The sequence below is a fragment of the Oceanobacillus sp. J11TS1 genome, assembly GCF_018333215.1.
Lineage (GTDB): Bacteria > Bacillota > Bacilli > Bacillales > Amphibacillaceae > Oceanobacillus.
The window spans coordinates 1-115343 of sequence record NZ_BORO01000004.1; the positions used below are offsets into that span (position 1 = coordinate 1).

Below are 115343 nucleotides of genomic sequence, written 5' to 3' on the forward strand. Positions count from 1 at the left end.
TAAAGGTATTTTGATTTATACTTTGAGACATGGTAGGGTCTCCTTTCTTGATTTTTTGTCCAATTTCGAGGGTACCCTACCTCTTTTTTTATCTCAACTATTTTACACAAACTATTTTACGTCATCTTCAGGAATTCAAGAATAATTTTTTAAGACGAAACTTCTATAATAATATAAACAAAACTTAAGATAATATAAGCGGATGAAAATAGTAAAAATGCACTCCTGCAGACTAATTTAATCGCTTTTAATACATCAATTTCCGTTTGTTTTCGATATTGTTGAATTAAAATCCCTGCTAAGCTAATTAATAACAGCAAGACAATCCATCCAAAAAAGCTGCGGCCAAATAGAAGCTGCAATAAGATCCCTACACCTAAAATAAAAAATATGGCTGACCATTGAACAGCATTATGTACTGCTTTCCATGTATGTTTTTTACTCAGCTTCGTTATCCAGTATGCTAAAAAAGTAATGATAAATGGAAAAGCAATAAAAACAGATAATGTATAGTAAATCGTATCTCTCATTCTTTTCCCCCTGAAAACAAATATTTCGCTCAAGTAAACTAAACGATGTGATTCATTTTAGCTGATTTAGTACGGAAAGAACAGAAATAATTTTAAATTTGTCTCCTATGTATTATAATTTAGACAGAGAAAGAAATCTACATTGGTTTTAACTGTCTGTCCAGAAAATTTCCAACAAATTCAGGAGGGGTTAACATGGAAAATATAAAGATAGAGAATTTATTAATTAATTTTAAAACTCTAGAAAATTTTAAGCGCTTTCGCGAGTATGGGAATCAAGAATTGACCATGATGGAAGATTTACAGAATAAGATTATTGAGAATAATAGCAAGTCTCCTTTTTACGGAATCTATATTGGTGATAGCTTAATAGCCAGGATGAGTCTTTATGAAGTGAGCAGGAAATACGATTTTTACTTCGAGCCGGCCCAAGATTATTTAACTTTATGGAAGCTTGAGGTGCTGCCCAATTATCAAGGTAAAGGCTATGGAAAAGCACTTGTCGATTTTGCAAAAAGTTTTCAGCTCCCTATTAAAACAAGTCCGAGAATTAATTCACATGGATTTTGGGAAAAGATGGGCTTTATTAAGCCACATTACGAAATGGAACGTGATTTAGGAGAGAACCCGCTGCTCTGGTTACCTGAAGGCGTTAAAGAAAAAGACACGAAGCAATAAGCTTCCTGTCTTTTTTACTACGTAAGAAAGCAACTATTTTCCTTCAGAAAAGTGATTTTCGGATATCAATTGCTATATAGTGCAAATACCCATTGTTTGCATAAAAATATCCCTATAAGAGGTTGTTCCAAAAGTCCGGTACGGGGAGCTACGCCGCCTCGAACTTCTTGGTCCTTTTTACCCTCCTTTTTTCAACACGCACTATAAGTGCATAATCCTTTATACGTTCCTTCCTTTTACGGGATTGAAATAGACTTCATGAGATGATTCACTCTTCCCCATAATTGTTCGTACGTTTCTATTCGCTTTTTTAATTCTCTATTTTCCTGTAAGACTTTTTCTAATTCTTCTCGCTTTACAAAATCCGCTTGCTGGGGCATATCTGTCCGCATTTTTTCTAATAACTGAATAGCAGCATCGATAGAGTGAATGGATGAAGCTTCTATCGTTGGATATGCAATTTGCTGCTTTAGTCCAGCTTTCCTCTTTTCTTTTGCAGCTTGGACTTGACTCTGACATTGTTTTCTTATTTTTGCATTCCAGCGGAATCCACATGCTGCTGATGTTCTAGAAAGTTTTGCGGCCACTTCTTTAAATGCCTCTAATTGCGTTCTTCCTTCTTGGATACACTGTAAAACCGTATCTGCTAATAATTTGTCTTCTTCCTCCGTCCAAGCATCCTGTCTTGTATCGTTCATAACATACCTCCTAATAGGGTTTGCTATCAATGTATGCAAAAACTAGGTATACTAGAATCGTTTTATATTAAAATTATCCAATAAATTAGGGAAAGTTTTTCAGGTAAAAATCAATTATCCAAACTTGCACCATCCCTCTATTGCAGTCACTTTTTTCACCATGAAAAAAACAGATCACGTGGATGTGATCTGTTTTTATTAGTCGGTATTAGTTACTAACAACTTCTTTTCCGTCATAATGTCCACAAGATTTGCAAACATGATGAGGTTTTGTTAATTCACCACAGTTAGAGCATTCTACCATACCAGGTACGTTCAATTTTTTATGCGTACGGCGTTGGTTCTTTACTTTTTTGGAAGTTCTTCTTTTAGGTACTGCCATGACTTACACCTCCTTCAAAAATGAAAGTAAAACTTGAATCAGATTCTTATTTTTCTTTCTGGTTATTTTTAAGGAGAGATTCCAATTTCTGTAATCTTGGATCAATGGACTTCTCTTCCTTAGTTTCAGATACAAATTCCCAGCCCTTTCCGCTAGAAGGAGCTGCTTCATCCGAATCAGCGTTATCAGCAAAAACGCGGAACGGAATTTCCAGTAATATATTTTCCTTGATATATGGTGTTAAGTCAAGAACTTCTCCCTGAATTGGATGAATTTCTTGTTCCTCTTCTTCTTTTCCGTAATAAGTAGATGTAGAAAAAACTTCACTTGCATCTATTTCAAACGGGTAAGGAACATCCACCAATGTACGGGCGCATGGGAGTGTCATTTCTCCTTTTATATGAAAGTTCACGTAGAACTCATCACCATGTATAATTACTTGCCCTGTTACATGCACTGGAGTAATTTTACGAATATCATTCTTCATCGTTTCCAGCTCTGTCACATCTACTTGGCTATCAAAGAAATACGGCTCATCCACGGAACCTTTTCTAATCTGATTAATAGTCAATTTCATTATAATCACCTCTAGGCAACAAGATAAATGATAAAAGAAAATGCTACGTTTGTCAATATATTTTCTTTACAGAAGTAGTATTCCCTAATACCAAAAGTACAAAACGCTAGTTAATATCATTCTACCGGTACTTAAACCTTTTGTCATTCTCATTCTCTCACAGTGGTTAAACTTCCTTTTAGGATATCCTGATATAATACAAATATGATGAAAAACTACGCACACCAAACGAATGTGTTAAAATTAGTTTACTTGAAAAAATAGAGGTGAGTGTATGAAAACATGTGGTTTAATTGTGGAGTATAACCCTTTTCACTATGGTCATCAATATCATTTGCAACAATCAAAGAAAAAAACAGGTGCTGATTGTGTAGTTGCTGTTATGAGCGGGAATTTTTTGCAGCGTGGCGAGCCAGCTATAACCGATAAATTTAGCAGAGCAAAAGCAGCTATTCTCGGCGGCGTGGATTTAGTCCTTGAATTACCATATGTCTATGCTGTTCAACACAGTGATTATTTTGCAAGAGGAGCTATCGATGTACTCTATCATGCCGGGGTGGATTCTGTCTGTTTTGGAAGTGAATCTGGCGACATTGATTCATTTATTAATGCCTATCATCTGCACAAGCAACATGAGGATCAATACCAATCCCATATAAAAACATTTTTAAATAAAGGCTACGCATATCCTGACGCAGCGACAAGAGCTTATCAAACTGTTTTTAATACTTCTGATACACTTGACTTATCAAAACCAAATAATATTCTAGGTTTAAGTTATATTCGCGCAATCAAAGATTCAAATTATTCTATTGAACCATTTACCATTCAGCGTATCTACAATAATTATCACGATACAGAAATTACGGGAAACATCGCCAGTGCGACCAGTATACGCAAAGAAATATTTAAAAGTCCTTCTACAACGGAACGAGCTTCGGAAACCATGCCAGCAACGACGTTTGATATTTTAACTAACTATAAACACCAAACAGGTTATTGGCATGAATGGGAATTATATTTCCCTTTTTTAAAGTATCGGGTTCAGACGATGTCTTTAACGGAATTACAGCAAATAGAAGGTGTTGCAGAAGGTCTCGAACATCGAATTATGCGTACGGCTCAAGATGCTTGCTCATTTCAGGAGTGGATGACTGCTTTAAAAACAAAACGTTACACGTGGACAAGGCTACAGCGTATATTTGTTCATATATTAACAAATACAAAAAAAACAGAAAACATACTTGCCCATGATTTAGGTTATATACGCGTTCTCGCTATGAACAAGATAGGTCAATCATTTTTAAATCAGCAGAAAAAGAAAACAGCACTTCCATTTATTACAAAAATCAATCAAATACAGCATCCCTTTTTACAAATAGAGGAACGAGCAGCTAAAGCATACTACAGTGCTCTATCCGGAAGTAAACCACGTGAATTCTTTTTACAGGAGATTAAAAATCCAGTTATTGTTTAGAACAATAGTTAATTACCCCCAAAGCTAATGAAAAAAGGATTTTCGCGCCCTTACACGGTACGAAAATCCTTTTTTATACTACTAATTAGCAACACTTTCTAAGTACTCTACTGCGTCTTCAAAGGTATCTACTGGAACAATCTTCATATCTGTTCCTATCCTTTCCGCTGTTTCAAGTGCTACTTGGTAATTAGAGCCTTCTCGCCCATCTTCATTCGGAGCAAAGAAAATATCTACACCTTCTTTATCAGAGGCAACGACTTTCTTATCAATCCCACCAATTCGATGGACATTTCCATCATAATCAATTTCACCAGTGCCACCTATTTGTTTCCCGCCAGTTAAATCTTCTTTCGTTAACTGATCAAAGATTTCTAATGAAAACATAAGACCCGCACTTGGTCCACCAATACCGCCACTGGAAAATTTAATTTCAGGGTCCACTGTTACTTCCCGATCTGTCACAAGGTTAATACCAATACCTACACGGTCACTTTGATCATCTAATCGTTCTAGCTCTATATCTACGGTATGTTCTTCGTCATCTCTTTCATAAGTAATTGTTACGGTGTCACCAGCTTCATTGCCATCAATATATTCGATTAAGTCTTGAGACTCTTTTACTTTCGCATCATCAATACCAATGATTCGATCGCCGCTTTCTAATTTTCCATCAGCCGGTAAGCCATCTACCGTAGCAACAACATAAACACCCCGATAATTAATGTTTATATCCTTACCTGCACTTTCATAAGCAACAACTGTCGCAGCTTCTTGAGAACTTTCCATTACCTGAAGCTGCGCAGCCATATAGTCTTCTTGAGACATTCCTTCAGGGAAAACCTGATCTATTGGCAGAATTTCCTGGTGAGGTAACAACAAGGCAGCAGCATATAAAATGGGTGTTGCCTGCATACCGCTAACGGTTACTAAATGCATATCCCCTTCACTTGAATAGCCATTCTCTACCTCTACAATCGGATCCAGTGCATCAGCTCCCCCAGGTTTTTGTATATAGTACGGTAATTGGTACGCACCTAATAAGTAAACAATTAATATCACCACTAAAATTCCAATAACCCTTTGTTTAGATAAACGCAACACTAGCCTATTCTCCTTCCTTACCACCCTACATAAATTTATATCTATGGCATATTTTCATAAGGTATGCGCGTATATTGTATAAATGCTTTCTTACAACGAAGAATACGCATCGGACAAGCTAGCATTATTCTACTACTTCCCATCATAATTGTACAGAATAGATACTTCATTACAGAAAGAGCAAGCAACGGTTATTAAGCTTTCTTTCTATTAGGGGGACATCAGATTGAAGCAAAAGCTAAAAACACTTGGCTACGCTGGTATATCCATCTTTTTATGCCTTAGTTTAATACGATTTCCAGACCAAGCACTTGAAGCTGCTATCCGCGGATTAAATATGTGGTGGGAAGTTGTTTTCCCATCTTTGCTACCATTCTTTATTACTGCTGAGCTGTTATTAGCATTTGGGGTTGTTAAATTTTTAGGAGTCTTATTTGAGCCGATTATGCGGCCATTATTTAATATTCCAGGCGCAGGGAGTTTCGGCTGGATTATGGGGATGGCAAGTGGTTATCCAACAGGGGCAAAAATAACAGCGAGACTCCGAGAGGAAAAACAACTGACCCAAATAGAGGCAGAAAGATTGGTATCCTTCACAAATAATTCGAGTCCGCTATTTATCTTTGGAGCAGTTTCCGCTGGTTTTTTTTACAATATAAAACTAGGCTTATTGCTGGCCGTTTGCCATTATTCAGCAAATGCAGTAGTCGGCATTATCATGCGCTTTCATGGCACAAAACAAGAACAACTCTTAAAGAAGAAAAAAAGATACCCTTTCTCGCTAAAAAGAGCTTTTCGAGAGATGCACCGAGACCGGTTAAAAAATAGTCGGCCTTTTGGAGAAACCTTAGGCGATGCTGTATTAAATTCTATTCAGACACTTGTCATGGTCGGTGGATTTATTATCCTGTTTTCCGTACTTATTAAGCTTCTTTTTTTAATGGATATAACACCACTCATCGCATCTTTTATTGAACCCGCTCTTCCTATTTTGGAGTTGCCAAAGGAACTAGGGCTTCCATTTATCTCTGGATTATTTGAAATCACAGTTGGTTCAAACCTGATATCACAAGTAACAACCGATTCTTTATTGCAAAAAGCCATCTTAGTTAGTTTTATTCTTGGATTTAACGGCTTATCCATACAAGCACAGGTTGCCAGTATATTAGCAAAAACAGATATCCGATTCTATCCTTATTTCATGGCTCGACTCTTACATGGAACGATTGCAGTTATTTTAACTATTTTATTATACAAGCCGCTTTATCTCGATCGAATAGTTATTAACTCAAATGAAATTCCTGCTGTAACAATACACAACTCTTCCATTTGGATGAGCATTTACTATTTATTACGCGATATTGGTCCAGCAATGACAATAATAAGTTTAACAGCTGCAATCTTTATCATTATCTATAAAATTAAAAAAGAATAACAAAAAGAAAAGAGAGTTTTTAATCTAAATCTCTCTTTTTCTTTGGTTATGAATATCGATCCATTAACGAATATGTAATAAAGCAACATGAAAGCGCATCTTTTTATTTATACTTCTCCCTTAGCGCCTGTTCCACGACTTCTGGAACAAGCCCAGAAATATTCCCTTGATATTTTGCAATTTCTTTTATCATGCTGGAGCTTAAGAATGAATATTTTGTGTTCGTCATCATAAATAACGTTTCAATGTCTTCATTCAGCTTCCGATTCATGGAAGTTATCTGCATCTCATATTCAAAGTCACTTACCGCCCGCAAGCCTCTGATAACTGCGGTTGCACCTATGTCCCCGGCATAATCCATCAACAATTCACTAGATGAATCTACTCGTACATTTGGTAAATCTTTTAATGAATCTTCTAATAATTGTTTTCTCTCTTCTACGGTAAAGAGGGGCGATTTTGATTCATTGTTAAATACCGTAACAACTACTTCCTCAAATACCTTTGCACCACGCCTGATAATATCTAAATGCCCATTGGTAATTGGATCAAAACTTCCAGGACACACTGCCAGTTTTCTCATCATTCACGCTTCCTCACTTTCTTGGATTTGGTAAATCGTTACTTCAACCAAGCCACCATAATCAGCTTGCTTGATAGCTTTCAAAGTCTTATACGTATCCGGTAATATATTCGACTTATCATGTTCACAGTATACCATAGCGTCTTTTTTTAGCATTTGATTATCGAGGAGATAATCCAGCAATTTTAAATAATCCTTACTTTTATACGGCGGGTCCAATAATACTAAATCAAATTGTAATTCTCGTTTCGCAATGGCTTTTAAAGCACGGCTGGCGTCATTACGATATACTTCTGCCTGCTTTTCTAATTTCAAGGTCTTTAAATTATCTTTAATCGTTTGAATTGCCTTCGGATGCTTATCCACAAAAATTACATTAGACATTTCTCTGCTCAATGCCTCTATTCCCAGTGAACCACTTCCTGCAAATAAATCTAATCCTGTTCCGCCAGAAAAGAAAGGCCCCATGACTTGAAAAACGGCTTCTTTCACTTTATCAGTCGTTGGTCTTGTAGATTCTCCAGGCACACTTTTTAATGCTCTTCCTTTATGTATTCCTGCTATTACACGCACCCTTAAGTCACCTCAACTTCTTTTAACTCGTCAATAGTCTACCATGATTCCCGCTTTTAGCAAATTATTTTATTTCATGATGTATATTATTTTCTACTTTGTCTATAATAACATAATGATTCAGCTAAATTTGATTTAGTTGAAACGGAAGAAGGCTTATTCTTCCCCATAAGCACTTCATCCGGTTTCTCCTCTCCCTTTAGCCTTTTATTTTTAGATAAAAATAAAAGGACCTGCAGTGTTTTGACTGCAGGTTTTTTCTTTTTAGCGTGTATTTTAAAAAAGATAAAGAACTTCGAACTGAGGCAGTTCCCCGTAACGCACTATTTGAATATCCATTTTATCGAGAAAAAGCATAACTACTGTTCTTATTACCTATGAAAAGAAGGCATCCGCTTAAGAACTTGGCGGGTGCCTTCTTTTACTGTGCTATTTAAATATGCTGACTTATAAGAGGATGTTCAAAAAGTCCGGTAAAAATGACACTTCGGGAAAAGGAACTTCTACTAAAACCGCCCACGTCGTGTGGGCAACATAGAAGCCACCACCTCCTGTGGAAGTCCGGTACTCAAAGGCAGCGCCGCCTCGAACTTTCGACGCACAGGACGTGCTAGTGTCGGCGTTGCAACAGGACGTTGCGACCTTAGCCGACTTGGTCCTTTTTATCCTCCTTTTTGAACACATACTATAAAAGAAAATGCACATTTTCTTAACTGCAAAACCACACCTTTAGATCCCCATTTTATAATCATATTGCTTTGCTTTATCTGGTTTTGCATTCTCATAGTTAGTTGAAATAAATGGCTTTTGAGATCGTTCCACTTTAGAAACAAAAGAAAACTGATTAAACTTCTTCTCCATAGCGTCCATATCATCACGATTAACATAAATGATCGCATATCGATGCTTTTTGGACACATGAATAAGATGACCATGTTTTTTTAACTGTCTCACATTCTTCATATGCTGAAACCAAACAACAATCCCCTGCCGCTCTACCATCATGCCATCCTTCCTTTCGTTTCTTGTTTAAATTATGTATAAGGAAGGCTGCTATAAGCAAACCTCCCTTCTTTTTTATTGTATAGGAAATTATAAAATTTGAATGCTGTGGATAACTTAGTTACATAAGCAGCCACGTCTAGCTCCAGCGCCCAGCGACTAGCGAGACTTCCCTCACCTCCGTACGATAAGTCAACATCGACTCCCTAAGGTCGTCGTGTTTCCTTTATCTCCTACGGCTCAGTCCAGTCCGTACGTCGCTACCCGGGCGCTCTGCGCTTTTGTTCTATTTTACGAAGCGCAGCCACAAGCTCCGCCGCTTCCACAGCCGCATCCGCTGTCAGTTAATGCTGCACCATCTTTAGGTGCTTTAATTTGTTCACTGACACTTTCAGCTACATATTGACTAATCTGATCTAGAAGATTCTGGAGATTACGCTCAGCTACTTTAAAAGCAGCCACTTTATCGTTCATATCCATATCTCTTTTTTTGGACCGAACCTGCTTCATAATATCATAGTAATCAGGATGGTACCTGCCAAAACGCTGCACATCTTCATAATGTTCTTTTACATCTGCAAATGCACGAATAAGTCGCTGTGCTACTTCATCTTCTTCTAGCATTTTACGAGCTGCTTGATATTCTTCCATCACATCAGACTGTAAAACCATTTTTGCAACGAGCTCCGATTCATCTAATATATCTACATATTCCATTGTAGCAATCATTGTCACACCTCCACGAACAAATGAACGAATGTAATAAAAAGAGACTATCTCTTTGTAAGGTTTATGCCATGAAGCCCTAAGATAGATGTATTTCATTTGATTTAGCTTGATTACATCTTAAAAAATCTTAGATAGCTATCTTTATCATCATACCATTTAATCATTTGAAAGAAAATAGAGGAGGTTTTTAATCCTTCATCGCTTTAGCCATTTCAGCAAACATTCTCACCATTTGCAATTGATTCGAAAAATTATTTACTTTTTGGGAAAACGTCTTCCCGTAAAATTTCTTTGCTTCTTTCTTTAATTCCGAAAGCCGCTTTGGATCACGCATTAAATAACGATACCAAATTGGGTGATATCGGATAAACTCAGCAAGATCTGGGTTTTGTTTAAGATAAGTGATTACTTCATTATCCATTTTATCACCTCTAGTCTTTCCTAAATGAAAATGGGTCTCTTCGTGTTTGCTCGCCAGCAGGTTTTTTCATATCACCAATCATTTCTTGAACAACTGCGATAGCTTTACTTAACTGTTCAACTTGTCCCTGCACCTTTTCAGGATCTAAATTTTGGGTATATTCCATAATTTGTCTTATAATATCGGAATGATCACTCTTCTTACTTTTTTTATTATCTGGTTTCTTTTCTTTATGATTAGAAGTTTCACTATCCGCTTTAAATTCTTCCCAAAATGGGTCATCTTCATCTAGAATAGCCCACTTCTCATAATATTCTTGCCATCCCCTGCCGCTTTTTCGTATTTCCTTTAGTAATTTAGGATGGCGATTCACAAAACTTTTAAATGCTGCAACACTTGGATGTAATTGGTTCATTCTCTCACCGTCCTTTTTAAAACTTCCTACAATAACCTATGTAAATCGCTTGAAAAAGTGCTTATGACACCTTTTAAAAGTTTTATAAAAGAGAGGAGAATAGTAACCTCCTAAAGCTTCCAGAAGCATGCATTTGATGCGTTACTGTTCCTGCTAATAGGAAATCCGGCACTTAGAGGCTCCTTTTACTCGGTCGCTATGTTAAAATGGTTTCCCCAAAAAATTTTGCGTGTAATAAAAGCGATATACACCGACTCCTAAATAACTATATTCGTCACTCAATAAAGCATCTCGATGACTTTCACTGTTTAACCATCCTTCCATTGCAGCAGGAGCGTCCGGATACTGTGCTGCAATATTTTCTCCAGCAGCAACATAAGCAACTTGCCTCTCCTCTAACCGCTCTCTTAAACCATCTCCATCTAGACTAACATGAGAAAAATAATCATTCTCATACATGTCTCTACTGTGATCGTATGCAACCAAGCTTGCTTGATCATCCCATTCTAAACGAGACCGATTATGGCGATGACGCATAATATTAGAAATATCAAAAATCTGTTGTTCCATCCCCTGCTGAATATCCGCCCACTCTTCTTCTGTAAATTCTGGTTGTTCAGGCAGTTTACCAATATACTCAATCTCATATGGTCTCTGCAGTAAAAGTGCATCTCCAGTAGAAATTCGAACAGAAGATAGAGTTTCTGTAATCGTATCAAAATAAAGTTGAATAAATAGAGAATCACTCATTTTAACTAAAGGTCTCATCTGAAGATCTTCCGCTGTTAACCGAAATGTATAGGTAGAGTCTCCCTCCTTATAAGTAGTCTCACTTAAAATTGGAAACGTGTCTGCTACATCAACATAACTTGCACCAGACTCTATTGGTGAAATCTCTAAATTGTCTCCAATAGCATAAATGGAAATGATTTCATCTTTTAAAATTGCAAACTGAATATACTGGCTTTCTGAATTATTATAAACATACCATTCATAATTATATGCACTAACATCAATTCTATTTGGTTCCCCAAGCTCGTCAATAAGCTCTGTTGACGTCTTTCCTATCCATTGATATATATCCCCCTCTAAATCCATCTGAGGAAGTACGGCTCCTGTACCCTTAGGCTCTAATGTACGATTATCTTCTTTAAAGTGTGTAGCTACTTCCCTTACAACCTCTTTTGGTGATGAATTCATCTGATTCATAACAATAAATATGAGGAGTGCAATAATCATGAATATCACAATATTACGAATCCTCTTCATGATGTAAACCCCCGTTCAGCAGACAAGTACCTAATTGATATTCTACCTATCTACTTTATACCCTGTATTCCCTATAGTATACTCTTTCTTTCCTAACGTCTATGGTTTCTATTGCATCTATTACGGTTTCGTATTATGCTTAAATTAATTATAATTATAATAATTTTGATGAGGTGAAAGTATTATGAGAATTGAAAACACAGGGATAGAAGACAGTATTATTGATGTACAGGTATTGGATCATGTTACAGCTAAACTGGCATTTATCCGCGCAGGGCAGTGGGATTATGAGCGTGTTACCTATGATTATAAAATTGGATCCAATGAAAAAAATATTACATACTATATTCGTGTACAAGGATATGCGATTGACGGGGATGTTGATAAACGCAATGCAGTTATTAAATTAATGACTCCATTAATCGGCAAACATTATTATCCTCATGGCGTAGAATATGGTGAAGAAGAACAATTTCCTGAAAGCGTTGTAGAAAGAGCAAACACATTACTCGCAAAGCTCAGTGAAGAACTCCAATATTACAAAAAATAATTTAAAAAAAAAAAAAAGAGAGTCCATTGACTCTCTTTTTTATAATCCTAAAATAGCTTTTATCATACTGGTTGTTTCACCCGGATCGTATAATACATACAGAAAAATATATACAAGAACTCCTGTAACTGCGCTAAAAAACCAAATGATACTTGTTACAGGACCAATTTTTCGGTGTATCTTAATTTTTCTTTTAAATGCTAATACAAGCGTTACGATTCCAAACACCGCTCCAACAGTTGCTAAAACAATGTGGAAAATCAAGAAAATGGTATAATAAGTTTTTACATCCTCAGGTCCGCCAAAGCTTGTATTACCGATAAATACGGTGCGTGACACATAAATAATAAAGAAAAGAAGTGCACTAATAGCCCCAGCTATCATCGTGGCCTTATGCTGCTTTCTCTTTCCTTTGGCTATTAAAATCCAGCCTATTGCAACGAGTATAGCACTCAATGCGATAAAAAATGTACTAATAGTTGGTAGTAAATTCATTTTCGATCCTCCAATATCTCTTTAATGCGTTTCTGCTGTTGTCGGTGGCAGCGGATCAACTTTATTACTTTCCCCTCTAAACCAAGTAAAGATTATTGTCCCTAAAATAATTCCGTAAGTAATCTCTTGCATTATCTTCATAACAATACCACCCAATTGTTGATCTTCTAAAATACTAATCGGTGTAAACATTTCTGGACCCGTTAAACCAGGTGTAAGTCCTTGTAAAACATCTGTTGGTACACAGAGACTCAATGCCTGAATCCATGCGCCTCCCTGTGTATACGTTGTATATAGCGCTTCAGGTGCAAAGATAATCAATACACAAGCAGGTGTGATTAACACACTGTTAACAAAGATATAACCTATTTTTAATAAAGGCTGCAGACGATCAAATTCCTTCAGAGGCGATATTAATGGAAACCACATGAAGAAGGCTGCAATGAATAATAATCCATGAACAAAGAAATGGAGGACGGACGATGATTTTGCAAACTCAAAAAAACTTGGTATATGATAGATGGAAAATAACCCATTAAATAATAATAAAGATACTAGCGGCCTCGTTCCTATTCTTACAATAGGTTTAATGATAGGTTGTTCAATCACTTTTCTCCATATCCATTCTGGAATTCCTTTTATCATAAGTATCGGAACAACAAGTAAGAAAATGGCCATCTGTATCATGTGTGCAGTCAGTGTTATATGTGAAAGTAAATCAATTGGTGAACCTTTAACTAAGTATAAACACAAAAGCGCAGTGTAAAATGATACCTGCTGTTTCACAGATGCTTTATCATCATCGCCAATCTTCTGCCGATAGGAACCAGTAATTAGAAAATAAGCCGCAGCAATAAGAACTATAAATATCATAAAGTATGGACTCCACAGAGCTCGAAACCCAAATATTTGTATATCTAACCACATACCTAATCATCTCCACTCAAGTCTACTTTATCTATTATACCGTAAAACAAACAAGAATTCTCTACTGGGATTGTGACGAATTTAAAACATCTTAAATCAAAAGTTACCTCAGAAAAATTCCTATTTTTATGGCTCTTCACCAAAGTCTAGGGTTGGCAAATTAAATTTGGTGTTGACTTTTTATTTATTAAAAAAGCTATGATGATTTATCTAATCATCATAGCTTAATTTTATCGAGTGGCAGTAGCCTTTAAAGATTTATATTTAACTTAAATCGTTTATAAGTAACTTACCACCATGTAATAGCTGTAAAAGTAAGTGCCACTAAGAAAGTTACGAAGACTCCTCCATAAATAATCTGGGAAGGTACTTCATGACCCTTATCCTTCAAATGCATAAAGTAAAAGAACTGAAATCCTACTTGAACAAAAGCTAGAATTAAAAGCAAAGGAATCACATAAGTTGACGGAACTTCTAAAATGACAAGAGCAAATGCAACTATGGTAAAGAAAATCATTAAAGCAAAGCTAACTACCATTTTTTGCATTTCTTGTTTATTCTTTTGCTTTTGGTACGAATTAATTTTTCTTGTGCTCATTTTATCCGGCATAAATTAACTCACCATCCCCATCAGATAAACAACTGTAAAGATGAATACCCACACCACATCGATAAAGTGCCAATATAATGCAAATGTATTATATTTTGGCGCATTATAAAGGTTTAATCCTCGTTTTGAGTTACGAACCATTAATGCAATAATCCAGGATAAACCGAATACAACGTGTCCTCCATGGAAGCCAACTAATGTGTAGAAAGCTGATCCAAAAGCAGAGGAACGGAATGTAAATCCAAACTCATGGATATAATGTGCAAATTCGTAAATCTCGCAAGCAAGGAACCCGATACCTAGTAATGCTGTAATTCCCATCCATAGCTGCATCTTCTTAAAGTCATTATTCTTCATGTGATAAATTGCATACACACTTGTTAAAGAGCTTGTTAAAAGCAAAATTGTCATTAAGAATACCAGACCCATGCCATATAATTCCTGCGTTGTCGGACCGCCCGCAGCAGAATCTTTTAAGGCAAGGTACGTACCGAAAAGGCAGGCAAAAAGAACCGTCTCGCCACCAAGGAATATCCATAAGCCCATAAATTTATACTTACCTTCTGTTGTTGCTTTGGAAGGATCTTTTGGCATATTCTTTGGATCAATGGAATGATCATGACTCATATTAATCACCCACCCTTTCTAGTTCTTCTTTAGAGATATGATGTCCGTGATCATCTTTCAATGAACGGATCAGCATACAAATTAATGCAATTGCCATTCCTGCAAATACAGCAATTAACCAGTATTTATTTCCTGTTTGATAAATAAATCCATAGGAAGCAATCGTGAACCCAATCGTCATAATGAAAGGAAGAATAGACCCGTTTGGCATATGAATTTCATCTACCGGTTCTGCCGGAGTCATTTTTTCATTACCTTCCATCTTTTCAATCCATAATGGATCTAACCCGCGAACTAATGGCAACTGTTTAAAGTTATAATGGACAGGCGGGGATGAAATTGTCCATTCAAGTGTACGCCCGCTTCCCCAAGCATCGCCAGGGGCTTTTTTTCCTTTGATGGTTGTGTAGATTATATTAATCAAAAATACAATAACACCAAATGACATAAAGAAAGCACCAATGGAACTAATTAAGTTACCTGTATCCAATCCTTGGTTTTCCAAGAATACCCAGTAACGGCGCGGCATACCCATTAAACCTAAGAAATGTTGAATAAAGAACGTTAAATGGAATCCAATAAAGAAAGTCCAGAAAGATATTTGACCTAATACTTCGTTCAAGTACCTTCCAAACATTTTTGGCCACCAGTAATGAAGTCCAGCTAATATACCAAACACTGTTCCACCAACTATAACATAGTGAAAGTGTCCAATAACAAAATAAGTGTCATGATATTGATAGTCAGCAACAGCTGAAGCAAGCATAACACCAGTCATTCCTCCAATAGTAAATGACGGAATGAAAGCTAATGACCATAACATTGCTGAATTGATTTTGATACTACCTCCCCAAAGGGTAAACAGCCAGTTAAATATTTTAATTCCCGTAGGAACAGCAATTGCCATCGTTGCTACTGCAAAGATAGAGTTTGCAACTGGTCCCAGGCCGACTGTAAACATATGGTGGGCCCACACCATAAATCCTAAAAATGCAATTAAAAATGTCGCAAATACCATTGCTGTATATCCAAACAAACGTTTCTTAGCAAATGTCGGGAAAACCTCACTAAATACACCAAAAACCGGTAAAATCAAAATATATACTTCCGGATGTCCAAAGATCCAGAATAAATGCTGCCAAATAACAGCATTCCCACCTAATGCAGCATCAAAAAATGCAGAACCAAACATGCGGTCAAACATCATTAAAAATAATCCAACCGTCAATGCAGGGAAAGCAAATAGTATTAAGATACTAGCTACAAAAGTGGTCCATGTAAACAATGGCATTCTCATATAAGTCATACCCGGTGCACGCATTAATACAATTGTAACAATAAAGTTGATTCCACCCATTAATGTTCCTGCTCCGGATAATTGCAGCCCCATAACGTAGAAGTCAATACCATGACCCGGTGATTGTATTGACAAAGGAGCATAGTTGGTCCAACCGGCATCGGGTGCACCGGTAAACCAGCTAAGGTTTAATAACAATCCCCCAAATAAAAATAACCAGAATCCTAAAGAGTTTAGAAACGGAAACGCAACGTCCCGCGCTCCAATTTGCAGCGGCATAATAAAGTTCATCAACCCTAATAATATTGGCATTGCTGCAAGAAAAATCATCGTTGTTCCGTGCATGGTAATCATTTCGTTATAAAGCCCTGCACTAATAAAATTATTCTCTGGTGAAATAAGTTGAATACGAATAATCACAGCTTCAAGACCGCCTAACAGGAAAAAGAATCCTCCGCCTGCAAGGTATAGAATACCGATCTTTTTATGATCGACAGTCGTCAGCCAATCCCATAAGGTAGCCCCGAAACCGCTTTTTTGAGCACTAGTCATACTCAAATTTTAAACCTCCCTTGTGTAACTGCCATTCATTTTTTAATTTCCTGCACTTTCAGGTGTTATTTCTGAAGGCTGTAACTGCAGTAAATATTCTGCAATACTCTCAGCTTCCTCCTGACTGAGTTCATCATACTGACCTGTCATTTTGTTCCCTGGCTTAATTGACTCTGGGTCTAATAACCAATCTACCAAATGCTCTTTATCATGCTCTAATACGCCAGCAACATTAGAACGAGAGCCAAAGTTGGTTAGGTTTGGACCTACAGGTGCATTAATCTTTCCTGCTTCAATACCTGTTGCAGCAGAATCTGTAGCATGACAGCCCATACAGTTTTTAGCTTCAAACAATTCTTGCCCTTCCTGAGCTACAGCGTTTTCAGGTTCAGCATCAGGATCCACATTCTGCATATCATTCACCCACTGATCGTATTCCTCTGGGGAAACAGCAATGACTTTAAAGTCCATGAGTGAGTGTGAAGGGCCACATAATTCAGCACATTTCCCCCAATACACGCCTTCTTCATGTGCTTCGATATACATGGTATTGACGTTCTCAGCATTGACATCCATTTTACCGGAAATTGATGGAACCCAGAATGAATGGATGACATCAGAAGAGAGCATATGTAAATAAACTCGCTCACCAGTAGGGATGTACAAATCCTGACTAGTTTGTATTTCTTCTCCGGGATACTCAAAGTGCCACCAATATTGATTTCCTTTTACGTTAACATTGATGAGTTCTTCTGCCTTAGAGTCGTCTGCCAGATCGAAAGTCGCCAGAACAGTTGGTACAGCAATAATTAATACTAAGATGATTGGAATTACTGTCCAAATAACTTCTAGCTTATGATTACCTTCCACTTGCTTTGGAACATGGTCTTCTTGGTCCTTTTTCCTTCGAAAACGGATAAGTACAATCACATAGATCAGCATAACAACAATAAATACACCTACCATGATTAATGTACTCAAGATAATAAGATCCATGGATTTTTCTGCTCCATATCCTTTCGGATCAAGTGCAGTCAGATTTTCCATTCCACAACCTGCTAGAAAAAATGCAAGTAAAGTGAATACGAAAAATAACTTAGTTTTTCCCATCCAACCTTTCATGTAAGAATACCTCTCTTTCTTCTTGTTCTTTCCTTTTATATTTAAATTTTAAGGAATAACAAAACATTAATCAATTAAATATTGGCAGCGTTACAATAATCATTAACGGAAAAAGAATAGTTAAATAATTTAATGAGAATATAAATACTAAGTTAGCCCATTTCATATCTTTTTCCGTAAAAAGCCCTGCAAAACCTATCACCAGCCACGCAATATTTAATATGGTTGCTACAATGGTAAACGTTAATCCCATTGTAGGCAGTAAGAAAACCGGTAATGGTAAAAGACAAGTAATGTAAACAACAATTTGTCTTTTGGTCATTTCCATTCCCTGAACCACAGGCAGCATCGGTACTCCGGCCGCCTTATATTCTTCTTTTTTCTTCATCGCCAAAGCAAGGAAGTGTGGTGTTTGCCATATAAACATAATAAGAAACATGACAAAGGGAACCACATGAAAAGAAGGATCAACTGCTGCCCACCCAATTAAAGGAGGCATTGCACCGGAAAGGCTTCCAATAGCTGTATTCAATGTATATCTTCTTTTTGACCATATTGTATATAATACGACATAGCAAAACCAGCCAACAAAAGCAAATAACATCGCATACCAAGTAGTGAACATCAATAATACCAGTCCAAAAACGCTCACAATAATTCCAATAGCCAGTATGGTTCGTAAAGAAAAAAATCCTGTTACAGTGGGTCGTGTTTTCGTTCTAGACATTTTGGGGTCAATATCTACATCATACCAATTATTAATAATACATCCGCCAGCAATAACAAAAGCACTTCCGAATATTGTAAAAAGAAATGTACCCCAATGGTCACTGAAGGAGGAGTTCGTTAAAGCAATAGCGACTAAAAATCCTGTTATTGTAGTAATTAAATTTGAATTCACAATACCAATTTTTATTAACGCCTTCACTTCTGTTAGAAAAACAGTTATCTTTTGTTTGTTTGAAATTGTCGTATTACCAATCAATTCCGAATAGGTCATATCTACTTTATCCATGATTTCCCCCCTTTGCGCCAGTAGGAAGACATAATAATAAACAGAATACACGCAATTTTATCTATGTACCCCGTTTCCTATCTAATTATAGCATGGATTCCTATGACAATCTAATGAACTTTAATATATTATTTTACAACTATTTGAACATTCAATTAAAAAGTCCAGCAGAAAAATAGATAATGAAAAGGAATTATGGCTTTTCACTAAAATCCATGGAAAATATTTTTTTGGTATGATCATCCAATGATTCTAGTGTTGACCCGGAATTATGTATATACTATCTATTTCAGAAAAACTTAACTGTTTCTAACAAACCCATCCATACTATATTTCTAGCAAAGACAATACAATTATGCAAGCTTTTTTATTTGCTAATGAAACTTTTCCGAAAACATGGTAGTATTAATATTGGTATTTTTTAATTAACAAATAATATATACATCTTACCAATTTCGCTTTGACCCAAATCCTAAATTGAAAATATTTTAGGATATGTTTGAATTTATAGGTTGTTCTATTTTGTTCAAATTTAGGAAGCGTTTCATACGCTGGTTTTGTTAAACTTAAGACAATGGATAATTTACATAGAATAGAGGTTTCATGAATATGTTAAACAAGCTAAAAATACTATCTGTGATTACGACCATCGGGATGCTCCCACTTCTTCTCGGGGGAGCACTTGTGACAAAAACGGGATCAGCAGATGGATGTGGAGATAGTTGGCCTCTTTGTGAAGGAGAGCTCCTCCCTTCTAACCTGCATTTTGAAATGATCATCGAATTGAGCCATCGAATGGTCAGTGGTGCTATTGGTATATTAGTACTTTTACTGGCAATACTGTCTTGGATAGCATTCAGACATCATAAGGAAGTTATTTTCTTAAGCTTTTCTGCTTTATTCTTTATAGCAGTTCAAGCATTGGTTGGTGCGGCAGCAGTTGTATGGGGACAATCTGACTTTCTATTAGCTACACACTTTGGGATATCTTTAATTTGTTTTGCCGCTGTCTTTTTATTAATGCTCCTATTCTTTGAAATTGATAAAAAGCTAGACACGGAAAACATTTATATTAAAAAGCCTCATCGAATAGAAATCTATGCTATTTCTATCTATACCATGTGCGTTGTTTATAGCGGAGCACTTGTCCGCCATACTGACTCAAATTTAGTTTGCTCTGATTGGCCGTTTTGCAGCAATTCTAACCCCTTATCCTTAGGAAGTTATACATTTAACCAATGGGTGCAGATGGGGCATCGTTTTGCAGCAAGTATTTTATTTTTATGGACGATTTTCTTAACATTTCGCATGATTAAGAAATATAGAAAAAATAATGTCATGTATTGGGGATGGCTAATAACATGCGGGCTTATTGCCTTACAGGTTGTGTTCGGCGCTCTTGTTATCTTTACCCACCTCAATTTAGTAATTGCATTAATGCATGCACTTTTTATTACCTGTTATTTCGGTATGCTAAGTTACTTCATACACCTGTCATTTCGAAGCAGCAGAAAGAAAAATGGAATAAACAAAGTCCAACAAAACAAAGACATTGCTTTTTGATTACATTCCTTTATTATAAGTGCGTGTTCAAAAAGGAGGATAAAAAGGACCAAGAAGTTCGAGGCGGCGTAGCCTTTGAGTACCGGACTTCCACAGGAGGTGGTGGCTTCTATGTTGCCCACACGACGTGGGCGGTTTTAATAGAAGTTCCTTAACGGTGAATACGTGAGGAACGGAAAAGCAAGCCAACGAGCTTCCACAGGAGGTGGTGACTTCTACGTTGCCCACACGACGTGGGCGATTTTAGTAGAAGTTCCTTTTCCCGAAGTGTCATTTTTACCGGACTTTTTGAACAACCTCTATAAGTAAACAGCTAAAAACCCCGGTAATTTACCGGGGTTTTTAGTTTATTCAAATTCGATTAATAAATCATTTACAGCGATGGAGTCGCCGGCTTTGACATAAATTTCTTTAATCACACCATCCAATGGAGCTTGTACCGATGTTTCCATCTTCATTGCTTCATTTGTCATCAGGTGCTGGCCTTTCTTAACGGAATCTCCTTTAGCACAATGTACTTCAAGAACAGTCCCAGGCATGGTTGCACCTACATGATTAGCATTGGATTTATCTGCTTTTGGATTTGCTGCAATAGAAGACTTAACACTGTTATCACGCACTGAAATTTCTCTTGATTGTCCATTTAATTGAAAATAAACAACCCGAGTACCGTCTTCTTTTGGCTCAGAGATCGAAACTAATTTAACAATGAGTGTTTTCCCTTTTTCAATTTCTACTTCAATTACCTCGCCAAGTTTCATACCATAGAAAAAGGTCGGTGTATCTAATACAGACATATCGCCATAGGTATTAAGAAAATCTTGATACTCTTTAAACACTTTAGGATATAACGCGTACGATATTAAGTCATGACTATTTACAGGACGATTCAACTCGTTATAAAGCGTATCACGCATTTTAGTAAAATCAACATCCTCTAATAGTTCCCCAGGTCTAACTGTAATTGGCTCTCTATCTTTTAAAATAAGTTTTTGCAGTTTTTCTGGGAATCCTTGATAAGGCTGTCCAATATAACCTTGTGCAAATTCTATCACAGAATCAGGGAAATCAAGCGATGCTCCTTTTTCGTAAATCGTTTCTTCATTTAAATCGTTTTGTACCATAAAGAGTGCCATATCGCCGACGACTTTGGAGGACGGAGTAACTTTTACAATATCTCCAAACATATCATTCACTGTACGGAACATGTTTTTCACTTCATTCCAGCGATCCCCTAAGCCTACCGCTTTTGCTTGCTGTTGCAGGTTACTGTACTGCCCGCCTGGCATCTCATGATTATAGATTTCAGTATGAGGCGACTTCATACCACTCTCAAAATCTTTGTAGTACTCGCGGACACCTTCCCAATACTGGCCAATCTCTTCATAATGATCGATATTAACTTCCGGCTGATGCTTCGTTCCTTCTAAAGCATAGTAAAGTGACTGCGCACTTGGTTGTGAAGTAGTTCCAGCCATTGAACCAACAGAAACATCAACAACATCTACGCCTGCTTCAATAGCTCTTGAATACGCATAAACACCATTTCCGCTCGTATCATGTGTGTGTAAATGAATTGGAATATCTACCGTTTCTTTTAATGTACTAATCAACTGATATGCCGCTTCTGGCTTAAGCAACCCAGCCATATCTTTAATACCTAAAATATGTGCACCGGCAGTTTCTAATTCTTTTGCCATATTTTTATAATAATCGATATCATATTTGGATCTTCCAGTATCTAAAATATCGCCCGTATAACAGATTGCTGCTTCAGCGATTTTATCTGTTTTTCGTACATTGTCAATTGCAACCTGCATGCCTTCTACCCAATTTAAGCTATCAAAAATACGGAATACATCTATCCCTGCTTCAGCGCTTCTTTTAACGAATAGCTCAATAACATTGTCTGGATAATTTTTATAGCCAACTGCATTACTAGCACGAAGTAACATTTGAAATAATACATTAGGCATACGTTTTCTTAAATGCAACAATCTTTCCCAAGGATCTTCTTTTAAGAAACGGTAAGCTACATCATACGTTGCCCCGCCCCACATTTCTACAGAAAATAGATTTGGCAGTAATTTTGCTGTTGGCTCTGCGATATGGAGTAAATCATTCGTACGAACTCGTGTTGCTAGTAAAGATTGGTGCGCATCACGGAATGTTGTATCAGTTAATAAAACTTTTTCCTGATCTTTTAACCACTTCGCAAGACCGTCTGGACCACGTTCATCTAAGATCTGCTTCGTTCCAGGCTGCATCTCTAGACCCTCTGTATTTGGGATCAATAATTTATCGAACTCCGGCTTCTCTTGTTTTTCTGCACCGTCAACACCATTTAAAGTTGTGTTTGCAATATAAGTCAGCATCTTAGTTCCACGGTCTCGGCGAACTGGGAAAATAAACAATTCAGGTGTTTTATCAATGAAAGTTGTATCATACTCTCCGGATAAGAATTGTTCATGCACCATCACATTTTCAAGGAATGGAATATTTGTCTTAATCCCTCTTATACGGAATTCTTTTAAGTTTCGGACCATTTTGATTGCAGCTTGCTCAAAATCAACAGCCCAAGTTGACACTTTAACTAATAAGGAATCATAGTGAGGGGAAATAATCGCTCCCTGATACGCATTTCCTGCATCTAAACGAACACCAAATCCGCCACCGCTTCGGTATGCATTGATTTTTCCTGTATCCGGCATAAAATCATTCAATGGATCTTCCGACGTAACACGAGATTGAATAGCATAACCTTGTGTTTGAATTTCGGCCTGCTTCGGAATGCCAACTTCTTTATCATGAAGTCCAAAGCCATCCGCAATTTTAATTTGCGTCTGAACAATATCCACGCCCGTAATCATTTCTGTAATCGTGTGTTCTACTTGAACACGCGGATTTACTTCAATAAAGTAGAAATCATTCTCTGTTACGAGGAATTCCACTGTACCCGCATTGATATAGTCAACATTTTTCATTAAATCGACAGCGGCTTGACAAATTTCTTCTCTCAGGTTCTCATTTAGAGATAAGCTCGGAGCTACCTCGATTAATTTTTGGTGACGGCGTTGTACCGAACAATCTCTTTCATATAAATGAACAATATTTCCTTGTTTGTCACCAATAATCTGTACTTCGATATGCTTTGGATTTTGAATTAGTTTTTCTACATAAATTTCGTCATTACCAAAGGCTGCCTTCGCTTCCGATTTGGCGCGATCATATGCATTTTCTACTTCATTTGCATCTCCGACAACACGCATACCTCTACCACCGCCGCCAAGGGAAGCTTTAATTATGATTGGATAACCATGTTCTTCCCCAAAAGCTTTTACCTCATCTAAAGATTCAACAGGACCATCACTGCCCGGAATAATAGGTAAATTGGCACTCAAGGCTTGTTCTCTCGCTTTCACTTTGTCCCCAAACATACTTAAATGTTTGCTGGTCGGTCCAATAAAAATAATGCCTTCTTCTTCACATCGTTTCGCAAATTCTATGTTTTCAGAAAGGAATCCATACCCTGGATGAATCGCATCCACATTTACTTCCTTCGCTAATGCGATGATTCCTTCAATATCTAGGTAAGCATCGATTGGCTTCTTCCCTTCACCGATCAAATATGCCTCATCAGCCTTAAATCGGTGAAATGAAGAAGAATCTTCGCTCGAGTAGACAGCTACTGTCCGGATATTTAGCTCTGTACATGCCCGAAAAACACGTATCGCAATTTCTCCTCTGTTTGCAACTAGTACTTTGCTTATTTGCGTTAAGTTTGTCATAGATTACCACCTCTGTATGATTTGATAGATTTTCTGTGAGAGATACTAGATTTAGGTGCTAGTTCTTCTCTTTCTTGTTCTTTCTTATTGACTTGCATGGCTATATTATTAAGAATCCCCATGGCTATCAGCATAATCAACAATGAAGATCCACCATAACTAATAAATGGCAAAGGAACGCCTGTAATTGGCAAGATTCCACTAATTGCGCCTAAATTAATAAAAGTTTGAATTCCAACCATTGATGCAATTCCTAATGCGAGTAATGAACCAAAACTATCTCTGCATTTCCTTGAAATATAGAGTCCTCTAAGAACAATAACTGCTAACATCCCTATAACAATAACAACACCTACAAAACCAAGTTCTTCTGCAATAATGGCCATAATAAAATCGGTATGACCTTCTACCAAGAAGCCTAATTTTTGAATGCTTTGTCCTAATCCTTCCCCAGTTAAACCGCCAACCCCAATCGCAACATAAGATTGTATGATTTGATAACCGTTTAAATCTGGAGAATTAAAAGGCTGATAAGCTCCTGTAAAACGAGAAAGCCTTTCTTCAGTTACCATGTTCGGAATAGCAAATGCTAGTAAAACAAGCCCGGCGAAAATTAGAATAGATAGATGTTTCCACTTGATACCAGAAGCAAAAATCACGGAGCATGCCATTAAAAAGATGATAGATGCTGTTCCGACATCTGGTTGCCCCATAATTAGTCCAAGAACGACGGCAGTGATAATAAGCGGAGGCAATACACCTTTACTGAATTGGTCTAAGTATGCCTGTTTTTTAGAATAAATAGCAGCTAAGTACATAATCAAACCTAGCTTAGCAACTTCAGCGGGCTGCAAGCTAAATGGACCAACTCGAAACCAAGATCTAGCATTATTAACGGTATCCCCAAGGAAAAGAACTCCTACCAGTAAGACAATACAAGATAGTATGATTATTTTCATAGATTTTTGATATATCTGGTAAGGTAAAAAGGATGCGATGGCAAATCCAATAAGTGCAACAAAAAAGAATATTAATTGTCTAATCAGATAATAATTGCTATTTAAGCCATCAACAACAGCTACTACCATACTTGCACTGTACACCATTAATACTCCAAAACCAGATAATAGAATCGGGGTAATCATCAATGTGAAATCGAATTGTTTCCAATTTTTTAACATTATTTTTTTCTCCTAGTCACTATGTAAGATTAAGAGATTTTTAACAGTATATCATATTATCTATAGAGCTGTTATTATTATCTCTCATGTGTCATTATACATTTTTTAACATATTCGAAACAATAGATAGCTCTAAAAACTTTTAAGAAGAAGCTAAGAAGCCATGATTGGTAAGCTTCTTGCCCTTGTCTTCCTTACGCAATACATATATTCACTTTTTCGAACAATTGACATGTTCTTGTTTTTCCTTTTATCGCGCTATAATGGTATAAAAAAACCTTGCCGCTCTTTAATTGGCAAAGTTTTAATTTGGTACCGTCACATTTACAGGATTATCATCACAATGACTTTTGTGATGCCTCATGTAAAATATTAAGCTTCTTCTCTAGGTTTTCTAAAAGATTTCGTCCTTCTTCTTCTGTAATTAAGTTTAAGCGAACAGCAAAATCAATTTCTCTAGATAAGCCAAACATTTGTGTATCCAGTACGTCCTCGTATACAGGACATTGTGGCATTGTTAAATTTTCTATCTGAACCTCGATTAAACGAAGTATCTTATCAGCATCAGCTTTTAAAAGAGCGTGGGCTTTTTCACAATGATTAATCGTTACATCAGGCATCAATATAATCCCCTCCGCATTTTATCGTTCTTGATACAATATTATCGCTACAAGCGCAAAAATGCAAATTTTACTCAGCTAAATTATTAAAATTATTCTATTAATTCGTTTCTAAATAACGGGTTAACCCCAAAACTCATGGTTGAAAAGGGAAAAATATGAAACTAATAACTAGATAGATTGGGAAAACACGGAAACTCCTACCGGAAAGCGCAATGGTCTTCAGGGGGACGGCCAAAATATCAATCATTCGTTTTTAATCCAATTTAAAATAGATGAAAGTCAGTGCAATCTTTGCTATCCTTAAATAGAAAGTAAGTGTAAATTGCAATCGGAAGTGTTTCATAAATACATAATGGAAACAATTTAGGGGGATAAAATGCCATGATCGTAATGATTAAAGGAAATGTCGGATATCCTATCACGCTTGATCCAACTGTATGGATTTTTGATGATAGAAAAATTGAATTAGAAAATGCTTTTATTGAGAGAGAAGAAAAAGAATCTAATGATTTTATTTTTCAGAAACCACCTGTAAATCGAAGCATCTCTAAAATGGAAGGTGAGGAATACTTAAAAAATAGTTATGTGATACCATTGCATGATTTTCTAAATAACTCCGAGCCCAAAGCAGATGCTACAGAAGTAGAATTTATTAAAAGTGATGGCAATAACGAAAAAGTAACGCTAGAAGATGCTAAAAATGGCTATTTACTATTTTCACTCGAAGGAAAGCCTTTACGTGAAGACGGGCCTGTACATTTTTATTTTAAAGATGGTTCTAACCAAAGTAATCCAATTAAACGTATTAAGGAAATTTATGTGCATTAAGCAGATAATACAAAGCCCTCTACATTCTATAAGAGTAGAGGGCTTTGTAATTTATCTTCCATTAGTTTTTCTTCAGGTCCTTACTTATCTTATCCTTATTTTCATTGTAGTATTGCACTCCGAATTGTGACCCTTCTGAAACCATCTTCGCATTTTCTAACTGATCCAATTCCATATCTGTAGATTCGTCCGGTTTTCCTGCGTTTTCAAACACTCTCAGTGTATCTGCAGTTGATTTTACATCTTTTCGATTTTTTCTATCGGACAACAGAATACTAGCAACTCCAGCTCCGACTACCCCTAAAGCTGATACAACGTACCTCTTTTTCATAAAATCACCCTTTCAAAAATACAGCTATCTGTTTAGTTGTATTGTTCCCGCTCTTTCATTTTTCAAACTTTGATTATTTATTTCAAACCTAAAAACATGTTATACTGATGTAAGATACCAATTTACTAATTTTGCCGAATTGGGGTGGAAAAATGCAGGTTAAATGCACCATATGCGATAAAGTAGAAGAAATAGAAAATAATTCACTACATGCAAAAAGATTACGCAATCGCAGGAAAAATATTCATTTATGTGTACATTGCTATAAGCGCATTGAAGAAAATACAAAAAAAAGATTGGCAACAGGCAAATTTCGAGTATACCAAGAAACGAAAAAAGTAGACGACTACTTATAGCCTGATACCTATGATTATCCGGCTAAGATTAGATTTCAGATTACAACGAAATGTTACATTTGTAAGTTAAAATATTTCCTTTAGATAAGAACAAAAGCGCAGAGCGCCCGGGTAGCGACGTACGGACTGGACTGAGCCGTAGGAGATAAAGGAAACACGACGACCTTAGGGAGTCGATGTTGACTTATCGTACGGAGGTGAGGGAAGTCTCGCTAGTCGCTGGGCGCTGGAGCTAGACGTGGCTGCTTATGTAACTAAGTTATTCACAGATTCAAATTTTATAATTTCCTAGATAAGAACAAAAGCAGAGATGCCGTAACGGTTCTCTGCTTTTGTTTTAAGCATTATTTTCTTGTATATCTTCTCTACGGCTTTTTCTTTCACGATGTAACCGAAAACGATAAATCCCTAATACGAATATGATAATAATTAAGCATTCAACTGTTGGCATTCTCATCACAGTTGAAAAGATAGTTACTATAAATGTACCAATCATCAATAATAAATAGACAATGATATTTTTTCCAATAGGCAGTTTTTTAGCAAAACCTAATTGATATGCTATTGCAGAAAGAATCAAATTGATGACATAAAAAATCCAAAAGATATTTTCTGTTCCATTTAAATCTAGTATATAGTCCAATACCATTACTCACCCGCCACCTTATCTATACGCTTCTTTAATCATACTAAAAGTGCTTACATATGACTAGGGAAAAATGAAAAATTGTATGTCTGTTTTTTGAAGTTCTTCACTTTATCCTTTATACTAATTCGTGGACAGATTATAAAGGCGGTTGAAAAATGAAAAAAATAGACATTCCAATGCTATTATTGGCATTACTAGTCGTTCTGCTATTTATCTTAGTTGGCTTAGCAATTGCTTTCCGAAGTATTTGGGCTATCATTTTATGTATTATTTTAGCGTTTTCTACATTTGGATTTGCCATGTCTAGAAAGAAAAAAAGGAAGGGATAATTATTTCCTTCCTTCCTTTATAAATCCTACTATTTCATCATGAATTGCTGGATTAGCAACTAAGATGGATGATCTTTTTAGAGGATTCCAAGGATTCCCGTCAATATCTCCTGTAATGCCTCCTACTTCTTGATTTAAAATAATTCCCGCTGCTACATCCCACGGTGAAAGACTTAAAGCAAGGTAGGCGTCTTGTACACCTTCAGCAATATATGCTAATTCTAATGACGCTGAGCCATGTGAGCGCGTGCCTCTTACCGTACGTACGAATTTTTGCATAACAGTATAGTCTACCAACCTATTTTCACATAGCCAAAAATGATTCATGCCAATGATGGATTCTGAAAGTTTCTTTTCTTTATCTAATGGAGCTAATTGCACATCATTTTTAAAAGCACCCTCTCCGCGCTTCACATGATATAGTATATCGCCCATAACATCATAAATAAATCCAATTTCACCAACACCATTATGTAAAATACCAATTGATATGGCAAATGTACGCTTTTGATGAACAAAATTCATTGTCCCATCAATAGGATCAATAATCCATACCGTCCCATCTACATTGGTTAATGTATCTCCAAATCCTTCTTCTCCGATAATATGATGATCTGGATAAACCTGATGAATCCGGTCTACAAAAAACTTTTCCGTTTGTTTATCAAGAACTGTTACTAAATCATTGGCGTTGGACTTGGTTTCAATTCCTAATGGTTCATTCATATGCTCACGGATTTGCTCTCCTGCTTCATATATCCAATTTTTTGCTGTTTCATAAATCTCCTGTCTTTGTTGCTGATCCATTTCTATATCGCCTCCAAAAACTCCATATGGATTTATTTTATCAGACTCCTATCCATTATACCAATGCCAGAATTTTTTTCATTTAAATCCTGTTATCTGAAATTCAAGTTATCCTATCAACAAACTTACCCTAATACGCTCCCTCCTTAATTGAAGGCGGCAATATATTAGGGCAACATGGTGTAACATTATTCCTTGAGACTAACCCATTGTTCTCTAAGCTGCTTTAGTCTCTCTTTTGATTTTATAATTTGTACAGTATCCTCTTCTTGCATAGCCTCGTACAATGTTGCTAGCTCATAATCAATTTCTAATTTTATGACAGGCAAAAGTTCTTCTGCTTCTTTTCGACGAAGAGCTTCCATAACATATTTCATCCTATCACTCCTTGTGTTGATTACTTTCGTTTCATGTATTTGCTATATACTATGAATTACCGAATAAATTGTTCACCTAAAATTTAAAAACAATTTATTGTTATCTATCTGTTCCCATTATTTAAAATGCTGAAACCTCTTTATTTATCTTGCTTGACTTCTTCCTAGATAAAGAATAATAATGAAGATAAGTTTTGATATTAAAGAAAGGATGTCGATTGTGGAATTACATCACTTTACAAAAGAAGATTTTCAAACATTTTTAATCGATGGATTAGATGAACGTATGGAAGCTATTCAGAATAGAATACAGCCGAAATTTCAAGCCATTGGTGAAGAGCTTGCAGCTTATTTATCAGAAAAACTAGACCAAGAGCTTTATTTACATATTGCTAAACATGCACGTCGAACAGTCAATCCTCCTAAGGATACTTGGTTAGCCATAGCAGACAATAAAAGAGGCTATAAAAAGCATCCTCATTTCCAAGTTGGTCTATTTGATGACCATTTATTTATTTGGCTGGCACTTATTTATGAATTGCCAAACAAACAAAAAATTGCGGAAAGTTATTTGGAGCACTACGATGATATAAAACGTCTTCCAAAATCGTTTGTGGTATCGCTAGATCATACGAAAAAAGATGCAATTTCATTAGAAGCGTTATCTCTTAAAGATTTAGAACGTTTCCGGGATGTAAAGAAAGCTGAGTTTTTAATTGGTCAACACCTTGCATATGATAATCCCATTTTACAAAATGATAAGGAATTATTCTCAACAATTACAAAAACATACGATCAGCTTCTTCCGCTATATCGATTGGCAATAGACAGCCGAGATGCATAAACAAAAAATCTACCCTAGACTTTTATCGTTAGGGTAGATTTTTTTATCACATAGAGATAACCGTTTCCTCAGACTCCCTTGCCTTTTTTACAACGTGATAACTGGAATATCCTGAGGATCGCCTAAATTCCTCAAACAATTGTTTTTCTCTGCTTTTTGAAGGAACAATTTCCTTAAAACGACGATATAAATGAAGAAGATCCGTTCGCCGGACATTTTTTTCGTATGCCTTCTCAACCAAAGTAAAAAAATTCACCACATCAACAATTTCTTCCGTAGTCCAAGTTTCATCCATTGGATACGAGTAACTCATCTTCACACCTCTTTCTGACTCCATTTTTCTCTAATTTGCTCCGCTTCATTCATAATAGAGTCCATTAATTCTTTCACACTAAAAATTTGATGAATGCGACTTACAGCCTGACCAGCCCAGCCAAAACCTAATGAATCCTCGCCAGATTGGATATACTTTTGATTTACTTCTCCACTAATATAAGCTTTTAATTGCTCATAATCGTTCCCATACTTTTCTTCTAGCGAGAGAATTTTATCCGTAAATGCATTTCGTAAAGCTCTTGCTGGCGTTCCTAAAGAACGTTTAATCACAACTGTATCTCCTTCATCAGCGGACAAGATAGCCTGTTTATAATTCATATGCGTTTGAACTTCTTTTGTTGCTATAAATCTTGTCCCCATTTCAATTCCTTCTGCTCCTAGACTTAATGCTGCCATTAAACCTCTTCCATCAACAATACCGCCAGAAGAAATTACAGGGATTTCAAGCTGGTCCACTACATGAGGGGTAAGGACGATGGTTCCTGTGTCACTTCTGCCCAAGTGGCCCCCACCTTCTTGTCCTACCACCATCACAGCATCTGCTCCTAATTCCTGTGCTTTGAGAGCCTGTCTAGCAGAGGCAACCAACACGAGTATTTTTATAGGATGATCTTTTAACATATCTATCACACCTGCAGGATTTCCACCTGTTACGGATACAACGGGAACCTGTTCATCAATTGCAACAGTTACCATATGGTCAAATTTTCTGCCGTGCTGACCAATCGCAAAATTAACACCAAACGGTTGATTGGTTAATTGCTTTACTTTGCGAATTTCATTTCGTAAACTTTCTGGCGAGGGTAAACTCATTGCAGTAACCTGGCCGAGCCCTCCTGCGTTACTTACCGCGGCAGCAAGATCAGCATATGCTAAATAAGCTAGTCCCCCTTGAATAATTGGATATTTGATATTTAACAGCTTCGTTATCCTCGTTTGGAACATAAATTCCCCTCCATTTCCTTATTCTAATGTTTCAATTAAATGAGGATCGACAATTTCATAGCCTTGATCTTGAAGACCATCAACAATGTCTCCTAGAGCTTCAGTTGTCCATTCACGGTCATGCATTAATAAATTTGCTCCCGGCTTCAACAATGAATAATTCACATCCACTTCAGGGCCTTCACCAGTTATCATTGCCTCTTTCAGTTTATCAGCATCCTCATAAGGCTCAAAATAATCATATCCGTAAGTCCAATTCATTAGAAGCATTCCTTCCTGCCTTGCTAACTCCCTCGTATGATCTGTGTTTGCGCCATGTGGTGCCCGAAAAAATTTAGGACGCTCTCCAATAATCTCTTCAATTTGATCATTTACAGTAACAATCTGCTCTGTCTGTTCTTCTTCAGAGATATCAGGTAAAACAGGATGAGAGTATGTATGATTGCCAATCGGAAATCCCATCTCATGGATTTTTTTTAATTTTTCTTTTCCTTCTTCATCTTCAAGGAAATGACCATTCACAAAGAAAATTGCTTTTACGCCTTTCTCTTGTAACGTTTCAGCCATCTCTAAAGCATAATTATCTGGCGCGTCGTCAATGGTAAGGAGCACTACATCCTCGTTTGCATCATCAATAGGAATGATAGATGCTGTTTCTTCGGATACATAGTAAGCCGGCTCTGTATCTTCTTCCGTTGTATCTGGCGCCTCATCTGTTTCCGCATCACCTTTATCTGACTCTTCAGATTGACTAGACGCATCATTTCCCCCTTTTTCTTCTTTGGCTTCTGTGTTTTCAGTTTGATTCTCTGTTTGTTCGCCACTACTTTCATTCTCACCGCCAAAATTACAGGCAGAAAGCATCCCAAGGACGAAAATCAACGTAAGAATAAAACTTCTTTTCCTGAACATTCTACAAAAACCTCCACTTTTCATGATAGTTTACTAGTTTAATTATAGGTTAATATGTTACAATGAGCAATTGTGCGAGACATTTAAAAAAGTAAGAATGTAATGTGTATTTCTTACCAATATGGGGACTTTACTAAAGAACACAAGGAGGAATGATTAGTGAAGAAAATAACGAACGTTTTCTGGATTTCGTTAGTAATCGTACTTATTTTTATTGCATGGGGCATTGTCCCGCCAAGTGTATTACCAAATGCTAATTTAGACAATGTTACAAGTATAATCCAAACATTTATTGTAACTCATTTTAGTTGGTATTATTTAATTGTGGCTACTCTATTTATCGGTGTTTCTGTTTTCTTAATTTTTTCCAAGTACGGAACGATAAAATTAGGGAAACCGGAAGACAAACCTGAATTTAGTTATATTAGTTGGTTTGCTATGTTATTTAGTGCTGGGATGGGAATTGGTCTTGTTTTCTGGGGCACTGCAGAACCAGTACTACATTTATTTGACAGTTCCCCTTATGGAGAACTTGGAACAACAGAAACAGCTATGGTCGCGATGCAATATAGCTTTTTCCATTGGGGATTCCACCCATGGGGAATTTATGCGCTTGTCGGCTTAGCTCTTGCTTATTTTAAATTCCGACATAATTCTTCAGGGTTAGTAAGTTCTATTTTAATTCCGCTTTTCGGTGATAAGGTAAAAGGAAAATGGGGAACAGCAATTGATACACTAGTCGTATTTGCTACCGTATTTGGTGTAGCTACTTCTTTAGGTTTTGGTGCAATTCAGATTAGCGGAGGGCTATCCTATGTTTTTGGTCTTAACTCCGGTATTTGGCTACAATTAATTATTATCGTGATTGTAACTTTACTATTTATTATCTCCACATTAAGTGGTGTCAATAAAGGGATGAAAATCCTTAGTAATGCAAATATCGTACTTGCAATTGCTTTAATGCTCCTTATATTATTTTTAGGACCGACTGATTATATTTTAAGTCTATTTACAAATACTGCAGGAAATTACATTCAAAATTTCCCTAGTATGAGTTTAAGATTAGATGTTTTTGGAGATGGCAATACGGAATGGATTAATAATTGGACTCTGTTCTATTGGGCTTGGTGGTTAGCTTGGGCCCCATTTGTAGGAACATTTATTGCCCGTGTTTCTCGTGGTCGTACAATTCGTGAATTTGTGATTGGTGTTTTACTTGTACCTACTATTTTCGGTGCACTATGGTTTACGGTATTTGGTGGAACAGCGATGTTCTATGATTTACAAGGAACTACAGATATCGCTGGACAAATTTCCCAATTCGGTGAAGAAGTAGCATTTTTCTCTTTACTTGAAAACTTCCCGTTAGGAACTGTACTCTCATTAGTATCTATTCTATTGATTGCAACATTCTTTATTACTTCTGCAGACTCTGCCACTTTTGTGCTTGGTATGCAAACAACAGGAGGAAGCTTGTATCCCCCTAATCAAGTGAAGTTAATTTGGGGAGTTATTCAGTCAGCAACTGCTGCTGTTTTGTTATGGCAAGGTGGACTAGGTGCATTGCAGACCGCTTCCATTATTGCTGCCTTACCATTTTCAGTTATAATGATTTTAATTGTACTCTCCTTATTAAAAACATTGAAAGCAGATGCTGCTAATATAGAAAGAAAAAGGCGGGGGCATTTATACAATAAAACGAAATAATGGTTCGTTTTTGACAAAAGGACTTACTTTTACGTGCATATTCTAAACGAGTCCTCTTTAAAAAGGTATCCTTGAGCATAGTATAATTACTGCGCAGGGGTACCTTTTTTATTTTTATCACGACATAAAACGAAACATCCTTCAATAAGGTTGGGATAAAAAGAAAGTGTATCGTCTAGAAGCTAAACAATATGCTAATAGAGCTAGGAAAGATGGTAGTCTACTACGGTCTAATTGGCATAGAACTAAAAGGGATTATGGAAATATTCTCTATAAGATTTTCAGTGGTCTCGATTCTGCTGCTGTTTTTTTCTCCTAATTATAATGATGCTTTTTATATAATTACCGCTGCCATCCAAATGACAGGTACAGCTAAATAAGAAAGAAAAGGTTCGTTATCATAGAACTGAGCAATCCCATAATGAATATGATAATTTGGAAATATAGCCAGCCAACTCATCTCTTCTTTCCTGCTATCCATCAAAACCGGGAGCTTCATAATTTGGCAATGTAGGAATAGCTCTTGACAAAGGGTCATAGATAACCAGAAATGGAATAATCGCAAATAAGATTATCAGTACGGTTAAACCTTTTGTTTTATTTTTTCATCATGTTTCTTCTCCTTATTAAAAATTTGCAATATATGATAGAACCAGATAAAAATTCCCATGTGGTTCACATATAACTTTCTGATTAAAAACTTTTATCATCCCCAGATTATTACCCAGGAAATAAACCAAACCTCCAACTTTCGTTTATCACTTGGGCTTTCCCCTATGAAAATGGGTTCAGTTTCGGAAGGTATTCCAGAAGATTGACACCATAATGAAATGCTACTCCCAATGCAACAGACCAGGATTCTATGCTTATTGTCTGCCAAATACTCACATACACTTTTTTTGCCCCTGATGCAGGAAATTGCTGCAGATACGTAATAAAAAATAATCGGACCCGCAAAGGATAAACCTGCAACTCCATATTTATTGAATATATTTTGCGCACATTTTTTCCGCTTACTTCCTTTATTTGTCTTTCCAGCCATTTTCTTGCGCAGACCAGAAATCAGCCAAATGAACACCAATACAGACAACCAATCGGCAAGAGTGCGCTAGTACAATCTGAATACTGGGAAAACCTAATACAACCCCAATTGAAATGGCTACATAGGATTCAAAAAAAGTACTATAGAAATAAGAAACACGCTTACATACTGTACCCATGTATCCGCTTTGATCAGCTTAATTAATAAATCTTCAAAAGCCTCCATAAAAATTACTCCTCATTTTTTTTGATTAAGCATATGGGAGAAATTGCGTTGCTGCATCAGATTTTGAATGAAGAGAGGGAAACAGGATAGAATGGGGGCTGGATTTTGATGAATGGTACGATTTTTTGGGAAAGGAGAATAATATATAGATGTCTGGAGATAAAGTGAAACTTCATTTAACAAGGAGATGTGCACATAATTTGAGATACTAAAAGAACAAATACTTTTAAAGCCTATATAATAAACCTGCCTTTTGCGTCTAAATCATTAACTATTTACGGATTAAGCACTGTTACAAGCGGAGGAAATTTCCAAATAAGGTACTCGCACAAATGATAGTCGGGAGTTGCAAAACACTTTTGTCTCAGCCTCTTCCATGGAATAGGCTCTATAATATGTACTATTTACATTTTATCACTAATCTCGGTCCATAAAAATTCCAATTTTCAAAATAAATCTATTTAGGTGGAAGATTAGATGAAAACTTCTGAATCACTTAAGTAACCGCGGGATTGAATGAAATTCCATTTTCTTTACTTTTTTTACGCTTTATTTAAAGTATTACATATTGCTACAAGAGAATGTTACAGCAGTATCATTTTCTTTACTTTTTAATAACATCTGTAAATTCTTAAAATATATTTGTTAAGCTAGGCATATCGTACGAAAATAAAAGCAACCAGACACTTGTTTTTATTTGCGGGAAGAGGTGACATAGCATGAAAAAATTCGGCATCATTCTACTATTAATTTTTATTATGCCGGTATTAAATAGTTGCCAATCGGAAGAGAATATTCAAGTTATACAATTTCAATTTACTGATTATCAGGTTATATATGTACCACCAGAGGAAGATAATAGTAGCTATATGAATGCATTTATTGATTTAAAGGCTAAGTACCCTAAAGAGATTTCGAGCCCTGAGAAGCACACCATGAACAATCAAGATTTACCATCAGATTATACGTTAGCTCATAATAGCTTTTACTTACTTAAAGATGATTCCGTTATTTTTTCTGTTGAGCAAACCGCATCACGCGGACAACTTATGGATACACTTGAATCGATTGTCAGTACAAGTAACCAAATTATCTATTGATTATTATTAAAGGATAATAAGCATTCAGAGAAGAGTTACTACATTGTAAGGGTATTTTTTGCCCGAGAAGAATAAAATACGAGTCAACCCCTTTTATGAGTCAATAATGCATGCATTAACGAAATGCACAGTACATTACTTCAGTACATTAGTGTAAATTCTTCAATGGGGACGGACGTTTATGGAGTGATAAAACAAAATACAAAAAAGACATGCTGAGTCTATGTTACTCTAGCATGTCTTTTTTTAAATGCGTGCGTACAAATTACATTGTATGGATTGGTGTACCTAATGCAACTTCTGCAGCTTCCATTGTAATCTCGCCAAGCGTTGGATGAGCATGGATAGTTAATGCAATATCTTCAGCTGTCATACCAGCTTCAATAGCTAGTCCAATTTCAGAAATCATATCACTCGCATTTGGACCTGCAATTTGTCCACCAATGATAAGTCCATCTTCTTTACGGGTAATAAGTTTTAAGAAACCTTCTGTAGCATTTAGAGATAATGCACGACCGTTAGCAGCAAATGGGAATTTTGCAGCTTTCACATCATATCCAGCATCTTTAGCTGCTTGTTCTGAAAGCCCTACAGTTGCCAATTCAGGCTCTGTAAATGCTACTGCAGGAATTGCATTATAGTCAACTGCTGATTTCTCGCCACTGATTGCTTCTGCAGCAATTTTTGCTTCATAAGATGCTTTGTGAGCTAAAGCAGGACCAGGTACAATATCACCGATTGCATAGATATTATTAACAGAAGTTCTTCCTTGATTATCAACTTTAATCAAACCTCTGTCGTCTTTTTCAATGCCTAGTTGTTCTAAGCCAAGTTCATCTGTGTTTGGACGGCGACCTACAGTAACAAGTACGTAGTCTGCTTCAATCGTTTCTTCTTTACCGTTCGCTTCATAAGAAACTTTTACTCCGTCTTTTGTTTCTTCTACACCTTTAGCCATTGCTTCGGTAATAATTTTAGCGCCTTTTTTATCTAGAGACTTTTTAACAACTTGTGTCATTTGTTTTTCAAATCCACCTAGAATATCTTTCGCACCTTCTAAGAATGTTACTTCTGTACCGAAGTTTGCATAAGCAGTACCAAGCTCTGTTCCTACATAACCAGAACCGATAACAACTAATTTTTTAGGGATTTCTTTCAAGTTCAATGCGCCTGTAGAATCCAATACTCTTTCAGAGAATTTGAAAGAAGGAATTTCAATCGGTGTAGAACCTGTAGCAATAATACAATTGTTAAATTTATATGTTTGAGAGTTTTTATCATCAGCAACTTTCACTGAATGCTCATCAATAAAATAAGCTTCACCTTTAACAATGTCTACTTTATTCCCTTTTAGCAGGCCTTGTACACCTGAAGTAAGTTTATTTACAACAGAAGCTTTCCATTCCTGTACTTTAGAAAAGTCAATTGTTGTTTTTTCTGATTTAATTCCAAGATCTTCAGCACCTTGAGCATTTTGGTATTTATGACCAGCTTCAATAAGTGCTTTAGAAGGAATACATCCAACATTTAAGCAAACGCCGCCTAAAGGTCCTTTGTCAACGATTGTAACTTTTTGTCCTAACTGTGCTGCGCGGATAGCTGCAACATAGCCTCCTGGACCAGCACCAACGACAAGTGTATCTACTTCTATCGGGAAATCTCCTACTACCATGACTTACGCCTCCATCATAATTAATTGTGGATCATTCAATAAACGTTTGATTTGGTTCAATGCGTTTTGAGCAGTTGCACCGTCAACGATACGATGATCAAAGCTTAAAGATACAGCGAGAACTGGCGCGATGACAATTTCACCATCACGAACAACAGGTTTCTCCGCAATACGACCAATTCCAAGAATAATTGCTTCTGGGTAATTCAATACTGGAGTGAACCATTGACCACCAGCAGAACCAATATTAGAAATCGTATTGGATGCGCCTTTCATCTCATCTGGTTTTAGTTTACCATCTCTAGCTTTAACTGCCAATTCATTGATTTCACTAGAAATTTGGAAGATAGATTTTTTATCAGCATCTTTTACAACAGGAACTAGCAGTCCGCGATCTGTATCTGCAGCAATTCCGATATTGTAATAGTGTTTTTCTACAATTTCGTCGGTTTCATCATCAATGAACGAGTTAAGGATTGGGAATTTCTTAGATGCAGAAACCAATGCTTTAACTACATATGGTAAGTAAGTTAATTTAATATCCTGCTCAGCTGCAACAGCTTTAAATTTCTTACGGTGTGCTACTAATTCTGTTACTTCCACTTCGTCCATCAAAGTTACGTGTGGAGCTTTAGATTTAGAGTTAACCATAGATTTCGCAATTGACTTACGGATTGCAGTCATCTTCTCACGGGTTTCAGGATACTGACCTTGTGGAGTTTGAGCTTTTGTATCTTCAGATTTGATTTCTTCTGCAGATTCAGAAGAAGCTTCCTTCTGGTCTCCACTTAAGAAGTTTTCAATATCTTCTTTTGTAATACGGCCGTTTTTACCAGAACCTTGTACATCTTTAATGTTCACATCATTTTCACGTGCAAATTTACGAACAGATGGCATTGCAATAACACGCTTATCATCAGATTCACTTGCATCGTTAGAAGCTTCTGCAGCACTGTTGTCTGCTTTTTCTTCTTTTGCTTCCGAAGCAGTATCTTCAGCCTTGGTATCTTCCTCTTCATCATCATAACCTTCAGCGTCAAATGAAATCAAAGTATCGCCTACAACAGCAACTTCGCCTTCAGCTACATGAATTTTAGTAACTGTTCCATCGACTTGGGATGGAATTTCAACTACAGATTTATCATTTTGAATTTCACAAAGAACGTCGTCTTCTTTTACTTCGTCGCCTTCTTTAACGAACCATTTAACGAGTTCTCCCTCGTGAATTCCTTCACCGATATCCGGTAATTTAAAATTAAATGCCATGATTGGACCTCCTAAAAATTAGAAATTAATTACTTCGTTCACTCTTTCAACAATATCTTTATGGTCTGGTAACCAAACTTCTTCTGCATCTGAAAATGCATAAACTGTGTCCGGAGCAGTAACACGAAGAATAGGAGCTTCTAGATGTAGAATTGCTCTTTCTTGAATTTCAGAAATAACTTGTCCAGCAATACCTGCTTGACGTTGTGCTTCTTGGACAAAAACAACACGATTTGTTTTCTTAACAGATTCTAAAATGGTTTCATAATCTACTGGAGAAATAGTACGTAAGTCAATTACTTCAGCTTGAATACCGTCTTTTTCTAATTCTTCAGCAGCTTTTAAAGAGGAATGAACCATTGCGCCATAAGCAAGCAATGTTACATCAGATCCTTCACGTTTTACATCAGCTTTTCCAAGTTCTACAGTATAAGCATCCTCTGGAACTTCGCCACGGAAAGAACGATAAAGTTTCATATGCTCTAAGAATACAACCGGATCATTGTCGCGAATTGCTGAAATTAACAGTCCTTTAGCTTCATACGGTGTAGAAGGAATAACTACTTTTACACCTGGTTGTTGTGCAATAAGACCTTCCAGAGAGTCTGCGTGTAATTCAGGTGTATGAACACCGCCGCCAAAAGGAGCACGAACAGTGATTGGCGCATTGTAATGACCGCCAGAACGGTAACGTATACGGGCCATTTGACCGCTGATAGAATCCATTACCTCATAAACGAAGCCGAAAAACTGGATTTCTGGAACCGGACGAAATCCTTCCATTGCTAAACCGATGGCTAAACCGCCAATTCCTGATTCAGCTAGAGTCGTATCAAATACACGATCTTCGCCGAATTCATCTTGAAGACCTTCCGTAGCACGGAAAACTCCACCATTTTGTCCAACATCTTCACCAAATACAAGCACGTTTTCGTCATTTTTCAATTCTACGCGCATTGCATCAGTGATTGCTTGAATCATTGTCATTTGTGCCATGATTTATTTCGACTCCTTTGCTTGATAAATTTCTTTTTGCTCCTGTAAATGAGTTGGAAGCTCTTCAAACATATTTTCAATTAAATCTGTAACTTTTTGTTTAGGTTGTTGTTCTGCTTGTTTAATTGCCTTTTTAATATCTTCTTTCGCTTCTTCGATTACTTTGTTTTCATCTTCTTCAGACCAAAGTTTTTTACCTTCTAGGTATTTACGGAAACGAACTAGTGGATCTTTTTTCTCCCACTCTTTATCTAATTCCTCTGTACGGTAACGAGTTGGATCATCACCAGACATTGTATGTGGTCCAAAACGATAAGTTAACGTTTCAATTAAGGTTGGGCCCTCACCAGCAATCGCACGCTCACGAGCAAATTTGGTTGCAGCGTATACAGCTAAAACATCCATACCGTCTACTTGAATTCCTTCAATTCCAGCTGCAACAGCTTTTTGAGCTAATGTTTTTGCATTTGTTTGTTTTTCTACTGGAACAGAAATAGCAAAACGGTTATTTTGCACAACAAAAATTGCAGGAGCTTTATATGCACCAGCATTGTTTATTCCTTCGTAGAAATCACCTTGAGAAGTACCACCGTCACCAGTATAAGTAATTGCCACATTCTTCTTACCGCGTTTTTTCAAACCTAACGCTACGCCAGCTGTTTGAACATACTGCGCACCGATAATAATTTGTGGGCTTAACGCTCTTAATTCATCCGGATATTGGTTTCCATGAAAATGTCCTTTAGAGAATAAGAAAGCTTGATATAACGGAAGTCCTTGCCAAATTAGCTGTGGAACATCACGATACCCTGGTAAAATAAAATCGTCTTGCTCTAATGCAAATTGGCTACCTAACTGAGAAGCCTCTTGTCCTGCTGTTGGAGCATAAAAACCTAAACGTCCTTGACGATTAAGTGCAATGGAACGTTGGTCAAGTATACGGGTATACACCATACGTCTCATTAACTCCTTCAATTCATCATCTGATAAATCAGGGAGATCATCTTTGTTTACAACTTTTCCATCTTCATTTAGAACTTGGAACATTTCGAATTGGCTTTCAATATTTTCAAGTACCTGTTTCAAAATGATTCACCTCTTCCTTTCTTATATCAAAATTAAGTATTCTTTATCTATTCTACCCTTAAACAATAAAATTACATACTGATTCTTGTACCCTATTGCAGGATTTCATGAGTTGTGCTGTTATATCATTACTGTTCTAAAAGGACGAGTAATAGAAAGTAATACAATTTTTAATCCTTTCCTATCTTAGCTCATTTTTTTAGGATGGTCAATCACTTTGTTTCTTGAATAATAATATATTCTCTGTATAGTTTCTTAAATTTTAACCTCCCATTTCAAACTGTATTAGTAGGCGAAAAAACTGTATTAGTTTCCCACAAAATTATTAAGGCCTGGAATAATAAAAAAGCAATATTTACTAATTCACCTTAAAATTAGATCAATTAGTATTTGATTTTTTTCACACTAAAAGCCCCCTATATACCATTGTCATAAATGCCATATGGGAGCTTCTAATATTTTATTTATTGTTCTGTTTCTGCATCTGTTTCTTCTTCAAAATTCACATTGAAATCAGCCGCTTCATAAAATGCGAGCTTTGCTTCATTATAATTGACTGTTAATTGATTAAACTCTTCATTTAAATCGATAATTTTTACGTAATTTTCGTTAAGTGCCTCAATGTGACTTGTTACATCTTCCTGTTCAAGTTCTTCTTGCTGCAACATTTCATACAATTCTTTTTCTTGCTCTACAGAGGTTTGGTAAATATCATTCAACTCATAATATGCTGTATAGCGGTCTGACATAAGCTTAAACATTTCCTCTGCATGCTGCTGCAAGCTTTCCTCTTCTAAGTCAGAAATCAGAGGTTCCATTTTGACGAATTCTTCCTCTGATGCTTCAATACTTTCTCTTTCTTCATTAAGCTTCTCTTGCTTTTCATCAATTACAGAAATTGCTTCCTGAGATAATTCTTGAATTTTATCAAAATGATCCATATCAAGACCTTCTATTTCGGCATATAAGTCTTGTTCTTTTAATTCAAGTTCACCGATCTCCTGCTGTTTTGCTTCGTACCCTTCTTCTAATTGGATAGCTTCTTCTAAATGATCATATATTTTTTCCTCAGAAGATTTACTGCTGCATCCCACAACTAAAAATAAAGATGAAACTATAATAGCAAATAAATAATACTTTTTTGACACAAAAAAACCTCCAATATGTCTATTTCATTTTTTATCCAAAGCTTGTTCAAATAATCATAAATCGTATGCTTCAAATTGTAACATAATGAATTATAGTCAGGAAAGGAAAGAGCGAAAAGCTTTTACATCTTCTTTTCCTATCTTATAATAAGTAATATCATCATAATATAAAATATATGTTACTATAGGCAACAGACTTGTCAAACATAATTTGTTAATGTGACGTAAAATATATATAAAGGAGTCGTAAATATGATAACAATGAAAGATATTGTCAGAGAAGGACATCCTTCTTTAACAACAAAAGCAGCAGATGTAGAGGTTCCATTATCACTAGAAGATAAAAAGTTATTAGAAGATATGCTGCAATTTTTAAAAAACAGTCAAGATGAAAAGATTGCCGAGAAGTATGATCTAAGAGCCGGCGTTGGTTTAGCTGCTCCACAACTTGGCATTGAAAAACAATTAATTGCACTGCATTTTGAAGACAGTAAAGGAAAAAAATACAGTATGGGGTTAGCTAATCCTAAAATAGTTAGTCATTCTGTAGAACAAGCTTACTTACAAAGTGGAGAAGGCTGTTTATCTGTAGACCGTGTTATAGAAGGGTATGTCCCAAGACACGCTCGTATCACTATCACAGCAACAGATATGAACGATAATCCAGTCAAACTTCGACTTAAAAATTATCCAGCCATTGTTTTTCAACATGAAATTGATCATTTAAATGGCATTATGTTTTTTGATCGAATTAATGAAGACAACCCTTTTGCAATCCCAGATAACGCAATAGAAATAATATGATTATTGTATTTTGAAATGAATAGCAGCCTTGTATAAATTTGCTGATTTAGACGATGATAGGAATAGTTTATACGATTCGATTTATGGATTATTTTTTATAATTTATCGTTTTTTATTTAATTATTTCCAATTTCGTACTATACTATAGATAAGAGGATTGGACGGTAGAGGGTTAAATTTGCTTTTCTATAATATCGGAAGGAGAAGTGAGTCCTTATGCTGAAACGTCTTAAAGAAAAACTCAAAAAACGTTTAAAGGATTTACTAGGCAAAGAGGGGCGCGTACCAACTACTTATAAATAATTAATCGCCGAACAACAATATCAATCTTATAAGAAAAGCCATTTTGCAGGTGAGCTGACGGAAACTTACCTTTTATAACGGAATAAAACACATCGAATAATAACCCTAACAAAAAAGTTTTTAAATTTTAAAGGAGAGATGAAATGATTTATAAAGTATTATATCAGGCATCACAGACAGAAGTGCCTATAAGAGAACGTACGGAAAGTCTTTATGTAGAAGCTAATTCCGTAAGAGAAGTAAGATCGAAACTTAGTGACCGTAAAATTAATATTGAGTACATTCAAGTATTAGATGGGGCACATCTCGAATACGAAAAAAGTACTGGTAATTTCGAATTGGAGAATGTATAACAATGAAGTTTGTAAAAAATGATCAGACTGCTGTCTTTGCCCTGGGTGGACTTGGGGAAATTGGCAAAAATACGTATGCAGTTCAATTCCAAGACGAAATTATCCTCATCGATGCGGGAATTAAGTTCCCAGAAGATGAACTTCTTGGTATCGACTATGTCATTCCGGATTACACCTATCTTGTACAAAATCAAGATAAAATTAAAGGTCTTTTTGTTACACATGGTCACGAAGACCACATTGGTGGAATTCCGTTTTTATTAAAACAAATTAATGTGCCAATTTATGCCGGTCAATTAGCAATCGGTTTAATCCGTAATAAATTAGAAGAACATGGTTTATTACGAAGTACGAAGTTAATTCCTATTCAAGAAGATGATGTTATTAAATTCCGTAAAACTTCCGTTAGTTTTTTCCGTACTACACACAGTATTCCAGATTCATTTGGACTGGTTGTAAAAACACCGCCAGGAAATATTGTGCATACAGGTGATTTTAAATTTGATTTTACTCCTGTTGGAGAACCAGCAAATCTTGCAAAAATGGCTCAGATTGGTGAAGAAGGTGTATTGTGTCTTCTATCCGATAGTACAAATAGTGAAGTACCTGGATTTACAATGTCAGAAAGTGTCGTTGGTGAAAGTATCCAAGATATATTCAGCCGAGTTGATGGCAGACTGATCTTTGCTACCTTTGCGTCCAATATCTACCGACTCCAGCAAGTTGTTGAAGCAGCCGTTAAGCATAATCGTAAAGTAGCTGTCTTTGGGAGAAGTATGGAATCCGCTATAAATATCGGACTGGAGTTAGGTTATATCCAAGCTCCAAAAGACACTTTTATTGAAGGAAACCAGATTAATCGTCTTCCAGCAAATGAAGTAACGATCCTCTGCACTGGTTCACAAGGCGAGTCAATGGCAGCACTCTCTCGAATTGCTAATGGAACACATCGACAAATCCAATTAATTCCTGGAGACACGGTTGTATTTTCATCTTCACCGATCCCTGGAAATACTGTTAGTGTAAGTAGAACAATTAACAAATTATACCGCGCTGGAGCAGATGTCATTCATGGAAAACTGAGCAATATTCATACCTCTGGTCACGGAAGTCAAGAAGAACAAAAACTTATGCTGCGCTTAATCAGACCTAAATACTTCATGCCTATTCACGGTGAGTATCGTATGCTAAAAGAGCATGTGAAGTTGGCTGAATTATGCGGGGTTGAAGATAACCATTCGTTCATAATGGATAATGGGGATGTTCTTGCTCTTGGAAAAGATCATGCTGCAATTGCAGGTAAAATCCCATCTGGTTCTATTTATGTAGATGGAAGCGGAATTGGTGATATTGGGAATATTGTTCTTAGAGATAGACGAATTCTTTCAGAAGAAGGCTTAGTTATCGTCGTTGTAAGTATCAATATGAAAGAATTTAAAATTGAAGCAGGTCCAGATATTATTTCTCGCGGCTTTGTTTATATGCGTGAATCAGAAGATCTTATTAATGATGCCCAAAAACTTGTTGCGAAGCATTTAGAAAAAGTAATGGAGCGCCACACCACACAATGGTCGGAAATTAAAAATGAAATTACAGATACCATAGCTCCATTCTTATATGAAAAAACGAAACGTCGTCCAATGGTATTACCAATCATTATGGAAATCTAAAAAACCAAAGTGAAGAGCTCACAGTTAGCTCCATGTTTTGGGAATTCAAAGCTAGATAACGATCCCTCTAGCCCAGGATTAAAATATTTTATTTTACTTTCTGGAAAGAATTAAAAGCTTCATTCTCCTCATAATATACTTTGGGAGAATGAAGCTCTTTTATTACAAGCTAGGAAAGCATAAGAAAACTACCGATTCATTAAAAGAGGAATAGAAGCGAGTTGTTTCAAAAGAGGAAGCAAGATCACGCCGCTATTTTAGAAAGAGGTTAATCATCATGAAGGACAAATACTACGATAAATTATTAAACATTCATACAATGGAAAATAAGAAAACTACATATCCTGAATCCCATCACTATAATCCTTATGAACCCACTCCATATAGCGCATTAGAAAAGTTATTGAAGGCTTATTCTTTTGGCAAACAAGATTCAGTAATTGATTTTGGCTGCGGAAAAGGACGTTTACCTTTTTACCTCCATTATTTCCAGCATATCTCTGTTACTGGAATAGAAATGGATCCCCAATTTTTTAACGATGCGCAGCATAACTTGCAGGCTTATCGACACTTAACTGCTTCAGATTGTTATCAAGCGAACATTCAATTTATTTGCTGTTTAGCAGAGGAATATACCATTTCAGCCATGGATAATCGTTTTTACTTTTTCAATCCATTTTCCATACAAATCTTCCAACGTGTTATTTCTAATATTCAAAAATCCATAGCAAGCAAACCTAGAGAAGTAGACATTATTTTATATTATCCGCATGACTCTTATATTCATTTCCTTGAACACTACAGTCCATTTGAGCTCTATCTAGAAATAAAACTAAAAGCCTACTGGCTGAATCCAGATGAACGAATCGTTATCTACCGGTACAGCAACATATAATTCTAAATAAGTGATAAAACGTCTATCCCCTTTGATAAATTCATATAAAAAAGGATGAGACAAATTTATCCAGCAACTTCCGAACATCCTTTGTGCAAATACCACTTTGAAAATATACGCCACTTTCCATGGGTCTTTTCTTCAGGTCTTCCCCCGTGCTTTCCCACAGGAGTCTGCCTATATTTCTTCCGCGCTATTAACAATTGTTCGGCTTCTTGATTTTTTTGTCCCAACCTCTTTGTATGTTTATTCAAAAACCAAAGCTTTTTCAAAACGATCAATATCCTGATCTGCCCCTATGACAATTAATATATCCCCCTCTTTTAAGGGTTGGTTTGCTTCAGGGGAAACATCAATTTCTGCATCTCTTTTTATCGCAACAATATTACATCCAAACCTTGCCCGGACGTCAAGTGTAATTAAATTCTTTCCAATCATTTTCTTTCCGGCAATGACTTCTACAATACTGTACTCATTGGAAAGTTCTAGATACTCTAAAATATTATTGGAAATAAAGCTGTGCGCTAACCGTTTCCCCATATCGCGCTCCGGATGAACAACATGATGAACACCAATACGGCTCAGTATTTTTTCATGATAATCATTCTGTGCTTTAACCGTAATTCTTCTTATCTCTAAATCAGTTAATATAACCGCAGCCAGAATACTCGCTTGAATGTTTTCACCAATAGCTACAATAACATGGTCAAAATTTGTAATTCCAATTTCTTTCAAAGCATCTTCATCTGTTGCATCCATCACCACAGAATGATAAGCAATATTTTTATATTCATTTACTTTAGTTTCATCGGTATCAATTGCCAGGACATGCATTCCTTTATCGCTAAGTTCCTTACATACACTGCCGCCAAACCGGCCCAAACCAATTACTGCAAAATCTTTTTTCATAAGAAACCTCCATTCTCCTGCTCCTTATATTAACATAAAAAAGGGAACAACTTAATAAAAAGCTGTTCCCTTTTTTTGCTCTACATAGCATCTAACATAGTAAATTGTGATTTTACCAGCTCATAATATTTTCCTTGCTGGCTCATTAATTCTTGATGATTTCCATATTCCAGAACTTCTCCTTGCTCTAGTACATAGATACAATCTGCTTCCCGAATAGTAGAAAGACGGTGCGCAATGATAATGGAGGTTCTACCTTTTAAAAGGTGTTTTAGAGCCCTCTGAATCTTTACTTCTGATTCCGTATCAATGCTTGCTGTTGCTTCATCCAATATGATAATACTCGGATTTGCTAAGAGCGCTCTTGCAAAGGACAATAATTGCCTTTCTCCAGCAGATAGGATATTCCCCCGCTCTTCCACTTCAGTCTCATAATCATTTGCTAAGCGTCTGATAAAACTATCTGCACCTACAACTTTTGCAGCTTCCTTTACTTCTTCATCGCTAGCATCAGGTCTCCCAAAACGAATGTTTTCCATAATCGTTCCAGAGAATATAAATGTATCTTGAAGGACTACACTAATTTGTTGACGCAAACTATTTAGCGTCACATCCCGCAAATCATGCCCGTCTATTCGAACTGCTCCACTTGTAGGATCATAAAAGCGACTAATTAAATTGGCAATGGTAGACTTGCCGCTTCCTGTATGACCAACCAAAGCAATGGTCTGCCCTGCTTTAATATCTAAGGATATTTTCTTTAATGCTAAACGATCAGCATTATAGGCAAATTCTACTTCATTAAATTCAATATGACCTTTCATTTCTTTCATCTCATAAGCATTTTCTTTTTCAGCAACATTAGGCTGTTCATCTAAGAATTCAAAAATACGTTCCGAAGAAGCCATTGCCATTAACAATTGATTATACATCTGCCCAAGTCTAGAAATTGGTTCCCAAAACATTCCCAAGAAAAAGGCAAAGGAAATAAATGTACCTAATTCAATTGTTCCGTTAAGAATCAAATAAGAACCAAAGGCAATTAATATAATGGTTCCTGCTGCATCACAGATATCCACGAGAGGTCTGAAAAAGGCACTTTTCTTTGCTGCGTCACGGAAGCTATTAAAATAACCACTGTTAACTCCATCAAAGAATTCAGCGTTCTCCTTCTCTTGAGAGAAAGACTGTGTAATTCGCATTCCTTGAAGTCCTTCATTTAAATGGGAATTCATTCTAGATTGCTGTAAGCGAACCAATTGCCAAGAACGTCTTATTTTTTTACGTAATGCAGTAGATATCAGAAACATTAATGGGATCACAATGACAACAGCTAATGCTAATGGTGGACTCATAATAAACAGAATCACGATTATTCCGCTTAACATTAAAATATCCATTAATAGATTTATAATTCCATTTGTAAATAACTCTTGCAGAGAATTAATATCATTTAAAATTCGTACAAGGATGGATCCTGCTGAGCGCGTATCAAAAAATCGGTGTGATAAATGTTGTACGTGAGAAAACAACTTTTGTCTTAAATCATAAATAACATTTTGCCCTAATATATTTACCCATTTTATCCGAAAGCGATTGGCAACAAAACTGATCAAATAAAGTATTGCTATACCAATAACTAGATAGACCAAAAGATTCGTATCGTTGCCTGCAATCGCAATATCCACAGCTACCTTACCAATTAAAATTGGTATTGCCAATCGAATAGCTGTTGCAATAACCATTGCAATAATAGCCCCAGGTAAATACGTTTTCAAATACGGTTTTAAATACTGAAGCAGCCTCCACATCTGTGACCAATTAAACGGCTTGTCAATGGCTTGATCCACGGTATAATGAAATCGCTTTAAATGTTTACTTTGTCTTTGTGGCTCTTTTGCTTTCCCCATCTGTTCCACCTCCCTTTAATTAACCACGCTTACAATTTCTTCACGATCCTGGTATTGAATTTTGTAAATACGTTCATATGGTCCATTATTGTTTAATAAGAAATCATGCGTACCACGTTCCACGATTTCTCCATCTTCTAATACTAAAATCTCATCAGCATGTTTTATAGAAGAAATACGATGCGCAATAATAAAGGATGTTCTGTTCCTCATTACTTCTCTTAATGCTTTTTGAATTTTATGCTCTGTTTGCATATCAACAGCAGACGTTGCATCATCTAACACAAGAATACTTGGGTCAATACAAATTGCACGGGCAATAGCAATACGCTGCTTCTGCCCCCCAGATAGTCCCATACCCCGTTCTCCTAGCAGGGTGTCATAGCCATCTGGAAGCTCCATAATAAAATCGTGCGCTTGTGCCATTTTCGCAGCTGCAATAATATCTTCATCTTTAATTCCCGGTGTACCATAAGAGATATTTTCCTTGATTGTCGTCGAAAACAGAAACGGCTCTTGCAAGACGAAACCAATTTGACTGCGAAGCGTTTTCAATTGATAGTCCGAAACAGGTCGACCGTCAACAAGCACTTCTCCTTCTTCCGGTTCATAAAATCGAGTTATTAGTTGGGTAATACTTGTTTTTCCGGATCCAGTTGCTCCAATTAGACCAATTGTTTTTCCTGGAGGAGCATCAAAAGTGATGTGTTTTAATGCTTCATCGTCTTCTTCAATATAGGTTAAAGTCACATTTTTAAAAGTGACATGACCTTGAATCTTCGTATCGATAGCATTAGGTTTTTCTTCTATATCTTCATGCGCTTCTAAAATCTCTAACAATCGCTCCCCTGATGCCTTTGCTTGAGAAAATTGATTGATAATAAATCCTAAGTTCATAAGCGGTCCCATAATAAACCAGACTAAACTGAAAAATGCCATTAATTCCCCAGTTGTCATGGAACCATTAATAACAAAATAACCGCCAAATGCTAATAAGACGACGGCACTCACATTTCCTATAAACTCCATCACCGGAAAATATTTTGCCCATAAGCTTGAAGTAAACAGATATTTTTGACGATAATTATCATTACTTTCAGAAAACCTTCCAATCTCAAACGCTTCTCTCGATAACGATTTGACCGTATTCATCCCGCTAATATTTTCCTGTACCCTTGTATTCAGTCTACCGAAGGAGCGTCTTACATTTCGAAAAGCCGGATGGACTTGCTTATCGAATTTATAAACCACTATTGCAAGAAACGGCATTGCCATCATTGTAATAAGTGCAAGAGGAATGGAATAATAAAACATAACCGAAATACTAATTAGCATTAGAGAGACAACACGAATTAATTCTGCAAAACCGACAGAGAGAAAAAAACGAAAACCTTCTACATCTGCAGTCAGGCGAGACATAATATCCCCTGTTTTTGCGTTATCATAATACTTAAATGCCAGGGATTGCAACTTATCATATAAGGATCCACGCAGCTTATATACAGCAGTCATTCCAAATAAATCGCCAAGGTATTGAAAGAAAAAGGTAGATACCCCTTTGATAATCATTACCCCTAAGAAAGCTCCGCAGATATAAGGAATCAATCCATATCTTTGTCCAGCTACTACTTCATCAATCGTAATTTGAAGGATAATTGGATAAACGACTGTAATAGCCGTAACAATAAGCATACAGATAATTGACCATATAAAGTATTTCTTAAAAGGCCAGTAATAATGTTTTAACTTTTTAAATACATTCAAGATTTATTCCCCCTTCCTCTTTTCCGTATTAACTAATATAACGGTTTCCGAAATAAAATTCTACTGTTTTGTAAAATTTTTTAGAAAATTATTTTAAAAGAGTTATTTCACAAAAAAACTACTCGGGTGGCTTAGGTATTTTCGTCCCAATCCAAAAAAAATCCCTATTCTATAAAGAATAGAGGATGGTTTAATTCGTATGTAACAAACGTTTTAGACGCTTCTCTATTAAGCTCGTAGAAGATTTGCCAATCTGCATAAACCGCAGTCTCTCATACTTATCAAATAGATAAAAAGCAGGTACAAAACGAAATTGAAATTTATTTGTTAACTGATCATCGACATCATCTAGGCAAATAGCATCCATACGAATTTGGTCTAATTTATACCTGATTTCTGCTGCATTTGGATATTCTTTAGTTAAATACGTATGAATTAAAATCGGAACAACTTCCTTCGACTTTATTTCTGGGACTTCAGCTAATTGTTGTAAAAAATAACCACAGGACGAGCAACTTACTGACCAAAAAACAACAATGATTGGTTTACTACCTAATAGCGCAACTTTATAATTGCTTGCACCCAATTGTTTTACATCAGACAAATCCGGAAGCATATCGTAAATCCGCATCATGTCACTCCTTTTTTACTCTTTACCTGATATATGATGAAAGACTGAAATATATGTACGATTTTCATCATATAAACCTAAATTAAAAAGACTTCCTATTCAAAGGAAGTCTTTTTAGTCTGGTAGCTTAACCAAATGATCGTATGAATGTTTCTACCGCTTCAACACCAATAGCAAGTGCTTCTTCTTTAGGAGCTAACTTCGCATGGTGAAGCCCATACGGGGAGTCCACTCCAAGCCAAAACATAAAACCAGGAATTATTTTTAACATATCCCCAAAGTCCTCCCCAGTCATTGCCGGAGAAGCCTGGATATATTCCACATCTGTACTAGATAGGCATTCTTTAAATTGTTCAACATACTTCTCTGCATTTACTACTTGATAATAATTAGATCCATAATCTACGTTTATCTTACATTCATACGCTATTTCAAAACCTTTTATCAGCTTTTCCAGCTTTTCTTTTACGATGGAAATAGATGAAGCTTCTGTCGTTCGAATCGTTCCTTCCAAGCGTGCTGTCTCCGCTATTGCATTCTGAACAAAGCCACTCTCCATCTTACCAATCGTAATGACAGAACCGTCTAAAGGATTTAGCCCTCTAGAGACAATTTGTTGAAGTTGAACAACAAAGTTACTTGCCGCTACCGTCATATCCTTTGCTAAATGCGGATAAGCGGCATGTCCGCCAAGACCTTTAAAATCGATAAACAGCTCACTCGTATTCGCAAATAAAAGCCCAGGTTTGGAAGATACCTGTCCAACTGGTAATTCTGGAGCAATATGCAATGCAAAGATTGTATCCGGCTTCCAATCAAGAAACTCCTTCGATTCAATCATCGGCTTTGCACCGCCTGGACCTTCTTCGGCCGGCTGAAAAACAAACAAAACATTATCTTTTACCGGTCGGTCAATTATTCTTTGCAGTGCTGCCAGTGCAATCGTCATATGAAAATCATGGCCACAGGCATGCATTTTCCCAACATGTGTGGAAGAAAAATCAAACCCCGTATCTTCTAAAATTGGCAAACCGTCTATATCTGTACGGAAACCAATCCGTTTTGTAGGACTGGTCCCGTCAATATGTACTAGAATACCTGTGCGCCACGTTTTCACTTGAACACGGTCTGTCGCCATTTCTTGAATTTTGGTTAGCAAATATTGCTGTGTTTTCTCTTCTTGAAAACCTAATTCAGGTATGCGATGTAAATCCCTGCGAACACGTTGCAAATCAAATGCTGTCATATACTACTCAACTGCCTTAATTATCTAATTTACGAAGCTCTTGCTTAATTTCCGTTTTCGATTTTGTTTGTTCATCGATTTCCTTTAACACACGTGCAGGAGTTCCACCAACTAATGTATTAGGCGCAACATCTTTTGTAACAATAGATCCAGCTGCAACAATAGATCCTTTTCCGATAGTAATTCCCTCAAGAACCACAACATTCGCACCAATAACCACATCATCTTCCACAACCACTGGTTTTGCAGAAGGCGGTTCAATAACACCCGCTAATACAGTGCCTGCACCAATATGACAGTTTTTCCCTACTGTTGCTCTTCCACCAAGAACTGCATTCATATCAATCATTGTTCCCTCACCAATAACGGCACCAATATTAATAGACGCCCCCATCATAATCACGACGCCATCTCCAATTTCAACCTGGTCCCGAATTATTGCACCTGGTTCTATACGTGCGTTGATATTCTTTAAATCCAGCATAGGAATTGCAGAATTACGGCGATCATTTTCAATAACATAGTCTTCGATAACGGATTCATTTTCATTCAAGTATTTTTCTACCGCTTTCCATTCACCAAATAACGTACCACTTTTAGCATCAACAAACGCTTTTATGCCATCCTGTTCAGGTAGCTTGTCTAAATCACCTTTAACATATACTTTTACTGGTGTACTTTTTGTACTATTGGAAATAAATTGTATAATTTCATTTGCATCCATCATTAACTACTCCTCCATTTTATAATCTCTTTATTACTTTAGCAGACGTACGCATCCTCATCAACTAAAATAAATAAAAATTCATATCAGACTTTTCTAATCAAATAAGAACTTTTTCGGTACTTTATACATGCAAAGAGCCTCCTTTATGTGAGATACCGACGTACTCTTCTCCATAAAGGAGGCTCTGCTGTTATTTTTTATATACATTCATGTAAGTATCTTTTTTTATTTGCTTTAAAATGGCCCTTCTTGTTAATATTCCATCGAAATAACCGTCTGCATCTACTAAACAAACAAATGGGTGGTCAATTGAAGCATTAATACCATCTAATAAATTATTTTCCCTTGTTAATGTTGGAACGTCACTAGTCATTACTTCCATAACTTTTATTTCTGATAAGCGCTCCATTTCAAAACTTTCTATCCCTAATACTTCATTTAGGATAGCCGTTTTACCAATAATACCAGCAAACTTATATGTTGCATCAAGCACTGGTACTGCGGTATAACCTGATTTCATTAATACCAGCAATGCGTGTTCCAATGGATTATTAAGTTGAACGTGCGCCACCTTTTCAGCAGGTATAAGCACTTCACTTATCTTAATATCGATTAATTGCTTATCTTGTGTTGCACTCACATTGTTTACCCCCTTCTTCATGTAAAACAACCTTTTGTTTATTTCAGGGTGCTTATCAACATTTTGAAATTCCGTGAAAACAACATATACGCCTTCTTAAACAGCACTTCCTAATTCACTTGTTCATTTCTATGGTTAATTATTTACATTCCCAGTTCTTGTGTTATATACCCTGAAATGATAATACATAAACTACCAATTTCAAAACATACTACATGTTTATTTATCATTTATCCATACATATAGTAGTTTAACATACTTCCGAATTTCTCTCACGGTTATTGCATCCTTTGGTTCTTATCCTAGAAAAATATAAAGTGCAGCTTTCTATAGGACAAATCAAAGAGATTCCAAATGAAAAAAACCTCCCATCCGTGCTATAATTTTTACATCGGGTTATCAGAAAGGAAATTATACAATGAATCGCAGAACATTTTTAAAACGGTCCCTTGGAAGTTTATTGACATTACTGGGTTTAAGCGGAGGAACTTATTTTTATGCTCGTGAAATTGAACCTTCATTACTTACAATTACAGAAGAATCGATTACTTCTTCGCAAATTCCCACGGCTTTTAATCAGTTTAAAATTGTCCAATTTTCCGATACGCATTTAGGTTTTCATTATGACTTAGAACAATTTCAAAAACTCGTTTCAAAAATTAATAATCTGAAACCTGACTTAATCCTATTTACTGGCGACCTTGTTGATAAGCCCAATAATTACAACTGGAATGATAAACTTATAAATCTACTGAAAGAATTAGATGCCCCAAAAGGGAAATTTTGGATTTACGGGAATCATGATCACGGGGGTTACGGAACAGAGATATTACTAGAGACATTTGAAGCTGCAGATTTTACGCTCCTTCAAAATAGTGCTTCACGGATTCAATGTGGCGATGCTTCCTTTTTATTAGCAGGTCTTGATGACGCTATGTTGGGAAGTCCAAATATAGGTAAAGCATTAGAAACGCAATCTGAATCAGACTTCACCATTCTACTTGCGCACGAACCTGATCTTGCAGATACTGTAAAAGAATATCCAGTGGACATTCAATTATCAGGACATAGTCATGGTGGGCAAGTACGTCTTCCTTTCATTGGTGATTTATATACGCCTGCTTATGCGGAAAAATATGTTCAAGGTAAATATATCATTTCAGACCAACTAACACTCTATGTAAATAGCGGTATTGGCACAACTCGGCTACCTTATCGTTTTTTCTGTAGGCCAGAGCTACACGTATTTACATTACATTCCTCCTAATGTTCAAGGTAAGCGTTGCTTTCGAAATGTCAAAATTCCTTCATACAGAGTCCTTTCTCAACAAATCATCCAATGCTATAATGAACGTAAGATAATTGGGAAAGGATTTAATAATATGAAACGATACCTGATACCTATTGGTTTATTTTTCCTTTTAGCAGCATGTGGAAACAGTCACGCCATTCAAACAACAATGTCTGAACAAGTTCCCGATTTTGAATATACAACCCAAGATGAAAAAAAACTTTCTCTAGATGATTTAGAGGGAGAATGGTGGGTGGCTAACTTCATTTTTACAAATTGTACAACGGTTTGTATGCCGATGACCTATAACATGGCTCACCTGCAATCCATGATGGCAGAGGAAGACATTCAAGCACAACTTGTATCTTTTAGTGTAGATCCAGAACACGATACACCTGAAATTTTAAAGGATTATGCCTCTAATTATGATGTAGACTTTGATAATTGGTCGTTTGTAACAGGGTATGATTTTGAAACGATTCGTGAATTTTCAATTAAGCATTTTAAAAATCTCGTCCAAGCCCCTGCTGATGGAGAGGATCAAGTCCTGCACGGAACATCCTTTTTTCTAGTCAGTCCTGAAGGGGAAGTAGTTAAAAGTTATAATGGTGTTGAGATAGAAAATATGGATATTATCCTAGATGATTTAAAAAAAGTAAATTAGGAAATACCGATGCTCTAAACCTTGTTACCATGCCTTTTGGCAGTGACAATACGAATATCAAAAAATATGCTTTCAATTAAACATATTAAAAGGCTGTAGTAGCAAAACTATAGCCTTTTTTTATTCAAGCCACAAAAGCAGCTCATTTGTTCGTATTTTTGCGAGATAGTATTGAAATTCCATGAAGTTTAGGTTAGAGTAATAATTAAAACAGATTGTAATTAAATCCATTTTACAAGGGAGGTTTAAAAATGGAAAATAAAGTTGAGGTTCAACAAATAGCGCAAGCTCTATTTGTTATCAATAAGCATGCAAAAACTGCTCCCCAGCCTAAACAGCTATACCAGTTAAAAAAACAAGCCATTGAACAGTTACTTAAAGAGAAAAAAGCAGTTAAAAAAGGATTGCATTTTTCCGACCACCCCAAACTCAGTAATCAACATTCTACAGTACTTATTGAGGTCGGAGATTATTGTTTTCATATCCCTCCTACAAAAGGGGATTTAAAGCAATTAAAGCATTTTGGTTCACTAAATCAAACCTATCGTAATCCACCAGTAAAAATGTCTTTATCTAAGGCGAAACGACTTGTCGGGCAATATATTAATTGGAAATCCGATAAACCAAAATCCCTACCTGCAAGGAAACAACATTCCAGTTACTTTGTACCTTCCTCGCTTGGAAAAATGGAGTGGCCTCCTGCACATTCAAAAAGAAAATAAGGAGAATGAAAGCTTTTTCATGGACAAAAGAAGGTTAAGAAACAAGTATTTATTTTCGTCCACTTCTTCCGTTACTGGATAAAGTTGTTAATAGAAGAAAGAGAAGTATCCCCTCTGAAGTATACCAATTGGTTTTGAGTAATAGAATCGGCTTGTAAATAAAGCAACATGAGACGTGTTCAGGAAGTATTTTCCTTCTATTAGCGTGTTTTATTTTCTTTTTAATATAAATTGATGCAGTAATGGGAAAAGCGCTAAGCTAAATCCTAAAAAAGCTAAGCTTTGCATGGCAGCTTTTAAAAAGTGCCAAACATCTCTTTCTTGTCCAATAGCCAATACAGCTGTTAAGCAAATAACAAATGTACTTGTACCTACGTAGGAAAGAAACCGTAACAATTGTTTCTGAATCGCCCATTTATATATTTTTCTAATCACACAGTAGACAATAATACTGCTTAAGAGAATTAATAGGATATAAACATAAGAAACATTAACGCCAATATTACCGATCGAAATCATTCCAAATAATAGCATACACTCACCTTTTCTTCTCTAGTCTTAACGCTATCAGTTTCGTCAATAATTGTGGTGATTATACGCTAGCCTGTTAATGTAGGAACCCGCCAGCATCAGCCCTGCGCTAGAATTGAATTCTCTTTGAGAAAGATTCATCGCTTGTCTCTTTTTACAAGCCGCGACTTTTTTATATACGTAGAATGCTTAACAGTTTTGCTAGAACAAAAGCGCAGAGCGCCCGTTTAAAAACGTAGAGACTGGAGCGGCTTAACTGAGATAAAGGAATCACGGTGAGGTGACGAACCGATGATGACTTTCACCACGGGCATAAGCGCGACTACGGCTCTGCCTGCGCCTGCCGGCTTGTCAGTCGCCTAGTCTTCTTTATCGTAGGGCGCGGCGCGAAATCTCCTAGTTTTTGGCGCTTGGAGCTAGACGTGACTATTTATCTAAATAGTTATCCACACGCAAACAATTTTATAATTTCCTAACCTATAAAAAAACCGCTCTAGTAAGGATTTCTCCTACTCAGCGGTTAATTCATTATTATTTTTTTTATGAGAAAGTAAGAAAGCTTCTTGTTTCTTTTCTAACTTCTCTTCAATTTGTGATATACTTTTTTCATCGTTTAATAATTCTTGTCTGTTTATGTCAACTAGTTCTTCAAAGTTTAATGGTCTTGGTCGCATTCTTTTACACCCCTTTCTGTTACATACTATTATACCCAGAATCGTCCCTATTAATCCAAATTATTTGAACATTTATTGAACTATTTATTTTTTTCAAAAGTGAAGGTGATTTTGTTGAAACATTTAATCAATGATAATGTAAAAAATATTGAAATATCTGGAATTCGTAAATTCTTTAATCTTGTTTCAGATGAAAAGAATGTAGTTTCTTTAACCATTGGACAACCAGATTTTCATACGCCTAATAATGTCAAAAAAGCCGGTATCGGAGCTATCCAAAATAATTATACAACGTATACACCGAATCAAGGCATTTTTGAATTGCGGGATGCCATCCATACCTACTATAAAACGAATTATGAGGTAACTTATCAACCGGAAAATGAAATTATTGTTACTTCCGGCGCATCTGAAGCAATTGATATTACTTTTCGTACGATTTTATCACCAGATGATGAGGTGATTTTACCTAGCCCAATATATCCTGGTTATGAGCCACTTATTATTTTAGCTGGCGCAAAGCCAGTACATGTTGATACAACAAAAACCGGGTTTAAATTCACCCCTGAGAATTTAGCAAATGCGATTACAGAAAAAACAAAATGTGTGGTGCTCCCTTCTCCATCCAATCCAACTGGGGCAGCATATTCCAAAAAGGAACTAGAAGCTCTAGCTGATTTATTAGAAGGAAAAGAAATATTTATCTTATCTGACGAAATTTATAGTGAAATTGTATTTGATTTTGCTCATACATCCATTGCTTCTATTTCTGGTTTAAAAAATCAAACGATTGTTATCAATGGTGTATCCAAATCTCATTCCATGACGGGATTTCGTATAGGCTACACTCTTGCGCCCGAATGGTTATCCGAGCAAATGCTAAAGGTTCACCAATATAATGTGTCCTGTGCTACTTCGATTAGCCAATATGCTGCATTAGAAGCATTGACAACTTATCAACAGCATACATCACATATAAAAAAGGTTTTTAAACAGCGCAGAGACTATGTTTATGAACGCTTGGCCCATATGAATCTAGAGGTAGAACGACCACAAGGGGCCTTTTATATTTTTCCGAAGTTACGTGTAAACAGCATGAATTCGTTTAATCTTGGCCTTTCTCTTGTACGTGATGCAAAAGTTGCTCTCGTTCCAGGAAGCAGTTTTTCAAGTTATGGGGAAGGTTATATGCGCTTAAGTTATGCATACCACGAGACGATTTTAAAGGAAGGATTAGATCGTTTAGAAATATACCTTCAAAATAATAATCATTTGATTTAGTAAATTTGTACTCGAATCTTTAATCATGCTATGCTACGATAAAAGGAGATTATTCACTTTTGGAGGAGAGCATGTGGAGAATATCAATCATAAAAAAGAATGGATAGGCTGGTTAAAAGCAATTGTTATTATTATTATGATTGCGCTCTTTCTCAGGACTTTTATTTTTGCCACTTCCATTGTAGAAGGAGAAAGTATGTATCCTACCCTTCAAGATGGCGAACGCGTCGTTTTCAACAAAATTGTTTATTCCATCTATGAACCAGCTCGGGGCGACGTTATTATCATCCATCAGCCCCCTAAAAATTATGTAAAGCGTGTCATTGGGTTACCTGGAGAAACAATAGAGATTGAAAATAGTCAATTATTTATCGACGGGGATCCTTATCAACAGCATTTTTTAAGTGATGAAGTGATTGCGCAAACAAATAATTTTGGCCCTGTAGAAATACCCGAAGATTATTATTTTGTCATGGGAGATAATCGGTTAATAAGTAAAGACAGTCGTAATGGCCTCGGGCTTATTCCACGAGACGATATTATTGGAAAATCTGAATTAGTCATTTATCCATTCAGCAAATTTGGCTGGATACAATAAAAGCAGAAAGTTACATTCCTTCTTTTTATTAGAAGAGGAATGTAACTTTCTGCTTTTTTAACTTTATAGGTTTCAAAAAATATATTATTCTCTATCCATCAGACAATATCCAATATTTAATACAAGAATCGCAAAACATACTACACCGAAAAGCATTTCCATTCTAGGCACTCCTTTCACTTATGTACATATTGTTATTTTAGGATTTCTATTGTAATTCCATCTTATCAATATCCCTGCATAAAATAAAGTAAAAATTCTAATCGAGGTCTTTTCATCCTTTAATATATAGAAAATCAAGACCTTTCTCAATTGCTGATTCAAGCATCATCTAGGTCAAATGTCTATACACATTTTATCTACCTGCATACAGTAATACTGTAAGTTCAGGAGGTGAAAAGCATGGGCTATGGATATGGTGGTGGCTATGGTGGCGGCTACGGCACTGGCTACGGAAACGGCTTTGCGTTGATTGTTGTTCTTTTCATTTTATTAATCATCGTAGGAGCTGCATTTTACTGCTAATCAAAAAATCAATGGCTTGTGCTAGAGTACAGCACAAGCCATTTCATTTTCACTGGGAAAGATAATTTTTGAAGCCATCCTAAAAAATGGTTTACAAATGTATCCCTCACAGCATTTCAGAAATGGTACATTTTCCTTTTTTTGCAACTAGTGCTCTTAACCAATAATTATCCTCTCTTTCGGATAATTAAATTTCGGAGGGTCTTTTTTACGTCTGAAAACCAAGAGAAAGGTAAAAATACCGATTCGTCCAATAAACATGAGAATCATTAAAATGATCTTGCTTAATGCGGATAACTCTCCTGTAATTCCTAGAGATAAGCCCACTGTACCAAAAGCAGACGTCACTTCGAACATAATAGCATCCAACGAAATTGGCTCTAAAATGCTTATTAAAATAACAGAAGAAAAAACAACCATAATTGCAAAAAAGGTTACCGTAACAGCTTTATTTAAATCTACTTCATAAACCTCTCTGTGAAATATTTTAACGCCTCTCCCACCACGAATAAATGTGTATAAAAAGATAAGAACCAATGCAAAGGTTGTTGTTCGAATCCCTCCCCCAGCGCTGCTTGGAGACGCCCCAATAAACATAAGTGCAGACATAAATAAATGATTCGTATCCGATAATAAGTTTAAATCCATGGTTGCCAGCCCGCCACTTCTCGTTGTTACAGATTGGAATAGAGCATAAAAAAAGGACTCGTGCCAAGTAATACCTTTAAAAAATCCGTTTAGATCAAATAAGTAGATTCCCAACGCCCCAACGATAATCAGACTAAAAAAGGTGGTGGTTGTAAGTTTTGTAAACAGGCTAAAATGAAATCGTTTTTTAAGTTTTCTTTTATGAAATAGATATTCTTTTACCTCTATAATTACTGGATACCCAATCGCACCAACGATAATTAACACTATAGAAATGGATTGGACAAAATAATCGGAGTGAAAAGGAATCAGCGATTGACCTGTAATATCAAACCCGCCATTAGAAACGGCACTAATTACAGAAAAAAATCCATGTAGAAAAGCTTCTCCGAAAGAAGGATAGTATTTTGTAAAATAGAATCCTAAGATGATGAAAAAAACTGTTTCCATGGTTAATAACACATAAACAATATTTTTAATCAGCCTTACCATCCCATCAAAATGGGTTTGATTTTGATCGGTCATAATCATACTTCTTTCTTTAAAACCGATTCTTTTCCCCAACATAATCCATAGCATTGTACCAATCGCCATAATTCCTACTGCACCAAGCTGCATCATAAGAGCTAAAAAGATTATCCCAATCGTACTTAACGAGTCTGCGATGGAAATGGTGCTTAACCCTGTGACACTGATCGCACTAACAGCTGTAAAAATGACATCAATTAAAGGAATATCGATATCCGCCTGATGAGAAATAGGTAAAGATAGTAATACAGTCGATAACGCAATTGCTGCCGCATAATAAAGCAAAAGCAATTGGAAAGGTGACCACTTACCAATTTTCCCGTATTTATTAGATGATTTCTTCATTTTTTCCCCTTCTTTATATCCCATAAAAATTAATATACTTCTTTAAATTTTTTAATTAACTTTTCACCTTCATACCCTTTCTCTACAAGGGCCGTCAAAAGGTCTTCTACATCTTTTTTTTGTTTATCAATTAATTTCCCCATGAGCATTACATTCATTTGATTGCCAATTTCATGCATCTCTTTCATTTTCGTGATGAATGAAGCTGGTTCATTTGTATTTTTTGTAATCGTTGCTTGGACCATGAGCTCTTCATGCTGTTTATTTTCAAAGTAGTCCCAATAAGAACGATCGATAAACCCTTCAATTAACCATGTATTCTGATCATCTTCTCGGTTAATAATAAGGCCGTCGATTAGATTCACTTCTGTACCTTCTAGTCCCTTATCGTAATCTAAAATGACTAATTTACGCAGTTTGAATGTTTTCATTTACTTCCCCTCCATATGCAACTTACTGATTTTACTGCTTGTTATTTTTAAAGTCAATAATTTTTTATTTTTATATTGTCCTTATAATAACATAGTTCCTATTGCTTTCATTGTACGAAAACATTTTCTTTTGACTCCCCTGATATGAAAGCAATTTTCTTGGAGGCAAGATGAATCTCATGATACACTTATTAGAAAATATTGCGTTTTTCACGTATTGCTAAAGAGAAATTCATTTTTACAAAATAAGAGGGGGAATATACCAATGAATCAAATTATTGAAACAATAATGAACCATCGCTCGATTCGAAAGTTTGCAGATAAGCCTTTAAGCAATGATCAAATAAAAACAATTTTAGAAAGCGCACAGCGCGCTTCAACCTCAAGTAACGTTATGGCATATAGTATTATTGGCGTATCAGATCAAACAATTAAGGAAAAACTCTATGCTGTTTCTGGCCATTACCATGTTAAGAAAAATGGTCATTTACTTATTTTTTGTGCGGATTTACACCGAATTGATCAATTAGAAGGTATAGAACATACGCAAGCTTTTCAATCCAATCTTGAAAGCACAGAACAGCTGATAGTTGGAACGATTGACGCTGCTTTAGCTGCTCAAAATGCTGCAATTGCAGCAGAATCACTTGGGTTAGGTATTTGCTATTTAGGAAGTCTTCGGAATGATATTCAAGCCTTCAACGATATTTTACAATTGCCATCTCATGTCGTTCCGTTATTCGGATTAGCAATTGGTTATCCAAAGGAAATCCCAGATATCAAACCTCGGTTACCACTTGCAGCAATGTACCATGTAAACCAATATATTCCTTTTGAAAAGCAAAAGCATTTTATCCAAGAATATGACCAAACAATGCAAGACTATTATAAATCTCGAAGCTCCAACAATAAACAGGAAACATGGACAGAACAAATCAACAAAAAATACGCAAAACCAACTCGAATGGACGTTGGGCCCTTCGTCCAATCCAAAAACTTAAATAAGCAATAAGAAAATCCTAAAACACGACAGAACGCGCTTCTGTCGTGTTTTTGTACATCTGACTTTATTTCTTCAAAATCAAATGCCCTGACTTCTCCACTTCATGGTCAACGCATAAAAAAAGATGATATTATCTATAAAATCTGCTCTCGTTTAAATACTTCTCCTTACTTAACTTTAGTCCCTTATAGACCATGGAAATTGTTTACAAGCATAAAAAATGACTTTTTCTTAAAAATAATAAGTGCAAGACCCGAAAAGGAGAGTGGAGAAAATGACAATAGGTACTCAAGTTAAACAAACCATCGCAGGCTTAAAAAGTGCACAAGCAAGTCTTGAACAATTTGCGCTTCAAACAGATAATAAACAAGCAAAACAACTGTATCAAAATGCATCCCAACAAACTCAAGGTATTTTAGACCAGTTGGAGCCCAGAGTTCAGCAAATAATGCAAGAAGAACCCCAATATAATCAATAACAGTTATCTAGGGTGGCTATATGTATAGCCTCCCCCTACATACCAGATCAGAATAGGATGTGAAACTATGCATTTTAACAAAATAATCATACTGCTGTTGTCCTTAACTCTATTTTTGGTTGGATGCAATCATCAGGAATCTTCTTATCAAGATAAACCGAATATAGAGCGCATATCTACAAATTCACACCAAGACGCAGCTACCAAAGCGAAAGAATTACTAATGGACAGAGATGATATTAAAGCAGTTCACGCAGTAAATACAGAAGATATCCTGCTCATTACCGTTGAAACTCCTCATCATGAACGTTTCAATTTGGAAGATATTAGAAAGAAGTACCAAAAAGAACTTGAAAAAGCTTTTCCTAATTTCTCCATAGAATTATCAACAGATAAAAAGATAGGTCTTGAAACAACCAAGCTCGAGGAGAAAATAGCAGAAAATACAATAACAAAGGATGAAATAAAGAAAAAAATGAAGAAAATTATTCAGCTCTCTAAAGAGCAGACTTAAATATAAGGATAGAGGCTCAATCCTTTCTGTCGGAAAATAGGGTTTAATTCATTTAGGTAATGAGAAAGGAGTATTATCAATGGGAGATAAAAAGAAGCAAAAATTACAGCCAAATCAACAGCAATACCAAGCTTTCCAACAAAAAAGGGAAGTAAAGCGGCCAATATTTAAAAATTGTATTAAAGCTTTTCTCGTAGGCGGGCTGATTTGTCTCATCGGACAACTTATATCCACATTTTATATTTACCAATTTAATTTCACAGAGCAAACAGCAGGAAACCCAACGATTGCAACTCTGATCTTTATTACGATGCTTTTAACTGGCTTCGGTGTCTATGATCGCTTTGCCCAGTTTGCCGGAGCTGGAACAGCAGTCCCTGTTACAGGCTTCGGGAATGCTGTTATCTCTTCAGCCATCGAATATCGATCAGAAGGATTTATTTTAGGTGTTGGAAGCAATATGCTCAAACTCGCTGGGCCTGTTATTGTTTATGGCGTGTTTTCTGCATTTATCGTAGCAATAATTAAAACAATTCTTAGACAATGGGGGGGATTCTAATGCTGCAAGGGCATCAATCCTGGATATTTACAAATCGTCCTACTATCCTTTCGACTGGGACAGTTGGAGGGCCTTTTGAGGCAAAGGGGAAAATCCCAGAAGCATTTGATATTCTCCATGAAGATATGTGGCTTGAGCAAGATTCTTGGGAAAAGGCACAGCAAAAAATGCTAGAAGAATCCTTGCAGACAACTTTAAAAAAGGGACGAATTGAAAAAGAACAAGTTGAATTTTTAATTGCCGGTGATTTAATTAACCAAATGACGCCGACAACCTTTGCTGCAAGTACAAGCAGCATTCCCTTTTTAGGAGCGTTTAGCGCCTGTGCAACATCCATGGAAAGTTTAGCACTGGCTGCTTCCATTATTAATGCAAAAGGAGCCAACTATATTCTTTGTGCCGCTTCCAGTCATAATGCAGCTACCGAGAAACAATTTCGTTACCCGACAGAATACGGTGGTCAGAAACCTCCTACCTCTCAATGGACTGTTACTGGAGCAGGAAGTGCGCTTCTTGGACAAAATGGAGATGGCCCAGTTATTACCGCTGCGACAATCGGAAAAGTAGCTGATATGGGGATGACCGATCCATTTAATATGGGTGGTGCCATGGCTATAGCTGCAGTTGATACAATTGAGGCACACTTTCGAGATATGCAAATCGAGCCGTCTTATTATGATTTGATTATCACTGGAGACCTTGGCCATATCGGCAGAGAAGTTTCTTTAGATTTATTGCATGAAAGAAACATCCCAATTGAGGCTGAAAAATATGTGGATTGCGGGATAGCTATTTATCGTGAGGATCAGCCTGTCCTTGCTGGTGGCAGTGGGGCAGCTTGCTCAGCCATTGTAACGTATGGTCATTTTGTTCAAGAACTGATCAAGGGAAATTTAAATAGAATTCTTGTTGTAGCGACTGGATCTCTTCACTCTACATTAAGTGTCCAGCAAAACGATTCAATTCCTTGTATTGCACATGCTGTGTCAATCGAAGCAAGGGGGGGAAATTTATGATATTTTTCTGGGCTTTTATTGTAGGGGGGCTCATCTGCGTTATCGGGCAAATTATGTTTGATGTATTCAAGCTGTCCCCTGCACATACATTAACGATTTTAGTTGTTTCTGGAGCTATTTTAGATGGGATTGGCTGGTATGAACCACTTATTGATTTTGCAGGAGCAGGAGCAACTGTACCAATTACAAGCTTCGGTAATTCTTTAGTTCACGGAGCGGTGCAAGAAGCAGAAAAACACGGATTAATTGGTGTAGTAACAGGTATGTTTGAAGTAACCAGCGCAGGGATATCCGCTGCCATTATATTTGGTGTTATCGGCGCCCTCTTTTTTAAACCAAAAGGATAGGATGATGTTTTATGACAGTAGGATCAGAAGTAAAAACATGTTATGCCACTTTAAAGTCCATTGAAGCTGGATTAGATTTATTACACGCTTCCACCACAGAACAGGATCTAAAAACAACGATTGAAGAGGTTTCTCAGTTAATTAAGGATGCACGCCATGATATACATCAGCAAGTTATCCATATCGACAAACAAGAACCGCAATACAAGTCATAAGGAGGGGAAACAATGCCTGAATGGATATCCATTATTATTCGCTCCATTATTCTAATCACTGTTCTTTTCTTTTTTGTAAAGTGGCTCGGGGCAAAGCAATTAGCTCAGCTCAACATATTTGAAACCATTTCTGGAATTGTTCTTGGCGGAATTGCCGCATTCCATACAGTAGATCCATACAATAGTTTTTATTATGCATTACTTGCTATGTTCGTCTGGTTTATCGCCGCATTTACGATTGAAAAATTATCTTTAAAAAGCAAGCGTATCAGAGATTTTACAGATGGGAAAAGTACTGTTTTTATTCAAAACGGCAAAATTATGGAGGAAAATTTAAAAAAAGAAGGTTACTCAACAGACGATTTGCTGCAAAAACTACGTGATAATAATCAATTTCTTGCTTCAGACGTAGAATTCGCAGTATTAGAACCAACTGGAGAATTAAATGTTCTTCCAAAGAAAGAAAATCGTCCAATTACGTTAAAAGACTTAAATATGACCGCAGCGCCGGATAAAGAGCCACAAACGGTTATCGCTGATGGAAACATATTATTGGAACCTTTAGCTAATGCTTCCTTAAATCCAACTTGGTTAGAAGCAGAATTAGAAAAACAAAATGTCACGGTTGATAATGTTTTTCTCGGTCAAGTTGATCATAAAGGTCAATTATATCTAGACCTTTATGATGATCATATCGCAGTACCTGAGCCGTCTCAGTCTGCTCTCTTATTAGCTAGTATGAAAAAATGTCAAGCAGATTTAGAATTATTTTCCTTGGCTACGGATAATCCACAGGCCAAGGAATTATACAATCGAAATCAAAAACGACTTAAACAAGCTATAGAACGAATGAAGCCTTATTTAAAAGCGTGAGCATTAAATTCCCATTTTGTTTAATTGACCAAAGAACAAAAGCGCAGAGCGCCCGTTTAAAAACGTAGAGACTGGAGCGGCGTAACTGAGATAAAGGAATCACGGTGAGGTGACGAACCGATGATGACTTATCGTAGGGCGCGACGCGAAGTCTCCTAGTTTTTGGCGCTTGGAGCTGGACGTGGCTATTTTTCTATAAATAGTTATCCACACGCAAACAATATTATAATTTCCTAGACAATAAAAAAGGCAGCGAGACACTCCTGTAACCAGCTAGTCTCCTGCTGCCTATAACTTCAGTGAATTTTGCTTACCTTCTAGATTCCTTTCCTTAAGAAATACGGATAATGACCTTTCCAAATTGATTCCCTTCATCTAAATAACGAAGCGCATCTAAACTTTGGTCCAGAGGAAAAATACGATCGACCACTGGTCGTAACTGATGTCTCTTTGCATGCTCAAGCGCCGCGACCAGTTCTTCTCTACAGCCCATCGTCGACCCGATAAGCTTAAATTGTCCATAGAAGAAAGAACGTAGATCAAACTCCACCACATCGTCCGTCGTTGCGCCGAACGTGACAAACTTACCGCCTTTTTTCAAAATAGCCAAAGAGCGCTGGAAAGTTGCTTTTCCGTTACTATCGATGACCATATCAATCGTTTCATTACTTAATTTTTCTTTCCAGTCATCTGCTGTATCTATAACTATATCTGCTCCCAGCTCCAGAGCCTTTTCCCTTTTCTTTTTACTTCTTGAAGTCGTGATTACCCGCGCACCAATGTTTTTAGCAAATGCGATTAAATAGGTTGCCACACCGCCACCTGCTCCAGGAATAAACACAGTCTCCCCTTTTTGCAGCTGACCTTTTGTAAACATCGCTCGATATCCTGTCAATGCCGCTAATGGGAAAGCAGCTGCTTCTTCCCAGCTCATATATGACGGTTTTGGCTCTACCTGGTCTTCCGAAATAACAATTTTATCTGCAAACGTCCCGTGATCCGGCATTCCTAGAATATCAAATTCTTTTGGCGGTGCTTCACTATTTCGTACCCAGCGTAAAGATGGGTTAATAATTACTTCATCTCCAACCTTTACATCCGTTACATTTTTTCCTACCTCTTCAATAATACCTGCCCCATCTGATCCAAGAATCAAAGCTTCCTCAGCTTCTTTTCTGCGATTAGGGATGGTTAGATCGCGGCGATTAAGCCCTGCTGCTTTCAACTTAATAACAACATCTGACCCTTCTGGTTTTTGGAGCTCCATGTCTTTCAAATGCAAGCTTCCGTTTTCATGTACGAGTGCTCTCATTGTCTAATACCTCCTTCAAATAAGTTCCCATTCGTTTCAACTGTTTACGATTTGTGATATCTTCCGAAAAAAATGGAATATACAAAATGGTTTGTGCAGAAAATTCCGCAGCGATATGCTCTAGATAGATTTTTTCGTTTTGTTTCCGTTTTTCAAAGAAGCCACCTCCAGCCTCATCTGGTAATACTTTGTTAACAATGACGCAAGGAACATCTATTTGAAATTTCTCTAAAAGGCGGATCGCTTTTTTCGTTTCTGCTATGGGCAATTTTTCTGGATTCAAAACAAATAAAAAAGATGTTTCCTGCTTGTCCAACAAAATTTCTCTTGCCCTAGCGAATCGCTGCTTTCTTTCTTGCAATGTATCGTAAATCGGGTCATCTACAGCTTGTCCATCATGCAATAATTGAGAATATTGCGTATTCGTTTTTTTCCTTTTATTTAACAGACCTTCAATCCAAATACCCATTAATTCCGGCAGAGATAACAAGCGAATCGTATGTCCAGTTGGTGCCGTATCAAATACTAGTTTATCAAACCTGCTCCCTTCTTCCAAAATAATTGATATCAACTTATCAAACAAAGCAGCTTCATCTGCTCCTGGAGAGGCTTTTGCTGTATCTAATTGGCGATGTACCTCCTCCATCATATGGACATGGACAACTCCTTGTATATTCTCTTTTACTTTTCGAATATACGATTCCGTCTCTTTTTCGGAATCAATCTCCAGTGCATAAAGATTTTTTTCAATATATGTGGTTTTTCCGCCGATGGACTGCTGAAAAATATCACTCACATTATGCGCTGGATCCGTCGAAATAAGTAACGTACGGTATCCTTTCTCAGCAAATCCCATTGCTAACGCAGCAGCTGAGCTGGATTTTCCAACACCGCCTTTTCCACCCACAAAAAGAATTCGGTTATTTTTTCCCAAGCTACATTACCCCTCCTTCTATGTATGACAAACAAATCTATTTTTTAACAGCATCGAATCCCGTTGAGCGGAGATTTATCCATTCCCATTCGTAGATGCCAGTCATGGAAGGATTCAAGAATGTAAGGGTATAGCTCCAATGTATAATAATAAACCGGGTTAGGTATTCCTAACATTTCAGAATACAGAAGAAGCAAGAAAAAATCATCCTCGTTTCTCAGCTCTCTGGCGACTTCTGACTTATGCGGCAAACTGATTACTTCCTCATAATAGTGAATCAGTTGTTTTAATTTGTCTGTCAGCATATTCCACCTCTACAAAATAAAATAGTTATTTTTATATATTGACTTCCATTCATACCTTTTTTAGAGGATGTTCAAAAAGTCCGGTAAAAATGACACTTCGAATTTCTTCGTTGGCTTGCTTTTCCGTTCCTCACGTATTATTTGCATACGTTCCGGTACTCAAAAGCTACGCCGCCTCGAACTTCTTGGTCCTTTTTATCCTCCTTTTTGAACACACACTTTTAGAAGATATGAATGGAAGCAAGACTAGTCTTTATTTAATGGGTCTTCTATTTTTTTCATCAGCTCTGAGAAAGATGTTAAAGCTATCCATATAGCAAAAACAAAGATAATGGAACCTAACACGAACAGGAGCATATTTGATCCTGAACCAAACCAAGACCATTCAAAGATAACCTGTTGGAACATGGCAAATAACGTCATAAAAATAAGGAAAATCATGGGGATAAGTGCTACCATATAATTACTTCCTTTGCGTTTTAACCAAATAGCAATTAAGAATAAACTAATGGCAGCCAGTAATTGATTGGCAGTACCAAATAATGGCCAGATGAGGTAGCCTCCCGATCCGAAACCGTTTGGTCCTTCAGGGATTAGCACAAGTGCTGCACTGGAAAGAACAGCGATCGTTGTCGCTACATGCGTCTTTGTCAATGGCTGAATTTTATATTCAATGCCTAATTCTGCAATAATATACCGCATCAGACGAACGGATGTATCTAATGTTGTCGCTGCAAAACTAACCACTATAATGGATACGATCGTAGTTGCTATATCTGTTGGAATTCCCAATCCTTGTGCTAATGTTGCTGCTCCTTCAATAAACGTTCCCAGCCCGATTGCATTTGCTTCTGTAAAAGAAGTGTAAGCGGCTGAAAATGCATCTGTGTTTGCAAAAAATGTTCCTACTGCGAGGATAGAGACAAGCGCCAAAATCCCTTCTCCCACCGCACCAAAGTAACCGACAAAACGTGCATCTGTTTCTTTATCCAACTGTTTCGAGGAAGTTCCTGATGAAACTAATCCATGAAACCCGGAAATCGCTCCACACGCAATGGTAATGAACAGGAGCGGCAGAAAGCTCTTATCTGGACTTTCATTTATTGCTGGAGCCGTCATGTTCGGGGCTGTAAAAAGTAATCCCAGATACAATATTGCCAGCCCTACTACTAATTGATGAGAATTAATAAAATCTCTTGGCTGCAATAACTTCCACACAGGAAGCGTGGATGCAATATATACATATACCATTAATATAACAATCCATATGAGAAACGCTGTTGAAACTGTACTCAAACCGAATAAACCGGCTCCATTCTCACCGCCCATGTACCCGACCAAATCAATTTGTAAGAATCCGACTCTGCTTGCCAAAATTGCCGTTAAATACATGACGACTAATGCAATAATGGACGGCAGGAGCATTCTTACGTTCCGTTTGTACGCTGCATAGCCAATCCAGATGGCTAAAGGGATTTGGAGGAAAACAGGAAACACACTCGCAGGATAACTAATAAATAAATTCGAAATAACCCAGGCAAAAACAGCATTCACCATCAATACAAGGATAAGGATAATAAATAAGAATAATAGCTTTGCTCTTCTTCCTACTAAGCGATCTGCTATGGTTCCAACCGAGTAACCTTTATTACGGACAGACAAAGCTAATGTTCCGAAATCATGCACACCTGCTGCAAAGATTGTCCCTAAAACAACCCATAAAAAAGCTGGAAGCCATCCCCAATATATAGCTATTGCTGGACCTAAGATAGGTGCGGCTCCTGCTACAGAAGTGAAGTGGTGCCCCCACAAAACAAATTTATTGGTTGGAACATAGTCCACTCCATCTTTGAAACGGTGCGCAGGAGTGATATAATCAGGGTCTAATCGGAATATTTTCTCTGCAACAAACTTTGAATAGTAACGATAGCCTAAAATAAACAGGGTAATTCCAGCTAACGCAATTAAAATCGCATTCATATTCAATTACTCCTCCCTTTTTAAACTCACACATTTTTAGAAGCGCTTAAATGAGTAAAATCTCCTTTCTTATTTTTTTCATTAGTTTATCTAATTAAATATATATTCACAATGTATTTAAAAAATTTCAAATAATGCTAGATAGAAAAGATTTACCTAAAATTTCTCATATAATATGTATAGTTATTGTTAAATGAATCAACAAAAAATTGTATGAGTTAGAATCTATACACGGAATGCAATCTAACCCATACAATTTCATTTTCTTATTATTAAAAGAGAATAACCGCAGCGATTGTCGCTATAGAAAGACCAATTATTACAGGAAAAAAGTTTTTCCGGACTAACTCCATTGCTGAAACACCACAAAATCCTGCAACGGCTATAAGCGAAGACCACGCGATTAATGCTCCTCCACCAGTCCAAATAGCTCCAAGCTGACCAATTGCAGCTAAGGTACTTGCATCTATGGAAGCAGATTCCAACGATGCAGCTAAAGCTCCAGTTAACGGCAATCCAGAAAATCCCGAACCATCTAAACCAGTGATAATTCCTACAAATAATAAACTAAAGGCTGCAAACACCGAACTTTCTGGAAGGAAAGCCTGTATAGAGGAAACAATATCAAACAAGAAAGATGGTGCTTCTTCCACAAGTAAAATTCCCTTAGAAAATTCAGCGCTTCCCAAAAAGAAAAATCCTGCGATAGGAATAACTGGCCCCATTGCTTTAAAAGCAAAAACAAATCCATTTGTAATATGATTTCCTACATAATCTAACGCATTTTGCTTCCCAAATACGCCTGTAGCAAGCAGTAATAAAATAACTGCTACACCCCCGACAAGGGCAGCTCCTTCTCCACCAACCAAATCACTTGGACCAAAAAATTTATTATAAAGCATATAGCCAACCACTAAAAGTAAAACTATTGGAACCAGCCAGGCAAAAATACGTCTCCATTGCATCAAATATTTTGAAGCCGATTTGTGTCCTGAAGAATCATAGTCTTGAATTTGTGCAGCTTCTTCTTGATTTCTTGAATCTCCCTTTGAACGTATTGATTTTCGATAGAATAAATACGCTAACACCGATGCAATAACTCCAGTAATCAGTGAAAGAACTAACGACCGATCTGCAACGGCCGAAGTTTCTACACCGGCTGCGGCAGCGGATAGAGCTGGTGCTACCTGAACAATATAATCAGAAGATAATGCCATCCCTTGACCTGCAATGGTAATCGCAACTGCTGCTGTAATTGCGGGAAGCCCAGAACGTATTGCAGCCGGAACAAGTAAAGCGCAGATAAGCGGTACAGCTGGTGTCGGCCAGAAAAACAAGGAAATTAAATACGTCACGATGATTAACACAAAATAAGAAAGATGTCCATTAATCATGATCTTTTGAATCGGCTGAATCATAAGCACATCCGCTTGTAAATCCTTTAATGCATTTAATAAAGCTAGCATAAAAGTAATAATCAAAAAGATGCTGAATAGTTCTTGCGCGGCTACTAAATTGGCATAAAAAATAGCCATAAAACCGCTGATAATACTCCCCTTATAAGCGCATGCAATAACAAACGTACCTAATAAACTCGGAAGCACAATCCCTCTTCGGAATATCATTGTCGCTAAAATAAGCAACGCGAAAAAACCATACAGTAAGTGTGCGACAGTTAAACTCATCTTATTCCGCATCCTCTCCTTCAATGTGTATAGTAGCCTATGCAACAATGAAGTTAGAGGATACAAAGAAATTAAAACACACAATGATTGAAACGCTGCCATTGTGTGTTTGCTAAGACGTTTATTGAGAATATCGATTACTTTTTTCACGGATTCTGCTGATTTATCTAATTGTTTTTTCTCCTCCTCTGTCAAGTCCAGCGCGATAACTTCCTCTATTCCTTTTCCACCGAGCACCGTTGGGACACCTAGGTAAATGTCATGATATCCATATTCTCCTTCTAAATAAGCAATGGACGGTAGTATCCGGCGTTGGTCTTTTAATATTGCTTCTGCCATTACTGTTAAAGATGCAGCAGGCGCATAATACGCACTTCCATTACCTAAAAGATTAACGATTTCGCCACCGCCAGTGCGGGTTCGCTGTACAATCTGCTCTAGTCGCTCTTTAGATATCAGCTTCTCAAGCGGAATACCACCTGCATAGGAATAGCGAATAAGTGGTACCATATCATCTCCGTGACCGCCGAGGACAAATCCAGTAATATCTTTTACGGAGAGATTTAATTCCTCTGCGACAAATGCTCTAAAACGAGCCGTGTCCAGAACTCCTGATTGGCCTATAACACGTTCTTTTGGAAGCCCGGAAGCTTTATAAACTGTATAGGTCATAGCATCTACTGGATTGGTCAGTACAATAATTGTTGTATCCTCAGAGTACTTCACAACTTCCTTTGTAACCGCAGTCATTATTTTGGCATTTGTATTCACCAAATCATCCCGGCTCATTCCTGGTTTCCGTGCAATCCCAGCAGTAATAATAACTAAATCAGAATTCTTTGTGTCCGTATAATTTGCAGTACCTGTTATTTTTGCATCAAAACCTTGAACCGGAGCTGCTTCTGCCATATCCAACGCTTTTCCTTTTGTCGGGTCCTCCATATCAGGAATATCAACAAGAACAACATCGCCTAATTCTTTTTGCGCAACCATTAATGCCGTTGTTGCCCCTGTAAACCCAGACCCAATAACAGAAATTTTTTTACGTCTAGAAACCATGTTGCTTCCTCCTCAAACTTTATTTAAAAATATAGATTTAAAGAAAATGCTTGCAGTACCGAAATTTCGTCACCACAAACATTTTCTTTTATTTCGGTTAGGCCATAAGAACCTTTCCCGTTCTACTATTCATCTATTCTATTTATTAGGCTTCCATGTTCTTAATTAATTCATCAGCGAACTCAGAGCATTTCACTTCTGTTGCTCCGTCCATAAGACGTGCAAAGTCATAAGTTACAACTTTAGAACCAATTGTTTTATCCATTGATTTTGTAATTAAATCAGCTGCTTCTCTCCACTCTAAATGCTCTAGCATTAATACAGCAGATAGAATAACAGAAGATGGGTTAACTTTATCTAATCCTGCATATTTAGGAGCAGTACCGTGTGTTGCTTCAAAAATAGCATGTCCAGTATCATAGTTAATGTTTGCTCCTGGAGCAATACCAATTCCCCCAACTTGTGCTGCTAGCGCATCAGAGATATAGTCACCATTTAGGTTCATTGTTGCTACCACATCAAATTCTTTTGGACGAGTAAGAATTTGTTGTAAAAAGATATCTGCAATAGAATCTTTGATAAGGATTTTACCAGCTGCTAATGCATCATCCTGTGCTTTGTTTGCTGCATCTTTACCTTCAGCTTCTACAATGCGATCATACTCAGCCCAAGTAAATACTTTATCACCGAATTCATCTTCAGCAACTTCATATCCCCAGTTTTTGAAAGCCCCTTCTGTAAATTTCATTATGTTACCTTTATGTACTAAAGTAACACTCTTACGTCCTTCGCTTAATGCATAATTAATTGCTGCGCGGACAATACGTTTTGTACCTTCTTCAGATACAGGTTTAATACCGATGCCGGATGTTTCCGGAAAGCGTACTTTATTTACTCCCATTTCATTCTTTAAGAAGTCAAGAACTTTCTTCACATCGTCAGAACCTTTTTGCCACTCGATACCTGCATAAATATCCTCTGTGTTTTCACGGAAGATAACCATATCCACATCTTCTGGACGTTTTACTGGAGATGGCACACCTTCAAAATAACGTACTGGACGGAGGCAAGTAAATAAATCTAATTCTTGACGTAAAGCTACGTTAAGAGAGCGGATTCCTCCTCCAATTGGAGTTGTTAAAGGTCCTTTAATAGCAATCTTGTATTCATTGATTTTATCTAGAGTATCTTGTGGCAACCATTCACCTGTTTTATCAAATGCTTTTTGGCCAGCATATACTTCTAACCACTCAATTTCTTTTTCACCATTGTAAGCTTTTTCAACTGACGCTTCGATTACACGGCGAGCAGCAGCCCAAATATCCGGGCCTGTCCCATCGCCTTCAATAAATGGAATGATTGGTTGATTTGGTACATTCAATTCGCCATTTTCTACTACAATTTTTTCACCTTGTGTCATAGATAAAACCTCCTGATAATAATTCCTACTTTGATTCTACTACATTTTAATAGTATTAGCCTCTTTGTTCAATAGCTACATATTCTTGCAAATCTGGTCCATTATATTCTGCACGAGGACGGATTAATCGGTTATCTGCATATTGTTCTAGAATATGGGCTATCCAACCAGAAGTTCTGCTTATTGCAAAAATCGGTGTAAATAAATCTTCATCGATTCCTAAGCTGTGATAAACAGAAGCGCTATAAAAATCAACGTTCGCCGGTAAACCTTTATGCTCTTTAACATAATCTTCAATAGTGACAGACATATTATACCATTTTTCTTGGCCTGTTAGCTTTGTTAGCTGTTTGGACATTTCTTTTAAGAATTTAGCTCTCGGATCGCCATTACGATATACACGGTGCCCCATCCCCATAATTTTTTCCTTATTTTCCAACTTTTCTTTAATGTATGGGATGGCATTTTCTTCCTCACCAATTTCCTGCAGCATCTTCATTACATTTTCATTGGCACCGCCATGTAAAGGTCCTTTTAAAGCTCCAATAGCCGCCACCAATCCTGAATAAATATCTGAAAGTGTTGCGACGCACACGCGAGCTGTAAAAGTAGATGCATTTAATTCATGATCTGCATGAAGAACTAGCGCTTTATTGATTGCTTCTATCTCAATATCTTTTGGTTCTTCGCCATTCAGCATATATAAGAAGTTGGCTGCATAACTTAAGTTTTCTTTTGGTTGAACTGGATCTTTCCCATCTCGAATTCTTGCAAAGGCTGCTACAATAGAAGCAATTTTAGCTTGAATACGAATAGCTTTTCGTTTATTAGCCGCTTCATCCATTTCATCTGCTTCCTCATCAGAAACACCTAATAATGAAACCGCTGTCCGCAAAGCTGCCATCGGGTGAACGCGCTTTAAATCATAAGAACGTAAATGGTCGATGATTGCATTTGAAATTGTCATGTTTTTTGCCAAATCAGCCTTTAACGCATCTAATTCATGTTTTGTCGGAAGCTTTTGATTCCAAAGTAAATAAATAATTTCTTCAAAACTGGAATTTTCAGCTAAATCATCAATTTTATAACCCACATAGGACAGTTGATCATCAATGATCGAACTAATTGCTGATTGCGTTGCAACTATATTTTCTAATCCTTTTGTCGATGTTGACATATTACCCTCTCCCTCTCCAATTAATCAAGATATGGCATATCCATATCATATAAAACAATACAAGGGTGACAAACTAAGTATTTGGCTGTTTAAAACGATGTAGGAATAATCAATCAAGGAAACTAAATTTTCAGCTCGTGTATTCAAGCGATGGAACGCGCGTTTAGCGGATGATAAAACGTGGAACCAATTTATTTGAAACTTACGAATTAATGAATTTATTATTCTACTTTTTAAACAAACACGAAATAGATTATCTTTAGCTGTACCCTTTACTTCGATGAAAGAAATCTTTTTTGTCTGCCCAATTATCATTATAAATGATTATTGGTGGAATGTGAATTGAAACCGTTTAAATTTTATTAATAACTGTTAGATTCACCCATTTTTAGTTGGTTTTCCCCCCTAAAGCTTGGTTTAAACACCTTACTACTTCTATTTTCTCACTGAAGTTCATAGTTTTAAATAAGATCTTTTACTTGGAGGATACAGAATGCAATCAAAAATCATCGGTCAATTTACGCGCACCCTCGTTATTATAGTCATTTTAATTAGCAGTATTTTTGTTTGTTATATACTATTTCCTTATATATATCCTATTTTGATAGCATTTTTCTTATCTTTCCTCTTTCAACCTTTTATCAACTGGTTTGTTGATAAACTTAAAATGCCTAGATTGCTAGCTTTAATAACTACTTTTATTATTTTTATTAGCTTGTTTATTTTATCTTTATTCTTTTTAGTCAGTGAAGTCTATCAGGGTATCCTTTATTTATCGGACAGGCTTCCTTCTTATTTTCATCATACGATGGAACAGTTCCAGCTGTTTTTAGATAGTCGAATTTTACCTTTGTATGAACAATTACTCTCCGTACTAAATACACTACAAGTCGACTATCGTTTTGAGGTTTCTGAGTATATCGATTCTTTTACAGCGTCCATTACTACAGCGCTGACTCATTTCTTTCAATTGCTTTTGCAACAAACAGCTAATTTTCTGATTGTATTACCAAATTCATTCGCTGTTTTTATTTTTATTGTACTAGCTACTTTTATGATTAGTTATGATTTCGATAACATTCAAAGAAAGTTTCATAAAGTGTTACCTTCTAATTGGTACGCGCACTATAAAAATATAAAAACGCAGCTGTCGAAAGCTGTGATTGGCTATTTTAGAGCACAATTTATATTAGTTTGTATTTCTGCTGTTATCTTGTGTGCAGGTCTTTTAATCCTTCAAGTAGAACATGCTTTTACGATTGTTTTATTTGCTGCAATAGCTGACTTTATCCCTTATTTAGGAATTGGAATTATTGTTTTACCTTGGATACTATTTAGTTTTTTTTCCTTCAATTATCCTTTAACAATTGGCCTGTCTATTCTTTATGCACTTATCATTATCATCAGGCAGCTTATCGAACCTAAAATCGTAGCTACATCTATTGGCATTTCGCCTTTAATTATGCTTATTGGTATGTTTTTAGGAATCCAGTGGTTCGGCATCCTTGGATTTATTATTTCACCAATTATTTTGGTTGTGATTCTTGCTATCAATAAATCTGGTGTGTTTCAGCAATTATGGCTTTATATTAAAGGTTAATTACCAGCGGCGATAAATGATCGTATTTCTGCCCAAAAACTGCATCGCAATTTTCTTTAATTGCTTTCTGAATTTCTTTCTTGTCCATGGGATTAATAATAGCAAACCAACGATGTCTAAAACAAAACCTGGGATAATAAGGAGAAATGCGCCAAGCATCGTCGCTGCTCCATCTAGAATTTCATCAGTTGGAGGCACACCTCTCTGTAGTTGCAGTTGTGCTCGTTTAAATACTTCGATACCTTGATATCTAGCAAGAAAAACACCTAAAATACCTGTTCCAATAATTAACCCTATGACCCATAGAACACCAATCAGATGACTTAACCATAAAAATATGCCAATTTCTATCGCTGGGATAATAATAAATGCTAGAAGAAAGTGTTTATTTCTCATTTTCAACATCCTCTCTACATTGACGCGGAATACATTAACCCCATCAAAAACACTTACTAAAACTTTATTTATTCCTAATGTGAAACAAAACCCTCGAATATGTATCGAGGGTTTTGCATTCATATTATTATTATTCTATAGTACACCTGCATGTCCAGCATATACCTGTCCACGGCTGCTATCTACCGTAATGTCTTGACCATCTTCTAATCGTTCAAAAACATTCTCTACGCCTACGATAACAGGAATTCCAAGACTTACTCCAACTACTGCCGCATGAGAAGTCAGACCGCCTTCTTCGGTAATAACTGCAGCTGCTTTTTCAATTGCCGGCATCATTTCTTTTTCCGTTGCATGTGTTACAAGGATGTCTCCTTCCTCCACACGAGATAATGCTTCTTCGTTATTTTTGGCAAATACAACATGACCGTATGCACTATTTCTGCCAATACCTTGACCTGTTGCAATAACATCACCAATAACATGGACTTTCAATAGGTTTGTTGTACCTTTTTCACCTACTGGCACTCCTGCAACGACCATTACTGTATCGCCACGCTTGCATACACCAGAGTTAAGTCCTTGGGTTACTGCTACTTCTAACATTTCATCAGTTGACTTTGTTTGTGTACCTTGAACTGCGTGCACACCCCATACAAGAGAAAGCTGGCGGTTAACCACTTCGTCCACAGTTACTGCAAGAATCGTTGCTCTTGGACGATATTTTGAAACCATTCTAGCTGTAGATCCACTTTCCGTTGGTGTAATAATGGTACCAATATTTAAGTTATATGCTGTATGGGAAACAGATTGTGTGATTGCTTCTCTGATTTTCATATCAACATTTTTAGAACGCTCTTCTAAAATCGCTTTGTGATCTAATGCAGATTCTGCTTTTAGAGCAATATTACTCATTGTTTGTACAGACTCGACTGGATAAGCTCCAGCTGCTGTTTCACCAGATAGCATGATTGCGTCTGTACCATCAAAAATTGCATTGGCAACGTCAGAAGCTTCTGCACGGGTCGGACGAGGGTTGCGTTGCATCGAATCTAACATTTGTGTAGCAGTAATAACTGGTTTTCCTGCTGTATTACATTGTTTAATCAATTTCTTCTGCACAAGCGGCACATCTTCAGCTGGGATTTCAACACCAAGGTCTCCACGTGCCACCATTAAACCATCACTAACTTCTAGGATGCTGTCGATATTATCGACACCCTCTTGGTTTTCAATCTTAGGGATGATTTGAATATGGTCTGCATTGTGCTGCTCTAATACTTCTTTAATTTCTAACACATCAGATGGTCGGCGAACAAAAGATGCCGCAATAAAATCTACGCCTTGTTCAATCCCGAAGATAATGTCATTTGTATCTTTATCTGTAATTCCCGGAAGATTTACAGATACATTTGGTACGTTAACACCTTTTTTATTTTTAATTTCTCCAGAGTTTAACGCAACAGTAACAATTTCCCCTTTTTCTTGGTTTATTCCTGTTACTTCTAATTCAATAAGACCATCATCCAATAAGATTTTAGATCCTTCATGAACATCGTTGATTAATCCATCATACGTAATAGAAAACCGTTCAGCAGTACCTTCTACTTCAGTCATGGAAATAATTACTTCTTTCCCTTGAACAATATCTGCTCTTCCTTCTTTAAAGTTTCCTGTACGAATTTCAGGGCCTTTTGTATCAAGAAGGATAGCTACTGTTTTGTTTTTCTTAGCAGCTGCTTCGCGAATATTTTTGATTCTTCCGCCGTGCTCATCGTAATCTCCATGTGAAAAGTTTAGACGTGCAACATTCATACCTGCGTCGATAAGCTTCTCCAATTTCTCTATTGATTCTGATGCCGGGCCAATTGTACAAACAATTTTTGTATTTCTCATTTTGTTTCCTCCTTAAATTAAACCTAATTCCTTGGCTTTCTTTAGATAGAAAGCTCTTTGGATAACTGGAACATCTCTTTGTTAATATGATGTTCTAATTTTAAGATGTCATTAATATCATTATCGACAATTTGATTGTTTTGGATTCCAACCATACGTCCACCTTTATTATTTAAAAGCAGTTCTACAGCTGCAGCACCGAGTCGGCTTGCTAATACTCTATCTTGTCCAGTTGGCGATCCACCTCTTTGAATGTGTCCTAGTACAGTAACTCTTGTTTCCAGATTTGTAGCTTCTTCAATACGTTTCCCGACTTCAAATCCGTTCCCAACACCTTCTGCAAGCAGAATTATACTGTGTTTTTTACCACGCTTGTGTCCTCGATTTAATCGTTCAACAATATTAGAGAACTCGTCTTTTTGTTCTGGAATAAGAATACTCTCAGCACCAACAGAGAGACCAGCCCATAATGCTAAATCACCTGCATCGCGCCCCATAACTTCAATGACATAGGTACGTTCGTGGGATGTTGCTGTATCACGGACTTTGTCTACAGCATCAATAATCGTATTGAGAGAGGTGTCAAATCCAATCGTAAAATCTGTTCCTGCAATATCATTATCAATAGTTCCTGGTACACCTATACAAGGAATCCCCTTTTCTGTCAGCTTTTGCGCTCCTTTAAAACTGCCATCACCGCCAATTACAATCAAACCTTCGATACCAGATTTTTTCATTTGTTCAATTGCTTTTAGCTGTCCTTCATCTGTTTTAAATTCATTGCTTCTTGCTGAAAATAAAATAGTGCCTCCACGGTGAATAATATCACCGACAGAACCGAGATGCATCTGTTCAAAATTACCATCCATTAGACCTTGATAACCATTTTTCACGCCGATTACTTCCATGTCATGATAGATGGCTTTTCTTACAACTGCACGAATAGCAGCATTCATACCAGGTGCATCGCCACCACTAGTTAAAACCCCAATTTTTTTCATTTATTTCTCACCTCATTGTTAATGTATTGCAATGTACAGCTTTATTTTAAGCATGTTCAACGTGTTAAGGTCGACCAATCTGTTGACCTCACTAAATACAAGACAACTGTTATTGGACAGGTATACTCTTTTGCTTAAGTTCCCTCATTGATAGTTTTAAAACACCCGAACATGCACTTATATAAATAAAGATAAAGAAAATCATGAGAGATAGCAATTATAAACCAAAATATAGAAATAAGCGATTATTGATTCTTTATCTTTCGTCCACCACTCTATCCATTTTACATGATTCTTTCATTATAATCCAAAACAAAATAAAGGCTGATATTCATTCTCAGCCTTTATAAACGATATTTATACCGTTTGAAATGAACCTATCTTCTTATATTTTTGCCATCTTTCCTCTACAATATCCTCAGGTGACAATTTATTTAACTCATTTAGTGATTTTTCAAGCACTCGATCTATGAAAGCAGCCTGCGCGTCGATATCCCGATGCGCGCCACCTTTTGGTTCTGGAATAACTTGGTCAATCACATCTAGTTTTTTCAAGTCTGGAGCTGTAATCTGCATGGATTCAGCAGCACGTTGCGCTTCACCTGCATCCTTCCAAAGAATGGAAGCTGCACCTTCTGGAGATATAACGGAATATGTAGCGTTCTCCAGCATGTGAACATGGTTTCCAACACCGATTCCCAGCGCACCGCCACTTCCACCTTCTCCTATAACAATACATACAATAGGAACTGTTAAACCAGCCATTTCCATTAAATTCTTGGCAATAGCTTCACTCTGCCCTCTTTCTTCAGCAGCTTTACCCGGATAGGCCCCTTTTGTATCTATAAAAGTAATAATTGGTCGATGGAATTTCTCGGCTTGTTTCATATGGCGCAGTGCTTTTCGATAACCTTCCGGATGTGGCATTCCAAAATTGCGCTGAATATTTTCTTTTGTGTCTTTTCCTCGCTGATGTCCAATCACTGTTACTGGTTGATTTTTATAATACGCAATTCCTGAAACAATTGCTTCATCCTCACCAAAAAAACGATCTCCATGAAACTCGATAAAGTCTTCAAATAATCTCTCTACATAATCTAATGTAGTAGGACGATCCGGATGCCTTGCCATTTGGACACGATTCCAAGGCTTTAAGTTACCATAAATGTCTTCTTCCAGTTTTTCCAAGCGTTCTTCTAGTGTCTGAATCTCATCTTTCAAATCAATTTCGCTGTTTTCTGTAAATGACTTGAGCTCTTTAATTTTTTCTTTCAAATTAAAGATTGGCTTTTCAAATTCTAATATTTGCGCCACTTTAGATTACCTCCCATCCGCATGCAAGGAAAGAATCTTCCCAAGCGTTGTCTTCATATCATGGCGGTGAATAACCTTATCTACTTGACCATGCGCTAACTGAAATTCTGCTGTTTGAAAATCATTCGGTAATTTTTCCCGAATAGTCTGTTCAATAATCCTTCTGCCTGCAAAGCCAATTAATGCTCCTGGTTCTGCAAAGTTATAATCCCCAATAGACGCAAAACTTGCAGATACGCCACCAGTTGTTGGATGAGTCATTACAGAAATCATTAAATTCCCGCTATCTCTAAATCGTTTGACAGCAAATGAAGTTTTTGCCATTTGCATTAAGCTCAATAGCCCTTCTTGCATACGCGCACCACCAGACGCTGTAAATATAACAAACGGAATAGACTCTTTTCTAGCTTTTTCAATTGCTCTTGTTATTTTTTCTCCAATTGCTGACCCCATACTCCCCATACGAAAATGCGAATCCATCACAGCAAATGCAATCTTGTTATCGTTAATCGCACCTGTGCCAGTAACGACACCTTCGTTAAGATCCGTTTTCTGACGATCCTTCTTAATCTTATTCTCGTAATCAGGGAAATCAAGCGGATTAGCAGAGGTTAGACCTGCATCCCACTCTTCAAATGTTCCTTCATCGAATAGACTTTCTATTCTTGCCCATGCTGTCATTGGATGATGATATCCACAATTTGGACAAACATATAAAGATTTTATTATTTCTTTTCGATAATAGATTTGTTTACAATTATCACATTTCTGCATTAAACCTTCTGGAACATCCACCTTTGCTTTCTCGCTCGGGATTGATGCATACTTTTTACGCTTGCCGAAAAAATCTTTGAGTGGCAAGATTATCCCCCCTTTTTCTGCTACTAGAATATCTGCATATATAGAACAAAACTTCCCTCATTGGAAGGTCCGCCCCAACGATGAAGGAAAACAAGCTAACATCTTCGTGAGGTGAAAAGCTTAAATAACTCGTATCGTGGGACTAAGGGATCTCCGTCCTAGCAAAAGCGTTCTTGGTTTGAAGGAATCAAAAAGTTCGTTCACCTAACGCCCTCCCTCTCTATTTTGAGATAGACGATCAGAGACGGTTCTCCACAATAAAATTCGTTGCATATATTATCTAGTATTCAAATAGAGCTTTCGATAAGAGCAATTTCTTATTTTACTATTGTAAACTATTTTGCCGAGTTATAATAGTTATTCCATAAAAATGAAAGTGATTTTACTTTCAGCGGATGTTCAAAAATCCAAAAAATGACGTATCGGGATCAGGTCATACTCCTAAAAAGACAGCGTCTTGAGTCATTGCGATTACACGTCCCGCAAATGCGCTACTCATATCAAAAGTATACCTACAACTAGCTGGAAATCGCGCTGCCTCGAACTTATCGGCCTTTATTCACCGTATTCTTTAAAGACACATTTTCAGATGCCCAACAAATAGATTAACACCAGATTCCAAGTCACGCAATCAGGTTGTCTCTATCAACTAAAAAATATATTAGAAAAGCATGGCTCTTCACCAAAATATAGGGGTGACTGGCAGGAAAGGATTCGTAATCAAATCAATGTTCCATGAATTGCAAAATAAAATAGTAAACACATTTTAACTAGATTTTTCTTAAAGTAAAAAATTCGAAGTTTCATTCTTATTGGACTTTGAACAACAACTTCTTAATTTATCTCTTATCATGAAACATCCCCAAAACATCTTTCTATTCAAGCAAAAATGTTTCAGGGGATGATTTTCATTACTTATAAAATTTAGATGGAACAGCCTCTTATTATTTATTATTTTGCTTTGTTAAACGTCTTGTCTTTTCGGCTACTTCTTCAGGATCAACCTGAATACGTGCTACACCAGATTTCATAGCTGCTTCAGCTACATGCTTGGCTACCAATGGTGCAACTCTATCATCAAAAGGAGAAGGAATAACATAATCCTCATGTAAATGTTCTTCTGAGATTAACGAGGCAATCCCCTCTGCAGCAGCAATTTTCATTTCTTCATTAATTCGCGTTGCCCTGACATCCAATGCCCCTCTGAAAATTCCTGGAAAAGCAAGCACATTATTTACTTGGTTTGCGAAGTCAGATCGGCCTGTACCAATGACTCGCGCCCCTGCTTCTTTGGCATCGGCTGGCAATATTTCTGGATCTGGATTTGCCATAGCAAAAATTATCGCATCATCATTCATCTTCCTTACCATTTCTTTGGTTAAAGCTCCGCCTACTGAAACACCAATGAATACGTCGGCACCTTCTAAAACATCTTCTAAGCTTCCTTCTATTTTCTGTGCGTTCGTATATTTAGCAACAGTTTCTTTTACACGGTTCATTCCATTGGGGCGCCCCTCATAAATAGCCCCTCTAGAATCACACATAATCATGTCATGGACACCTAAACTTTTTAATAAACGGATGATAGCAATCCCTGCTGCGCCTGCGCCATTGGCAACAACTTTTATATTAGAGAAATCTTTATTTACTAGTTTTAGGGCATTCATTAAACCAGCAACAGTTACAATCGCTGTACCATGCTGATCATCATGAAAGATAGGTATATTTGTTTCACTTTTCAATCGATCTTCGATAATAAAGCAATTGGGAGCTGCAATATCTTCCAGATTCACACCGCCAAATGTTGGTTCCATCAATTTAACCGTCTCAACAATTTTATCAACATCCTGCGTATCAAGACATATTGGAAATGCATCTACACCTGCGAAACCTTTAAATAAAACTGCCTTCCCTTCCATAACTGGCAAAGAAGCTTCTGCACCAATATTACCAAGTCCTAAAACAGCAGATCCATCACTTACTACAGCTACCATATTCCCTTTCATCGTATAATCGTAGACAGTTTCTTTCCGCTCATAAATTTCTTTACAAGGTTCTGCTACCCCTGGAGAATACGCTAAGCTTAAATCATCTTTATTGCTTAATGGAACCTTTGTATGCACTTCTAATTTCCCCTGCTTCAGTTTGTGTAAATGTAATGCTTCATCTCGTAGATTTACCACCTGAATCCCGCTCCTTTAAATACATTAATATGTACAATTAATCCGCTTACAAATATGGGCAAGCTACCTAAATCTCCTTTATTATAACAGATGGTAACCCTGTGTAAAGTAACTACGTATTTAAAATTTATATCTTCTATATAATCTGAATACTTCGCGCTATCACGATAGGAAAAGAGAGCAGAGAAGTCGTTTCCCCATTGAGATTGATTTCGTCCTGCTCCCATCCTAAAATACCTGCGACGCCGGGTTTGGGTGTAGTAAACACCCAGTCCCAGAGCCCATATATTTCTTCACTCATTTCAGCTTTCCACTACAACCTGTATGTTTATTATTTTTCCACTACATTTTCATTTCCAAAATATTTTTTTAGCTGCCTTAATTCTTTTTCATTCAGCTGTAAAGCATAACTATTTGCAAGACGATACGTTTCTTTTTTGATAGGATCATACACAATCACAGGCGTTTTTCCTGGATGATGGTCGGCTAAATGCTTCAAATAGCTTAAGACACTGCTTTTATCTTGGTTTGTCATTCGAATGTATAATTTTTTGGTGTTTGGTATGCCTATTTCCGAGAAATCTAATGTCGCTAACTCTTTTATAACTAATTGTTGCTTCTGATTCCTTTCCTCTGCAGAAACACGCATCCAAATCATTTGTTCTTCATACAACTGATTAGCCACTTCTCGAAATAAATCCGGGAAAATAACGGCATCCATTTTTTTATCTTCGTCTGTTACCGTTAAAAAAGCCATCCTTTCCCCGCGTTTCGTACGAATTACCTTGATTTCTTCCACAACACCAACGGTATAAATTTCTTTTCTCTCACCTACAAAATGTCCCGCCTGCTTTAAAGTAATGATTCCATTGGCCCTTAGTAAATCTCGATAACTTTCAAATGGATGATTCGAGACATACATGCCGATCAATTCTTTTTCATAAGTAAGCTTCTGTATCATGGTATAGTCCTCTATCTCCACATACTCCAGCTCAGCATGAAACAAGGAAGCTTCCTCAAGCATTCCTTGGAAAAGTTCTTTTTGCTCGAGAGCTGGCTCAATGGAAGCTATCAAACTTGCTCGATTCTTATGGAAGCTATCAAACGCACCTGTTAAGACAAGATTTCTAATTGTAGCCCGGTTCACCTTTTTTCCGTCAACCCGCATACAGAAATCAAAAAAACTGGCAAATAGTGCTTCTTTTCTCACCTCTAAAATATGGACTAATGCTTGATGACTGATCCCTTTGACAGCAGCTAACCCTACACGGATATTCTTTTTTTCAACAGTAAATTGATGGTAGCTTTTATTAATATGCGGGGCAAGTATCTTAATGTCAGACTCTCTCAGTGATTCCTGATAAGCAGATAGCTTATCAGGCTGATTTTTTGCATCTGTTAATAGGCATGCAAAGAATACTTCTGGATAATGCGCTTTTAAAAAGCTTAACTGATAAGATATCTTACTGTATGCTACTGCATGGCTTCTTGGAAATCCATAATTCGAAAAACGAACAATCCAACTGAAAATTTCCCCGGCCACTGCCTTGGAATAACCTTTATTTAAACATCCTTTTATAAAAGCCTCTTCTTGTTGCCGCATAATGTCTTTGTTCTTTTTACTTACTGCCCTTCTTAGAATATCCGCTTCGCCAAGGCTGAATCCAGCAATATGATGAGCAATTTGCATAATCTGTTCTTGATATATAAGAACGCCATAGGTAGATTTTAAAATCGGCTCCAAATCCGGATGCGGATAGGTAACGGCCTCTTCGTTAAACTTACGCCGAATATAGACAGGTATAAAATCCATTGGACCCGGTCGATACAATGCATTTACTGCTACAATATCTTCAAAGGAGGAAGGCTGTAGCTCTTTGAGAACGTTTTGCATACCAGCAGATTCTAATTGAAAAATACCACTTGTCAGTCCTTTTCTCAACATAGCGAAAGTCTTTTCATCTTGCTCTGGTATGTCAGCTAAAGACCAATTATTTTTCTCTCTATAAGCAACCCCCTTAGCAATCCTTTCTATTAGTGAAAGATTTCTAAGTCCCAAGAAATCCATTTTTAGCAAACCGACTTCTTCCAGCTCTTTCATGGCATATTGCGTTAAGTATGTTTCACCCGTTCCGCTTGTTAACGGAACATCCTCTATTAAAGAATGCTCGCTAATAACAACACCAGCAGCATGCGTCGACACATTTCTCGGTAACCCCTCTAATTTAATTGCTATCGAAAAAAGAAGTTTTAACTTATCTGACGCTTTTACATACGCCGCCAATTCTTTTGACGTCTGCATAATGCTTGGGATAGTTTTAGAAGAAGCCTGTTGAATTTCCCGTAATATATAACGCACATCCTGATCATGAACGTCCATTGTTTTCATCAATTCACGAAGAATAGAACGTGTCGCAAATGTTCCAAAAGTAATTATTTGCGCAACATGCTCTTTGCCATATTTATCTCTTACATAATCAATTACTTCATCACGACGAATATCAGAGAAATCTACGTCAATATCGGGCATAGTCAGTCTCTCCGGGTTCAAAAAGCGCTCGAATAAAAGGTTGTATTTAAGCGGATCAACTTCCGTAATCCCTAAAATATAAGAAACGATGGAACCCGCGGATGATCCCCTCCCCGGCCCGACAATAATATTATTTTTTTTTGCAAACCGAATAAAATCAGCAACAATTAAAAAATAATCACTATAGTTCATCTTTATAATGGTATCTAATTCATATTCCAGCCGCTCTCTATGCGCAGCTGTGATAGTTGTATAGCGTTCCTTAAGCCCTTTTTCACAGATTTCTCGTAGATATACATCTGCTGGTATTTGATTTGGTGTTGGAAAAGAAGGAAGATGCTGTTCATCAAAATTCAAATAGGTTGTACACTTATTTGCAATTTCTTCTGTTCTATCCAATAAATCTGGCCAAGCAGGGAATAATTGCTGCATTTCTTCTAAAGAGGCGAAGTGGTGACCTGCAGGTAAGAACTCTTTACTTTTTGGAACCCACTTTTCTCCATGGCGCATAGACTGCAAACAATCATAAGCTAGGACATCTTGTTCATCTAAGTACAGAACTTCATGGATAGCCACATATGAAAAAGAAGCCTCTCTCCATGCACTAAGGTGATGCATACTCGAATCAATTCCAACATAAAATTCTCCCCGCAGAAAACAAGCTTCTACTTTCTGGAGCTGTTGAAACAGCTGTTCTTTATTTGTTTCAATAAAACAGTTGTTATTTTCCATAAATGGCTTTACAGATTGAATGCCAATTATGCCTTTTGTGAAATCTCCTAACTGTTCAATCGATAATTTATCTAAATGATGTGTTTGTAAATACGTACTAAGCCTTAATAATTGCTGATAACCTACTTTATTCTTTGCCAGCAAAATTAATGGGCTGCCAGCCTCATTCTCTTCTAGCTGAACCGTAACAGTCATCCCAATTATTGGTTTAATCCCTTGCTCCATACATGCTTTATAGAATGAAATAGCACCGTAAAGAACAGCTTCGTCCGTTAAACACAAGTTTTGATAATGAAGCTTTTTTGCTTTTTGAACGAGCTTTGGGATGGAAATGGTGCTCTCCATTAAACTATAGCCGCTTTTCACTGATATATGTGTGTATGTCATTCTATCCCGCCTTCTTTCCATATCCATTATAACAAGCTCGCACATATGTGCCTACGGATTTAGTTTTTTTCATAACTTGTCTCTCTAACTCATATGCTAGAATATAGCACCTCCCTAGAATACGGGTAGCCAATTATAAGCCAAGCTATGATACAAGGAGTGTTACTTATGGAGGAACGATTTTTTGCAGCATTTATTCATTGTTTTTTTATTGCACTGGGAGTTATCATCGGAGGCTCTATTATTGGCAGCATCGGGGATTTTGCAACGGGAGATGCAGCTTTAACTTCCATGAATCGAATTGCAGAGCGTTTAAGAATATGGGGGATTGTCGCTGCCATCGGCGGAACATTCGATGCTATTGCTAATTTTGAAAGAGGCGTGTTCGATGGAACGCCAATGGATCTATTAAAACAAATCCTATTAATTTTATCGGCGATGGGCGGCGTCAAAGTCGGTCTTATTATTATTCAATGGTTCTCACAAGGAGATGTTCCCTAATGCATGTCCCTCCATATCATAAAAAGCCTGGCTGGCAGCTGATTTTTGTCGGTTTCTTTTTTGGAAGCATTATATCTTATATCATCTTTATTTATATGTACGGCACAATGTATGACGAAATTTTAAAAGAAAACATTGAACTATCTAATGAGGTAACGGAGCTACAGCACACGAATCAAACCTTACTAAAAGATAAAGAAGATTTAAGTGAGCAGACGAAACAACCGCTTACCATTTCAAAAATAACGATCCAAATTGAAGACCCGGATTCTGCGAAAATTGATTTATTAATGCAAGACCAGCTGCGCGCTTTAATTCATGAAGAGATTAATCATGTGATTGGTGAAGAAGTAGAACTAATATCGCGATCAGATCAGCTGCTTACCTCAACCATTGAAAATAAGGCCTTTACACTGGACGGATTGAGCTTCTACTTTGTCGTTCAACGGATTGTATATGGTCCAGAATTAAAAATATCGATTCTCCCTGATTCCGTGCAGTGATAAAGAAAAATATGATTACTCCAAGCCTTTATCATCCTTTTCGAGTATCTTTTGGAAAATCGTTTATATAGATAAAATCCCAAGGTACTTTTCCAATTGGAAAAGTACCTTGGGATAGCTTCTGATTAAAACCTTATTCTTATTCCAACGCGAAAGACATACGTTTTAAGCATGGTTTTTACATACTTCTTCTAAATCTGCAGCTAAATCTTTTGCTTCTTCCCATGTATATATTGTTGCACCCGAAGCTAATGGATGCCCCCCGCCATTATACTTTCTAGCTATCTGATTAATAATTGGTCCTTTTGAGCGGATACGTACACGAATTTGATCCGCTTCCTCAATAAGAAAGAGCCAAGCTTTTATACCCTTTACGTCCGCAACAACTTGAACCAACTGGTTAGATTCTTCCACAGTAACATTAAATTCCTTCAACAAATCTGCAGTTAATTTAATCACACATAAACCGTTCTCGGATAATTGGAAGTTCTGTAAAATATGACCGCTTAAACGTAAGACCTTCTCCTCCGCCTGATACAACTCATTATAGAGCGCGGTTCGGTCAAAATCATAACGAACTAATTCTCCTGCGTATTGAAATGTTTTTACTGTGGTGCTCGGGAATTTAAACCTGCCTGTATCTCCAACAATCCCTGCATATAACAATCGAGCAGCATCATCATTCAGCGACCAGCCACGTGATTCTGCCTCTAATGCGAGTTCAACTATCATCTCTGAAGTGGAGCTTGCATCTGTTGATACCCATTCTATATCTCCATAAGAATCTGTTCCTGGATGATGGTCAATCTTTATTAACTGTCTCCCTGTTTTATAGCGTCCGTCGTCAATACGCGGTTGATTTGCAGTATCGCAGACAATTACTAAACTTTCTTGATACGCACTGTCTTGTACTTGATCCATATTTGCTAAAAATGCTAGAGACGGAGCATCCTCACCTACAGCGTAAACTTCTTTTTCCGGGAAAGAATGCTTAATTAATTCTTTCAAACCTGCCTGTGACCCTATAGCATCTGGATCCGGACGAATATGACGGTGAATGATGATTTTCTGATTTTTTTCAATCGCCTCGATAATTTTTGTTATTTTCACGACAATCTTCCTTTCATATCTAATATAACGATTATTTTCCCTAGATAAAATATCTAGAAAACGCTACAATGAACATAGTATAAAGAATATGTAGTTAGGAGCGTTAAAATGGTTATCTTCCCAATTATCATTATTTTATCAGCAGTCTTTTATATCTATTATAAAGTAGCTATCTTAAAAGAGAAAAGCACATTAACGCAGAAATATTACAACGGCAGAGCAAAATCTTGCCTAGGAGCGTTCATGATAGCTTTTGCGATTAATCAATATACACTCTACCTGACAAAACTTAGTCTGTTTATTGGTGCCGTTATACTTATTTTAGGTTTCATGCAACTCATTCGTGGTTTTAAAGAAGCTAGTCATTATCAAAAAGAGTGGAGAAGATTGCACCCAGAATAAAGTGAAACTTCCTTCAGTGGGGGTTTTCTTTCATCCCCCATTGAAGGTTAGTTGAACGAATCGGGCCGTTACTGGCTGTTAGATCTCCCACTTAGAAATATAATTTTTTACTCATTTTTTGAAGTGGGAGTCTTACAAAAGCCCTTCGATGGGACGAGTAATCGCAGTCCCAGTCCCAGTCCCAGCCAGTTACACTGCGATAAAATAGCCTTCTTGCCTTTCACTTTTTTACATGATTAGCGAAAAACAACTGGAATTCGTATTCTTCCAGTTGTTTTTTATTTCGTAAGCTGGATGGTCGTTTTTTCTTCAGCGATTAATCAGCTGTGCCATTATCAATGCTTTTCCGACCGTTTTTTGTCCGTGCAATACTTCTACATCTATCTTAGCGTAGAGACGTCCAACATCCAGTAGTGTTGGCTTAATATGCAAAATACTATCAATTGGAACTGGCTTGCTAAAATAAACCGTAATGTTCTCAATTGAAATTTCTGCCTTTCGTTCCAATTTCATCATTTTTTCACATGCTTCAGTAATTAAAGCTGTAAATACACCATGGGATAAGGTACCTAAATGGTTTGTCATTTGCGGGATAACATGTGCTTCAAACCAGCCTTCTTCCTGAGCATTTTGCGACATATTATTTGAAACGATATCCTCAATAGTTTCCCCAACCTGTGGCTGCCTTTGGATCTGTTGCATTGCCTTTAATACATCTTGCCTTGAAATTACTCCTTTTAATACATGAGATCCATCCACGACAGGGACAAGTTCAATTCCTTCCCAAACCATCATATGTGCAACAGATGCCAGGGAGGTTTTTTTTTGAACCACTAAAGGCTTACGGCTCATGATACGATCAATAAATGTATTTTGATCTTTTCCTACAATATCTCGGGATGAAACAACCCCTACTACTTTCATACGGTCATCAACTACCGGAAAGCGTGTATGTGAAGAAACTTCATTGTTAATATACCAATCCTTTACCTGCTGTTTTGTCGTCAAATAATAAGAGGATTCAAATGGCGTTGAGATATCTCCCACAAAGACAATTTCCTTCTTAATCAATTGATCATAAATTGCACGGTTGATCATTGCTGCGACGGTAAAAGTATCATAACTTGTGGAAATAATAGGCAATTGTTTTTCATTTGCAAGCTGTTTTACAGCGTCATCAGCATCAAATCCCCCTGTAATCAGAACAGCCGCCCCAGCCTCTAAAGCCAGCTTATGTGCTTTGAGACGATTCCCCACAATCAGTAAAGAATCCGCTTGTGTATAGCGCATCATAGCATTTAATTCCATTGCTCCGATGACAAATTTGCTTAACGTTTTATGCAGTCCATCTCTGCCGCCAAGTACTTGTCCATCAATAATGTTTACTACCTCTGCGAAGGTCAGTTCTTCAAAATTTTCTTTCTTTTTTTGTTCAATGCGGATGGTTCCTACACGTTCTATCGTACTGACAATCCCCTGATTTTCTGCTTCTTTAATTGCACGATAAGCAGTTCCATCACTCACATTTAAATCTTTTGCTATCTGACGGACAGATATTTTACTACCTACTTGCAAAGATAAAATATGCTGCAAAATTTGTTCATGCTTGGTCGCCATCTGCCATCACCTTCTCTCAACTGTACTACATAAAACAAATTAGTTTTATTATACAATTGATACAGATTTTTTAAAGCATAATCACGAAAAAAATATTAAATTTCTTGCTGTATCAATGTTTGTTATTAACTATTATATTACAAAAACGCAAATCAATGCACATAAACTAATTGAATTGGGGCTAAAGTGGGGCTAAGTTGGGGCTAAAAAAATACGTGGGTAGATGTTAAAAATCTATTAGAGAGGCTCGCTCCTCTCTTTTTTAATACACCTGAAACTTTAACCCGTGATTCTCGCATAATGTCTTTAATTTGTTTTTGCGAACATCTGACAATGTACACCAAATCACAGTAGGTCGGTGATTGTATTGCTTGAAAATCGCATAAGAAAGATCTTTGTATTTTTTTATCTTTTCGATGTTAGTTGCCATCGTCTGCTGATTGTCTATTTCCACAAAATGATATTCCCCTCCCTTTTTAAATCTTGCATCAGCAATTATTTTGTTTTCTCCCCACCTAACCGGCCATTCCTTCTTCCAGTCTGCTGGCATGCCCAATCTTATATACAAATCATTCCGCATTAATATGTGAACGACTTCCCTTTTATTTAACTTTCCTTGATTGGATCCGATAATTTGTTTTCCTTTATTTGAAAGATAATATATTTTCTTTTCCAGGCGCGTGGCTAGTAGCAGTTTATCCTTTTCCATCCTGGCCAATATCCGTTGGGCGTTACGATCTCCGCCAAGATTATTTATCACCTGCAGCTGTTCTCTAGTTGCATACGTCAAATTATCCAAAGAAGACAGTATCAGTTCTTCCCTCTGTTGTCTCTTCTGCTGCGCTAACATAATCAGCGAACCTCCTTTTAATGTCCGTATCAGTCACGTACGGCACCTGTATGACGTGTTTGTCTGTTGTCCGATAAATAGCCCTACCTACATTATTTAATGTCTCTGCGCCCTGTTCATCTAATGCTACACGGCTGGCAACTTCTGTCGGTAATCGGAAGCTAACCTTTGCATCAGCATTTTGTTTTATTTGACGCGGCAATGTATCTGCAGTTGGGTATTGCGTTGCAAAAATCAAACGATAACCAAGTGCTCCAGCTACTCTTGCGATGTTGGACAAAACATACTGGCAATAATCTATATCTAATTTTTCATCTTTACTCATGGATTTATGGGGTACTAATTCTGCCCCTTCATCTACAATAATGAATTTGCGTTTTTTTATATCTGTATTTAATACATTCGTGTATCCTTTTGATTTAAAAAATGTCATGTCTCTTTCAATTTCATCAGATAATCTAGCCAGTAAATTAAACGCGTCCAATGAATTACTAGCAATTGATTTTATCTGTCTATAATTATGCTGCGCAAACTCTAATCCTCCTTTTAGATCGATAATGTGGAATTCCGCATTATCAGGATGATTAGTAATCAAATGGGCCATGATTAATTTGAGAAGAACAGTCTTCCCTTGTCTGGTCATCCCGGCAATTGTCATATGCGGGATCTTATCAAAATCATGTGTAACTGGACCATCCAATGACACCCCAATAGGTAAAGTCCATCCTTCGGTTGGATTCCAATCGTATTTAACCTCTTTAGGCAACGTTTGTTTATACACCTTAATATGCAACTTCTGATTAACGAAAGACACTCCTACTGGCTTATTAAGCACCTTTTCCAATACATTTAATTTTTCATCATCCACCAATCCATAAGGGACATGATAGCTGTACAATGTGTATTGATCAGTTCTGTGTGTCTTAAAATGTTTTGGCTCGCGATCCTTTATCTTATAATTTAAATTCCGGAATGTATGCTGAATTTTATCCTTGTCAGATTTATTCCATTTTGCAGCTACATAAATCGTAAATGCAGCCAAGCCCCCTCCTATCAATAAATCCATGTTCGCACCCCTATTCGCTTTAGTATTCCTTTCGCTATTCGCACGGTTACCTATTCGTGCGTATATTCGTTTGTTGATATATGTGTATGCATCAGGGTATAATTTGATACCATTTTTGGTTCACAAATACGAGGAAGGAGTGTCTTGAGGTGGAGGGGAGCGCGAGGGGAGGAGGAAAATAATTTTTCTTGTAGAATATATAAGTTGGGTGATAAAAATGTTAAAAAGCCAAATTGGAAAAGTCATAGATAGCAAAGGTTTAAAACACAGATGGGTTGCTGAACAGGTCGGCGTTTACCCTACTGTTCTATCCAGGTGGGTAAATAATCGTGGGAAACCATCTATAGATAAGCTTTTTAAACTTGCACACATTTTAAATTGTAAAGTTGATGATCTATACACTTGGGAAGATGACGAAAAATAAAGAGAGGGATTACCTCTCTTTATCACCTAATATCACATACATGGGCGGCTCAGTATTCTCATCATCATAAGCGCCTGCCCTAATAAGGTGCATCCTCTTTAATACATATTTCTTCACTTGCATATGTTCTGGTAGCTTCATCGCTTCAAATTCTTGCTCATAATAGCCGTATGTAATTCCTGTCTGCAAATCCAAAGCATCAATAAATCTTTCATCGTCTTCATCGATAAAAGGTATAGTTATTTTGTATCGATTTTTAACCATTAAAAAACCTCCTTGCCATATAAATACGACAAAGAGGTGGAATTCTCCTGCTAAAGAATATGAACTTCCATTATGTCCTCAAATTTAATTTTGACAAAGTCGCTACCCCCTAGCTTTTCAACCACATTAATGTACTTGTCTTGATAGTTAATGCGATCTATATAACCTTGATAAAAACGAAAATCATAATCTTTGTAGTGCTTTATTTCAACAAGTAAATTGTCCTTATGCGCCATCATAAGCTGAAAGCCATTTTCCTCGATTTGTTGTTCATCCAGGATAGGTTTTTCTTTTCGATCTCTTTCTTCCCTCATTTTTCTAAGTAATTCAACTTGTTCCGGCAGCATTAATGATGTCCATTTCATTGTACCTCTATCTCTGATTTCCATGTACAACCCTCCAATAAGAACCTTTGTTCTGAACGCTTGTTCTTATTATACCAAAACGGGGACAGTTGTAAACATGAAATAAATTCCTTGAAAAAAGTTTTATTTTTTGTGTTGACTCTAAACCTTATAGGGTTTATAATAAAATTAACAAATCAAACAAAGGAGCGATTAAGATGAAAAACGTTATGACAAAGGCTTGGGAAATTGCTAAGAAGGGTCAAAAGAAATTCGGCGGAAAAGTGAGAGAATATTTAGCTGGAGCACTTAAAATGGCTTGGGCTTTGTCCCGTAAAACACGCATCACTACTTCTGCTGGCAGTCGTAATCATAAATCTTGGGTGGCGCAAATTACTGGTAAGCATCCCAAGTTTAAACTTAATCGCTCTTTTGTTGAGAGTGTAGATTATAACATGAGCGAACGTTACTTTGATTTAGTTGATGGTATATACGAAGTTTGCGATGCTGGTTCTCGCCAATTTATTCAAATCACAAAAGGTGATGTGGTGAAAATTGAATACAGTGATGTTATGGAGTTGGTTGCGTGACACCGAGGATAGAACTAAGTGGTCAACGTTTTGGCAGACTGAAAGTGATTCGCGAAGTACCGAGAACTAATAAAGAAAGGCGATGGCTTTGCTTGTGTGATTGTGGAAACTATACTGAGGTAATTCAGTCAAGTTTAAGAAACGGCAACACGAAAAGCTGCGGCTGCTTGCAAAAAGAGGCAATGTCTAAAACCGCAAAAACAATGCTCTCTAAAAAAAATAATATTGCAGGCAAAAAGTTCGGCATGTTAACGGCTGTCAAGAAAACAAGAAAAAGTGATGACGGAGCTAAATGGTATTGGTTATGCAAATGCGATTGCGGTAATGAAAAAGAAGTCGCCACAGGGGATTTGAAGAATTTCCTTATCACAAATTGCGGTTGTAAACGAAGAAAAAAACGCTACAAAAATGAAATTATGAATGAACTTTTTGATATTTATAACGATCACGGTGAATTGTCTCTTAAAGAACTTCTGTCTTTATATAATTACTCTTATCATACCTTGCGTAATCACTTTCAAACGTCTGACATGGATAAAATATGGAAAACAATTAAAAATATGAACGAAAAATTTAAAACTGAACCTGCTCCAAAGAAAGAAGGCAAAAAGAACAGGAAATCTGAAAATAAAAAAAGGAAAGTCGTCAAAAGAAAGAGAAAAGAGAAAGGGACTTCTCAAACTGGCCATAACAATATTTATCTTCGTGAAAATGGAAAATTTAGCGTACAAGTTCCTCAAAAGAAACATTTAATATATATTGGAATTTTCGACACTATAGAAAAAGCTGTAGAAGCTAGGAACATGGCTTGGAGCGTAATTGATAAAGAGAAAGATTCGCCGAAATCTCCATCAAATGTTTTGAATTTAACCGGAAAAAAGTTTGGTAGATTAAAGGTTATTATGCGTGCAGGAACAACTGATAAAGGTAACTCATTATGGTTCTGTAAATGCAAATGCGACAATGTAGGCATCTACTATGGAACTGGATTAAAAAACGGCTCTATCACCTCTTGCGGTTGTGGAAAACAAGGGCAAATAGATAACGCAAAACATGCGCTGAATACAAAACATACTGTTGATGGTGTTCAAGTCCCCCTTATCACGAAAAAAGTTCGGTCTGATAGTGATACTGGATATAAAGGGGTGACTAGAAGAAAGGCTAGGAAAGGCAGAAAAGAACGGTATGAAGCGTATATTAGAGTCGACGGGAAAAGAATTCATCTTGGTAGCTCAACGGATATAAATGAAGCTATCCAAATGAGAAAAGATGGAGAAAAGAAATACTATGGAGAAATCATTAAAAAGTACGATGAAAGGATGAACAAAAGTGAATGAAATAGATAACTATATGACACCAGCTGAGGCTGCACACAGATGGGGACTGTCTCAAGATACAGTTAAGAGCCGCCTAAAACCTTCTTTGTATGGTGACAAAAATGACGATATGATCAGTCGTGGTTTAATAAAATCTTTCGCGAAACCCGGAGGAAAACGAAAAGAATGGATTATTTCCGTGCAAGCGATGGAAGAATGGTTCGGAGAAAAACCTCAATAAATTTTGGTTTATGTGTTGACTTTTAACCTTATAAGGTTTATAATATAATTAGAAGGTAGGGAATTGACCTTCAAAAAAATAAAAGGAGTTGTTTTAAATGAGAGAATGGAAAAGAGAAGGGTACAAAGTTGTTGAAGTGGAATTAGACGCAGATTTACATGAGTTTGAAGTAATTAAAGAAGATGAAGTGATTGCTACTATCACCCCGGAAACAATTGAGGATATGGAACAAATCGCATCTGACTTAGATAATGGCGAAGATGTAAACGGATGGGAAGATGGAATGGGTAACACAATCAGCATATAAAAAAGACACCCAAGAATGGAGGCCACTGAAAAACTTATGATTTTCAGTGAAACTAAAAATTTATAATGGAAAAAGACGACTCTATTTCATTTTTTGAAATTTAGAGTCGTCTTTTTATGGATTTATGTATTCTATTTTGCTTATTTTTAACCCATTAGTTTCAATATTCGTTTTAGATTTACCGTGAATATTGCCATGGCTCCTTGCATTTCCATGCCAATTAGACCCGAGGATTCTGAAACATCATACCCGTGTCTATGTTTTAATTCGCTATTTTTAGCCTCTATTTTATAGCGTTCCTTGGACTTTTCTTTAAAATAATCCGTTTCTTGGAACTTTGCCTGCTCGCTATGTTCATCTGATTTAATGCTTACGGAATAGCTCTTGCTTTTAGCTCCAGGTTTGTAACAGCCTTCTCTGAATGGACAAACTTTACATTTTTCAACATCAAAATAGTATGTATCTGTTTGGTTCGTGGATATACCTTTCTTCCCTTGGCGTGCTTTCCGTATTGCCATATGTCCTGCTTTACAGACATACATTCCTGCATCTTTATTAAATTCAAATTCATCTTCTTTTTTTCGATAGCCCTGGGTTACGGATGGGTTTAATTTGGCTACTAACTCCATTTCTTTTTTATTGGTGTATTCAATATTTCCCTTTTCAGAATAAGCTGCATCTCCAATAACTGTTTCTACATTCATGCCGGCTTCCATACTTTTTTCAATCAATGTTTCTAATTGTTTCCCATCGTTTTTCTCACCTGTAGTAACCGTAGCTGCCGTGACGATTCTTTCCTCACTCATCGCTATATGCGTTTTATAGCCGAAAAAGGATGTATCTTTCGTTTTGTGGCCAATCTTTGCATCTTCATCTTCAGAGATTCGTAAATGTTCGATGTCGTCATTTACGGTTTCTTTTAATAGATTTAACTTCTCTTTTACTTTTGGATATTCGGAAATCGTCTCTTCATTTTCAATCACATCCATTAGTTTTTGACAGTATTCAATCTCACCTTCCAACTCATTCGTTGTCGATTTGGAGGGGAATTTTTTCTTCATGGATTCATCAATCTCATAAACCGACTTTCGAAGTTTCTTGGAGCGATCCATCAGTATTTCCTTTGGTGATTTTTGATTATAACGAGCTTTTGTATGGGTGGCATCAACGATGATAGAATTGCTTTTTATAATTTCTTTTTCGATGGCAATTTCCACCGTTTTATTGATCAACATATCTAATAAATTAACATCCTTTAAACGTAATTTACGAAACTTAGTTAACGAACTCGGCTCAATGACGGATTCTTCCGGAGCCATACCAAGGAAATATTTAAAGGACATATCATATTTAGAACGTTCTACGATATCTACATCGGATAGGTCAAAGATGGTTTTAAGAAGTAAATATTTAAACATACGAATCGGATTAATTGCGTTCCGACCATTCGTATGGCAGTATTTATCATTTAATTCATCATACACAAAAGAAAAGTCAACCAATTCATTAATTCTTCGCAAGAAATTATCCTTTGGCACAACTAAATCATAAATTTCCGAATATGGACTTAAATTCATCGACTCTTGTTTTTGGATCATTATAGCCACCCACTTTTACTTGATACTTTTATTGTAACTAAAAAAAGATATGATTCCCATCATAAATTCGGGAATCATATCTTTTTTGGACTTTTTCAGTGGCCTCCAAGAATGAGCGTCTTTTTCTCTAAAATATTTTAATCCACGCTCCCCTAGCCGGGAGCGAATACAACTAGATTATAGCATAATGAATGATAAATATAAAATCAAATTGGAGGAATTTAAATGAAATCAGATGGAAACAGTTTATCAAGAGGATTAACTGAACTGTATATTTTTTCAAATGAATCAACGCCTCCGGTAAAAGAGTTTAGAGAAGGTATAAACAGCGAATATGTTGAACTATCCACGCATTTAAATCCAGAAGTTTCAGCAGCACCAAGCTACACAGGAACACCAGAACATGAGGTGAATGAAATAGATCGATTTAAAAGGGATTTAATTAATCATTATGATTTTGTTCACGTTTACAAATTGGACCATGTAGAATATGATCCAGGAAATGATGCACTGGGAACAAAGTTATTATATATGTATAGCCACAAGGAATTTAACTTAAAAGGCGAACGCAAAATAGCATAAAAAGCGAGGGGCGCCATGCCCCTCATCTATCCATAATATACAAATAAATTTAGAAGGACTGATTAAATGAGCCTAAAATCAAGCATCTATAAAATGTTGAGAATCTGGAACGATATAGATTCGGTGAAAAAAGGAACGGTTGGAAAGCGTATCGGTAGACGCGTTACGGGAAGAGTTGCAGGAAAGACGATAAGGAAGATGTTTAAATAATATGTATAGCCCCTCACCGAGTGAAGGGCTTATTTTTATGATTATAATCGCTTATTTACTTCTTTTCTAACTTTTTCGTATTCTGCCTTGCTGATACCAAGCGACTTCCTGCGGTTTTCATGCCCGGAGCCGTGTTTGCCTTGAATGACTTCTGTAGCCATTTGACTGATAGATTTAGACGTGGGCTTGGCGCCCGTTAAACGTTTATTTACTTCTGATTTTACTTTATTATACTCGCTTTTACTGATACCTAAAGACTTTTGTCGTTGAGCATGCCCGTTACCATGTTGACCTTTTAATACTTCATTAACCATCTGTGTAACAGATTTTTTGGATGCAGGTTTGGTTGTTGATCCAGTACGTTTATTTACTTCAGCACGCACTTTATCGTATTCTGATTGACCGATACCTAGACTCTTACGCCGGTTCTCATGACCACTGCCATGTTTTCCGGCAATAACTTCATCTGCTAATTGGTCGATGGATTTTGTAATTTGTTTAGACCCTGTTTTAGTTTTCTTAGGCTTGGACACCTTCGCACCTTTAACCATGTTAATAAAATCATTCCAGGTAATACCTTGTTGACCTGCTCTGATTTGAGCCGGGCAGTTTTTGCCGGACCAATCATAATGCTGTTTAACGCAATCAATAGATAGATTGTGCTTGTCCATTAGCTGTTTAACTAATTTAGCGCCATTTTCTACAGCTTTTTTGTAATTGCCATCGCTGTTGATACAAATCTCCACGCCAATGGATTGCGTATTCCCAGGACCTTGTCCATCACCACAATGCCAGCACTGCGCTGTATCCTCGAACGATTGATAAGCTTCTTTATCATCTACTGTATATTGCCAAGATGCAGCTCTGCTATTGCCGTTAGATTGTAAGTTGGCATGTACTTTAGCGTTGGCTCCTTTGTTCGTATTACCTGTTTGATGCACTGTAATATAATTAACTGGATTCTTTCCATTGTAAGTTACTTTTGCAGCAACACTCGCCGGTACGATTTGTTTTTTGATTTTGATAGCCATAAATAAAACCTCCTCATAAATTAAAAAGAGCAGCCGCAGCTACTCTTTACTTGAATTTAACTTTCTTATTTTGTTTAGCATCTTTTAAAATGCGGTCTACTTCTTGGGCTTCTTCTGTGATGTTGTTATTCTTCCACCATGTATAAATGGCTGCTCCGACCGTAGCGATATACGAGCCAGCTTCATATAGCATATCTTCACTAAACGGTAATGGGCTCCATCCGAATAACACTAATGCCTGGTTAACAAATAAAATCAGCAATACCCCTAATCTAATAATCGCTTGTTGCATACTTATCATCCTCCTTAAAATGCAAAAATAAGCCCTATTCTGGACTGACTGAATCTAGCCTTTTATGTGCTTGTTTCGCAGATTCCTCTACTCTTGTCACACGCTCGGATAAGTGATTAATCTGTTTTTCATTAGCTTTTAAGTCAATCCGAATGTCATCCACACCTTTTCGGATATAATCTAAACCCGCTTTAAGCTCCGCCCCTTCTTTAGTATCGTTTTTAGTGGATGTACTTTTTTTAGATTGATAAGTTAAATAAGCAATAAGCACACCTAATCCTGCTACAAAAATGGATGCCAACGATATTAAAATACCTAATTCAATTGTCATTCTCGACCCCCTAACTTTAAAACATGAAAAAAGACACCTCGATGAGATGCCATAAAAAATAAGCCTATTCGGCTTTTTCTAATGAATCTTTATACGCTTGTACATCCTCAATAAATTTGGTGGCATCTGCGATAATCTTATCAGCCACAACTTCTTTTAATTTGTCTTTATCGTCCTTGCTTGCCTCATATTGATCGTTTGTAATATTTACAGGCTGAGTTGAATTAAAATCAAATCCATTTCCAATATAGTTTAGATTAACGCCAGTACAAGGCTTGTCAAATCCATCGTTGTATTCAAAATTAATACCTGTAATTGTTATTCTCATTCTGCATTCTCCTCTTCGTTTTTATTTTCTTCTTCCTCATCTATCTTAAATTGATCGCAAAGATAATCATAAATTTCACTGGCTTCCCCTTCGTACTCTTCCTCTTCAAACTTGCGGAGAATATCCTTCATGGTACGAATCATCTCACGATTATCGCCCCCTTCAATAACAATCATTTCGTCATTGAGTTCTTTTAAATCCTCAGCAAGAGCCTTTTGATCTTTTACCTGGTAATGATCATTTTTGATAATCGGCTCCCCATCAGCATCTTTTTCGGAATGCTCTTTCAAAATTTCTTCCCTTTCATCCAGGACAGCTTTATTTTTCTCATCTAAGAGATTAATAAACTTCCTTCTCATGCGAGACTGCTTTCTTACAAGACTTAAATCATATAAAAAATTAATTGAACCAACTATTTTACCTTTTTGAATTTCTACCATCATGCTACTTTCGCCTCCAATTTGTGTATTCTTTCTTTGAGTTTAGCTATTTCAAAAGCTGTATCCTCAATATGATTACTGACTTTGGTATCCACTTCTTGAATGGCCCGAGTGTTGTACATGGTGAGAGCGTTGATATTGATCTCTTTACCATTCTCGCGCGCTATATCTGGACTATCTTCTGCGATTACACCAATCTGAATACCTGCTTCCGGGTCTGCGATCCATTCGTAATTTACAATGTCTAACCTGTTGATTACATCTAATCCTTTGCCGGTATAAGGTTGGATATTCGTTTTTAAATCGCGACTTGAGGAGGTGTTAAATTCTCTTGCTGTCATTGGTACATGGGTTCCGCTATTATACCTTGTTGCTCGGACACCACCGTTCCCTTGTATAAAAGTTTCGCCACCTTGGTGAGTTAATCTCCCACCACTTTCAAGTTGTACAGCATTAACACGGATGTCGCGATAGGTACTACTCAAATCTTTACTCATTACACGAAGTTCGCCATCTGTACCAACGTAAGCGTGAGTGGATTGTGTAATAAAACCAGTACCCCAAAATTGGCGGGCGAACACACTCCGATAAATAGGATTTAAACTCCCCTCTGCTGTTCCTTTGGCTACAACGTGTAAAGCATTATCCATACCTAGCCACATAGAAGATGTAGTCGTGATAAAGGAAGTTCCATAGTAGCTACTAGCTCTTACATCACGATAAATATATGAACCGTCGGGCTGTTGGAATCCAGAGGAAGTAATTCTTAATTCTTTATCCGTGCCGATATAGCCGTTTGCGTCTGGTTTAAAGCGATATCCTAGTGCTCGTATTGGCCGATAGGTATAATTACTAGCTACACCATCACTTGGAATTTGATTAACGTCTACCACCCTAGCCTCGTTGTTGCTGTCAGGTGCTAAATAAACGTTAGCGTTCGAAGTTCCAAGTGCTGCACTTGTTACAAGCAAACTGTCGGCTCTAAATCTCACGCTACCGCCGGCATTATAGCCGAATAAGCCACTAGGATTAATATGCACGTACCTGCCATTATTTTGCATCAGTCGTACATTACCACCAGTGATATCCATAGAGTCACTGCCATTAGAAGAACTAAAACGACTTCCGTAAATATCCAACCCTCGTAAATTAATAAGAGATACTTTCCCTACATCCAATGTACCTGCAGTAATTTTCCCTGCATTGATAGATGTTATATTGGCATCTTTCACTCTGAAGGAGCCATTGACGGTCGTATTTCCATCCAAAATAAGCTTCTTACCGCTGATTAAAATGGATTCGGTCGATAGATTAATTTGATTGATAATATCGTTTTTTTGCACCCTGAGATTGATAGCAGAATTAATCTGACTAATCTTAGAATTAGTATCTGATTCAAGATTACTAACCATGCTCTGCAAACTAGATGCTGTCTGCGTAAGAGTATTAATATCTCCCTTTGCATTTCTTACATCGGTCTGCAACGTATTCGCCAGTTGTGTAACAGACGTGATATTTCCCTCCGCATTGCCTACTCTCGTTTGCAACCCTTTGGCAGTTTGAGTAACAGAGCTTATATCTTTTTCTGCGTTTCCAATACGTGTTGCAAGGCTGCTTGACGTTTGACGCAAAGCGCTTATTTCGCCTTGTGTACTCTGCATTTTTACAGAGAATTCCTCGGCTGTTTGGGTGAGTTCGGATTTGCTTGCCATGTCTTCGGGGGCAGGTGCGTATGACGTCATCTTTGAGCCTTTTTCCAATTGAACATTTGCAATCCTAAACCAAGTAGACTTAGCTGTATTAACCGTAGAACCAATCATTGGATAAGCGTTATCGTCGCTCCACTTGGAAACGAACGTCATTGTATATTGATAGACATTATAGGTGTAACTGCCATTAATCGCTTGTCCTAACAACTTTTTCGAATAGCCTTGAGTATCAACTCTAAACCCTACACCGTTGCGTAAAATTAAAGTGTAGTCGAAATCGGTGTTTATATAAGAACTAGTAATTCCAAGAAACGATAATGTATAGGTTTCTCCTTCGATAATTTTAAACTTACTACCCAATAAGGTCGTTCTTGCTCTGTCTCCAACAGAAGGATTAGGCACGGAAAAGTAAACGAATGGTATATTTTCAAAACCACCTAACGGACTACTGATTTGACGACTTTCTACGGGAGACGGAGTCCCCAACTTATCAACGTTATCTTGCTGCGAAAAATCAGTATTTGTTAGTAAGTTTTTTCCGCCAATCTCCAGTCCTTCTAAATCATCCTTAACTCCCTTAATCGTACTTTGCAAACTAGATGCAGTTTGCGTCAATTGAGACTGAGAAGCATACCAACCATCAGCCTGTCCTTTGGTGATTTTGGTGTCAATCACTCCAGCTAATTGCGTAACAGTTGATTTATCAGCCTTATCGTTAACTTGTGTCTGCAGGCCTCTTGCGGTTTGCGTAAGCGTGCTTAGTTCACCCTCCGCACTTTCTATACGCCTGCCGTAGCTTGTGGCAGTCTGCTGTAAGGTACTGATATTCCCTTCTGCATCTAATACTCTAGTACGTAATCCTTGCGCAATCTGGGTAACGGAAGTAATGTCACCAGTGTTTTTATCGACCACTTTACTTAGCGCATCAGCCTTATTAAATGCGCTGTCCGCTCTTGTTATAGCATTCTGCGCCTTATCAAAGGATTCTTGAGACTTATCGACTGCATTCCTTGCTTCCTTACTGGCATTGCTAGATTGAGTTAAAGCTTCCTGTGCTTTATCAAATCCATCTTGAGCTTTTTCGATAGCTTCGTTCGCATTACTTGTAGCAAGATTTGCCTTATCCACTGCCTCCTGTGTCCTGTTACGTGCTTCGGATGCTGATTCCTTTGCCTCTTTGGATTCCATATCAATAGACAACTGCCACTGCACGCCGTCATAAATATATGTTCTTGTATATTCTCCATCTACAATACGGAACCACATATCGCCTTTAATTAGGTGGTCGCCTGTAGGTTCATCTGGTCCATAATAAATGGTGTTTTTCCCATTGGCTGCACGAATAGCTTCATTGGATTTTTGCTCATTCCTGTTTATACGTTCACCAATAACACCAAGATTATTGGCATTTTGATTAACGCTGTCCGTGAAATTGGCTTTAATATTACCAAGCGATACCTTACGATTCTTTTCCGCAATGGAATCATATTCAATCTTCACAACGGTGGCTTTTAAATCAAGACCCATCTTGCTGTGACCGACAGTGACAGTATCACCCAATCCAACAAGTTCAAGAGCAGCAACATCTTTATATTCCTCTGTCTCCCACAAGGGTTCGAACTCGATTTCCATTGATACAGATGGTAGGTCTTTTCCCTTACCTTCGTTGCTAAAATAATCTTTGTAGGCATTGTATAAGTCTTGGCTAGTTTCAATCTCTTCCTCACTGCTTGCATCAATAGGAAGGATTTTAATATGCGTATACTTATCAATGTTTGGACTGTCGATATACTTACCTGTTATTGTAATCAGTCGTTCCGGTTCTTCCTCAGTTGCTTCCACATATTTAAATGGATAAATACGAGTGACCACATTGCTATCATCAAATGTAGCCTGTAAACCAGTGAGATTCTTTTTATAAAGTACCTTAACACCATCATCACTGCCTCGCCTACGGTGCATAATCAAATTAAAATTATCACGCTCAATCTGTCCGCCCCAGTGATCTAGAATGGACCCATCAATACCAGCTATCATTTGTAATGGATTGGTACGATACAAGCGTGTGCTGGATGTTGTTGTATTATTAGTACTCATAATATTAAAACAAGTTGGATAGGCAAGGTTAAATTGTATAGCTTCCATAGCCTGCCTGGTAGTCATATCATTTAATATCAGCTTTTCGACAAAGTTGTCGGCCAAGTCATACGTGATATGCTGACCGTTAATAATAATTCTGTCTGCAGTATGATCTTTCACGTGGCTATAAATTCTAAATAGCTGCGGCTGCTGCTTGTCGTTCGCTTTGGCTTTGATAATCATGCCATTACTGATTTGGTCAGCTAAGAATCCATCTGCATCATATTCAATGGTAATTTCAGATAGTCCATTCAGTTCTTCTTCTGGATAAACAGTGATTGCATCACGCAAAAAACCAATTCCGTTGTGAGCGAAATTGGTTTCATTAGATTTATATAAAATTGGATACATGTTTTACCTCCTTTCGCTCAGACGTAAAAAAGACACCGCTTATTTGGTGTCTTTAGGAATAGATTCTTTAAATTCGATTACATTATCTATTAATATTGTTAACGTCTCTTGATATTTTTCTTGTAATTCTTTCTTTAAGCTCTTTTTGTCAATTATGTCACGGTTTTTATTCTCCAAAAAAACTAGACTATATTCAAGTGAAGAATTAATTGTTACTAATCTTTTTGTGATATCATGTGGGATAAATATATGATAACTATTTATATAATTAGAAATTTTATCTGATACAAACGACTTTTGATGTTGAAGAAATTCAGCATACGATAAAGAATGGTCTTTTGCGTTATCCTTACCACCTGTACTAATATTTTTTATTTCAATATTACTACTTCTGAATTCTGGACCAACGTATTTGTTAAGGGTATCTTTTAATTCTTTTAAAGTGATATCTTCAGAATCTGGATCCAAATTATCACTAAAATACAAACCATCACTTAAAAACCCTCTTTTGGTTATTAAAATTTGTAAAAAGTTTTCTAACACGCCTGCTAATATGTGGTGCTCCGTTGTTAATAAATCCTTATATTCATTTAACTCAACATTCCTTTTCTCTTTTTCAGTACGTTTTTTAATGAGCAAATCAAGAACAAAAACAGTAATGCCAAGCATAAATAAATTAACTATTAAGCCATTTAGTGCACTTTCAATATCAATACGATTAATAGTAAATGCTTTGTGAAAAATCCATATTAACATCACAATAATAAAAATCCATCCTATTACTAAACCTTTATATAAATTCTTCAATAAAATCACCCCAAAAAACATTATACTACATTTCACACCCACCTCCACCTAGGATTAATTTCTAATTTACTTATTGCACCACTATATTCCACCACATTATTCCCATGCTGAAAAATGGGGAAATCACCAACCATGTGATTATTCAGATTGGTGATATTACCTGTGGTTTTCCTATAAGCGTTCATGAGTTCAGAATCAATCTCAATGGTGCCATTTATATTAACAATCTGTATTTCTTGGCCATTAACAAATATCTTGCCGTTACCGCTGCATGTCGCTTTGATATACGGCTGTGATTCGTAACCGGGATTATTAAATACATGTCTCCCTGTAATTGTTTGCATGGGATTTGTTTCATATTGAAAAGGGGCAAGAACAAAATGAACAGTAAACTCTCCAAACTGTAATACTAAATTCTCTGCATCCTCAATAGAAACAGATTTAACACGATAATGAACATCCCCATCATCCTCAAAAACTAAGGTTTGAGCTTGGAATAATAATATTTTCGCTTGTCGAAATACCTTTTTAAACGATTGATCAGCTAAGATGGTGAAATGGACAGATAAAGGTATATCCTTAAATCCATACTTTTTAGTAAGGGATCCATGCCTACCTTTTATATCAATATGCTCTATACCCTCCTCTGGTGTAGGAACAACAATTCTCCCTTTTGGTTTAAATCCGTATTCATCTGTTTGGAATCCGTTAATTTTTAATTTACTTGCTCTGCTAGTCATCCTAACCACCCCATGCTGCTTTTTGCCGATTACCGATATTACTTAATTCTTGATTGACAGTTGGTGAAACAGCCTTACCAACCGTATGTCCGTCCATCACAATAACCTGCCCCTGTTTAACACCGTTGGCGATATCTTTTAATAAAGAAATCACAGTCCCTGTATTTGCAACACTTTCATTAATAGTGTTCAAGGTTCGTTCCGCTTCACCAGGCTGTCTCGCACCAGTAGCGTAACCAGGAACAGTTGGTTTTTGCATATTATTAAGAGCACGAACAATCTTTTTACTCTCGTCATGGGTAAATACCTCATAACCTCTAGGTCTGTCGTACAAGCCAAAGTTAAGCATTTCCCAACGATTGCCCATGCGACCAAGTTCCCAACCTTCTTCACCTGCGAGAAAGCTGCCACCTTTATGACCACCGGTGGGGGTTCCTTTTGCGTACCCAGCTATTGCACCCACTATTCCTTTTGCGGCATTAGCCACAAGATTTATTGTTTTCGTAACAGGTGAGCTTGCTCGCCGATTAAGTGATGCAATAGAACCATAATCATCAACCTTAACTGGTTTACCTGCTCTCAATTGAGCGCGCACATGTAACCTGTCCAACGTACCATAATCGTTGGCTTCTACCGGTTTAATGACTCCAGACATTCCAGCTAAATCAATAGCGCGAACAGTTCCGTTGTCTTTCGCGTTAACATCTTTGTCAACATCTTTACCTGCTTCTGCTGTTCGCTGCTCTTCAAGCCTTATTCCTGTTTGAGTTTTATCATTGTTGCTGTCGATTCCGTACCCTTGGCCTTCAATTGCGTCTGCGCCCATGTCGATTTTGTCTTTTACTTCATTCCAAAGTCCAGTTTCCTCTAAAACTTGCCTAAGGACACTATCATTATTTGATATTTTATTGTCTATGGAAGAAACTTGGTCGTTAATTTCATCTGTTGTGGCACCTTGTTGCTTCAAATTCTCAATTAAATTGGAACGTTCTTCTGCTAGTTTTTCATTTTTTGTTTTTATTTGGTCAAGAATATTACCTTCTTCGACATTAATGCCTTCTAACATATTAAGATTGTTCTTGTGCTTATTTCCTTCCTCACCAAGCAAGTCGAGCTTCCCTTGAACCAGGGAGTTGATATCGCTATACATTCCGATTTCTTCATAAATATAATCCTTTGCCTCTTGCTGCTTTCCTACTGTTTCAGATAGCTTATCGTACCGAGCTTGTTCTTCTTGAGAAAGAGAACCATTCGCTTCTAATTTTGCATCGAGAGAAGCTAATTCTTCTTGGTTTTTCGCAATCGATTGATCTAATTGTTCAAGGCCTTTTGCTCCTTGTTCATTAATCCCAACTTGTTGCAATACAAGATTGGCCATTTGTTCATTTAGCTCATTAATTTTGGCGAGTTCTTCTTCAGATTGAGCTATCGAATCTCTTTTACCTTGGATTTGCTCTTGGATATGAGCTATGGCTTCAACATATTTTCCATCTTGTATGTCCATTAGCGCCGTTTCTTCTTGAGCTAATCTAGCTTTTTCTTCTGCACTTAAATTAGTATCACGATATAGCTCATTGATCTCTTTGCGACGGTCGGCGATTTCTTGTTCACTCATATTGTGGGCATCAGTATACAGGGTCATTGTCTCAAGCAAACCATTTAATTCGTTTTGAGCTTGGGTAATATCGTCTCTAATTTGCTTTTCTTGCTCTAATGCTTTGGTTCTTTCGCCCTCAAGTTCGATTAATGTAGCCTCATGAAGCGTATTTATATATTCTCTAACTGCATCCGTATTCTCGGCAAATTTATTCCCTGTTTCAGATACGGAAGATTGGACTTCCGGAGACTGATTGATGATTTCCTCGTTGGCAGACCATAGTTTCTCTAATTCTTCCTTTGAGAGACCGCTCTTTTCTGCCAACTTATCATATTGTTCTTGGAGCGCTTGAATCTCGCCAGGATTACTGGATTCTGCAATTCTCTTATTCAAGTCGTTCATTAATGCCAATTCTTCGTTGCTAATCTTCGCTTTTTCTGTTAATTTATCAAACGTATCTGCACTGTTTTGCAGTTCTACAGCCTGATTACTTATTGATTCAGCCAAATCCAAATTAACTTCTTCCGCTTTCTTGGAATCCTTATAAAAATCATAGATTGCTAAGGATAAAGCTCCAACCCCAGCAATAGCTAATCCAACGACACCAGCCTTGCCCAATAAACCGATAGATCCCGCTAAACCTGCGCCACCAGATTTCCCGATCATTGTAGCAACAGATCCACCAAGTTTCAGCACGCCACCGAAAGCTGTAGTTAAATTCCCAAGAACAACGGAAGCAGGACCAACTGCAGCTGCTAAAGCAATTAAACCTAAAATGGTTCGTTGTTGCTCTTCATCCATATTTGCAAATGATTCTGCACCAGATTCAATTTTTTCAATTAGTGGCTCCGCAGCGTCAAGCGCGCCCATTAAAGCAGGAATCAATGCATCTCCCATCGTAATAGCAATATCCTTTAATCTGTTCCACAGGATTTTTATTTGAGATTCCGTCGTAGCGTAACGTTGTGCAGCTTCATCACTTAACGCTGAATTTTCTTCCCACGCTGCAGAAGATTGGTCAACGGCTTCTGAAAGCAAATCACTAGCTCCAGCCAAACGTAAAATTGTATCGGATTCACGTATCCCTTTAATGCCCAGGTCGGTTAAAATGGATGTTAAGTTCGCCCCTTCATCCGAGGAATCGGAAAGACCATTAATAAATAAATCAAGAGCGCTAATCGGATCATTTTTCCATGCATCAGCAAATTCTTTTGATGATGTTCCCGATGCTTTAGCAAAGCCTTGTAGCGATTCACCGCCTTCATCCACTGCAGCATCTATTTTCTTTAGCACTGTAGTCATGGCAGTACCACCAGCTTCTGCTTCAATACCTAAACTGGACATTGTAGCTGCAAGAGCCATAATCTGAGCTTCGGACATTCCAACCTGGCTACCTTGCGCTGCTAAACGCATTCCCATGCTGACTATTTCAGATTCAGTTGTAGCCATGTTATTTCCTAGCTCAACAACTGAAGATCCTAAGCGATCAAAAGCGTCTTGAGGCATGCCAACAATATTTGCAAAACGAGCAAACTCAGTAGCTGCCTGTTCTGTTGTCATATTCGTCGCTTCGCCCAGATCAATGATAGTCCGAGTAAAACCAAGGATTGAATCATTTTCAATACCGAGCTGTCCTGCGCTTTCTGCAACGGCGGCTATTTCAACAGCAGACGCCGGGAGTTCTTTTGCCATGTCGCGAATACCGCGGCTTAATTTGGCATAACCTTCCTCGCCCATATCAACTGTTTTACGGACACCTGCAAACGCAGACTCATAATCAATAGCAGCTTTGAGCATCGCAGTACCACCAGCAACAATTGGCGCGGTGACACGCATGGTATACGACTTACCGAAATCAGTCATACCTCTTCCAAAGTCTTGCATCTTGTTGCCGGCATTTGTCATTTGTTCGCCGACCTTCGTCCAAGGGCTTTCTTGACGACGTAGTTCTTCATTAAGATTTTTCAATTGCTGCTCCGTCAAATTCATTTCAGCTGCTGCACGGTTATATTGAGCGGCTAAATTTTGCGTTTGTACGGCATCCTCGCCTTTTACAGCTTTCGCTTCGTCGTAACGGCGCTTCAATTCCCGAACTTGCTCTTGTTGTGTCTTAAAACGGCGTGTAAGAATGTCGGATTGCTCACGCATACCTTTTAAACTATTGGTATAATCTTTTCCACCGGATTGCGCCAACCGCATTTCAGAACGCAAACCTTTTAAGTCTCGTTTGAATCCTTCTAACGATCTATTTGCTCCATCATCTTCCCAGGACAGCCTAGTTCTCAATGAACCTATATCTTTTGTAGCCATTTATGTGTCACCTCCTATCACCAAATGTCACTTAAGTACTGCTCTTTATCTTGCGGATTCTTGGCATTCGTTTTTATTTCTTCTTCTGCCTTTTGAACTCGTTCAGAAAAAAGAGCATCAAAAAAGTGGACATCCATCTGATCAATATCAGACATCGTCCACCCTGTTCTTTTTATTTCTCCACCGTACGCAATACTAGGCGGTGGGAACATTAAGTTTTTATACATAATCATAAGGGAAGTGTACAGCTCACTAGCCGTCACTCCCCCTTCAAGTTTCCCTCATCATCAACCTTTG

118 protein-coding genes and 2 pseudogenes (1 of these 120 running past the window's edge) are annotated in these 115343 nt (G+C 37.0%); 40 read left to right on the forward strand and 80 right to left on the reverse strand.

Annotated features, from left to right (window positions below):
* Positions 1-149: 149 nt before the first annotated feature.
* On the reverse strand, positions 150-530 hold the full coding sequence (locus tag KI343_RS04365; protein ID WP_212925220.1) for a DUF3397 domain-containing protein: 381 nt from the start codon (positions 528-530) through the stop codon (positions 150-152).
* A gap of 195 nt (positions 531-725) precedes the next feature.
* On the opposite strand from KI343_RS04365, the gene KI343_RS04370 reads away from it, so the two are divergent.
* A complete protein-coding gene (locus tag KI343_RS04370) occupies positions 726-1208 on the forward strand; it encodes an N-acetyltransferase (RefSeq protein WP_212925221.1) in 483 nt (160 codons plus the stop codon).
* Between the two features lie 236 nt (positions 1209-1444).
* On the opposite strand, the gene KI343_RS20315 is transcribed toward KI343_RS04370, so the two are convergent.
* From KI343_RS20315 to KI343_RS04385, 3 genes are all read right to left on the reverse strand, one after another.
* On the reverse strand, positions 1445-1906 hold the full coding sequence (locus tag KI343_RS20315) for a Myb-like DNA-binding domain-containing protein (RefSeq protein ID WP_212925222.1): 462 nt from the start codon (positions 1904-1906) through the stop codon (positions 1445-1447).
* Positions 1907-2114: 208 nt separating this feature from the next.
* On the reverse strand, positions 2115-2288 hold the full coding sequence (rpmF, locus tag KI343_RS04380) for a 50S ribosomal protein L32 (protein ID WP_212925223.1): 174 nt from the start codon (positions 2286-2288) through the stop codon (positions 2115-2117).
* A gap of 46 nt (positions 2289-2334) precedes the next feature.
* Positions 2335-2865, reverse strand: a complete 531-nt coding sequence (locus KI343_RS04385; protein ID WP_212925224.1) for a YceD family protein — start codon at positions 2863-2865, stop codon at positions 2335-2337.
* Between the two features lie 274 nt (positions 2866-3139).
* Between KI343_RS04385 and KI343_RS04390 the strand changes: the two genes are divergently transcribed.
* A complete protein-coding gene (locus KI343_RS04390) occupies positions 3140-4342 on the forward strand; it encodes a nucleotidyltransferase (RefSeq protein ID WP_212925225.1) in 1203 nt (400 codons plus the stop codon).
* A gap of 81 nt (positions 4343-4423) precedes the next feature.
* Here KI343_RS04390 and KI343_RS04395 read toward each other — a convergent pair whose 3' ends face one another.
* Positions 4424-5443: a SepM family pheromone-processing serine protease gene (locus KI343_RS04395; RefSeq protein WP_212925428.1), complete on the reverse strand. Its 1020-nt coding sequence runs from the start codon at positions 5441-5443 to the stop codon at positions 4424-4426.
* A gap of 229 nt (positions 5444-5672) precedes the next feature.
* Between KI343_RS04395 and ylbJ the strand changes: the two genes are divergently transcribed.
* Positions 5673-6881, forward strand: a complete 1209-nt coding sequence (gene ylbJ, locus KI343_RS04400; RefSeq protein WP_212925226.1) for a sporulation integral membrane protein YlbJ — start codon at positions 5673-5675, stop codon at positions 6879-6881.
* 103 nt (positions 6882-6984) lie between these two features.
* Here the strand turns inward: ylbJ and coaD are convergent, their stop codons facing one another.
* The 7 genes from coaD to KI343_RS04435 form a co-directional block, all read right to left on the reverse strand.
* Entirely contained in the window at positions 6985-7464 is a 480-nt protein-coding gene (gene coaD, locus KI343_RS04405; RefSeq protein ID WP_212925227.1) for a pantetheine-phosphate adenylyltransferase, read from the reverse strand.
* 3 nt (positions 7465-7467) lie between these two features.
* Complete coding sequence (rsmD, locus tag KI343_RS04410; protein ID WP_212925228.1) at positions 7468-8037, reverse strand: 16S rRNA (guanine(966)-N(2))-methyltransferase RsmD; 570 nt, start codon at positions 8035-8037, stop codon at positions 7468-7470.
* A gap of 729 nt (positions 8038-8766) precedes the next feature.
* Positions 8767-9042, reverse strand: a complete 276-nt coding sequence (locus KI343_RS04415; RefSeq protein ID WP_212925229.1) for a YlbG family protein — start codon at positions 9040-9042, stop codon at positions 8767-8769.
* 288 nt (positions 9043-9330) lie between these two features.
* Entirely contained in the window at positions 9331-9768 is a 438-nt protein-coding gene (locus KI343_RS04420; protein ID WP_212925230.1) for a YlbF/YmcA family competence regulator, read from the reverse strand.
* Between the two features lie 187 nt (positions 9769-9955).
* Complete coding sequence (locus KI343_RS04425) at positions 9956-10189, reverse strand: YlbE-like family protein (protein ID WP_212925231.1); 234 nt, start codon at positions 10187-10189, stop codon at positions 9956-9958.
* Positions 10190-10199: 10 nt separating this feature from the next.
* Entirely contained in the window at positions 10200-10604 is a 405-nt protein-coding gene (ylbD, locus tag KI343_RS04430) for a spore coat protein YlbD (RefSeq protein ID WP_212925232.1), read from the reverse strand.
* 201 nt (positions 10605-10805) lie between these two features.
* A complete protein-coding gene (locus tag KI343_RS04435; RefSeq protein ID WP_212925233.1) occupies positions 10806-11873 on the reverse strand; it encodes a CAP domain-containing protein in 1068 nt (355 codons plus the stop codon).
* Positions 11874-12057: 184 nt separating this feature from the next.
* Between KI343_RS04435 and KI343_RS04440 the strand changes: the two genes are divergently transcribed.
* Entirely contained in the window at positions 12058-12423 is a 366-nt protein-coding gene (locus tag KI343_RS04440) for a YugN family protein (RefSeq protein WP_212925234.1), read from the forward strand.
* Between the two features lie 39 nt (positions 12424-12462).
* Here the strand turns inward: KI343_RS04440 and KI343_RS04445 are convergent, their stop codons facing one another.
* The 7 genes from KI343_RS04445 to cyoE all read right to left on the reverse strand — a co-directional run bounded on the left by KI343_RS04445 (position 12463) and on the right by cyoE (position 19068).
* Positions 12463-12918 (reverse strand): DUF420 domain-containing protein, encoded by a 456-nt coding sequence (locus KI343_RS04445; protein ID WP_212925235.1) that lies wholly within the window; start codon positions 12916-12918, stop codon positions 12463-12465.
* Positions 12919-12939: 21 nt separating this feature from the next.
* Positions 12940-13845 (reverse strand): cytochrome c oxidase assembly factor CtaG, encoded by a 906-nt coding sequence (gene ctaG, locus KI343_RS04450; RefSeq protein ID WP_212925236.1) that lies wholly within the window; start codon positions 13843-13845, stop codon positions 12940-12942.
* 289 nt (positions 13846-14134) lie between these two features.
* On the reverse strand, positions 14135-14455 hold the full coding sequence (gene ctaF / locus KI343_RS04455) for a cytochrome c oxidase subunit IVB (RefSeq protein ID WP_212925237.1): 321 nt from the start codon (positions 14453-14455) through the stop codon (positions 14135-14137).
* A gap of 3 nt (positions 14456-14458) precedes the next feature.
* On the reverse strand, positions 14459-15082 hold the full coding sequence (locus tag KI343_RS04460; protein ID WP_212925238.1) for a cytochrome (ubi)quinol oxidase subunit III: 624 nt from the start codon (positions 15080-15082) through the stop codon (positions 14459-14461).
* A gap of 1 nt (position 15083) precedes the next feature.
* Positions 15084-16937 (reverse strand): cytochrome c oxidase subunit I, encoded by a 1854-nt coding sequence (gene ctaD / locus KI343_RS04465; RefSeq protein ID WP_212925239.1) that lies wholly within the window; start codon positions 16935-16937, stop codon positions 15084-15086.
* A 36-nt stretch (positions 16938-16973) separates the two neighbouring features.
* Positions 16974-18053, reverse strand: coding sequence for a cytochrome c oxidase subunit II (coxB, locus tag KI343_RS04470; RefSeq protein ID WP_212925240.1), 1080 nt, complete (start codon positions 18051-18053; stop codon positions 16974-16976).
* A 70-nt stretch (positions 18054-18123) separates the two neighbouring features.
* Entirely contained in the window at positions 18124-19068 is a 945-nt protein-coding gene (cyoE, locus tag KI343_RS04475; RefSeq protein ID WP_212925241.1) for a heme o synthase, read from the reverse strand.
* A 609-nt stretch (positions 19069-19677) separates the two neighbouring features.
* Between cyoE and KI343_RS04480 the strand changes: the two genes are divergently transcribed.
* The gene (locus tag KI343_RS04480) at positions 19678-20631 is read left to right on the forward strand and encodes a COX15/CtaA family protein (RefSeq protein ID WP_212925242.1); all 954 of its coding nucleotides are present in this window, start codon (positions 19678-19680) and stop codon (positions 20629-20631) included.
* A 347-nt stretch (positions 20632-20978) separates the two neighbouring features.
* Here KI343_RS04480 and pyc read toward each other — a convergent pair whose 3' ends face one another.
* From pyc to KI343_RS04495, 3 genes are all read right to left on the reverse strand, one after another.
* On the reverse strand, positions 20979-24419 hold the full coding sequence (pyc, locus tag KI343_RS04485; RefSeq protein ID WP_212925243.1) for a pyruvate carboxylase: 3441 nt from the start codon (positions 24417-24419) through the stop codon (positions 20979-20981).
* Positions 24416-25600, reverse strand: coding sequence for a putative lipid II flippase FtsW (gene ftsW, locus KI343_RS04490; protein WP_212925244.1), 1185 nt, complete (start codon positions 25598-25600; stop codon positions 24416-24418). The genes pyc and ftsW overlap by 4 nt, the downstream gene beginning before the upstream one ends.
* A gap of 338 nt (positions 25601-25938) precedes the next feature.
* Complete coding sequence (locus KI343_RS04495; protein ID WP_212925245.1) at positions 25939-26220, reverse strand: Fpa/YlaN family protein; 282 nt, start codon at positions 26218-26220, stop codon at positions 25939-25941.
* Between the two features lie 384 nt (positions 26221-26604).
* On the opposite strand from KI343_RS04495, the gene KI343_RS04500 reads away from it, so the two are divergent.
* Entirely contained in the window at positions 26605-27051 is a 447-nt protein-coding gene (locus KI343_RS04500; RefSeq protein WP_212925246.1) for a hypothetical protein, read from the forward strand.
* A 61-nt stretch (positions 27052-27112) separates the two neighbouring features.
* On the opposite strand, the gene KI343_RS04505 is transcribed toward KI343_RS04500, so the two are convergent.
* Positions 27113-27382, reverse strand: coding sequence for a hypothetical protein (locus tag KI343_RS04505; protein WP_212925247.1), 270 nt, complete (start codon positions 27380-27382; stop codon positions 27113-27115).
* 152 nt (positions 27383-27534) lie between these two features.
* Here KI343_RS04505 and KI343_RS04510 point away from each other — a divergent pair, with 152 nt between their 5' ends.
* The gene (locus tag KI343_RS04510; protein ID WP_212925248.1) at positions 27535-27738 is read left to right on the forward strand and encodes a YlaI family protein; all 204 of its coding nucleotides are present in this window, start codon (positions 27535-27537) and stop codon (positions 27736-27738) included.
* 337 nt (positions 27739-28075) lie between these two features.
* On the opposite strand, the gene KI343_RS04515 is transcribed toward KI343_RS04510, so the two are convergent.
* Positions 28076-28387, reverse strand: a complete 312-nt coding sequence (locus KI343_RS04515; RefSeq protein WP_212925249.1) for a YlaH-like family protein — start codon at positions 28385-28387, stop codon at positions 28076-28078.
* A 155-nt stretch (positions 28388-28542) separates the two neighbouring features.
* Here KI343_RS04515 and KI343_RS04520 point away from each other — a divergent pair, with 155 nt between their 5' ends.
* Positions 28543-28716, forward strand: coding sequence for a DUF5325 family protein (locus KI343_RS04520; RefSeq protein ID WP_212925250.1), 174 nt, complete (start codon positions 28543-28545; stop codon positions 28714-28716).
* On the opposite strand, the gene KI343_RS04525 is transcribed toward KI343_RS04520, so the two are convergent.
* Together KI343_RS04525 and KI343_RS04530 are read right to left on the reverse strand one after the other, a co-directional pair.
* Positions 28717-29523, reverse strand: coding sequence for an inositol monophosphatase family protein (locus tag KI343_RS04525; protein ID WP_212925251.1), 807 nt, complete (start codon positions 29521-29523; stop codon positions 28717-28719).
* 188 nt (positions 29524-29711) lie between these two features.
* A complete protein-coding gene (locus KI343_RS04530; RefSeq protein ID WP_212925252.1) occupies positions 29712-29900 on the reverse strand; it encodes a hypothetical protein in 189 nt (62 codons plus the stop codon).
* Positions 29901-30120: 220 nt separating this feature from the next.
* Here KI343_RS04530 and KI343_RS04535 point away from each other — a divergent pair, with 220 nt between their 5' ends.
* Positions 30121-30744, forward strand: a complete 624-nt coding sequence (locus KI343_RS04535) for a YktB family protein (protein ID WP_244856731.1) — start codon at positions 30121-30123, stop codon at positions 30742-30744.
* 46 nt (positions 30745-30790) lie between these two features.
* On the opposite strand, the gene KI343_RS04540 is transcribed toward KI343_RS04535, so the two are convergent.
* From KI343_RS04540 to KI343_RS04550, 3 genes are read right to left on the reverse strand one after another with little or no spacing between them, the layout of a single operon-like run.
* Positions 30791-31057: a UPF0223 family protein gene (locus KI343_RS04540; RefSeq protein WP_212925253.1), complete on the reverse strand. Its 267-nt coding sequence runs from the start codon at positions 31055-31057 to the stop codon at positions 30791-30793.
* Between the two features lie 2 nt (positions 31058-31059).
* The gene (locus KI343_RS04545; RefSeq protein WP_212925254.1) at positions 31060-32025 is read right to left on the reverse strand and encodes an NAD(P)H-dependent flavin oxidoreductase; all 966 of its coding nucleotides are present in this window, start codon (positions 32023-32025) and stop codon (positions 31060-31062) included.
* Positions 32026-32043: 18 nt separating this feature from the next.
* A complete protein-coding gene (locus KI343_RS04550; RefSeq protein ID WP_244856733.1) occupies positions 32044-32937 on the reverse strand; it encodes a polysaccharide deacetylase family protein in 894 nt (297 codons plus the stop codon).
* Positions 32938-33096: 159 nt separating this feature from the next.
* Between KI343_RS04550 and KI343_RS04555 the strand changes: the two genes are divergently transcribed.
* Positions 33097-34644 (forward strand): glycine betaine uptake BCCT transporter, encoded by a 1548-nt coding sequence (locus KI343_RS04555; RefSeq protein ID WP_212925255.1) that lies wholly within the window; start codon positions 33097-33099, stop codon positions 34642-34644.
* Between the two features lie 334 nt (positions 34645-34978).
* Here KI343_RS04555 and KI343_RS20320 read toward each other — a convergent pair whose 3' ends face one another.
* Together KI343_RS20320 and KI343_RS04560 are read right to left on the reverse strand one after the other, a co-directional pair.
* Entirely contained in the window at positions 34979-35104 is a 126-nt protein-coding gene (locus KI343_RS20320) for a hypothetical protein (protein WP_280530111.1), read from the reverse strand.
* 562 nt (positions 35105-35666) lie between these two features.
* Positions 35667-35864 carry a hypothetical protein gene (locus KI343_RS04560; protein ID WP_212925256.1) on the reverse strand — a complete coding sequence of 66 codons (198 nt, stop codon included), beginning with the start codon at positions 35862-35864 and terminating at the stop codon, positions 35667-35669.
* Positions 35865-36630: 766 nt separating this feature from the next.
* Between KI343_RS04560 and KI343_RS04565 the strand changes: the two genes are divergently transcribed.
* Positions 36631-37011 carry a hypothetical protein gene (locus tag KI343_RS04565; RefSeq protein WP_212925257.1) on the forward strand — a complete coding sequence of 127 codons (381 nt, stop codon included), beginning with the start codon at positions 36631-36633 and terminating at the stop codon, positions 37009-37011.
* Between the two features lie 265 nt (positions 37012-37276).
* Here the strand turns inward: KI343_RS04565 and lpdA are convergent, their stop codons facing one another.
* The 5 genes from lpdA to KI343_RS04590 form a co-directional block, all read right to left on the reverse strand.
* A complete protein-coding gene (gene lpdA, locus KI343_RS04570) occupies positions 37277-38683 on the reverse strand; it encodes a dihydrolipoyl dehydrogenase (protein ID WP_212925258.1) in 1407 nt (468 codons plus the stop codon).
* Positions 38684-38686: 3 nt separating this feature from the next.
* Positions 38687-39949 carry a dihydrolipoamide acetyltransferase family protein gene (locus KI343_RS04575; RefSeq protein WP_212925259.1) on the reverse strand — a complete coding sequence of 421 codons (1263 nt, stop codon included), beginning with the start codon at positions 39947-39949 and terminating at the stop codon, positions 38687-38689.
* An 18-nt stretch (positions 39950-39967) separates the two neighbouring features.
* Complete coding sequence (locus tag KI343_RS04580) at positions 39968-40945, reverse strand: alpha-ketoacid dehydrogenase subunit beta (RefSeq protein ID WP_212925260.1); 978 nt, start codon at positions 40943-40945, stop codon at positions 39968-39970.
* A gap of 3 nt (positions 40946-40948) precedes the next feature.
* The gene (gene pdhA, locus KI343_RS04585; RefSeq protein ID WP_212925261.1) at positions 40949-42031 is read right to left on the reverse strand and encodes a pyruvate dehydrogenase (acetyl-transferring) E1 component subunit alpha; all 1083 of its coding nucleotides are present in this window, start codon (positions 42029-42031) and stop codon (positions 40949-40951) included.
* A gap of 464 nt (positions 42032-42495) precedes the next feature.
* Positions 42496-43179, reverse strand: coding sequence for a YkyA family protein (locus tag KI343_RS04590; RefSeq protein ID WP_212925262.1), 684 nt, complete (start codon positions 43177-43179; stop codon positions 42496-42498).
* A gap of 252 nt (positions 43180-43431) precedes the next feature.
* On the opposite strand from KI343_RS04590, the gene def reads away from it, so the two are divergent.
* The 4 genes from def (at position 43432) to KI343_RS04610 (ending at position 47204) form a co-directional block, all read left to right on the forward strand.
* Complete coding sequence (def, locus tag KI343_RS04595) at positions 43432-43983, forward strand: peptide deformylase (protein WP_212925263.1); 552 nt, start codon at positions 43432-43434, stop codon at positions 43981-43983.
* Positions 43984-44429: 446 nt separating this feature from the next.
* Positions 44430-44639, forward strand: a complete 210-nt coding sequence (locus KI343_RS04600) for a DNA-dependent RNA polymerase subunit epsilon (RefSeq protein WP_212925264.1) — start codon at positions 44430-44432, stop codon at positions 44637-44639.
* A 2-nt stretch (positions 44640-44641) separates the two neighbouring features.
* A complete protein-coding gene (rnjA, locus tag KI343_RS04605) occupies positions 44642-46309 on the forward strand; it encodes a ribonuclease J1 (RefSeq protein ID WP_212925265.1) in 1668 nt (555 codons plus the stop codon).
* A gap of 277 nt (positions 46310-46586) precedes the next feature.
* A complete protein-coding gene (locus tag KI343_RS04610; protein WP_212925266.1) occupies positions 46587-47204 on the forward strand; it encodes a class I SAM-dependent methyltransferase in 618 nt (205 codons plus the stop codon).
* A 246-nt stretch (positions 47205-47450) separates the two neighbouring features.
* Here the strand turns inward: KI343_RS04610 and KI343_RS04615 are convergent, their stop codons facing one another.
* From KI343_RS04615 to cbpB, 7 genes are all read right to left on the reverse strand, one after another.
* Positions 47451-48113: a potassium channel family protein gene (locus KI343_RS04615; RefSeq protein ID WP_212925267.1), complete on the reverse strand. Its 663-nt coding sequence runs from the start codon at positions 48111-48113 to the stop codon at positions 47451-47453.
* 80 nt (positions 48114-48193) lie between these two features.
* Positions 48194-50023, reverse strand: a complete 1830-nt coding sequence (locus KI343_RS04620) for an ABC transporter ATP-binding protein (RefSeq protein ID WP_212925268.1) — start codon at positions 50021-50023, stop codon at positions 48194-48196.
* A gap of 15 nt (positions 50024-50038) precedes the next feature.
* Positions 50039-51787, reverse strand: coding sequence for an ABC transporter ATP-binding protein (locus tag KI343_RS04625; protein ID WP_212925269.1), 1749 nt, complete (start codon positions 51785-51787; stop codon positions 50039-50041).
* A gap of 190 nt (positions 51788-51977) precedes the next feature.
* Positions 51978-52418 carry a TlpA family protein disulfide reductase gene (locus KI343_RS04630; RefSeq protein WP_212925270.1) on the reverse strand — a complete coding sequence of 147 codons (441 nt, stop codon included), beginning with the start codon at positions 52416-52418 and terminating at the stop codon, positions 51978-51980.
* Positions 52419-52545: 127 nt separating this feature from the next.
* Positions 52546-53664 (reverse strand): N-acetyldiaminopimelate deacetylase, encoded by a 1119-nt coding sequence (locus KI343_RS04635; RefSeq protein ID WP_212925271.1) that lies wholly within the window; start codon positions 53662-53664, stop codon positions 52546-52548.
* A 16-nt stretch (positions 53665-53680) separates the two neighbouring features.
* The gene (gene dapD, locus KI343_RS04640) at positions 53681-54391 is read right to left on the reverse strand and encodes a 2,3,4,5-tetrahydropyridine-2,6-dicarboxylate N-acetyltransferase (RefSeq protein WP_212925272.1); all 711 of its coding nucleotides are present in this window, start codon (positions 54389-54391) and stop codon (positions 53681-53683) included.
* 190 nt (positions 54392-54581) lie between these two features.
* On the reverse strand, positions 54582-55031 hold the full coding sequence (cbpB, locus tag KI343_RS04645; protein ID WP_212925273.1) for a cyclic-di-AMP-binding protein CbpB: 450 nt from the start codon (positions 55029-55031) through the stop codon (positions 54582-54584).
* 418 nt (positions 55032-55449) lie between these two features.
* On the opposite strand from cbpB, the gene KI343_RS04650 reads away from it, so the two are divergent.
* The 3 genes from KI343_RS04650 to KI343_RS04660 all read left to right on the forward strand — a co-directional run bounded on the left by KI343_RS04650 (position 55450) and on the right by KI343_RS04660 (position 57708).
* Positions 55450-56298, forward strand: coding sequence for a metallophosphoesterase (locus KI343_RS04650; protein ID WP_212925274.1), 849 nt, complete (start codon positions 55450-55452; stop codon positions 56296-56298).
* 115 nt (positions 56299-56413) lie between these two features.
* The gene (locus KI343_RS04655) at positions 56414-56986 is read left to right on the forward strand and encodes an SCO family protein (RefSeq protein WP_212925275.1); all 573 of its coding nucleotides are present in this window, start codon (positions 56414-56416) and stop codon (positions 56984-56986) included.
* A gap of 251 nt (positions 56987-57237) precedes the next feature.
* Positions 57238-57708, forward strand: a complete 471-nt coding sequence (locus KI343_RS04660) for a YkyB family protein (protein WP_212925276.1) — start codon at positions 57238-57240, stop codon at positions 57706-57708.
* 210 nt (positions 57709-57918) lie between these two features.
* Here KI343_RS04660 and KI343_RS04665 read toward each other — a convergent pair whose 3' ends face one another.
* Both KI343_RS04665 and KI343_RS04670 read right to left on the reverse strand, forming a co-directional pair.
* Complete coding sequence (locus KI343_RS04665) at positions 57919-58242, reverse strand: hypothetical protein (protein WP_212925277.1); 324 nt, start codon at positions 58240-58242, stop codon at positions 57919-57921.
* A gap of 506 nt (positions 58243-58748) precedes the next feature.
* Complete coding sequence (locus KI343_RS04670) at positions 58749-58913, reverse strand: FbpB family small basic protein (RefSeq protein ID WP_212925278.1); 165 nt, start codon at positions 58911-58913, stop codon at positions 58749-58751.
* A 114-nt stretch (positions 58914-59027) separates the two neighbouring features.
* Between KI343_RS04670 and KI343_RS04675 the strand changes: the two genes are divergently transcribed.
* From KI343_RS04675 to KI343_RS20530, 3 genes are all read left to right on the forward strand, one after another.
* Positions 59028-60194 carry an aminotransferase A gene (locus KI343_RS04675; RefSeq protein ID WP_212925279.1) on the forward strand — a complete coding sequence of 389 codons (1167 nt, stop codon included), beginning with the start codon at positions 59028-59030 and terminating at the stop codon, positions 60192-60194.
* Between the two features lie 73 nt (positions 60195-60267).
* Positions 60268-60792: a signal peptidase I gene (lepB, locus tag KI343_RS04680; RefSeq protein ID WP_280530112.1), complete on the forward strand. Its 525-nt coding sequence runs from the start codon at positions 60268-60270 to the stop codon at positions 60790-60792.
* A gap of 402 nt (positions 60793-61194) precedes the next feature.
* Positions 61195-61317 carry a YjcZ family sporulation protein gene (locus KI343_RS20530; RefSeq protein ID WP_212925281.1) on the forward strand — a complete coding sequence of 41 codons (123 nt, stop codon included), beginning with the start codon at positions 61195-61197 and terminating at the stop codon, positions 61315-61317.
* Positions 61318-61473: 156 nt separating this feature from the next.
* Here the strand turns inward: KI343_RS20530 and KI343_RS04690 are convergent, their stop codons facing one another.
* Together KI343_RS04690 and KI343_RS04695 are read right to left on the reverse strand one after the other, a co-directional pair.
* On the reverse strand, positions 61474-62838 hold the full coding sequence (locus KI343_RS04690) for a TrkH family potassium uptake protein (RefSeq protein WP_212925282.1): 1365 nt from the start codon (positions 62836-62838) through the stop codon (positions 61474-61476).
* A gap of 29 nt (positions 62839-62867) precedes the next feature.
* Entirely contained in the window at positions 62868-63269 is a 402-nt protein-coding gene (locus KI343_RS04695) for a YwpF family protein (RefSeq protein ID WP_212925283.1), read from the reverse strand.
* Positions 63270-63534: 265 nt separating this feature from the next.
* Between KI343_RS04695 and nfsA the strand changes: the two genes are divergently transcribed.
* The 8 genes from nfsA to KI343_RS04735 all read left to right on the forward strand — a co-directional run bounded on the left by nfsA (position 63535) and on the right by KI343_RS04735 (position 68274).
* Entirely contained in the window at positions 63535-64281 is a 747-nt protein-coding gene (gene nfsA, locus KI343_RS04700) for an oxygen-insensitive NADPH nitroreductase (protein ID WP_212925284.1), read from the forward strand.
* Positions 64282-64546: 265 nt separating this feature from the next.
* On the forward strand, positions 64547-64750 hold the full coding sequence (locus tag KI343_RS04705) for a DUF1657 domain-containing protein (protein WP_212925285.1): 204 nt from the start codon (positions 64547-64549) through the stop codon (positions 64748-64750).
* Between the two features lie 67 nt (positions 64751-64817).
* Positions 64818-65264 carry a hypothetical protein gene (locus tag KI343_RS04710; protein ID WP_212925286.1) on the forward strand — a complete coding sequence of 149 codons (447 nt, stop codon included), beginning with the start codon at positions 64818-64820 and terminating at the stop codon, positions 65262-65264.
* Between the two features lie 79 nt (positions 65265-65343).
* Complete coding sequence (gene spoVAC, locus KI343_RS04715; RefSeq protein WP_212925287.1) at positions 65344-65823, forward strand: stage V sporulation protein AC; 480 nt, start codon at positions 65344-65346, stop codon at positions 65821-65823.
* Positions 65823-66839 carry a stage V sporulation protein AD gene (gene spoVAD, locus KI343_RS04720; RefSeq protein ID WP_212925288.1) on the forward strand — a complete coding sequence of 339 codons (1017 nt, stop codon included), beginning with the start codon at positions 65823-65825 and terminating at the stop codon, positions 66837-66839. The genes spoVAC and spoVAD overlap by 1 nt, the downstream gene beginning before the upstream one ends.
* The gene (gene spoVAE / locus KI343_RS04725; protein ID WP_212925289.1) at positions 66836-67186 is read left to right on the forward strand and encodes a stage V sporulation protein AE; all 351 of its coding nucleotides are present in this window, start codon (positions 66836-66838) and stop codon (positions 67184-67186) included. The genes spoVAD and spoVAE overlap by 4 nt, the downstream gene beginning before the upstream one ends.
* Positions 67187-67197: 11 nt before the next feature.
* Entirely contained in the window at positions 67198-67401 is a 204-nt protein-coding gene (locus KI343_RS04730) for a DUF1657 domain-containing protein (protein WP_212925290.1), read from the forward strand.
* Between the two features lie 12 nt (positions 67402-67413).
* Positions 67414-68274: a DUF421 domain-containing protein gene (locus KI343_RS04735; RefSeq protein WP_212925291.1), complete on the forward strand. Its 861-nt coding sequence runs from the start codon at positions 67414-67416 to the stop codon at positions 68272-68274.
* Between the two features lie 331 nt (positions 68275-68605).
* Here KI343_RS04735 and KI343_RS04740 read toward each other — a convergent pair whose 3' ends face one another.
* From KI343_RS04740 to citZ, 8 genes and pseudogenes are all read right to left on the reverse strand, one after another.
* The gene (locus KI343_RS04740; protein ID WP_212925292.1) at positions 68606-69586 is read right to left on the reverse strand and encodes a zinc-binding dehydrogenase; all 981 of its coding nucleotides are present in this window, start codon (positions 69584-69586) and stop codon (positions 68606-68608) included.
* The gene (locus KI343_RS04745) at positions 69567-70520 is read right to left on the reverse strand and encodes an ArsA family ATPase (RefSeq protein ID WP_212925293.1); all 954 of its coding nucleotides are present in this window, start codon (positions 70518-70520) and stop codon (positions 69567-69569) included. Before KI343_RS04745 ends, KI343_RS04740 begins: the two co-directional genes overlap by 20 nt.
* A gap of 44 nt (positions 70521-70564) precedes the next feature.
* The gene (locus tag KI343_RS04750; protein WP_212925294.1) at positions 70565-70825 is read right to left on the reverse strand and encodes a cory-CC-star protein; all 261 of its coding nucleotides are present in this window, start codon (positions 70823-70825) and stop codon (positions 70565-70567) included.
* 246 nt (positions 70826-71071) lie between these two features.
* Positions 71072-72805 carry a carbon starvation CstA family protein gene (locus KI343_RS04755; protein ID WP_212925295.1) on the reverse strand — a complete coding sequence of 578 codons (1734 nt, stop codon included), beginning with the start codon at positions 72803-72805 and terminating at the stop codon, positions 71072-71074.
* Positions 72806-73077: 272 nt separating this feature from the next.
* Complete coding sequence (locus KI343_RS04760) at positions 73078-74490, reverse strand: hypothetical protein (RefSeq protein ID WP_212925431.1); 1413 nt, start codon at positions 74488-74490, stop codon at positions 73078-73080.
* 123 nt (positions 74491-74613) lie between these two features.
* Positions 74614-75549, reverse strand: a pseudogene (gene mdh, locus KI343_RS04765) (malate dehydrogenase); the annotation flags it as partial.
* A gap of 145 nt (positions 75550-75694) precedes the next feature.
* Positions 75695-76975, reverse strand: a pseudogene (gene icd, locus KI343_RS04770) (NADP-dependent isocitrate dehydrogenase); the annotation flags it as partial.
* Positions 76976-77024: 49 nt separating this feature from the next.
* Entirely contained in the window at positions 77025-78146 is a 1122-nt protein-coding gene (gene citZ, locus KI343_RS04775) for a citrate synthase (RefSeq protein WP_212925297.1), read from the reverse strand.
* 493 nt (positions 78147-78639) lie between these two features.
* Here citZ and ytvI point away from each other — a divergent pair, with 493 nt between their 5' ends.
* The gene (gene ytvI, locus KI343_RS04780; protein WP_212925298.1) at positions 78640-79746 is read left to right on the forward strand and encodes a sporulation integral membrane protein YtvI; all 1107 of its coding nucleotides are present in this window, start codon (positions 78640-78642) and stop codon (positions 79744-79746) included.
* On the opposite strand, the gene KI343_RS04785 is transcribed toward ytvI, so the two are convergent.
* The 7 genes from KI343_RS04785 to dnaE all read right to left on the reverse strand — a co-directional run bounded on the left by KI343_RS04785 (position 79747) and on the right by dnaE (position 91046).
* Positions 79747-80142: an FxsA family protein gene (locus KI343_RS04785; RefSeq protein WP_212925299.1), complete on the reverse strand. Its 396-nt coding sequence runs from the start codon at positions 80140-80142 to the stop codon at positions 79747-79749. It lies immediately after the preceding gene.
* Positions 80143-80277: 135 nt separating this feature from the next.
* Complete coding sequence (gene pyk, locus KI343_RS04790; RefSeq protein ID WP_212925300.1) at positions 80278-82038, reverse strand: pyruvate kinase; 1761 nt, start codon at positions 82036-82038, stop codon at positions 80278-80280.
* A gap of 41 nt (positions 82039-82079) precedes the next feature.
* Positions 82080-83039 carry a 6-phosphofructokinase gene (pfkA, locus tag KI343_RS04795; RefSeq protein WP_212925301.1) on the reverse strand — a complete coding sequence of 320 codons (960 nt, stop codon included), beginning with the start codon at positions 83037-83039 and terminating at the stop codon, positions 82080-82082.
* A gap of 357 nt (positions 83040-83396) precedes the next feature.
* On the reverse strand, positions 83397-84353 hold the full coding sequence (gene accA / locus KI343_RS04800; protein ID WP_212925302.1) for an acetyl-CoA carboxylase carboxyl transferase subunit alpha: 957 nt from the start codon (positions 84351-84353) through the stop codon (positions 83397-83399).
* A 6-nt stretch (positions 84354-84359) separates the two neighbouring features.
* Complete coding sequence (gene accD, locus KI343_RS04805) at positions 84360-85214, reverse strand: acetyl-CoA carboxylase, carboxyltransferase subunit beta (RefSeq protein ID WP_212925303.1); 855 nt, start codon at positions 85212-85214, stop codon at positions 84360-84362.
* A gap of 944 nt (positions 85215-86158) precedes the next feature.
* On the reverse strand, positions 86159-87397 hold the full coding sequence (gene ystJ / locus KI343_RS04810; protein ID WP_212925304.1) for an NADP-dependent malic enzyme: 1239 nt from the start codon (positions 87395-87397) through the stop codon (positions 86159-86161).
* A 331-nt stretch (positions 87398-87728) separates the two neighbouring features.
* Entirely contained in the window at positions 87729-91046 is a 3318-nt protein-coding gene (gene dnaE / locus KI343_RS04815; protein WP_212925305.1) for a DNA polymerase III subunit alpha, read from the reverse strand.
* Positions 91047-91214: 168 nt separating this feature from the next.
* On the opposite strand from dnaE, the gene ytrH reads away from it, so the two are divergent.
* Both ytrH and ytrI read left to right on the forward strand, forming a co-directional pair.
* A complete protein-coding gene (gene ytrH, locus KI343_RS04820) occupies positions 91215-91547 on the forward strand; it encodes a sporulation membrane protein YtrH (RefSeq protein ID WP_212925306.1) in 333 nt (110 codons plus the stop codon).
* Complete coding sequence (gene ytrI / locus KI343_RS04825) at positions 91547-92050, forward strand: sporulation membrane protein YtrI (protein ID WP_212925307.1); 504 nt, start codon at positions 91547-91549, stop codon at positions 92048-92050. The genes ytrH and ytrI overlap by 1 nt, the downstream gene beginning before the upstream one ends.
* Positions 92051-92215: 165 nt before the next feature.
* Here ytrI and KI343_RS04830 read toward each other — a convergent pair whose 3' ends face one another.
* The gene (locus KI343_RS04830) at positions 92216-93166 is read right to left on the reverse strand and encodes a DHH family phosphoesterase (RefSeq protein ID WP_212925432.1); all 951 of its coding nucleotides are present in this window, start codon (positions 93164-93166) and stop codon (positions 92216-92218) included.
* Positions 93167-93268: 102 nt separating this feature from the next.
* Here KI343_RS04830 and KI343_RS04835 point away from each other — a divergent pair, with 102 nt between their 5' ends.
* Entirely contained in the window at positions 93269-93562 is a 294-nt protein-coding gene (locus tag KI343_RS04835; RefSeq protein ID WP_212925308.1) for a YtpI family protein, read from the forward strand.
* 309 nt (positions 93563-93871) lie between these two features.
* Here KI343_RS04835 and KI343_RS04840 read toward each other — a convergent pair whose 3' ends face one another.
* The 3 genes from KI343_RS04840 to KI343_RS04850 all read right to left on the reverse strand — a co-directional run bounded on the left by KI343_RS04840 (position 93872) and on the right by KI343_RS04850 (position 97095).
* Positions 93872-95179, reverse strand: coding sequence for a DRTGG domain-containing protein (locus KI343_RS04840; protein WP_212925309.1), 1308 nt, complete (start codon positions 95177-95179; stop codon positions 93872-93874).
* Between the two features lie 262 nt (positions 95180-95441).
* Entirely contained in the window at positions 95442-96029 is a 588-nt protein-coding gene (locus KI343_RS04845) for a replication-relaxation family protein (RefSeq protein WP_212925310.1), read from the reverse strand.
* Positions 95971-97095 (reverse strand): FtsK/SpoIIIE domain-containing protein, encoded by a 1125-nt coding sequence (locus KI343_RS04850; protein WP_212925311.1) that lies wholly within the window; start codon positions 97093-97095, stop codon positions 95971-95973. The genes KI343_RS04845 and KI343_RS04850 overlap by 59 nt, the downstream gene beginning before the upstream one ends.
* A gap of 217 nt (positions 97096-97312) precedes the next feature.
* On the opposite strand from KI343_RS04850, the gene KI343_RS04855 reads away from it, so the two are divergent.
* Positions 97313-97519 (forward strand): helix-turn-helix domain-containing protein, encoded by a 207-nt coding sequence (locus tag KI343_RS04855; protein WP_212925312.1) that lies wholly within the window; start codon positions 97313-97315, stop codon positions 97517-97519.
* 9 nt (positions 97520-97528) lie between these two features.
* Here the strand turns inward: KI343_RS04855 and KI343_RS04860 are convergent, their stop codons facing one another.
* Complete coding sequence (locus KI343_RS04860; RefSeq protein ID WP_212925313.1) at positions 97529-97783, reverse strand: hypothetical protein; 255 nt, start codon at positions 97781-97783, stop codon at positions 97529-97531.
* Positions 97784-97833: 50 nt separating this feature from the next.
* Complete coding sequence (locus KI343_RS04865) at positions 97834-98172, reverse strand: YolD-like family protein (protein ID WP_212925314.1); 339 nt, start codon at positions 98170-98172, stop codon at positions 97834-97836.
* Positions 98173-98345: 173 nt separating this feature from the next.
* Here KI343_RS04865 and KI343_RS04870 point away from each other — a divergent pair, with 173 nt between their 5' ends.
* From KI343_RS04870 to KI343_RS04885, 4 genes are all read left to right on the forward strand, one after another.
* Positions 98346-98717 (forward strand): hypothetical protein, encoded by a 372-nt coding sequence (locus tag KI343_RS04870; RefSeq protein WP_212925315.1) that lies wholly within the window; start codon positions 98346-98348, stop codon positions 98715-98717.
* Positions 98714-100054, forward strand: a complete 1341-nt coding sequence (locus KI343_RS04875; RefSeq protein WP_212925316.1) for a hypothetical protein — start codon at positions 98714-98716, stop codon at positions 100052-100054. Before KI343_RS04870 ends, KI343_RS04875 begins: the two co-directional genes overlap by 4 nt.
* Complete coding sequence (locus KI343_RS04880) at positions 100047-100274, forward strand: helix-turn-helix domain-containing protein (RefSeq protein WP_212925317.1); 228 nt, start codon at positions 100047-100049, stop codon at positions 100272-100274. Before KI343_RS04875 ends, KI343_RS04880 begins: the two co-directional genes overlap by 8 nt.
* 97 nt (positions 100275-100371) lie before the next feature.
* The gene (locus tag KI343_RS04885; protein WP_212925318.1) at positions 100372-100581 is read left to right on the forward strand and encodes a hypothetical protein; all 210 of its coding nucleotides are present in this window, start codon (positions 100372-100374) and stop codon (positions 100579-100581) included.
* Between the two features lie 146 nt (positions 100582-100727).
* Here KI343_RS04885 and KI343_RS04890 read toward each other — a convergent pair whose 3' ends face one another.
* Entirely contained in the window at positions 100728-102179 is a 1452-nt protein-coding gene (locus KI343_RS04890) for an IS1182 family transposase (protein ID WP_212925319.1), read from the reverse strand.
* 225 nt (positions 102180-102404) lie between these two features.
* Between KI343_RS04890 and KI343_RS04895 the strand changes: the two genes are divergently transcribed.
* Together KI343_RS04895 and KI343_RS04900 are read left to right on the forward strand one after the other, a co-directional pair.
* A complete protein-coding gene (locus KI343_RS04895; RefSeq protein WP_212925320.1) occupies positions 102405-102761 on the forward strand; it encodes a hypothetical protein in 357 nt (118 codons plus the stop codon).
* A gap of 66 nt (positions 102762-102827) precedes the next feature.
* Positions 102828-102971, forward strand: coding sequence for a hypothetical protein (locus KI343_RS04900; protein WP_212925321.1), 144 nt, complete (start codon positions 102828-102830; stop codon positions 102969-102971).
* A 41-nt stretch (positions 102972-103012) separates the two neighbouring features.
* Here the strand turns inward: KI343_RS04900 and KI343_RS04905 are convergent, their stop codons facing one another.
* The 11 genes from KI343_RS04905 to gpG all read right to left on the reverse strand — a co-directional run.
* Positions 103013-104002, reverse strand: coding sequence for an N-acetylmuramoyl-L-alanine amidase (locus KI343_RS04905; RefSeq protein WP_212925322.1), 990 nt, complete (start codon positions 104000-104002; stop codon positions 103013-103015).
* 46 nt (positions 104003-104048) lie between these two features.
* A complete protein-coding gene (locus tag KI343_RS04910) occupies positions 104049-104294 on the reverse strand; it encodes a phage holin (RefSeq protein ID WP_212925323.1) in 246 nt (81 codons plus the stop codon).
* A gap of 34 nt (positions 104295-104328) precedes the next feature.
* A complete protein-coding gene (locus KI343_RS04915; RefSeq protein WP_212925324.1) occupies positions 104329-104625 on the reverse strand; it encodes a hypothetical protein in 297 nt (98 codons plus the stop codon).
* A gap of 64 nt (positions 104626-104689) precedes the next feature.
* Entirely contained in the window at positions 104690-104953 is a 264-nt protein-coding gene (locus KI343_RS04920) for a hypothetical protein (protein ID WP_212925325.1), read from the reverse strand.
* On the reverse strand, positions 104950-105396 hold the full coding sequence (locus KI343_RS04925) for a hypothetical protein (protein ID WP_244856735.1): 447 nt from the start codon (positions 105394-105396) through the stop codon (positions 104950-104952). The genes KI343_RS04920 and KI343_RS04925 overlap by 4 nt, the downstream gene beginning before the upstream one ends.
* On the reverse strand, positions 105393-109592 hold the full coding sequence (locus tag KI343_RS04930) for a phage tail spike protein (protein WP_212925326.1): 4200 nt from the start codon (positions 109590-109592) through the stop codon (positions 105393-105395). The genes KI343_RS04925 and KI343_RS04930 overlap by 4 nt, the downstream gene beginning before the upstream one ends.
* A gap of 39 nt (positions 109593-109631) precedes the next feature.
* Complete coding sequence (locus tag KI343_RS04935; protein ID WP_212925327.1) at positions 109632-110435, reverse strand: hypothetical protein; 804 nt, start codon at positions 110433-110435, stop codon at positions 109632-109634.
* Positions 110432-111139, reverse strand: coding sequence for a phage tail family protein (locus KI343_RS04940; protein WP_212925328.1), 708 nt, complete (start codon positions 111137-111139; stop codon positions 110432-110434). The genes KI343_RS04935 and KI343_RS04940 overlap by 4 nt, the downstream gene beginning before the upstream one ends.
* Before the next feature lies 1 nt (position 111140).
* On the reverse strand, positions 111141-115022 hold the full coding sequence (locus tag KI343_RS04945) for a phage tail tape measure protein (RefSeq protein WP_212925329.1): 3882 nt from the start codon (positions 115020-115022) through the stop codon (positions 111141-111143).
* A 41-nt stretch (positions 115023-115063) separates the two neighbouring features.
* On the reverse strand, positions 115064-115309 hold the full coding sequence (locus KI343_RS04950; protein ID WP_212925330.1) for a hypothetical protein: 246 nt from the start codon (positions 115307-115309) through the stop codon (positions 115064-115066).
* On the reverse strand, positions 115306-115343 hold the 3' portion of the coding sequence (gene gpG, locus KI343_RS04955; protein ID WP_212925331.1) for a phage tail assembly chaperone G. 298 nt of this gene lie beyond the right edge of the window; 38 of the gene's 336 nt are visible here — the last part of the coding sequence; its start codon lies beyond the right edge, outside the window — the gene reads right to left on this strand; its stop codon occupies positions 115306-115308. The genes KI343_RS04950 and gpG overlap by 4 nt, the downstream gene beginning before the upstream one ends.

Coding starts and splice junctions, on each gene's coding strand:
- KI343_RS04365 (WP_212925220.1), bottom strand. CDS start 530: ATGAGAGATACGATTTACTATACATTATCTGTTTTTATTGCTTTTCCA.
- KI343_RS04370 (WP_212925221.1), top strand. CDS start 726: ATGGAAAATATAAAGATAGAGAATTTATTAATTAATTTTAAAACTCTA.
- KI343_RS20315 (WP_212925222.1), bottom strand. CDS start 1,906: ATGAACGATACAAGACAGGATGCTTGGACGGAGGAAGAAGACAAATTA.
- rpmF (WP_212925223.1), bottom strand. CDS start 2,288: ATGGCAGTACCTAAAAGAAGAACTTCCAAAAAAGTAAAGAACCAACGC.
- KI343_RS04385 (WP_212925224.1), bottom strand. CDS start 2,865: ATGAAATTGACTATTAATCAGATTAGAAAAGGTTCCGTGGATGAGCCG.
- KI343_RS04390 (WP_212925225.1), top strand. CDS start 3,140: ATGAAAACATGTGGTTTAATTGTGGAGTATAACCCTTTTCACTATGGT.
- coaD (WP_212925227.1), bottom strand. CDS start 7,464: ATGAGAAAACTGGCAGTGTGTCCTGGAAGTTTTGATCCAATTACCAAT.
- KI343_RS04415 (WP_212925229.1), bottom strand. CDS start 9,042: ATGATGGTAGAGCGGCAGGGGATTGTTGTTTGGTTTCAGCATATGAAG.
- KI343_RS04420 (WP_212925230.1), bottom strand. CDS start 9,768: ATGATTGCTACAATGGAATATGTAGATATATTAGATGAATCGGAGCTC.
- KI343_RS04425 (WP_212925231.1), bottom strand. CDS start 10,189: ATGGATAATGAAGTAATCACTTATCTTAAACAAAACCCAGATCTTGCT.
- ylbD (WP_212925232.1), bottom strand. CDS start 10,604: ATGAACCAATTACATCCAAGTGTTGCAGCATTTAAAAGTTTTGTGAAT.
- KI343_RS04435 (WP_212925233.1), bottom strand. CDS start 11,873: ATGAAGAGGATTCGTAATATTGTGATATTCATGATTATTGCACTCCTC.
- KI343_RS04440 (WP_212925234.1), top strand. CDS start 12,058: ATGAGAATTGAAAACACAGGGATAGAAGACAGTATTATTGATGTACAG.
- KI343_RS04445 (WP_212925235.1), bottom strand. CDS start 12,918: ATGAATTTACTACCAACTATTAGTACATTTTTTATCGCATTGAGTGCT.
- ctaG (WP_212925236.1), bottom strand. CDS start 13,845: ATGTGGTTAGATATACAAATATTTGGGTTTCGAGCTCTGTGGAGTCCA.
- ctaF (WP_212925237.1), bottom strand. CDS start 14,455: ATGCCGGATAAAATGAGCACAAGAAAAATTAATTCGTACCAAAAGCAA.
- KI343_RS04460 (WP_212925238.1), bottom strand. CDS start 15,082: ATGAGTCATGATCATTCCATTGATCCAAAGAATATGCCAAAAGATCCT.
- coxB (WP_212925240.1), bottom strand. CDS start 18,053: ATGAAAGGTTGGATGGGAAAAACTAAGTTATTTTTCGTATTCACTTTA.
- cyoE (WP_212925241.1), bottom strand. CDS start 19,068: ATGGATAAAGTAGATATGACCTATTCGGAATTGATTGGTAATACGACA.
- KI343_RS04480 (WP_212925242.1), top strand. CDS start 19,678: ATGTTAAACAAGCTAAAAATACTATCTGTGATTACGACCATCGGGATG.
- pyc (WP_212925243.1), bottom strand. CDS start 24,419: ATGACAAACTTAACGCAAATAAGCAAAGTACTAGTTGCAAACAGAGGA.
- ftsW (WP_212925244.1), bottom strand. CDS start 25,600: ATGTTAAAAAATTGGAAACAATTCGATTTCACATTGATGATTACCCCG.
- KI343_RS04495 (WP_212925245.1), bottom strand. CDS start 26,220: ATGCCTGATGTAACGATTAATCATTGTGAAAAAGCCCACGCTCTTTTA.
- KI343_RS04500 (WP_212925246.1), top strand. CDS start 26,605: ATGATCGTAATGATTAAAGGAAATGTCGGATATCCTATCACGCTTGAT.
- KI343_RS04505 (WP_212925247.1), bottom strand. CDS start 27,382: ATGAAAAAGAGGTACGTTGTATCAGCTTTAGGGGTAGTCGGAGCTGGA.
- KI343_RS04510 (WP_212925248.1), top strand. CDS start 27,535: ATGCAGGTTAAATGCACCATATGCGATAAAGTAGAAGAAATAGAAAAT.
- KI343_RS04515 (WP_212925249.1), bottom strand. CDS start 28,387: ATGGTATTGGACTATATACTAGATTTAAATGGAACAGAAAATATCTTT.
- KI343_RS04520 (WP_212925250.1), top strand. CDS start 28,543: ATGAAAAAAATAGACATTCCAATGCTATTATTGGCATTACTAGTCGTT.
- KI343_RS04525 (WP_212925251.1), bottom strand. CDS start 29,523: ATGGATCAGCAACAAAGACAGGAGATTTATGAAACAGCAAAAAATTGG.
- KI343_RS04530 (WP_212925252.1), bottom strand. CDS start 29,900: ATGAAATATGTTATGGAAGCTCTTCGTCGAAAAGAAGCAGAAGAACTT.
- KI343_RS04540 (WP_212925253.1), bottom strand. CDS start 31,057: ATGAGTTACTCGTATCCAATGGATGAAACTTGGACTACGGAAGAAATT.
- KI343_RS04545 (WP_212925254.1), bottom strand. CDS start 32,025: ATGTTCCAAACGAGGATAACGAAGCTGTTAAATATCAAATATCCAATT.
- KI343_RS04550 (WP_244856733.1), bottom strand. CDS start 32,937: ATGTTCAGGAAAAGAAGTTTTATTCTTACGTTGATTTTCGTCCTTGGG.
- KI343_RS20320 (WP_280530111.1), bottom strand. CDS start 35,104: ATGAGTTGGCTGGCTATATTTCCAAATTATCATATTCATTATGGGATT.
- KI343_RS04560 (WP_212925256.1), bottom strand. CDS start 35,864: ATGGGTACAGTATGTAAGCGTGTTTCTTATTTCTATAGTACTTTTTTT.
- KI343_RS04565 (WP_212925257.1), top strand. CDS start 36,631: ATGAAAAAATTCGGCATCATTCTACTATTAATTTTTATTATGCCGGTA.
- lpdA (WP_212925258.1), bottom strand. CDS start 38,683: ATGGTAGTAGGAGATTTCCCGATAGAAGTAGATACACTTGTCGTTGGT.
- KI343_RS04575 (WP_212925259.1), bottom strand. CDS start 39,949: ATGGCATTTAATTTTAAATTACCGGATATCGGTGAAGGAATTCACGAG.
- KI343_RS04580 (WP_212925260.1), bottom strand. CDS start 40,945: ATGGCACAAATGACAATGATTCAAGCAATCACTGATGCAATGCGCGTA.
- def (WP_212925263.1), top strand. CDS start 43,432: ATGATAACAATGAAAGATATTGTCAGAGAAGGACATCCTTCTTTAACA.
- KI343_RS04600 (WP_212925264.1), top strand. CDS start 44,430: ATGATTTATAAAGTATTATATCAGGCATCACAGACAGAAGTGCCTATA.
- rnjA (WP_212925265.1), top strand. CDS start 44,642: ATGAAGTTTGTAAAAAATGATCAGACTGCTGTCTTTGCCCTGGGTGGA.
- KI343_RS04610 (WP_212925266.1), top strand. CDS start 46,587: ATGAAGGACAAATACTACGATAAATTATTAAACATTCATACAATGGAA.
- KI343_RS04615 (WP_212925267.1), bottom strand. CDS start 48,113: ATGAAAAAAGATTTTGCAGTAATTGGTTTGGGCCGGTTTGGCGGCAGT.
- KI343_RS04620 (WP_212925268.1), bottom strand. CDS start 50,023: ATGGGGAAAGCAAAAGAGCCACAAAGACAAAGTAAACATTTAAAGCGA.
- KI343_RS04630 (WP_212925270.1), bottom strand. CDS start 52,418: ATGCGGATTTACGATATGCTTCCGGATTTGTCTGATGTAAAACAATTG.
- KI343_RS04635 (WP_212925271.1), bottom strand. CDS start 53,664: ATGACAGCATTTGATTTGCAACGTGTTCGCAGGGATTTACATCGCATA.
- dapD (WP_212925272.1), bottom strand. CDS start 54,391: ATGATGGATGCAAATGAAATTATACAATTTATTTCCAATAGTACAAAA.
- KI343_RS04650 (WP_212925274.1), top strand. CDS start 55,450: ATGAATCGCAGAACATTTTTAAAACGGTCCCTTGGAAGTTTATTGACA.
- KI343_RS04655 (WP_212925275.1), top strand. CDS start 56,414: ATGAAACGATACCTGATACCTATTGGTTTATTTTTCCTTTTAGCAGCA.
- KI343_RS04660 (WP_212925276.1), top strand. CDS start 57,238: ATGGAAAATAAAGTTGAGGTTCAACAAATAGCGCAAGCTCTATTTGTT.
- KI343_RS04665 (WP_212925277.1), bottom strand. CDS start 58,242: ATGCTATTATTTGGAATGATTTCGATCGGTAATATTGGCGTTAATGTT.
- KI343_RS04670 (WP_212925278.1), bottom strand. CDS start 58,913: ATGCGACCAAGACCATTAAACTTTGAAGAACTAGTTGACATAAACAGA.
- KI343_RS20530 (WP_212925281.1), top strand. CDS start 61,195: ATGGGCTATGGATATGGTGGTGGCTATGGTGGCGGCTACGGCACTGGC.
- KI343_RS04690 (WP_212925282.1), bottom strand. CDS start 62,838: ATGAAGAAATCATCTAATAAATACGGGAAAATTGGTAAGTGGTCACCT.
- KI343_RS04695 (WP_212925283.1), bottom strand. CDS start 63,269: ATGAAAACATTCAAACTGCGTAAATTAGTCATTTTAGATTACGATAAG.
- nfsA (WP_212925284.1), top strand. CDS start 63,535: ATGAATCAAATTATTGAAACAATAATGAACCATCGCTCGATTCGAAAG.
- KI343_RS04705 (WP_212925285.1), top strand. CDS start 64,547: ATGACAATAGGTACTCAAGTTAAACAAACCATCGCAGGCTTAAAAAGT.
- KI343_RS04710 (WP_212925286.1), top strand. CDS start 64,818: ATGCATTTTAACAAAATAATCATACTGCTGTTGTCCTTAACTCTATTT.
- spoVAC (WP_212925287.1), top strand. CDS start 65,344: ATGGGAGATAAAAAGAAGCAAAAATTACAGCCAAATCAACAGCAATAC.
- spoVAD (WP_212925288.1), top strand. CDS start 65,823: ATGCTGCAAGGGCATCAATCCTGGATATTTACAAATCGTCCTACTATC.
- spoVAE (WP_212925289.1), top strand. CDS start 66,836: ATGATATTTTTCTGGGCTTTTATTGTAGGGGGGCTCATCTGCGTTATC.
- KI343_RS04730 (WP_212925290.1), top strand. CDS start 67,198: ATGACAGTAGGATCAGAAGTAAAAACATGTTATGCCACTTTAAAGTCC.
- KI343_RS04735 (WP_212925291.1), top strand. CDS start 67,414: ATGCCTGAATGGATATCCATTATTATTCGCTCCATTATTCTAATCACT.
- KI343_RS04740 (WP_212925292.1), bottom strand. CDS start 69,586: ATGAGAGCACTCGTACATGAAAACGGAAGCTTGCATTTGAAAGACATG.
- KI343_RS04750 (WP_212925294.1), bottom strand. CDS start 70,825: ATGCTGACAGACAAATTAAAACAACTGATTCACTATTATGAGGAAGTA.
- KI343_RS04755 (WP_212925295.1), bottom strand. CDS start 72,805: ATGAATGCGATTTTAATTGCGTTAGCTGGAATTACCCTGTTTATTTTA.
- KI343_RS04760 (WP_212925431.1), bottom strand. CDS start 74,490: ATGAGTTTAACTGTCGCACACTTACTGTATGGTTTTTTCGCGTTGCTT.
- citZ (WP_212925297.1), bottom strand. CDS start 78,146: ATGTCAACATCGACAAAAGGATTAGAAAATATAGTTGCAACGCAATCA.
- ytvI (WP_212925298.1), top strand. CDS start 78,640: ATGCAATCAAAAATCATCGGTCAATTTACGCGCACCCTCGTTATTATA.
- KI343_RS04785 (WP_212925299.1), bottom strand. CDS start 80,142: ATGAGAAATAAACACTTTCTTCTAGCATTTATTATTATCCCAGCGATA.
- pyk (WP_212925300.1), bottom strand. CDS start 82,038: ATGAGAAATACAAAAATTGTTTGTACAATTGGCCCGGCATCAGAATCA.
- pfkA (WP_212925301.1), bottom strand. CDS start 83,039: ATGAAAAAAATTGGGGTTTTAACTAGTGGTGGCGATGCACCTGGTATG.
- dnaE (WP_212925305.1), bottom strand. CDS start 91,046: ATGACATACACACATATATCAGTGAAAAGCGGCTATAGTTTAATGGAG.
- ytrH (WP_212925306.1), top strand. CDS start 91,215: ATGGAGGAACGATTTTTTGCAGCATTTATTCATTGTTTTTTTATTGCA.
- ytrI (WP_212925307.1), top strand. CDS start 91,547: ATGCATGTCCCTCCATATCATAAAAAGCCTGGCTGGCAGCTGATTTTT.
- KI343_RS04835 (WP_212925308.1), top strand. CDS start 93,269: ATGGTTATCTTCCCAATTATCATTATTTTATCAGCAGTCTTTTATATC.
- KI343_RS04840 (WP_212925309.1), bottom strand. CDS start 95,179: ATGGCGACCAAGCATGAACAAATTTTGCAGCATATTTTATCTTTGCAA.
- KI343_RS04845 (WP_212925310.1), bottom strand. CDS start 96,029: ATGTTAGCGCAGCAGAAGAGACAACAGAGGGAAGAACTGATACTGTCT.
- KI343_RS04850 (WP_212925311.1), bottom strand. CDS start 97,095: ATGGATTTATTGATAGGAGGGGGCTTGGCTGCATTTACGATTTATGTA.
- KI343_RS04855 (WP_212925312.1), top strand. CDS start 97,313: ATGTTAAAAAGCCAAATTGGAAAAGTCATAGATAGCAAAGGTTTAAAA.
- KI343_RS04860 (WP_212925313.1), bottom strand. CDS start 97,783: ATGGTTAAAAATCGATACAAAATAACTATACCTTTTATCGATGAAGAC.
- KI343_RS04865 (WP_212925314.1), bottom strand. CDS start 98,172: ATGGAAATCAGAGATAGAGGTACAATGAAATGGACATCATTAATGCTG.
- KI343_RS04870 (WP_212925315.1), top strand. CDS start 98,346: ATGAAAAACGTTATGACAAAGGCTTGGGAAATTGCTAAGAAGGGTCAA.
- KI343_RS04885 (WP_212925318.1), top strand. CDS start 100,372: ATGAGAGAATGGAAAAGAGAAGGGTACAAAGTTGTTGAAGTGGAATTA.
- KI343_RS04890 (WP_212925319.1), bottom strand. CDS start 102,179: ATGATCCAAAAACAAGAGTCGATGAATTTAAGTCCATATTCGGAAATT.
- KI343_RS04895 (WP_212925320.1), top strand. CDS start 102,405: ATGAAATCAGATGGAAACAGTTTATCAAGAGGATTAACTGAACTGTAT.
- KI343_RS04900 (WP_212925321.1), top strand. CDS start 102,828: ATGAGCCTAAAATCAAGCATCTATAAAATGTTGAGAATCTGGAACGAT.
- KI343_RS04905 (WP_212925322.1), bottom strand. CDS start 104,002: ATGGCTATCAAAATCAAAAAACAAATCGTACCGGCGAGTGTTGCTGCA.
- KI343_RS04910 (WP_212925323.1), bottom strand. CDS start 104,294: ATGCAACAAGCGATTATTAGATTAGGGGTATTGCTGATTTTATTTGTT.
- KI343_RS04915 (WP_212925324.1), bottom strand. CDS start 104,625: ATGACAATTGAATTAGGTATTTTAATATCGTTGGCATCCATTTTTGTA.
- KI343_RS04920 (WP_212925325.1), bottom strand. CDS start 104,953: ATGAGAATAACAATTACAGGTATTAATTTTGAATACAACGATGGATTT.
- KI343_RS04925 (WP_244856735.1), bottom strand. CDS start 105,396: ATGATGGTAGAAATTCAAAAAGGTAAAATAGTTGGTTCAATTAATTTT.
- KI343_RS04930 (WP_212925326.1), bottom strand. CDS start 109,592: ATGTATCCAATTTTATATAAATCTAATGAAACCAATTTCGCTCACAAC.
- KI343_RS04940 (WP_212925328.1), bottom strand. CDS start 111,139: ATGACTAGCAGAGCAAGTAAATTAAAAATTAACGGATTCCAAACAGAT.